Source organism: Caulobacter sp. (genome assembly GCF_017744445.1).
GTDB lineage: Bacteria > Pseudomonadota > Alphaproteobacteria > Caulobacterales > Caulobacteraceae > Caulobacter.
Map to the genome: position 1 here is coordinate 168,780 of NZ_JAGIBH010000003.1, position 112,820 is coordinate 281,599.

Consider the following 112,820-nt stretch of genomic DNA (forward strand, 5'->3'; position numbering starts at 1 on the left):
TCGCCGCGGCAAGACGGCCTTCCCGAAGACCCGCCTTCTGGAGATCGGCCGCCAGATCACCACGATCCCGGACCGCATCAACGCCCACAAGACCGTCAAGCGCGCCATCGACAATCGCCGCGAGGCGATCGAGAAGGGCGAGGGCATCGACTGGGGCCTGGGCGAGCACCTGGCCTTCGCCACCCTGCTCGACGAGGGTTATCCGGTCCGCCTGTCGGGCCAGGACTCGGTGCGCGGCACCTTCACCCAGCGCCACTCGGACGTCATCGACCAGACGACCGAAGAGCACTACACGCCGCTGAACAACATCCGCGCCGGTCAGGCCAACTATGAAGTCATCGACTCGGCCCTGTCGGAAGAGGCGGTGCTGGGCTTCGAATACGGTTTCTCGCTGGCCGACCCGAACACCCTGACCCTGTGGGAGGGCCAGTTCGGCGACTTCGTGAACGGCGCCCAGGTGGTGATCGACCAGTTCATCAGCTCGGGCGAGCGCAAGTGGCTGCGGATGAGCGGTCTCGTGATGCTGCTGCCGCACGGCTACGAAGGCCAGGGCCCCGAGCACAGCTCGGCGCGTCTGGAGCGCTTCCTGCAGTCGTGCGCGGAAGACAACATGCAGGTCGTCAACTGCACCACGCCGGCGAACTACTTCCACGCCCTGCGTCGCCAGATGAACCGCGAGTTCCGCAAGCCGCTGATCGTGATGGCCCCCAAGAGCCTGCTGCGCCACAAGCGCGCCGTCTCGAACATCGCCGACTTCGCCGAGGGCTCGACCTTCCACCGCGTGATGGTGGACGGCGCCGAGGCCGGTTGCGACGTGGGCGGCATCACGCTGAAGAGCGACGATCAGATCAAGCGCGTCATCGTCTGCTCGGGCAAGGTCTATTTCGACCTGGTCGACCAGCGCGCCAAGACCGGCCGCGACGACGTCTATCTGCTGCGCCTGGAACAGTTCTATCCGTGGCCGATGAAGTCGCTGATGCAGGTGCTGGGCCGCTTCAAGAACGCCGACCTGGTCTGGTGCCAGGAAGAGCCCAAGAACATGGGCGGCTGGACCTTCGTCGATCCGTGGCTTGAGCTGACGCTCGACAAGCTGGACATCAAGGCCAAGCGCGCCCGCTATGTGGGTCGTCCGGCCTCGGCGTCCACCGCCGCGGGCCTGATGAGCCGCCACCTGAAAGAACTCGAGACCTTCCTCAACGAGGCGTTCGCGTAAGCGTCGCCTCCAAGATCTAAAAAACCCGCCGGACCGAACAAGAGAGACCTGGAAAGCCCCATGGCCGACATCAACACCCCCGCCCTCGGCGAATCCGTCACCGAAGCGACGGTCGCCCGTTGGACCAAGAAGGTCGGGGAGGCCGTGAAGAAGGACGAGATCCTCGTCGAGCTGGAAACCGACAAGGTTTCGCTGGAAGTGGCCTCGCCCGCTGACGGCGTGTTGTCGGCCATCGGCGCCGAAGAAGGCGCGACCGTGGTGCCGGGCACGGTCCTGGGCGTCGTGACCGAAGGCGCGACCGCGTCGGCCGCTCCGGCCGCCGCCGCTCCGAAGGCCGCTGAAGCGCCGAAGCCGGCTCCGGCTCCCGCCGCCGCCCCGGCTCCGGCCCCGGCCGCCGCTGCTCCGACCGCCGCGCCGGTCAGCCCGGCTCCGGCCCGCATCGCCGCCGAGAACAACCTCGACCTGTCGAAGGTCGCGGGCACCGGCAAGGACGGTCGCGTGACCAAGGGCGACGCCCTGGCCGCCCTGGAAGCTCGCGCCGCCGCTCCGGCTCCGGCCGCTGCTCCGGCCGCGCCGCGCGCCCTGCACGAGCGCGAAGAGCGCGTGAAGATGACGCGCCTGCGTCAGACGATCGCCCGTCGCCTGAAGGAAGCTCAGAACACCGCCGCGATGCTGACGACCTTCAACGAGGTCGACATGACGGCGGTCATGGCTCTGCGCGCCCAGTACAAGGACGTGTTCGAAAAGCGCCACGGCGTGAAGCTGGGCTTCATGTCGTTCTTCACCAAGGCCGTCGTGGCCGCGCTGAAGGCGATCCCAGACGTCAACGCCGAGATCGACGGCCAGGACGTCATCTACAAGAACCACTACGACATCGGCGTCGCCGTCGGCACCGACAAGGGCCTGGTGGTTCCGGTCGTCCGTGACGCCGACGTGCTGAACCTGGCCGAGATCGAAAAGACCATCGGCGACCTCGGCAAGAAGGCCCGCACCGGCGGCCTGGCCATCGAGGACATGCAGGGCGGCACCTTCACGATCACCAACGGCGGCATCTACGGCTCGCTGATGTCGACCCCGATCCTGAACGCGCCGCAGTCGGGCATCCTGGGCATGCACGCGATCAAGGAACGCGCCATGGTCGTCAACGGCAAGATCGAGATCCGTCCGATGATGTACCTGGCCCTGTCCTACGATCACCGCGTCGTCGACGGCGCTGGCGCCGTGACCTTCCTGGTCAAGGTCAAGGAAGCCCTGGAAGACCCGCAGCGCCTGCTGCTGGACCTGTAAGAGACCAACGAGAAGCCCGCCTCACCGGCGGGCTTCTTCGCTTTTGGGCCCGTGATGACCAAAGACACCCTCTACCTGCTGCCCATGGGCTTCGACAAAGAAGGCCAGCAGCGTTTCTGCCCCGACTGCGCGATGATGGAGGGCTATCTGGCCGCGTATCCGCAGCTGCGCGACGTGCTCGACATCGTCCGCGTCGACTACGCCCGCCCACGCCCGGCCCTGGTCGAGCGCCTGGGTGAAGAGCACCAGAACGCCCCGACCCTGATCCTGGCGGAAGCCGCGCCCGACGCCGGCCCGCACGGCGAGATCCTGTCCGCCAACGGCCTGAGCTTCCTCAGCGACGCCCGCCCGATCACCCGCTGGCTGGCGGCGAAGTACGACTTGCCGGCGCCCCTGTAGACGATCAAATCTAGGCTCTGGAGGTCGCCCATGAGCCTCGTGGAGGTCGCCCGTTTCGCGGGTTTGCAGGAAGCCCAGATCGTGGCCGCGAGGCTGCGCGCCGATGGCTATCCCGTGCTGGTGCAGAACGAGTACTGGGGCGGGGCCGACTTCACCATGGCCATCGCCATGGGCGGCTTCCGGGTCTGGGCTCCGGAGAGCGAGGCCGAGGACGCCAAGGCCCTGATCGCGACTTTTCGCACGACGGCGGCTGATCTCGATCCCGAAGAGACTGAACAGCCGGCCGCGCCGCAGCCGTTCCGAAACGGGCTGCGAACGGCCCTGGCCTTGCTGGTGGGCGTGCTGATGGGATGGGTCTGGGCGCTGCTGCTCGTCCCCGCCCGACGCTTGGCGGGGCGCCCGATATTGAGGACGGCGGCGGTGGCGGTCGCCATCCTCGGGCTGGCGTATGGGCTGTGGGCCGCGATCGCGGTCCTGCCAATCCTGATCTAGCGGCTCGCCCGCAGCACCGCGTCGCCCAAGGCCGCATAGTCGCCATTGAAGTGGTGACCGCCGGGCAGGCGGACCTTGGCGACCTCGGCGTCGGGCAAGGTCGGGCAGATGTCGGCCCGTTCCTTGTCGCCGTAGACACAGGTGATCTTCACGTCCTGCACGTCCACGTTTTTCAAGGCGGCGATGGCCGGTTGGACGGGGAAGGAGTCCGGCGGAGCCAGGTTCAGCCAGCTGGCCGGATGGAACCTCAGGTCGCCATGGGGACCGGTCCCGATCAGCACCACGTGGCCGATCTGGGCGCGAAGGTCGCCGGGCAGGCGCGGGATGATCGCCGGCAGGGCGTCGGCGCCGAACGAATAGCCGATCAGCGTCACCTTCGACCGGCCCCACTGGCGCTCGTAGTCGCGCAGCTCGGCGGCCAGGTCGTCGGCGACGGTCTGAGGCGAACGCCGGGCGCTGAAATAGGCCAGGGAATTGATCCCCACGGTCGGCACGCCGTCGGCGGCCAGGCGTCGGGCGACCTTGGCGTCCAGGGGACCCCAGCCGCCGTCGCCGGAATAGAATACCGCCAAGGTGTCGCCGGACCGCTCGCTGGGCGCGAGGATCACCGGCTTGGCCGACGCGGTCGAGGCGCTGGTCATGGCCAGGGAAAGCGTGGCGAGGACGGAGAAGGCGGCGGCCAGACGGATGATCATGATGTCAGGACATCACGGCCGCATGGCGATCCGCGGGCCATCTCTTGTCACGCTTGTGGCGAAGCTCAGAGACTGGCCTTGAGCACCGCCGCCGCCAGGGCCCCATAGTCGCGGTTGAAGTGGTGATCGCCCGGCAGGCGGACCTTGATGGTCGCGGCGTCGGACAGGGTCGGACAGATGTCGTTCCGCTCCTGGTCGCCATAGACACAGGTGATCTTCAGGTTCTTCAGCGCGTCGATCGCTGGCCGCACGGGGAAGGAATCCGCCGCCGCCAGGTTCAACCAGCTGACGGGATGGAACTGCAGGTCGCCGTTCGGGCCCGCGCCGATCAGCACCAGGCGGTCGACATGGGCGCGCAGGTCGGCGGGCAGGTGCGGGATGATCGCCGGTAGGGCGTCGGCCCCGAACGAATAGCCTATCAGCACGACCTTGGTGCGACCCCACCGCGCCTCGTACTGGCGTAGAGCGTCGGCCAGGTCCCGGGCCGCCCCGTCGGCGGAGCGCCGGGTGCGGAAATAGGTCAGGGAATCGACGCCGATCGTCGGCACGCCGTTGTCGGCCAGGTGCTGGGCGACCTTCTGGTCGATCGCCCGCCAGCCGCCGTCGCCCGAATAGAACACCGCCAGGGTGTCGCCGGCCTTGCCGCTGGCGATCGGAATGTTGGCGGGCGCGGGCTTGGACGGCGCACCGGCCCCCAGCGCCAGGGCGGCGACGAGCGGGGCGGCGAGGAGGGACAGCAGGCGAAGGCGCGAGGTCATAAGCCTATGACGCCGCCGACCCGCGCCGACCCTCAGGAGACGCCATGTCGCGCTTGGACGCCTAAGGCGCGTTCGGGCGCGGTCCAGGCCATACCGTCCGGAACGCCTTCAGCGCTGCCGGGTGGTAGACCGTGCTGTGATGCTCCTGATGCATCGGATCATAGACGTAGGTCAGGCCCGCAGGCTTGGCGGCGTCCAGGGCGGCGACCACATTGTCGACGCCTTCCTGCATGGTCGTGCCTTCGTCGCCGATGGTCAGGTAGAGCTTGCGCTGGCCCAGCGCCGGCCAATTGGCGATGTCCGCCGCGGCGCCCCGGGCCAGGGCTTGGTCGCTCCACCACAGGCTGGGACTGGCGGCGATATAGGCGTCGAACAGGGTCGGCTGCTTCAGCAGGGTCTCGACCACGAACAGGCCGGCCAGGCTCTCGCCGATGATCGCGCTCTCGCCGCTGGCCCGGTAGCGGGCGGCGACCCAGGGTTTCAGCTCCTCGGCCAGGAAGCGGCGATAGGCGGCCGAGCCGCCGGTGGTCGGATAGTCGGCCTTCTCCTTGGCCACGCTGGTCGGGTGGGTCAGGTCGTGGCGGCGGTCGATGCCCTCGATCCCGACCACGATCATCTCGCGATAGGTCCAGGACAGCTCGCCCAGCTGGGCCAGGCCCGCGATGTGGGGAAAGTCTTCCTTCTCGCCGCCGTCCATCAGGTAGAGCACTGGATAGGTCTTGCTGGACTTAGCGTAGTCGGGCGGCAGGTGGACATTGATCCGCCGGGTCTGGCCCAGGATCTTGGACTCCATGGTCAGCGACTGGCCGATGAGGATCGGGGTTCCCTCCGGAGCCTGGGCGGAAGCGGCGAGAGGGGCGCTGGCCAGCGCCAGGGCCAGGATGGCGAACTTCAACACGGCGCTATGGTCTCCCCAGGAACGGGCGGAGGTTAGGCTGCGTCGCGCGTGAGCGGGAAGCCGTTTGAACGAACCGCCCATTCTCCTTGATTTTCAAGGGCGGGACGGTCGAAAGCGGGTTCCGTTTTGGCCTGCTTCCCTCTAAGGAACTCCCGCCTCCAGAGGTCTGACAATATGGCCGGCGAGGCCCCATATTTGTCCGGCGCCGCTTCCGGCGCGTCCTGAAGGCGAAAGACCCATGGCTCAGTACGACGTCGTCATCATCGGTGGTGGTCCCGGTGGCTACAACGCGGCCACGCGCGCCGGTCAGCTGGGTCTGAAGACCGCGATCGTCGAAGGCCGCGGCAAGCTGGGCGGCACCTGCCTGAACGTCGGCTGCATGCCCTCGAAGGCCCTGCTGCACGCCTCGGAATATTACGAAGCCGCGGCCGGCGGCGAGTTCGCCAAGCTGGGCATCGAGGTCAAGCCGAAGCTGAACCTCGCGCAGATGATGGCCCAGAAGGCCGAGAGCGTCGAAGCCCTGACCAAGGGCGTCGAGTTCCTGATGAAGAAGAACAAGGTCGACTACGTGAAGGGCTGGGGCCGCATCGACGGTGTCGGCAAGGTGGTCGTGAAGGCCGAGGACGGTTCGGAAACCGTGCTCGAGACCAAGAACATCGTCATCGCCACCGGCTCGGAGCCGACCCCGCTGCCGGGCGTGACGATCGACAACAAGCGCATCGTCGACTCGACCGGCGCCCTGTCGCTGCCGGAAGTGCCGAAGTCGCTGATCGTCGTCGGCGCCGGCGTCATCGGCCTGGAGCTGGGTTCGGTGTGGAAGCGCCTGGGCGCGGAAGTCACCGTCGTCGAGTACCTGGACCGCATCATTCCGGGCACGGACGCCGAAGTCGCCACCGCCTTCCAGAAGATCCTGACCAAGCAGGGCTTCAAGTTCGCGCTGGGCGCCAAGGTCACGGGCGCTGAGGCTACCGCCAAGGGCGTGAAGCTGACGCACGAGCCGGTCGCCGGCGGCGCGGCCACGACGGTCGAGGCCGACTACGTGCTGGTCGCCATCGGCCGTCGCCCGTTCAGCCAAGGCCTGGGCCTGGAGTCGGTCGGCATCACGCCGGACAAGCGCGGCGTCATCGCCAACGACCACTACAAGACCGGCGTGGACGGCATCTGGGTGATCGGCGACGTGACCTCGGGTCCGATGCTGGCCCACAAGGCCGAGGACGAGGCCGTGGCCTGCATCGAGCTGATCGCGGGCAAGGCCGGCCACATGAACTACGACATCATTCCGGGCGTCATCTACACCAAGCCGGAAGTCGCCACGGTCGGTAAGACCGAGGAAGACCTGAAGGCCGCGGGCATCGCCTACAAGGTCGGCAAGTTCCCGTTCCTGGCCAACAGCCGCGCCAAGATCAACCACGAGACCGACGGCTTCGTGAAGGTGCTGGCCGACGCCAAGACCGACCGCATTCTGGGCGCCCACGCCGTGGGCCCCAATGTCGGCGACATGATCGCCGAGATCTGCGTGGCCATGGAGTTCGGCGGTTCGTCGGAAGACGTCGCCCGCACCTGCCACCCGCACCCGACCCGCTCGGAAGCCTTCCGTCAGGCGTCGATGGGTGTCGAAGGCTGGACGATGCAGGCCTAAGGCCTGTTCCTGTCCAATCGTTAATGTTGGCGTCCGCGCAATCGGACGTAGAGTGGCGGGGTTTCGGAAACGGAGCCCCGCCATGTTTCTGTCTGCTCTCGCGCTGGCCTCGGCCATCCAGGCCGTTCCGGTCGCTCCATCCGCGCCGATAGCGCCGCCCGGCGCTTCCAAGCCGTCCTTCAATCGTGCGATCGGTCAGCCCGGCGCCCGCTCGCCGCTGGAGTGCCGTCAGCGGGCCATCAAGGCGCGCGAGGACGCTATCGCCCGCGGCGAGCCGCTGAACCGCATGCCCGGCGCGCTATTGCATCACACGGTCATCCGCATGGTCGACGGTTGCCCGGTGAGCACCCAGGTCCGCCAGAGCGGGCCGGCCCGCTAAGCCAGCGTCCTGAACGTCACCGAGTAACGCCGCGTCTCCAGCGGTGGGATGCTGTGCTCCCAGTCGGTCCTCGCGGGACCTGACAGCAGATAGGCCGAACGCGGCGCGGCTTCGAAGGCCCGACGGTCCCAGCCCGCGCTGGCCTGCCGTCGAAAGCGGAACTTGCAAGGCGTCAGCAGCGACACGCCCGCCACCTCGCCAAATTCCGGCCGATCGCGATGCCAACCGATCGCCGCGCCGGGCTCGTACAGCGAAACCAGCGCCTGGACGAACGCTTCGGGCGCGTGGCCGGTGAAGGCGGCGACCTTGCTCCTCAGGGGCAGAAGGACGTCCGGGATCGCCGTGGTGGGATCGAGGCTGCGGCGGCTGAAGTCGTAGCGCCAGCCGAACGACACCACCTGACGATGGCCGGTATAGCCCCGGAACTCGAACGGCTTGAACGGCAGGGTCTCGAAGTGGGCGGCGAGGTCGCGCTCTTCGTCCGCCGAGATTAGGTCTGGTCGGTAGCGAAAGCCCTCGGGCAAGCCGGGCGGTGGTTCGGGCGCGAAGAGGTCGGCTTGCATGCCCTCTGACATGGGGCGCGCACCATCCACGAAAAAGGCCCCGCCTTAGAGGAGACGGGGCCAGACGCTTTCGAGGGGAGAAACGCCCCCAAAACGCGGGGCGGTACGCGCACTAAAGCTTAGAATTCTTCCCAGTCGTCGCTGGCGCCGACGGCCTTGGCCAGCTTGGCTTGGGCGGCGGCGACCGGGTTGGCGCCAGGACGATGAGCCTGGGTGGCCAGCGACGGAGCCTTGCTGGCGACCGCCGGAGCGGCCGGGCGCGGCGCCGGAGCCGGCGTCGACGGACGGCGGGTCGAGCGCGAGACGGCGGCCGAAGCGTTCGAGGCGCCGACGCGGAACTTCGAGATCATCTGCATCAGATTGCCGGCCTCGCCCTTCAGGGCGTGCGAGGCGGCGGTCGACTGCTCGACCATGGCGGCGTTCTGCTGGACGGTCTGGTCCATCTGGTTGACGGCGGCGTTGACCTGGTTCAGGCCGGTGGCCTGCTCCTGGCCCGAGGCGGCGATCTCGCTGACCAGGGCGTCGATCTCGCCGACCTTGTTGACGATGGCTTCCAGGGCCTCGCCGGTCTGGCCGACCATGCTGACGCCTTGGTTGACCTGCTGCGACGAGGTCGAGATCAGGGTCTTGATCTCCTTAGCGGCGTCGGCCGAGCGCTGGGCCAGGGCGCGAACTTCCTGGGCGACGACGGCGAAGCCGCGGCCCGCTTCACCCGCACGGGCGGCTTCGACGCCGGCGTTCAGGGCCAGGAGGTTGGTCTGGAAGGCGATCTCGTCGATGACGCCGATGATCTGGCTGATCGACTGCGACGACTTCTCGATCTGGTTCATGGCGTCGACGGCGTTGCGCACCACGATGCTGGAGCGCTCGGCGTCGCCACGGGTCGAGCCGACCACGCGCGAGGCTTCCTGGGCGCCCGACGACGAGCGACGGACGGTGGCGGTGATCTCGTCCAGGGCGGCGGCGGTCTCTTCCAGGCTGGCGGCCTGCTGCTCGCTGCGGCGCGACAGGTCATCGGCGGCCGAGGCGATCTCGTCCGAACCCGCGCCGATGCTGCTGGCGGCGTGGACGATGGTGCCCATGGCCTCTTCCAGCTGGGCGATGGCGCCGTTGAAGTCGTTCTGGACGCGCTGGTAGGCGGCCGGGAACTGTTGATCCAGGCGATAGGTCAGGTCGCCGTCCGACAGGCGGGTCAGGCCCGTGGCGATGGCTTCCATGACGAAGGCCTGTTCCTTGGCGGCGGCCTCGGCGATTTCCTGGTTGCGGCGACGCTCGGCTTCCGTCTCGGCGCTGGCGCGCTGCTGGGCGGCCTCGGCGGTGCGCAGGGCCAGGGCGTTGTCCTTGAACACCTGGACCGAGCGGGCCATGGCGCCGACCTCGTCCTTGCGTTCCGCGCCCTTGACGTCGACGTCGACGCTGCCCTGAGCCAGGACTTCCATGGTCTTGGACAGGTTGATCAGCGGCTTGGCGATCTTGGCCGAACCGACCCACATGGCGTAGACCATGGCCGCGCCGGCCGACAGCAGGCCGAACAGCAGCAGAACGACAGCGCCGGCGGCGGCGTCCTTCTTGGCCTGGGCGACCATGCCTTGCGTTTCATCGCTGTGATGGTCGATCCAGGCGGCCGTATCCTTGGTCAGCTTGGCGATATCCGTGTCGATGGTGCCCATCATCATGACAGCGGCTTCGTTCAGGTTCTGCAGGCCCATGTCGGCGCCGGCGCGGGCGTTGTCGTGCACGGCCTTGAAGCGCTTGCGGAAGGCCTCGATGTCCTTGACCGCGGCTGGATCGGCCTTGGCGGCCTTGTCCAGGAACTCGTTGCCCGACTTGAAGGCCTTTTCGATGTCTTCCGAGCCCGACTTGGCGGCTTCCGACGTCCCGTCATTGGCCACGGTGCGATAGGCGGCGTAGCCGACGGTGGCGACCTGGCGGTTGAAGCGGGCGGCGTTCAGTTCGGTGGGCGCGCGCTGGTCGACGAGGACCTGGGCGGCTTTTTCGACGGTCTTCACCTGCCACACGCCCGCGCCAACGCAGGCCAGGGCCACCACGGCGAGGACGATCGCCGGCATCATTACCTTGGTCGAAATCTTCAGGTCGTCGAACTTCATCGGAGCCTCATGCGGCGCGGACGGGGGGAGGCCGGCCGGTAAAAACACACGTTTCGTAGCCAGTAGACGTGAAGGCGGTGAAATCGCGGTTAATGCTCAGGCTTGCGTTAAGCATCGCGACGTTCCGCCGCATCCTTTAGTCTATGCTGGGTCAGGCCTTCGGGTGGGCGGCCTGATAGGCGGCCAGCAGGCCAGCCGCATCGACCTGGGTGTAGCGCTGAGTGGTCGACAGCGAGGCGTGGCCCAAGAGGTCCTGGATGGCGCGCAGGTCCGCGCCGGCGCCGAGCAGGTGGGTGGCGAAGGCGTGGCGGAAGGCGTGCGGGGTCACGCGGTCCGACAGCCCCAAACGTCCCCGCAGCAACTGCACCAGCCCCTGGACATGGCGCGGCGACAGCGGCCCGCCACGCTTGGCGCGGAACAGCGGCTCGTCGGGACCCAGGACGAAAGGCAGCTCGTCTACGTAAACGGTGATGGCGTCGCGGACGGCGTCCAGCACCGGCACGATCCGGGTCTTGCCGCCCTTGCCGGTGATACGCATCGACTGGCCCAGCGGCGCGTCCGACCAGGTCAGGGACAGCGCTTCGCTGATCCGCAGACCGCAGCCCCACAGCAGGGTCAGCACGGCCTCGTCGCGGGCGGTTTCCCAGGGATCGCGCTCGGTGTCGTCAGCCGCCTCGGTGATCAGGTCGCGAGCCTGGTCCTCGGAGACGGGGCGCGGCAGGCCGATCTTCAGGCGGGGGCCGCGCACCAGCTCGACGGCGGCGTTGGCCACGCCGTGGCGTTGGTCCAGATACTTGTGAAAGGCGCGGATCGACGACAGAGCCTGGCTGATCGAGCGCGGAGCCAGGGCGTCTTCGCCTTGCCGACGGAAGGCCAGGTAGCCACGCAGGTCGGCGGCCGAGATCTCGCCCATGGCGGCCAGGCTGACGACCTCACCCCGATGACGTTCCAGGAAGTTCAGATAGGCCAGGACGTTGTCGCCATAGGCCCGCACCGTGCGCGGCGAAGCCCGGCGCTCCAGCGTCAGGTAGTCCAGCCAGGCGGCGTAGGCCTGGCGGGCGCTCATAGGGTCGGCCAGCGTTCGGCCGTGCGCTCGACCACGCGGGCCAGGAAGTTGACCAACTCGGTGCCCATGTCGGGTGTGAAGCCTTCCGGATCCGTGGAGCCGAAAGCGATCAGGGCTTCGCGGCGCGGCTCCCAGATGGCCATACGCACCAGGGCCATGCTGCGGATGGTCTCGGCCTGGTCGCCGAACAGCGGCAGGGCGGGGGCGAAGAAGCCCATGCGGGCGATCGGCGCCTCGCCCAGGATCATGTCGACCTGGCCTTCGGCGAGAATGTACCAGCCGGCCGGCACGCGGGTCGGGCCTTCCAGGGCCACGACGCCGGAGGCCAGGCCGAAGCGGCCGCGCGCCATCTCGTCGACGCGGCGGGCCAGATCAGAGTGGTTGCGAGCGTCCAGCAGGTCGATGACCGCGGCATGGGTCTGGGCCTGGGCCGAATAGTTGGCGCGGGCGTTGGCCTCGATCGTCTGGCGGACGCTGGCCTCGCGCTTGTGAGCGGCGGCGGCGCGGGCCAGGGCGCGTGGGCCGAAGTCGACGACATTGGCGGCGTCGACGCGCAGGCCCAGCTCCCCCAGCAGGTCTTCGTCGTGGCGCAGGAATTCCGGCTGCACGCGCAGGAAGTCGCGGACGCTCTCGGCGTCGACCGATTTCCGGCTGGCGTTGCTCGCGTCGCTCATCGTCGTCCCCACGAAAAAACTCTACGTCCGGATGAAGCGGGCAAGACGGTTAATGTCCGCTTGATGATGATCGCGATGGTCCTCTCGACCTGGGGACGGTTTGGCGGCAAAAGCATCCCGCCATGCCTCGTATCGCCTCCGTCCTGCTGCCGATGCCGTTGCCGGAGGCCTTCGACTACGCCGAGCCGGAGGGCCTGGATCTCAATCTGGGTGACCACGTCGCCGTGCCGCTGGGCCCCCGCGTGATTCGCGGCGTCGTTACGGGCCTGCGCGACGGGACCGGCGGCAACCGGCCGCTGAAGGTGGTGCAGGGCAAGCTGGACGATCCGCCCCTGCCGCCCGGCGTCCTGAACTTCGTCGAATGGGCGGCGCGCTATTCCGTCGACCTGCCCGGCTGGCCCTTGGCCATGGCCCTGCGCGGCCTGCGCCATCCGCCGCCCAAGCCCGACAAGGTGCTGGTCCTGACCGGCGTCCAGCCGGCTCGCATGACCCCCGCGCGCCTGAAGGTGCTGGCCGCCGCCGAGGGTGTGAAGCTGTCGGGCGCGGCGCTTGCCTCGGCCGCGGGCGTCTCGGCCGGGGTCGTGAAGGGTCTCGTGGACGAAGGCGCGCTGGCTGCCGACTTCGTGGAGCCCGATCGCGGCCTGCCGCAGCCCGACCTCTCCCTGCCGCCCCGCACCCTGAACCCGGGCCAGGCCGCCTGCGTCGAGGTGCTGACCGAGATGCTGGACGCCGGCGGCTTCCAGGCGGCGCTGCTGGATGGCGTGACCGGCTCGGGCAAGACCGAGGTCTATCTGGAGAGTGTCGCGGCCGCCCTGAAGGATCCCGAGGCCCAGGTCCTGATCCTGCTGCCCGAGATCGCCCTGACCCAGGCCGTGCTGGCCCGCTTCGAGCAGCGCTTCGGCGCCTTGCCGGCAGAGTGGCACTCGGGCGTCTCGCCGCCGCGTCGCCGGCAGGTGTGGGAGGCCGTGGCCAACGGCAATGCCCGCATCGTGGTCGGCGCGCGCTCGGCCCTGTTCCTGCCGTTCAAGAAACTGCGGCTGATCGTGGTCGACGAGGAGCACGACAGCTCGTTCAAGCAGGAAGAGGGCTTCATCTACCAGGCCCGCGACCTGGCCGTGGCCCGCGCCAAGATCGAGGGGGCCACGGTGCTGCTGGCCTCCGCGACGCCGTCGCTGGAGAGCCTGTTCAACGCCCAGACCGGCCGTTATCGCTGGCTGCGGCTGTCGGCCCGCCACGGGGCGGCGCAGCTGCCCGACATCGGCCTGGTCGACATGCGCCAGACCCCGCCGGAGCCGGGCCGCTGGCTGTCGCCGCCGCTGATCAAGGCCATGGCCGTGACCCTGCAGCGCGGCGAGCAGGCCATGCTGTTCCTGAACCGCAGGGGCTATGCGCCGCTGGTGCTGTGCAAGGCCTGCGGCGAGAAGATGAAGTCGCCCGACACCGACAGCTGGCTGGTCGAGCACCGCTATACGGGCCGTCTGGTCTGTCACCTGACCGGCTTCTCGATGAAGAAGCCGGACACCTGTCCGCACTGCGGGGCCAAGGACTCGCTGGTGTCGATCGGCCCCGGCGTGGAGCGGGTGGAAGAAGAGGCGCGGCACATCTTCCCCGATGCGCGGGTGGCGGTGTTCTCGTCCGATACGGTGATGGACGCCGAGGCCGCCAAGGCGCTGGTGGCGACCATGGCGGCCGGCGAGATCGACATCCTGGTGGCGACCCAGGCGGCGGCCAAGGGCCACAACTTCCCGAACCTGACCCTGGTGGGCGTGGTCGACGCGGACCTGTCCTTGCGCGGCGGCGACCTGCGGGCCGGCGAGCGGACCTTCCAGCTGCTGGCCCAGGCCGCCGGTCGCGCAGGGCGTCACGAGAAGCCGGGCCGGGCGTTGCTGCAGACCTATTCCCCCGACCACGCGGTGATGCAGGCCCTGGCTGCCCAGGACCGCGACGCCTTCATCGAGGCCGAGATGGGCATGCGCCAGGACGCGGGCCTGCCGCCGTTCGGGCGTCTGGCGGCGGTGATCGCCTCGGGTCCCGACGGCGCGGCCCTGGACGCCTATGTCGAGGCCCTGGCCGCGGTGATCCCCAATGCCGAGGGGGTCGAGGTGTTCGGTCCCGCCGACGCGCCGCTGGCCCTGGTGCGCGGCCGCCGCCGCAAGCGGTTCCTGGTCCGGGCCGAGCGCAATGTCGACCTGCAGGGCTTCATGGCCGCTTGGCGGGCGCGGGCCAAGGTTCCGAACTCGGTTCGCGTTGTGATTGACGTCGACCCGTATTCCTTCCTGTGATCGTGCGTCTTCGCGCCACATTCCACAGACCTTGGCTGTGAGCCCACTGTCCGCCCCCTGACGATGGGATGAACCCGTCGCGGTCGGAGGACACCTTATGAAGTCGGTTCTTGCGTCAGTGGCGTTCGCGTTGAGTTTGGCCGTCGTCGGCTCCGCATCCGCCCAGACGGCGCCGCTGACCGGCTCCGGCGGCTCGATCCAGTCACCGCTCTTCAAGGCCTGGATCGCCGACTATCAGAAGGCCGGCGGCGAGCCGATCGCCTATACCGGCCAGAACTCGGCCTTCGGCGTCAGCCAGATCGAGAGCAAGGCCGCCGACTTCGGCGTCACCGCCATGCCGCTGTCGGACGCCGACCTGAAGGCCAAGGGCCTCTCCCAATTCCCGTTCGTGATTAGCGGCACCGTGCTGGTCACCAACGTCCCGGGCCTGGAGAGCGGCAAGCTGAAGCTGGACGCGCCGGCCGTGGCGGCGATCTTTCTCGGGAAGATCACCAAGTGGAACGACCCGATGCTGAAGGCCCTCAATCCGGGCCTCGACCTGCCCGATTGGCCGATCACCGTGGCCCACCGCACCGACCCCGCCAGCATGAGCCTGCTGCTGACCAGCTACCTGTCGTCGGTCAGTTCCGAATGGAAAGCTGGCCCCGGTGCCGGCGAGACGGTGACCTGGCCGGTCGGCCTGGGCGGCAAGGGCAATGCCGGGATCAGCGAGATCATGTCCGGCACCATGGGCACGATCAGCTATGTCGAATACGCCTACGCCCTGGACCACAAGCTCGATTTGGTCGCGCTGAAGAACCACGACGGCGCGTTCGTCACGCCCTCGCCGGCGGCCTTCTCATCCTTTGCCAGCGGCGCGCCGTGGACGGCCAGCAAGGGCTTCGGCGTCCAGACCCTGGACCGCCCGGGCAAGGCGACCTGGCCGCTGGTGCTGGTCAGCTACGGCCTGCTGCGCGACGACGCTGCGCCTGACCGCGCCAAGCGGGTGCGCGACTTCTTCACCTGGGGCTATACGAGCGGCGACGCGGACATCACGGCCCTGGGCTATGCGCCGGTGCCGGCCTCGGTGAAAACCGCCGTGCAGGCTCGCTGGAAGTAGTCAGTTCGTCGGCTCGTCCTTCACCAGCACCGGCGCGCCGGCGGCGGGCTGGTGCGAGCGCAGGGGCAGGGCGGGGATCATCAGGATCACCGCCAGGCCCGCGGCGATCACGAACAGGGCCGCGACCATCACGCCGCTGACGGCGTTGATCAGCGCGCCTTGCAGCACCGGGTCGGCGTGGGCGGCCTTGCCTTGTGCGGCCGCCTGGACGGCCATGCCTTCCAGCTTGCCCAGGTCCAGGCCGCCGCCGGGCAGGCTGGCCAGGCGGGCGGTCAGCATCGTGCCGGCCAAGGCCGCGCCGACGGTTGAGCCGATCTGGCGGAAGAACTGGTTGGAGCTGGTCGCAACCCCGATATCGCGCGGATCGACGGCGTTCTGGGTGGCGATGTTGAACAGGCTCTGGCCGGGGCCGAGGCCCAGGCCGACGAAGGCCAGCAGGGCGCAGAGCAGCGGCAGGCTGTGGATCTTGGACAGGTCGTGCAGCAGGAACACCGCGACCAGCAGGATCGTCGCGCCGCCGATCATGAAGGGCTTATACTTCCCGGTCTTGCTGACCATCTGGCCGGCGATCGTGCTGGCGACGATCAGGCCGGCCATCAGCGGCAGCATAGTCATGCCGCTGATCGTGGCCGGCACGCCCCGGCCCAGCTGCAGGAACAGCGGCAGGAACATCACCACGCCCATGAAGGCCATCGAGATCAGGAAGCCCGCCGTATTGGCCGTGGTGAACACCTTGTTCTGGAACAGGTGCATCGGCAGGATCGGGTTGCTGACCTTGGTCTCGACATAGACGAAGGCGGCCAGCGACACGGCGGCCAGCGCGAACAGGCCCAGGCTCTGAGGCGAGCGCCAGGCGAAGTTGTGGCCGCCCAGGCTGAGCGCAAGCAGCAGCGGTACGAAGGCGGCGATCAGCAGGGCCGCGCCCAGGAAATCGATCTTGCCCGAGCGGCGATGCTCCAGCGGCGGCATCTTCACGATGACCATGAACAGCGACAGCAAGGACAGCGGCAGGTTGACGTAGAACACCCAGCGCCAGCCGGCGACCGTGTGGGTCCCGATCTGCACCGTGCCGTGGTCGGTGAAATAGCCGCCGATGATGGGGCCCAGCACGCTGGCCAGGCCGAACACCGAGCCGAAGATGCCGGCGAACTTGCCCCGCTCGCGCGGCGGATAGAGATCGGCGATGATGGCGAAGGCGGTGGTGAACAGCGCCCCGCCGCCGATGCCCTGCAGGGCGCGGAAGACGATCAGCTGGACCATGCCGGGCATGCCCAGCACCGTGCCGAACTCGCCCGCCAGACCCGACAGCCACGAGCCGGCCAGGAAGATGGTGATGCCGGTGATCAGCACGGGCTTGCGCCCGAAGATGTCGCCCAGCTTGCCCCAGATCGGCACCATCACCGTCGAGGTCAGCAGATAGGCCGTGGTCACCCACGAATAGAGATTGAGACCGTTCAGCTCGGAGATGATGCGCGGCATCGCCGTCGAGACGATGGTCTGGTCCAGCGCGCTGAGCAGGAACACGATCATCAGCGCCGTCAGGGTCAGGCGGCGCTCGGCGTCGGTGAAAGTCTGGGTGGTCATCTAAGCCCTGGGAGCGTGATAAGCCGGGGCGGCCGACCTACCACGCTCCCATGACGGACCCTAGTGCTCCTTCTTCGCTCCGCGCTTACGGGCCATCATGTTCAGGCCCTCGACGCCGGCCGAGAAGGCCATGGCGGTATAGATGTAGCCCTTGGGCACGTGGGCGCCGAAGCCCTCAGCGATCAGCACGGTGCCGATCATCAAGAGGAAGCCCAGGGCCAGCATCACCACGGTCGGGTTGTTGTTGATGAAGTTGGCCAGCGGGTCGGCGGCCAGCAGCATCACGGTAACGGCGACGATCACGGCGATGATCATGATCGGCAGGTGATCGGTCATGCCGACGGCGGTCAGGATCGAGTCGATCGAGAACACCAGGTCCAGCAGGATGATCTGGAAGATCGCCGAGCCGACGTTGGAGATCACGACGGTGGCCTTGTCCTTCTCCAGCACGTCGTCGCTCTTGCCCGGGTCGACCGTGTGGTGGATCTCCTTGGTCGCCTTCCAGATCAGGAAGACGCCGCCGGCGATCAGGATCAGGTCGCGCCACGAGAAGGCGGTCTCGAAGCCCGGCTCGCCATGCGCGCCGACGGGGCCGGTGATGCCGAGATCAAAGACCGGCGCGGTCAGGCCGACAATGAAGGCGATGGTCGACAAAAGCACCAGGCGCATGATCAGCGCCAGCGAGATGCCGATGCGGCGCACCTTCTGCCGGTGCTCGGGCGGCAGCTTGTTCGACAGGATCGAGATGAAGACCAGGTTGTCGATCCCCAGGACCACTTCCATCACCACCAGGGTCACCAGGGCGGCCCAGGCAGCCGGGTCAGTGGCCAGGCTAAGGAGTTCGTTCATCGGTCCTCTCTATGGTTGTCAGACGAGCCATCGTTTCGCGTACGCGTACATGTAACACAGCGAGATGGGTGGGTAACGCTGATCTTTCCACCGTGGGGGATGGAGGGACGGACCCTTAAGGACCGACGTCAATGCAAGACGGCGCGCATATCAAGCCCCTGACCGCCCTTCGGTTCTTCGCCGCCTTCTGGGTGGTGCTGTTCCACTATTGGCCCAAGCTGGACGTCGGTTTCACGCCGGCGATCGCGACCAAGGGCTATCTGGGCGTCGAGGCCTTCTTCGTGCTGTCGGGCTTCATCCTGTGCCACGTCTATCTGAGCGGCTTCGGGGAAGGGCGGTTCCGGTATGGCGACTTCCTGTGGAACCGGCTGGCGCGGGTCTATCCGCTGCACCTGGCCACCCTGGTCGGCGTCGGGGCCATGGCGTTCGCCGGCACGATGGCCGGCCTGAACGTCGATCCCAACATCCTGTCGTGGAAGGCGCTGCCGTCGAACCTGCTGCTGGTCCACGCCTGGGGCTTCGCGCCCGTGGCTGGCTGGAACCACGCCTCGTGGTCGATCTCGGCCGAGTGGTTCGCCTACCTGACCTTCCCGGCCTTCGCCTTCGCGGCGTGGAAGCTGCGGGCGCGTCCCGTGGCTGCCGTGTTGGGCGCCCTGGCCTTCATCGCCGTGATCTATCCGACCTTCCAGGCGCTGGCCGGCTTCCCGCTGACGGAAGCCACCATCCAGTGGGGCGCGCTGCGGATCGTGCCGTGCTTCGCCTTCGGTTGCGCGCTGCACGCCCTGTGGCGCTCGGACCGATTCCCCACCCGACTCAGCGGCTACGGCGCCGCTTTATTGAGCATGGTCACGCTTGGCGCGGTGCAATTTGGCGCCCCGGATTGGGTCATTGTGATGCTTTTGGGCGGCCTGATTTTCACCCTCGCGAGCCTCGCCAAGGGCGGTTTCGAGTTTGCTGGACAGTCAGTATTCGTCTATCTCGGCGAGATCAGCTACTCGACCTACATGATCTGTATTCCGTGGAAGATCCTGGCCATCAATGCCGCGAGCAAGGTCCTCAATATCGAGGGCGACAAGTTGCCGCTGCTGGTCTGGGTCGCGATTGTGGCCGGGTTGGTCCCGCTCTCGGCGATCTCCTATCATTTCATAGAAAATCCGTGCCGCGAGCGCATGAAGACCTGGGCTGCTGGCTGGAAACAGCGCCGCTTGACCCTCGCAGGTGCGGCATAAACACTCTTTTCACGTCTTCCTGGGAAGGTTATCCTTTAACCCAGTGACGCGGGGGAGTACCCACAGCATGACGAAACGGACGAGGGCCCTTCTGGGTTCCCTGGCCGCTGCCGCCATGATCAGCTTTGCGCCGGTAGCGGCCAATGCTGACGGCTATTGGCAGTGCGTGCCGTTCGCCCGTCTGATGTCGGGTATCCAGATCTTTGGCGACGCCCGTACGTGGTGGTCGCAGGCCGCCGGCAAGTACGACACCGGCTCGGTTCCCAAGATCGGCTCTGTTCTCTCGTTCAAGCCGACCGCCCGCATGAACCTAGGCCACGTGGCCTTTGTCAGCCAGGTGCTCACCGACCGGGTCATCCAGGTCACCCACGCCAACTGGTCGATCATCGAGGGCGATCGCGGCCAGATCGAAAAGGACGTCACCGTCGTCGACGTCTCGCCCAATGGCGACTGGACGCAGGTCAAGGTCTGGTACGACCCGATCCGCGACCTGGGCACCAGCGTCTATCCGACCAACGGCTTCATCTACCAGGACGCCCAGGCGACCAAGATCGCCGTCGCGACCAGCAAGATCGCCATGGCCCAGAACGCCGTGGTCTCGGCCGCCAAGCAGGCCGCCAACCAGGTCGCCAATTCGGTCCGTTCCTCGCCGCTGGACATCATCGGTCAGGCCGCCGACTCGACCGATCGTATCGCCGCCCTGCTGGACGCCGCCGCCAATGGTGGTTCGTCCAACGACAACAACAACAAGCAGAACGCCCCGCGCTAATTCGAGCGCGTTGACCTGAAGCTTAGGCCGGGGCACACCCGGCCTGTAGCGAGGGCGCGAGCATGCTCAGAATTCTCCGTCATGGCGCGCCTGGTTTCGAAGCCGGCGGCTTGTCGCCTGACTGGCGCGTGCCCGGCGACGCGGTCTGGATCGAGCTGGTCGACCCCACCCGCGCCGAGGAAGTCGCCGTCGAGCAGTCGATCGGCCTCCTGCTGCCCACCCGTGAAGAGATGGCCGAGATCGAGGCCTCTTCGCGCCTGTATCAAGAGGACGGCGGCACGTTCATGACCGCCACGGTGCTGGTCAATGCCGACGGCGACCTGCCGACCGCCGCGCCGGTCACCTTCGTCCTGGCCGGCAATCGCCTGGTCACCATCCGCTATGTCGAGCCGCGCGCCTTCTCGGTGTTCGCCGCCCAGGCCGAGCGCCAGCCCAGCCTGTGCCCGAACGGCCTGCAGACCTTCCTGGGTTTGCTGGACGCCATCGTCGACCGCACCGCCGACATCCTCGAGCGCACCGCCGCCGAGGTCGAGGTGCAGTCGCGCGCCATCTTCGGCCGCCCGCGCGGCGCGGCCTTCGAGCAGATCCTCAACCGCTTGGGCAAGGCCCAGAACATCAACTCCAAGGCCCGCGACAGCCTGGTCAGCCTGGCCCGCCTGCTCAGCTTCGCGGCCCTGGCCGAGCAGTTCGACGGCTCCAAGGACCTGCGCGATCACCTCAAATCGCTGCAGCGCGACGTCCAGTCGATCACCGACCACTCCAGCTACCTGGCGGGCAACATCACCTTCCTGCTCGACGCGGCTCTCGGCTTGATCAACATCGAGCAGAACTCGATCTTCAAGGTGTTTTCGGTGTTCTCGGTGGTCCTGATGCCGCCGACGCTGATCGCCGGGATCTACGGCATGAACTTCGTGCACATGCCCGAGCTGCAATGGCTGGAGGGCTACCCCATGGCGCTGGGCATCATGATCCTGGTCGCCCTGGCGCCGCTGCTGTGGTTCCGCCGCAAGGGCTGGCTGTAACCGTGGTAGAGCGGGGCGAGGCGGATCCGTCGTCACCGCTTACCCGGAAGATGGTGCTCATCGCCCTGCTCATCCCGAGCCTGGCGGCGATCTTTACCTTCCGCCGGTTGGCGCAAGCGCTATGGCTGCAGGTCATCAGGGGGCCTGGGCGACATGGTCAATTCATCGCGTTGGCGGAGGATCCGCATCGCTTCTGGGCGCGCGTCGGCGGCCAGCTGTTCACGCTGGTCATAGCCGTCGCGATCATCGTGCTCATCCTGCGGCACTGGCGATCGCGCCAAGCGTCAAAGGACTAGCGCCGATTCCGCGACTTTCCGTCGCGCTCTGAACGTTTGCTTAAAGACGATGTGACACGGTGGACGCCGTTTCCCGCGTATCCCGTCCACCCTGTCCGAGCGCTCTCCAGACCGCACGATGCCGCCCGCGTCTTCCCGCCCCAGTCTGATCCGCAACCTCCACGCTTCGGTGGTGCGCGAGGTGCTGGACGCGCATGCGCGCTACATCAAGGGGCTGCCCAAGGGCCGCCGCGCGGTTCTGCAGTATGTGAACCTCAACAACTACGAGCTGGACGGGGTCGACCTTTCCGAGGCCGACCTGACCGGCGCCCTGCTGGGCGGGGCCTCGCTGCGCGGGACCAAGCTGAGGCGGGCCACGCTGTACGGCACGGACCTGCGCGACAGCGATCTGCGCGACGCCGACCTCTCCCGCTGTGACATGCGCGGCGCTTGTCTGCGCGGCGCCAATCTGGGTGGAGCGAACCTGGCCAATTGCGACCTGCGCGAGGGCGTCACCGCCGTGCAGGACGAGGAAAAGGGCCTGCGGATCCTGCAGCACTCCACGCGGCCGGGCGAGCTGGACTACGCCATGCTGCAGGGCGCCAACCTGAACGGGGCCCAGATGTCGGGGGCGTTCGCGCGCCAAGCGGACTTCACCGACGCCGACCTCTCCAACGTCACCCTGCAAGGCGCCAAGCTGACCAAGGCCTGCATGGACGGGGCGAACCTGTCGGGCGCCAACCTGCACAATGCCGAGATGTCCCAGGTGTCGCTGCGCCGCGCGGTGCTGGTGGGCGTCGACGTCAGCGGCGCGGACCTGCGCGACGCCGACCTGACCGAGGTGCTGCGCGCGCCGCCGCCGATCATCTATGTCGACGACCTGCCCCTGCACGAGGTGCTGGAAGCCCACGAGCTGTTCTGCAAGACCGACGGCCGCGACGGCAGGGTCGGGGTGCTGTCCGACGTCGACTTCCGCCCGCTCAAGCGTCTGAAGGACCGTAAGCTGTCGGGCCTATACGCGCCCAAGGCCGTGTTCTTCGGCATGGACCTGGAAGGCGCCCAGTTGCAGGGCGCGAACCTGGCCGGCGCCGATCTGCGTGGGGCCAAGCTGAAGGGCGCCGACCTGCGCGGCGCCCGCCTCATGGACGCCCAGCTGAACCGCGCGGATCTCTCGAACGCCAAGCTGGGGCCGCTGAAGATCGCCGAGGACCGGGTGATCCGCACCGACCTGACCCGCGCCGTGCTGCGCGGGGCCAATCTGCGGGGCGTCAGCGCCCCCCGCGCCCGCTTCATCGAGGCGGATCTCTCCAGCGCCAAGCTGGACGGCGCCGACCTGACGGGCGCCGAGATGCCGGCGCGCGGCGCCTAAACGTCCGTCTTCGCGTTCCGGTCGTATCGGGCAAAAGTTCCGATAGGAGAGGCCGCATGACCCACGCCCTGACGCCGATCGCCTTGCTCTGCCTGATGACCGCTGTGAGCTTGGCCGCCAAGGCCAACGCACAGGAACGGACTAACCGGACCGTCGTCGGCGGCGCGGTGATCTACGCTCCCGCCTATCAGGGCGCAGAGGACTACCGCGTCCTGCCGTTCCCGGTGATCGACCTGAAGTACGGCCGCTTCTTCGCCAATTCGCGGCGCGGCATCGGGGCCAATCTGGTCGACGGCGACACGGTGGATGTGGGGGCTGGCGTGACCTTCGTGCCGGGCTATCGCCGCCGCGACGCGCCCATCGGCATCGGCCGGGTGTCGGGCGGGGCCGGGGCGCGGGTCTCGGCCGACGTGAAGGCGGGCATGGTCATGGCCAGCCTGGGCGCGACCAAGGTGTTGTCGGGCGACCTCGACGGCGTGCTGGTCGACGCGACTCTGGCCATGCCGTTCCGGCCGACCGACCGCCTGACCGTGATCCCCAGCGTATCCACGACCTGGGCCGACGGCGCCTACACCCGCAGCTATTTCGGCGTCAGCTCGACCCAGGCTGTGGCCTCGGGCCTGCCCGCCTATCGTCCCGGCGGCGGGATCAAGGATGTCTCGGCGTCTCTGACCGCTAGCTATCGCCTGAACGATCGCGTCAGCCTGGGCGCGACCGGCTCGGTGTCCAAGCTGACCGGCGACGCCAGGAAGAGCCCGATCGTGTTCGACCCGACCCAGCCGTCGGCGGTGCTGTTGGTCTCCTATCGGTTCTAGGCAGGTTTTGGGCGCACTGAAGCCTTGCAGTGGGCGTTAACCTTGGTGTTGATGCACGCGAACCACTGGAGTCTTCGATGTCGCGTCTGTCCTGGATCGCCGCCGCCGCTGGCGTGCTGACCCTTACCGCTCTGGGAGGCGCCGCCCATGCGGCCGCCCCGCGCTTCGTGAAAACGGCTTGCGTCGGCGACTACAAGGGCGTCGACCTTAAGGTTGATTGCGGCAACCTGGTCGTCGACGAGACGCGCGGCGATCCCAAGACCCGCCGCATCAAGGTGGCCGTCGCCATCGTCCACGCCGCCCAGCCTAAGGCCGGCCTGCCGCCAGTGGTCTACCTGCACGGCGGTCCGGGCGGCTCGGCCCTGAAGAACCTGCCGCGTCTGCTCAAGAGCAAGACCTCGCGCGAGTTCATCGCGGCCGACCAGGACTGGATCTTCATCGACCAGCGTGGCGGCGGCCTGTCGGACCCGAACCTGGACTGCCCCGGCACGAACCTGACCGACGCCGGCCCGCCCTCGCAAAAGGATGCCGACGGCATCGTGGGTTGCCTGAAGGCCTTCCAGGCCAAGGGCGTGAACCTGTCGCGCTACAACGCCGTCGAGGTGGCCAAGGACGTCCAGGACCTGCGCCAGGTGCTGAAGCTGCCGCTAATCGACCTCTATGGCGGCTCGTACGGCACCCGCATCGAAGCGGCGATCCAGACCCATGCGGCCCAGGGCGTGCGGGCGGTGGTTCAGGACTCGCCCTGGCCGCCCGAGGCTGACTGGACCGTCGGCGGCCCGGCCATGGTCTCCAGCTCGATCGACATCGTCATGGCCAAGTGCGCTGTCGTGGCCGAGTGCGCCAAGCGCTATCCCGATCTGAAGGCCAAGCTGGCCGCGGTCGCCGAGCGCTGGCTGGCCGGTCCGCAGACCATCAACGGCAAGACCTACAATGCCGACGACCTGGGCGGCTATCTGATGGACGCCAGCTACTTCACCGCCGGCGTGCTGCCGCGCGACCTGTGGAAGATCATCCAGGGCGACGTCTCGCCGGTCGCCGACTTCGTCGAGAGCCGCGACTACTACAGCGAGGGCCAGTTCATGACCCACCTGTGCAAGGAAGAGATCCCGTTCGAGGCCCGCGCGGACGTGGCCAAGGGCACGGAAAACGATCCGGTCGCCCGCCTGATGGTGGTGTCGATGCAGCGCATCCACGACGTCTGCAAGGCCATCGATGTCGGCCCCATCTCGCCGGTCGAGCAGCAGCCGGTGAAGACCGCCATCCCGACCCTGTTCCTTGCCGCCGAAATCGATCCGGGCTGCCCGCCCGAGCTGACCAAGGCCGCCTCTAAGGGCTATCAGGGCTCGCAGGTGGTGATCGTCACCAACGCCACCCATGGCGTCAGCCGCAACAGCCCGTGCGCCCGCCAGGCGATCCGCAACTTCTTCCAGGATCCGACCAAGCCGGTCGACCGCAGCTGCCTGCCGGCGGCCGATACGCCGATGACCTTTACGTACGAATAGGCACGGGCGAGTAGGCTTCCAGCAACAAACCTGAACCATTTTCGCCTTGAATCCCTTTTAGCAGCGCCGCGCTCCGCCGACGCCGCTGTGAGGACTTCTTGACGACGACGCTCGATCGCCGCGCCGCCCTGGCGCTGCTGGCCGGCGGCGCCCTGGCGCCGGGGCTGGCGTCCGCCGCCGCGCCCTTCTCGTTCGACCAGGTCAAGGCGCGCGCCCGCGCCCTGGCGAATAAGCCTTACGTCGCGCCGCCGCCTCCGCCGCCCGAAGTCCAGGCGATGGACTATGACGCCGCCCAGGGCGTCGGCTTCTATCGCGAGAAGATCCCGCTGTGGGGCGGTGACTGGGGGATCGAGCTGTTCCCCCTGAGCCGCGGCGTTTCCAAGACCGTGGCCGTCAACCTGGTCGAGAACGGCCGCGCCCGGGCGCTGGCCTACGATCCGGCGATGTTCTCGTCGCGCGAGGACAGCCCGTTCCGCAAGCTGCCGGCCACTGCGGGCTTCGCGGGTTTTCGGGCCATGAGCCGCGACGATCGCGGTGAGTGGCTGGTGTTCCACGGCGCGTCCTATTTCCGCTCGCCGGCCCCCTACGGCCAGTACGGCCTGTCGGCGCGCGCCATCGCCGCCGACACCTATGCCGTCAAGCCCGAGGAATTCCCCGATTGGCGCGAGGTCTGGCTGGAGAAGGACGCGCAAGGGCGCCTCGTGATCCACGCCCTGATGGAGAGCCCCGGCATCGTCGGGGCCTATCGCTTCGTCAACGAGCGTAACGGCCTGGCCCTGACCCAGACGGTCGAGGCCAGCGTCCACTTTCGCCGCGCCTTCGACCAGATGGGCCTGGCGCCGCTGACCAGCATGTTCTGGTTCGGCGAGGATCGCGGCGGTCCCGACTGGCGGCCCGAGATCCACGACAGCGACGGCCTGGCGATCTGGACGGGATCGGGCGAGCGGATCTGGCGGCCGCTCTCCAACCCCACGCGGGTGGTGACCAGCACCTTCAGCGACGACAACCCTCGGGGCTTTGGCCTGATCCAACGCGACCGCGACTTCGAGCACTATCACGACGACCAGGCCCGCTCGGAGCGCCGCCCCAGCGTCTGGGTCGAGCCGCTTGGCAAGTGGGGGCGCGGCACCGTCCGCCTGGTCGAGATCCCGACCGACAACGAGACCAATGACAACATCGTTGCTTTCTGGACGCCCGAAGCGCCGGTCAAGGCCAAGAGCCGGATCAACTTGGCCTACCGCCTGCACTGGACCGGCGACGTCCCGGCGCCGACCGATCTGGCCCGCGTCGTGGCCACTCGCACGGGCCGGCCGGGCGAGCCGGGCAAGGATGGAGAGGCCCAAGGCCGCAAGATCGCCGTCGAGTTCCGGGGCGAGAACCTGTTGGCCCTGCGCACGGCGATCGACATCCAGGCCGACGTCACCGCGCGAGGCGGCCAGATCCGCCTGCTGTCGCACTATCCGGCCGATCGCCGCGAGGCCGAGACCGACGCCCTGTGGCGGGTGGTGTTCGACGTGGCGCCCGATGGCGCGGAACCGGCCGACGTCCGCGTGGTGCTGCGGCAGAATGGTCGCGCCCTGAGCGAAACCTGGACCGCCTTGGTTTTTCCGGCTCCGGCCGGGAACTAAACGCCGCCTGAAACCTTTCGGCCTCGCTTCCGCCGCGTTGATTGCGGGGAAGCCGGGGGCCGGGGGGCCAACGAGTGAACGGGCTTTCTGTTGATGCGAAGCGTAATTTGGCCGGCCGACGCGGTTCCGACGGAAGCGCCCATGGCCATGCCGACCCAGTGCCTGAGCGCCGCCCCCGAGCAGCGTCCGATCCAGGCGCTGGATCTGCGTCGCCGCAGAGCGGCCCTGCTGGCCTTCACCATCGTGCTGAGCGTGGCCGCCAGCGTGGTCATGGGCCTGGCCTTCGCGGCCGACCGCTTCACGCTGCTGGAGCTGATCGCCCTGCCGCTGTTTGGCAGCCTGTTCGCCTGGAGCGCTTTCTCGTGCGCCTCGGCCGTCGCCGGTTTCGCGGCGATGTGGCGCGAGGGCGCGGTGCGCGACGGCCCCGCGCCGAAGCTGGCCAGCCGCAATGCGGTGCTGCTGCCGGTCTATAACGAGGCCCCCGGCCCGGTCTTCGCCCGCTTGGCCGCCATGCTGGAATCGCTGCGCACGGCTGGCGCGCTGCAGAACTTCGACGTCTTCGTGCTCAGCGACACGCGCCAGCACGAGGTCGCGGTCGAGGAGCGGGCGGCCTATGACGGCCTGTGCGCCCGCTTCGCCGGCCAGGCCCACATCCACTACCGCCGCCGCGTCGAGAACACCGACCGCAAGGCCGGCAACATCGCCGAGTGGGTCCGCCGCTGGGGCGGGGCCTATGACCACATGGTGGTGCTGGACGCCGACAGCCTGATGACCGGCGACACCCTGGTGCGTCTGGCCGGGGCCATGGAGGCTGAGCCGGATCTGGGCCTGTTGCAGACCGTGCCGATGATCATCAACGCCCGCACCCTGTTCGCGCGCCTCGAGCAGTTCGCCAGCCGCCTGTACGGCCCGATGTTCGCGCGCGGCCTGGAATGGTGGAGCGGGGCGGAGTCCAGCTACTGGGGCCACAACGCCATCATCCGCGTGCAGGCCTTCGCCGAGCAGGCCGGCCTGCCGCATCTGCGCGGACCCAAGCCGTTCGGCGGCGCGATCATGAGCCACGACTTCGTCGAGGCCGCCCTGCTGCGCCGCGCCGGCTGGGAAGTGCGCCTGGCCTCGCGCCTGGGCGGCAGCTACGAGGAGAGCCCGCCCAGCCTGATCGACCAGATCGTCCGCGACCGCCGCTGGTGCCAGGGCAACCTGCAACACATCGCCGTCATCGCCGCGCGTGGTCTGCACCCGTTGAGCCGCTTCCACCTGCTGCGCGGGTTCTCGACCTATCTGACCGCGCCGCTGTGGCTGGGCCTGCTGACCGTGGGCCTGCTGCTCTCGGCCTTCCCGTCGCTGGCGGGAGCGGAAGAGGCGGCTGTCTCGGCGTTCGAGCGGACGCCGACCGGGTTGGTGCTGACCGTGTCGCTAGCCCTGCTGCTGGCCCCCAAGCTGATGGCCTGGGCGCTGCTTCTGCGCACCGGCCAGGCGTCGGGCTTCGGCGGCGGGACGCGGGCCTTCTTCAGCGTCTGTTTCGAAACCGCCGTCTCGACGATGATCGCGCCGATCGTGCTGTTCGCCCAGACCCGCTCGGTGATCGAGATCCTGACCGGCCGCGACTGCGGCTGGGCGACCCAGCGCCGTGACATGGACCGCGTGACCTTGTCGGACACCTTCCGGGCCCATCGCCAGGAGGCGGCGTTCGGCATGGTCCTGGTTCTGGTCGGCCTGATCTTCGCGCCGGACGCCTTTATCTGGATCGCGATCCCGGCCCTGGCCCTGACCTTCGCCTTCCTGCTGTCGGCCTGGACCGCCGAGGACGCCGACGACCTGATCCTGCTGGAGACGCCCGAGACCCGCCGGCCGCCGCGCCTGCTGGACCGGGCGCTGAAGCTGCGCTCGGCCGCCGCCGTCGCCAGCCTGGCCTCGTCGAACCCGCCGGCGATCGCGCTGCCCCTGCCGGCGCGGCTGGGCTACGAGACCGCCTGAGACCTTACATCTTCTTCTTGAGGGGCAAGAGGTCCGGATAGACCGCGTCGCGCTTCTGGGCCTTGGCCGTGAAGGCCTCGGCCATGTGCGCGCCGGAGAACATGCCGGTCTGCCAGGTGGCGATATAGTCCAGGGCGTCGGCGATGCTGTGGTCGCGGGCGTAGTTGATCATCACCTTGCTGCCGGCCACGGCCAGCGGCGACTTCTCGGCGATCTCGCGGGCGGTCGCCAGGGCGTGGTCGACCAGGGCCTCGTGAGTGTCAAACACCTCGTTGACCAGGCCGATCTCCTTGGCGCGCTGGGCCGGCAGGCGGCGGCCCGTATAGGCCAGCTCCCGCACCCAGCCCTCGGGGATCAGCTTGCACAGGCGCGGGAAGGTGCCGACATCGGCGGTCATGCCGATGTTGATCTCCTGAATCTGGAAGAAGGCGTCGGCGCTGGCGTAGCGGATGTCGCAGGCGCTGATGAAGTCGACGGCCCCGCCGATGCAGCCGCCCTGGATGGCGATGATCACCGGCATGCGGGCCTTGTCCAGGCAGCTGAAGCTGTCCTGCAGCACATGCACGAACCGGCGGAAGCTTTCGGCCGCCACATGGCGATCGCCGTCTCGGTTAGCGGTAACGCCCTCGTCGTCGGTGAAGACCGAAAGATCCATGCCGGCGCTGAAGTGCTTGCCGGTCGAGGAGATCACGATGCAGCGGGCCAGCGCGTTGTCGTCAATATGTTTTACAATTGCGGGAAGCTCGTTCCAGAACGGTCGTGTCATGGTGTTCATGGCTTCGGGCCGTTTCAACTGGATGTGCGCGACACCGGCTTCGATCTCGACCTTGAAACAGCTATAGTCCGCTTGATCGTGGCCGCTCATGCCGAGACCTCCCTTTTCGTTGTCCGTCAACTATCCGACGGGGCGGGAGCGGCGACAACATTGACCTGACGGAAGAGGAACTCCGCCATGACCACCCGCAAGATCTCCGCAGCCCTGGCCCTGATGGCCACCGTCGGCAGCCTGGCCGCCGCGCCCGCTCCGGCGCTGGCTCAATCGCGCGGGCTGGGCGGCCTGTTCGCCTGCGAAGGCAAGGGCGGCAAGCAGGAGGGCGGCGCCCTGATCGGCGCGGCCGCCGGGGCCCTGCTGGGCAACAAGGTGGGCGGCAAGAACAAGACCCTCGGCACCCTGGTCGGCGCGGCCGCCGGCGCGGCGGCGGGCGGCTATATCGGCTGCCGCATGCAATCGACCGACGCGGCCCTGGCCGAGCAGGCCACCAAGAAGGCTCTGGAGACCGGCGTCGCCCAGACCTGGTCCAACAGCCGCACCGGCAATTCGGGCCGCATCAACGTGGTCTCGTCCAGCTACGGCCCGCCGATCGACGGCCGCAGCCTGCGCTACGCCCAGGGCGTGCAGAGCCTGCCCAGCTATGAAGCCTCGGGCGGCGCCTACACGGCCAGTTCGACCGCCAACCTGCGCGCGGGTCCGTCCACAAGCACGAAGGTGGTGGGCAAGGTCGCCGCGGGGGAAACCTTCGACGTCCTGGGCGTCGCCCCGACCGGCACGTGGGTGCTGGTGGGCCGCAGTGGCTACGGCGTCGGCTACGCTGCCTCGTCGCTGGTCCGTCCGACCGGCCAGATGGTCGCCAGCTGCCGCGTCATCGACGCCTCGGTCGCCGGCGGCGGCCAGGGTACGTCCAGCCAGCGCTACAGCGCGTGCAAGGACAATCGCGGCGAGTGGCAGGTGACCCAGGCCTAAGCGCGACCGCTTTTCCGCCCCCCTCCGGGGGCGGACGACCGCGCAGCGGTCAGGTGGGGGCGAGTAGGGTGACATCTCGCGGACTGGCCCCCTCCGCGCTTCGCGCTCCTCCCCCGAAGGGGGAAGACGGAAACTAAAGGTCCACCACCTCGCACTTCAGGGTCTGGCGGATACGGTCCGCCACGATCTGGCGGTGACAGCAATTGGGGTCGTCCTCGTAGCAAAGGAGGGCGACCCTTTTTGTTTTGGCCAACTCGGTCGCCTGGGCCAGGGCCAGCACCGCTTCGGGCTCTTCCAGGTGGGCGTTGAAGATCTGGCGCATCTCGTCGGTGCGCCCCGCCCGCGCCGCCTCGCGACCGGGCTTGGGTGTGCCCAGCGGTTTCAGGTGCAGGTAGTCGATACCCTGGTCCTTCAGGCTGTTTCCCAGAAGCGTCTTGGAGAAGCCGGCCTTGCGCGAGCTGGCCACGGCGCGGACGTCGACCACCAGCTCCACGTCGGCCGCCTTCAGCCGCGCGATCATGCCGCCTTGGGTGTCGGTCTCGTAGCCGATGGTGGCGAGCTTATTCATTCGGGTCTCCATGGACGGCGGAGGGCGGGAAGCCTACCTTAAGCCTGATAACTCTTTGGGAGCCACGCCGATGGACGCGGCCGTCTTTCGCGAACCTCGCAAGCGCGCCGTGGCGGTAGCCGGTGGCGAGATCGCGGCCCTGGAGTTTGGGCCGACGGACCGGCCGATCGACGTCGTCTTCGTCCACGCCAACGGCTTCAACGCCCAGACCTATCGCGTGTTGCTGTCGCCCCTGGCGGCGGGCCTGCGAATCCTGGCCATTGACCTGCGCGGTCACGGCGAGACGACCCTGCCGGCCAATCCCGACGGTCGTCGCTCGTGGCGCGACCTGAAGGACGACCTCACCGGCCTGCTGGACGCCCTGGACGGCCCGCCGCTGGTGCTGGCCGGCCACTCGATGGGCGGCACGGTCAGCCTGCTGGCGGCCGCCGAGCGCCCGGATCGCGTGAAGGGCCTGGTTCTGCTCGACCCGGTGATCATGCCCTGGCTGGCCACCCTCTATGCCAGGGCGCCGTGGACCTCTGGTCGCCTGTGGCGGCACATGCCGCTGGTCCAGTCGGCCCTGCGCCGGCGGGCGGTGTTCGACACCCGCGAGCAGGTGTTCGCCGGCTACAAGGGTCGCGGGGCCTTCAAGACCTGGCCCGAGACCATGCTGGCCGACTACGTCGCCGGCGGCTTCCACGAGCGCGACGACGGCAAGGTCGAGCTGGCCTGCACCCCGGCGTGGGAAGCCTCCAACTACGCCGCCCAGGCCCACGACCCGTGGCGCGCGGTGCGTCAGGTCAAGGCTCCGGTGCGGATCCTCAAGGCCGAGAAGCACTCCACCTGCCGGGCCGGCGACGGTTTCGCGCGACGCGGCAAGGACGTGGTGATCGAGGTGGTCGACGGGACCAGCCACTTCCTGCCGATGGAACGACCCGACGTGGTGCGGGACGTGCTGTTCGACATGGCGACGGCTTAGAGCGCCAACCCCTCCACCTCGTGTCGGCTCAACGCCGCCCGTGCCGCGTCCGACACCGGCACCACCTTCCGCGCGTCCAAATCGAAGGTGATGGCCACAGCTTCGGACGTGCCCCAGGGCTCGCCGGTCGCCGGGTCCAGCATCCAGTGAACCACCCGCATCGTTCGCGCGTCCGTGCCCATCAGGCCGGAACGGATGTCGACGCGGTCGCCAGCGCGGGGCCAGGCCAGGTAGGCGATGCGGTACTCCAGGACCGCGCCCCCCACGCGGGCCGGCTTGTGCTCGGCGTGCTCGACCACGACGTCGCGGAACGGGTGGATGAAGGCGCCGATGCCGTCCGAGACCCGGCCGATGAACTGCTCGGCGCGCATCCGTCCGTACACATCGCAATCGGACGGCAAGAGACCGCCCAGGCCGATGCGGGAGAGGTTCAGCTGGTCGGCGCGGTCCAGGCTGGCGGTGGGCTCGAAGGCACCGAGGTCGATGCTGCGCGCTCTGGCCTTCTCCGGAACCTCAACCTTCAGGGCCTCGCCGCGCTCGCGCGCGACCCTGGGCCAGGGGAAGGGCTGGCCGTCGCGCGGGGTGGCGTGGACGACGGTGGTCTGGAAGGTCGCCGCCAGCTCGCCCGAGGCCGGATGGATCAGCAGCTGCAGGATCTTCGCATCCGTCTCGCCCATCTCGATCACCCCGCCCAGCATGGTGAGCGGCGCGCCGGCGTGGGCCTCGCGCAGGAAGCGGATGTGGTGTTCCTTGACCAGCAACGTGGCGTTGGCGTGGGGCGAGAACGCGTTGGCCAGACCCAGCTCGGCGGCCATGCCGATCAGACCCTCCATGGCCCGCACGACGTAGTGGCGCACGTTCATGTGCCCCATCTCGTCGCAGTCCCAGGTGTTGACGCCACCGCGCCAGATCTCAACGCCGGGGAAGGCTTCAGCGGTCATGCGGCGTCTCGAGCAGCGGTGAACGTCTGTTCGAGCCTAGCGGTGTTCGCGCGAGCTTCGCAATCGCGTCAGCGCTTGAAGGTGTCGCCGATCTCCTTGGCGTCGCCACCATCCGGGCCGGCCCGCTTGCGCGATTCCTCACCCGTCTTCTGGACCTTGTCCTTGCCGCCCAAGGCCGTGAAGTCGCCCAGCGGTTCGGCCTCGTTCTTTTCGCGACCGTCGGTGTTGGGTTGCTGCGCCATGTCGATCTCCTCGTCCGAAGAGAACCGGGGGACAGAGGGGAGGTTCCGCTCAGCCGCCCCGGCAATCGCTGCAGAGGCCGTGGGCCTCGATCGTCACGCTGGTCAGGGCGTAGCCGGCGGCGGCGCCGGCGGCGATGATCTCGGCGCTGGCCCGGGGCTCGATCTCGCGGGTCGCGCCGCAGCAGTCGCAGATCAGGAAGGCGGCGGCGTGGCCGTCGGCCTCCTTGCGGCAGGCGACATAGGCGTTGAGGCTCTCGATCCGGTGGGCGAAACCCTGCTTCTCCAGGAAGTCGAGGGCGCGATAGACGGTCGGCGGCTTGGCCGGCGGGCCGTCGCCCCCGAAGGTCGAGATCAGGTCATAGGCCTTCACCGGCTGGCCGGCTTCCAGCAGCAGCTCCAGCACGCGGCGGCGCGGGGCGGTCAGGCGCTGCTCGGCAGCCGAGCAGCGAGCCTCGGCCGCGTCCAGTTCAGCGGCGAGCGCGGCGCCAGCGACGCCGTGATTGTGGTGATCGTGTCCGCAAGCGGTCGCGTCGTGGGCCATGCCCTAGAGGTAGAGGCCCGCAAACATGTTCGCAACTCCGTACGGTTCGGAAGGCTAAAGCAGCGGCGCACCGATCAGGTTGGCCTGGGCCGTGCAGCGGGCCGGATCGGGTGGCGTGCCCTTGGCGCGGGCCGCGTCCAACTCGGCGCGGACGCCAGCCAGGTCGGCCTTGAAGGCGTCCGAGGCCCAGAGAGCGGCGAACAGGTTCTCGGCGTTGCGCTTACCGGCCTCGACCGAGCTGGCGTTGTGCACGCCGCAGACGATGCGGCTTTCGCCAAAGCCGCGGGCCCGGGCCAGGATCGCCTCGGCGCGGTCGGGAGCGGCCTCGGCCAGGATCAGGCCGACGGTCCAGCCCCAGGTCGCGTGGCCGGAGGGATAGTCGGGCGACAGCGAGAAGCCCAGGCCCGGCTTGATGCACAGAGCGCCCTTTTCCGACCGGAACGGACGGGCGCGCATGTATTTCATCTTCGGACCCGAAACCGCCGAGCGCACGTCGCCGCTGACCCGCAGCAGCATCGCGGCCAGCTTGGGATTGCTCTCCTTGGTCGGGGTGAAGCCCAGCGCGCAGGAGAAGCCGTCCATGACGTTCTCCTCGACATTGTCAGCCTGGGCCAGGGACCAGCGCGGCGTGCCCTCGAGCGCGCGGGTGGCGCGGAAGATCTGGCGGTCCTTCTCGGCTTCCGGAGAGCTCTTGGCCGGCGGCGGTCCCAGGTGGTCGCGCGCGTCATAGACGCCCTTGGCGAGGTAACGGTTCGGGCTGGCGGCGTCGCTGCTCAGCGTGGCGCAACCGGCGAGAGACAGGACCGCGACAAGGGCCAGAACGCGCATATGAAAAAGGCCCCCGGAGAAACTCCGGGGACCCTGCATTTTCAGAGAGAGTCGTTCAAGCTTACTTGCCGAACAGCTTGTTCCAACGCGGCTTCTCGCGGCCTTCCCAGGCCTTGCGCCAGTAGGCGTCCGAGGCGATCAGCGGGACGACGGTGGTGGCTTCGGCGAAGACCATCTGTTCGTAGGTGGTCGAGACCTTGCCCCACGAGGCGGCTTCCTTCAGCGTCGACGACGAGCAGGCGCCGTCGCGCACGTCGGCGACCGTGATCTGGATGGCGTACTTGTGCATGTCGGCCTCGACGCCGAGGATCTCGGCGCAGACGACGGTGTCCTGGGCGAAGTTCTTGGGAACGCCGCCGCCGACCATGAACAGGCCCGTGGTGCCGGCCGCGATCTTGACGTCCGTCAGCTCACGGAAGTCGGCGACCGCGTCGATCATCAGGTAGGGCTTCTTCTCGGCGATCTTTTCCTTCTGGTGCTTGACCAGGCCGAAACCGGCCGAGCTGTCGACGAAGGCCGGGCAGAAGATCGGCACGCCTTCTTCGTAGCAGGTCTGGATCAGCGAGCCTTCCTTCTTGGCGTTGCCTTCCGCCAGCCACTTGCCCATCTCCCAGATGAACTCGCGCGAGGAATAGCCGCGGGGCTCCAGCTTGTTGCAGATCTCCAGGATCGTGTGGTCGCAGGCCTGCAGCTCTTCTTCGTCGATATAGGTGTCGTAGATGCGGTCGATGTAGTTGTCGCGCAGGACGTTGTCGTCGACCGGGCCGGCGGCCTGATAGTGCTTGAAGCCGAGGGCTTCGAAGAAGTCCATGTCGACAATGCTGGCGCCGGTGGCGACCACGGCGTCGATCATGCCGTTCTTCACCATGTCGCGGTACACGTGCATGCAGCCGCCAGCCGAGGTCGAACCGGCCAGGATCAGCCAGGTCGAGCAGCCCTTGTCGGCCAGGGCCATGTTGAAGATGTCGGCGGCGCGGGCCGTGTCGCGCGAGCTGAACGACATCTTGCGCATCGAGTCGATGATCGGGCGGGCGTCATAGCTGGCGATGTCGACGTGCTCGACGACCTTCTGCAGCAGTTCGGCCTTTTGGTTGTTCGGAACGGGAGCGTTCATTGCTTCGGTTTCCCTGACTTTGGACGCCCGTCGTTGGAACAAGAAGCCTTCGCCGGGACGGAGCGACCGACGGAAGCTTTGAAAATACGAACCGCACCCGACGTCTCATAACGTCGGGCGCGGCGCGCGGTTTAACTCAAAAACTGTCTACTGACGAACCACGTCGGTTTAGCGACGGCGCTTGCGCTTGCCGGCCGCGCCCTTGGGGCGCGAGAAGCGGACGATCTTGCGCTCTTCGTTCTCCTGGCGGACCGCCGGGATCGAGCGCTTGGCCAGGCCGTACATCGAGGCCATCGGCGCGTCCTGCACCTGCGCGGTGTCGGTCTCGCCAAAGCCGTTGAAGCGGGTCGACATCGCGACGCCATAGGCGCCCAGCATGCCGATCTCGATGTAGTCGCCCTCGTCGACGCTTTCCGGCAGGTAGAACGGGCCGGGCATGTGGTCGACGCTGTCGCAGGTCGGGCCGTAGAAGCGGAAGGGCTTGAGGCCCTCTTCCACGACTTCGCCGTTCTTGCGGTACAGCTTGACCGGGAAGGGCCACTTCATGTGCGCGGCGTCGAACAGCGAGCCGTACGACCCGTCGTTCAGATACAGCGCGTCGCCCTTCTTCAACTCGACCTTGACCAGCAACGACGAGGCCTCGGCGACCAGGGCGCGGCCCGGTTCGCACCAGAGTTCGGTGGTCTCGTGGACCATCATCTCGGCGAAGCCGCGGTCGATGGCGGCCAGGTACTCGGAGAGGTCCGGCGGGACCATGCCCGGATAGATCGACGGGAAGCCGCCGCCGACGTCGACGACATCGGCCAGCACGCCGGCGCGGACCAGGGCGCGGCTGGCCTGGGCCATCGCCGCCTGGAACGCCGTCGGACGCATGCACTGGCTGCCGACGTGGAAGGACACGCCCATCAGGTCCTGGGTGGCGCGACGCGCGGCCAGCAGCAGGGCGGGGGCGTTGTGGGCCTCGACGCCGAACTTGCCCGACAGGCTGTAGGCCGCGCCCTCGGCCTGCACGCCCATGCGGACGATCAGGTTGAGGTCCTTGGCCTGGCCGGTGGCGTCCAGGATCTTGGCCAGCTCTTCGTGGGTGTCGAACGAGAAGGTCTTCACGCCGTGGTCGAAGTACGCGGCCGAGATCGCCTTGCGGCTCTTGACCGGGTGCATGAAGGCCATGCGCGAGCCCGGGGCGTGTTCGGCCACCGTCTCGATCTCGTTCAGCGATGCGACGTCGAACGACCGGACGCCGGCTTCAGCCAACTCGCGGATCACCCACGGCGAAGGATTGGCCTTCACCGCATAGAAGACGTCGCCCTTGAATTCGGACTGGAACCAGCGCGCAGCTACGGAAACCGCGTCGGGCCGCACGAGTGCGACGGGACGTTCCGGTGACCGCTCACGGACCAGGTCCAGGGGAGATTGGTACGTGCGCAATTCACGTAACCCCCTGTTGGAAGTTAAACCCAGGCCGGCGTTAGCAGCGTTTTAGAGGACTTCGGGTCCGCCGGAGCGAGCGAAATAGGGTCATTGCTTCGGGATGTAAAGACCCTTTTGCAGCCCCGGTTTGGGGCGAATTGGCCCATGGGTTGTCACAAATCCATTGCGAACCTTCCCCAAACCGGAGATCGCATTTCCCAAGCACCGAAACCACGTTAAGGATTCGCCCCGACCATGACGTCGGACCCAGTTCTCTCGATCCGCGCAGCGTCCAAGACCTTCGGGTCGAGGCGAGCGCTGGACCAAGTCTCCCTCGACGTTGCTCGGGGCGAGATGATCGCGCTCATCGGCCCCTCGGGCTCCGGGAAATCCACGCTTCTGCGCTCGATCGATGGTCTGCAGACCATTGATGAGGGAGACGGCGTCATTACCGCTTTCGGCGGCCCCGTGCAGGCCAAGGGCAAGGTGTCGAACGATGTGCGCAAGGCGCGCATCCGCATCGGCTTCATTGCTCAGCAGTTCAACCTGGTCGGCCGGCTGTCGTTGTTCAGCAATGTCGCCCTGGGTTCGCTGGGCCGGATTCCCTTCTTGTCTGGGCTGTTCGGCCGCTGGCCGAGGGAAACCCGGGAGGCGGCCATGGCGGCCCTGGCCCGCGTCGGCGTGGCCGACTACGCCGCCCAGCGCGCCAACACCCTGTCGGGCGGCCAGCAGCAGCGCGGCGCCATCGCCCGCGCCCTGGTCCAGAAGGCCAAGATCATCCTGGCCGACGAGCCGGTGGCCTCGCTGGATCCGGTCTCGGCCCGCAAGGTCATGGAGATCCTGCGCGATCTCAACAAGACCGACGGCCTGACCGTCGTCGTCACCCTGCACCAGGTCGACTACGCCTTGCGCTACTGCGACCGCGTCGTGGCCCTGAAGGCCGGCCAGAAGGTCTATGACGGCCCCGCCGCCGGCCTGAAGCGCGACAAACTCATCGATATCTACGGCCCGGAATTCGAGGACGTGTTCTGGGAAGGAGCCCCGCAATGATCAGCCGTCGCTCGGCCATCGCCATCGCCGCCCGTTTTTCGGTTATTGGCCTTTCGGCCCTGGCCCTAGCCTCGTGCGGCCAGAAGTCCGAGACCACGGCGGGGCCCAAGGACACGGTCGTGTTCTCGATCCTGTCGACCGAGTCGGCCCAGAACATGGAGAGCTACTGGAAGCCCATCCTGGCCGACATGGAAAAGCAGACCGGCCTCAAGGTGAAGCCGTTCTTCTCGTCCAACTACTCGTCGCTGATCGTGGCCATGGGCGCCAAGCAAACCGACCTGGGCTGGTTCTCGAACCAGTCGGGCCTGGAAGCCGTGCGCCGTTCGGGCGGCGAGGTCTTCGCCCGCACCTTCGACCCGTCGGGCACCGACGGCTACAAGTCGGTGATCATCGTCCCGGCCGACAGCAAGCTGACCCTGGAAGGCCTGCTGAAGTGCGACAAGACCTTGAACTTCGGCATCGGTGACAAGAAGTCGACCTCGGGCACCCTGGCGCCGATGACCTATGTGTTCATCCCAGCCGGCGTGAAGCCCGAGAACTGCTTCAAGACCGTGCTCAGCGCCAGCCATGACGCCAACCTGGCGGCCGTGGGCAACCACAAGCTGGACGCCTCGACCAACAACTCCACGGCCCTGCGCCTCAATGCCGAGCGCGCCGACAACAAGTCCGCCAAGGTCAAGGTGATCTGGGAATCGCCGACCCTGCCGGAAGACCCGATCGTCTGGCGCAAGGACCTGGATCCGGTCGTGAAGGAAAAGCTGCGCCAGTTCTTCCTGACCTACGGCCAGGGCGATACGCCGGAGGCCGCGCAGCAGCGCGCCAACCTGGAGAAGCTGTCGATGGGCGGCTTCAAGCCGGCCGACAACAGCCACCTGCTGGTCGTGCGCGAAATGGAAGCCCTGGAGCAGCTGGGCCTGGCCAAGGAAAGTGGCGACCAAGCCAAGATCGCCGCGGCTCAGAAGAACCTGGACGGCATCAAGGCCGAGCGCGTCGCCGCCGAGGGCAAGGCGGGCGCCGTGCCGACGGCGCCGGCGGCCAACTGAGGCCCTTCATGAGCGAGACCATTCCGGCCGCGCCCAAGCGCTCCACGACGGCCATGGCCTTCGACGCCCTGATCTGGGGCGGCGTGGCCATGCTGCTGATCGTCAGCTTCAAGCCGGCCGAGATCGACAAGTTCCCGCAGCTGTTCACCGAGGCGGGGCGGATGCAGGAGTTCGCGCGAGGCTTCTTCTCGCCGTTCACCGATCCCCAGGCCTTCATGGCCGCCGACTGGAGCCTGTACATCGGCAAGATGTGGCAGACGATCCAGATGGCGCTGTGGGGCACCTTCCTGGCCATCATCGTCGCCATCCCGCTGGGCCTCTTGGGCGCGGGCAACATCACGCCGGTGTGGATCCAGCAGCCGGTGCGCCGGGTGCTGGACCTGATCCGCTCGATTCCCGACCTGGTGGTGGCGCTGATCTTCATCACCGCCGTGGGCCTGGGTCCGTTCGCCGGCGTCATGGCTCTCATGTTCAACACCGGCGGCGTGCTGGCCAAGCTGTTCGCCGAGGCCGTCGAGTCGATCGACAAGGGTCCGGTCGAGGGCGTGCGCGCCACCGGAGCGGTGAAGCTGCAGGAGATCGTCTGGGGCGTGATCCCGCAGGTGGCCCCGCTGTGGACCAGCTACGCGCTCTACCGCTTCGAGTCGTCCAGCCGCGCCGCGACGGTGCTGGGCCTGATCGGGGCCGGCGGCGTCGGCCAGGTGCTGCTCGATAGCGTCAATGCATTCCAGTACGACCAGACCGGCTGCATCGTGCTGGTCATCGTGGTGGCCGTGTCGCTGATCGACCTGCTGTCACAGATCATCCGTACGCGACTGCTGTAGTCGCCCCGAAATGGGGGCGGGCAAAGATCCGAACCCATCCGAAAAAGCCCGGGCGCGCCGACCGATCGTCGGCGCGCCCGTCGTGTTTCTGGCCCCTATTCGCGGCGCGCTGGCGGTGGGCATGCGCCATGCCTGATTGCAATCCTGCAACAAAGATGTGGGAGGCAAAGTTCATGGGTTTCAGGTTCTTACATGTAATGAAGAACGGGGTTATCCGGAAATGGGGATTTAATGTGGCCTTGGCGTCCAACTTCGGCGCGAGAGCATTTCCATCATCGGCTCTCGCTATGGGCGAATTCGAACGGATACTGTTCGCCTCTCGCAAATGCCGTAAATTTATCACGTCTTAAAACATACACAGAGGCGTCACTGAACCATCACTGCATAGGGACTATCCCCCCGGCCAACCAAAACAGGGGTGTTTCCTATGCGGAACTATTTCGGTGGAGCGGCGGTCTCCGTTCTCATGATGGCGATGGCCCAGAGCGCCTATGCCGCCGACGCGGCCCCGGCCGATGACGGCACGGCCCTGGAGCAGGTCGTCATCACCGCTACCAAGCGTGAGACCAACCTGCAGACGACTCCGATCGCGGTGTCGGTGCTGAGCGCCACGGCCATGGCCGAGCGCCACGCCGAGAGCCTGATCAGCCTGATGGACGGCGCCATCCCCTCGCTGCGCGTCGCCACCTTCGAAGCCCGCCAGTCGGCCCTGACGGTCGGCATCCGCGGTATCGTCCCGTTCGACGCCAACCAGACCGCTCGCGACCAGGGCGTCGGCGTCTATATCGACGGCGTCTATCTGGGCCGTCAGCAGGGCTTGAACGTCGCCCTGCTGGACCTGGAGCGCGTCGAAGTGCTGCGCGGCCCGCAAGGCACGCTGTTCGGCCGTAACACCGAAGGCGGCGCGGTCAGCATCGTCTCGAAGGCCCCGTCGGGCGTGGCGGGGGGCCGCATCGTCGCCGGCGTCGGCAACTACGGCGCCTACACCGCCGAGCTGCACCAGGACTTCCAGGAATTCAACGGCCTGTCGATCAAGGTCGACGGCCTGCTGCAACACCAGGATCCGACCATCAAGAACCCGATGGCGGGCCAAGCCGGCTGGAACCAGTACGACCGCAAGGGCGGCCGCATCCAGGCTCAGTACAAGCCGAACGACAAGTTCAGCGCCCTGATCGCCGTCGACTACTCGAAGGACGAGAACACCCCGTTCTTCAGCCAGCTGGTCAGCTACAACCCCTATGGCAAGCGCGTCCGCACCCTGGCTGAAGCCACCGCCGCCGCCAGCGCCCCGGCCGGCACGATCAACCCGCTGGCCCCGCTGATGAAGGTCCACACCGAGCGCCAGAAGGTCTCGGACATCGGCACCATCCAGCAGCCCAGCGTCGACGAGACCGGCGGCGCCATGATGACGCTGAAGTACAACGTCTCGCCGAACCTGCAGCTGCGCTCGATCACCGCGGCCCGCGCCGTCGGCACGAACCAGTGGGACAACTCGGGCGTCGAAGCCCGTAACGTCTTCGCCCCGAACGCCACGTTCGGCCGCTACAGCCTGTCGGACCTGTACCAGAACCAGTACAGCCAGGAATTCCAGGCTGTCGGCGACTTCGGCGCCAACTTCGAATACGTCGCCGGCCTGTACTACTTCAAGGAACACGCCAAGGAATCGGCCGCCACGCCGTTCACCAATCAGTGGAATGCCGACGGCAGCGCCTACACGATCCGCAACTCTGCCGGCACGTCGAAGGCCGCCGCCGGCACCGCCGGCTGGGAGCGCGGCACGCGCTTCCTGACGCGCGCTTCGGAAGCCGACGCCGAGAGCTACGCCATCTACGGCCAGGGCACCTACACCCCGGCGACGATGGAAAAGCTGCACCTGACGGTCGGCGGTCGCTACACCAAGGACAAGCGCGACGGCACGCTCTACATCGTCAACGGCAAGGCCACGAACTTCACCTTCACCTACGACAAAGGCCGCTTCGACCCGCTGGTGAACCTGGCCTATGACGCCGCTGAAGGCATCAACCTGTACGCCAAGTTCTCGACCGGCTACCGCGCCGGCGGCGCCAACGACCGCTCGCAGACCTTCCAGTCGTTCGACGCAGAAAAGGTCAAGGCGTACGAAGTCGGCGCCAAGATGGACTTCCTGGACAACCGCGTCCGTCTGAACCTGGCCGCCTACGCCATGAACCGCGACGGCACCCAGATCGACTTCGACAACGTCGACACCACCCCCGGCAGCCCGACCCAAGGCGCGCACACCGAGGAAACCCGCAATGCGCCGGGCACCTCGAAGATCCGCGGCTTCGAAGCGGACCTGACCGCCCAGGTGACCGACCAGATCGTGGTCGGCGTCTCGTACGCCTACACCGACGTGAAGGTCCCGGCCGCGCCGTTCCCGTTCACCGGCAACGCCGACGTCCCGCAAGGCACGCCGTTCCCGGTCAACGTGGTCTACACGCCGCCGAACGCCGCCTCGGCCTATGTCGACTTCAAGCAGCCGGTCGGCTCGATGACGTTCAAGGCTCACCTGGACGCCAACTACGCCGACGCCCAGTACTCGTTCCAGACCGAGTTCGCCGACGTCTCGCCGACCGGCAAGCTGGTCAAGAACGTGGCCGTGAAGGGCGACAGCAGCTTCATCGTCAACGGCAACCTGACCCTGGCCGACATCGCCATGGGCGACGCCGGCTCGGCCAGCCTGTCGCTGTGGTCGCGCAACCTGCTGAATGAATCGCACATCTACCGCATCTCGGCCGCCAACCGCGGCACGATCGGCGACTATGCGAACTTCAATCCGCCGCGCACCTACGGCATCGAACTGCGCGTGAAGTACTAGGACTATCTGACGAAGGGCGGCTCGGTGAGCCGCCCTTCCGACTCTTGAGTAAAGCGTCCGGCACTCGTCGGTAGACGGATTTTCTTCGTGACGTTTGGCAATGGTCTTGTTGCTGGAACGACACAGATTAACCGGTTGAAAACACGTGTCGTTTGGCCGTCACGAATTTGTGGCCGAACTGTCACGTACCGCCGTTATCCCGCAGGCATCCTGATCCCGCCCAGCACGGGTGAGAGAGGCAGGGGCACTCAAGGGGATACTCAAATGAGCAGCAAGACCTCGCTGGTCGCCGGTTCGGCGCTGGGCGTTGTGCTGGCCCTTGGCCTGGGCGTCGCGGCCCAAGCCCAGGACATGTCGTATCGCTGGGCCGGCGCGCCGCAGTTCAGCAACGACGACGTCATGTTCAAGTTCCGTGGTCGGATTCTGGTGGACTACGTCAACCAGGACGTGACCCGCGATGGTCCCGGCGGCGACTTCAAGACCAGCAACTGGCGCGGTCGCCAGGTGTTCCTGGGCGTCGAAGGCAAGCTGAACAACTACTTCGCCTACAAGGCCGAGGGCGGCTGGGTGAACGGCGGCGCGGCCTCGTGGGACGATGTCGTCATCGAGTACAAGCCCAACGAACAGGTCTCGCTATTGTTCGGGAACATCAAGGCCGCCGGCCTGGAAAACCTGACCTCGACCCGCTTCATCACCTTCATGGACCGTGGTCCGTACGGTGACTTCGGCATCGACACCTATCTGCTGAGCGCGGTCGCCAAGTATCAGGGCTTCAACTACTCGGCCACATTTGCTGTTCAAGGCAACAGCATCAACACCGCCGACGTCGCCAATGCCGGCGCCGACAGTAAGGAGCGTTTCGGCCTGACCGCGCGCGGCCACTTCGCGCCGATCAACACGGACACCGACAAGCTGCACGTCGCCCTGTCGTACCGCTATCGCAATCGCGGGGACGAAAGCGCCTTCGCCTATACCGGCCGCACGACGACCGCCTATACGAACGGCACGACCTTCTACACCACCGGCGCCATCGGCAACCGCGACAAGACCCTGGCCGCCGAGGCCATGTACATCCACGGCCCGTTCTCGGTTCAGGGCGAATATTCGAACATCGACGTGACCCGCGTCGGCGGCGCCGCCATCGGCAAGGATCCCAAGGTCAAGGTGGGCTACGCCTTCGTGTCGTTCTGGCCGACCGGCGAGATGCGCAACTACGATCCCGCCGCCGGCGAGATCAAGCGTCCCAAGATCCTGAACCCGGTCACGGCCGGCGGCTTCGGCGGCGTCGAGCTGGCGCTTCGCTACGACTATGCCGACCTGGGCGACGCCTACGACACCCTCAACGTCAAGCCGGCTGCGTCGCAGGCCGGCAAATACACGGGCTGGACCCTGGGCCTGAACTACTACCCGACGTCCTACGTCCGCTTCCAGGCCAACTACACCGACGGCAAGTCGGACAATATCGGCCTGAACCAGGACTACGACATCAAGCAGTTCCAGCTGCGCGCCCAGCTGGACTTCTAGGACACGCCAAGTTCTTCGGGCGGTCCGACAGCGGCCCGCCCGATCCCTCTTTTGCCCTTAGGAACTGACCATGAAGAAGCTCCTGTCCTGCGCGGCCGCCGCCGTCGCCCTGTCGGGCCTGGCCGCCGTCCCCGCCCATGCCGCCCGCGACTATGTCTGGGCCGCCGGCTCCTCGACCGTGTTCCCGTTCGCCACCCGCACCGCCGAGAACTTCGCCAAGAAGTCGGGCAAGAAGGCCCCGAAGGTCGAAAGCCTGGGCACCGGCGGCGGCATCAAGCTGTTCTGCTCGGGCGCCGGTGAAGGCTTCCCCGACATCGCCAACGCCTCGCGCCCGATGAAGAAGGCCGAGTTCGACGCCTGCGCCAGCAAGGGCGTCAAGGACATCATCGCCATCAAGATCGGCTTCGACGGCATCGTGGTGGCCACCGACAAGGATGGCGCCGACTACAACTTCAAGACCGAGAACCTGTACATGGGTCTCTCCAAGACGGTCCTGAAGAACGGCCAGTTCATCGCCAATCCGAACAAGAACTGGGACGACGTCGCCGGCGGCCTGCCGGGCAACCGCATCCAGGTCTACGGCCCGCCGCCGACCTCGGGCACCCGCGACGCCTTCGTCGAACTGGCCATCGAGGCCGGCGCCCGCAAGTATCCGACCCTGGACGCTATCCGCTCGGACAACGAGAAGAAGTTCAAGGGCCTGGTCGACCCGCTGCGTAACGACGGCTGGATCGACGCCGGCGAGAACGACAACGCCATCGTCGGCACGCTGACCAAGACCCCGGGCTCGGTCGGCGTCTTCGGTTGGTCGTACCTCGAAGAGAACATGGACAAGATCAAGGGCGCGACCGTCAACGGCGTGAAGCCCTCGGCCCAGACCATCTCGGACGGCTCGTACCCGCTGTCGCGCACCCTCTTCATCTACGTGAAGAAGGCCAATATCGGCGTGACCCCGGGGCTGGAGGATTTCCTGAAGGAGTTCACCTCGGACGCCGCGACGGGCCGTGGCGGCTATCTGCAGGGCCGTGGCCTGATCCCGCTGCCCCCCGGTCAGCACCAGGCCCAGAAGGACGTGGTCGCCAAGAAGACCACGATGCCCCGTCCTGCCGCTTAGTGTCCGGCCGCCTAATCGGCGATCTGAAAGGCTTCAAATTGTGACGAACGCCGTGGTCCTATGGGCCACGGCGTTTTTCTTTGTATAGTGAACCCGCCGGGCCGCTCCCCAAGCCCCGCCGCGGTCGCCGTCTGGGCCCGCGTCCCTGACCCTGAAGGGCCATGATTCTCGTCGCGCTCGCCGTCGTCTTTCTCCTCGTTCTGCTGAACGGGGTCTTTTCCATGTCCGAACTGGCCGTCGTCTCGGCCCGCAAGGCTCGCCTGCAAGGGCTGGCGGAGCGGGGGGACAAGGGCGCCAAGCTGGCCCTCGACATGGCCGAGCATCCGACGCGGTTCCTGTCGGCCGTGCAGGTCGGCATCACCCTGATCGGCATCTTCGCCGGCGCCTACGGCCAGGCCACCATCGCCGGCGCGCTGGACACTTGGCTGGAGACCAGCGTCCCGGCGCTTGCCAAATATTCCGAGGCCATCGCCACCGGCGTCGTCGTCGTCGGCCTGACCTATGTGTCGGTGATCGTCGGCGAGCTGGTGCCCAAGCGCCTCGCTTTGATGTTCCCGGACGTCATCGCCCGCAAGATGGCCCCGTTCCTGGCGATCGTGGCCCTGGTGCTGCGCCCGTTCGTGACCCTGCTGACGGTCTCCACGGCCGCCGTGCTGAAGCTCTTGGGTGTGCGTGACGAGCGCAACAACGGCGTCACCAGCGAGGAGGTGGAAGCCGTCCTGGCCGAAGGCGCCGACGCTGGCCTGATCGAGCCCGAGGAGCGGGCGATGATCAACGAGGTGCTGCGCCTGGGCGACCGTCCGGTGCGCGTGGCCATGACCCCGCGCCGCGACCTCTTCTGGGTCTCGCTGGCCGACACGCCCGAAACCGTCCTCTCCGAGATCCGCGCCAGCGCCCACTCGCGCATCCTGGTGGCCACCGAAGGCGACCTGGACGGCGACATCGGCGTTGTCCTCAAGAAGGACCTGCTGGACGCCTGCCTGTCGGGCGATCCCCTGGACCTGAAGGCCCACGTGCAGCAGCCCGTGGCCATCCCCGAGACCATGTCGCTGCTCAAGGCCCTGCAGCTCTTCAAGCAGACCAGCCTGCACATGGCCCTGGTCGTCGACGAGTTCGGCTCGCTGCAGGGCGCGATCACGCCCCTGGACCTGCTGGAAATGATCGCCGGCGACTTCCCCGAGGACCACGAGGACGACGAGAAGCGCTTCATCCGCCGCGAGGACGGCTCATGGCTGATCGACGCCCGCCTGGACATCCAGGAGCTGAACGATCACCTGGGCGAGAACTTCGAGGCCGACGGCGGCTACCACACCGTGGCCGGCCTGATCCTGGACCGCCTGGGCCGCATCCCGTCCGAGGGCGAGCACCTGGAGATCGGAGCCTTCGACCTGGAGATCGTCGACATGGACGGCTCGCGGATCGACAAGGTCATCCTCAAGCACTGCAAGCGCGGCAAGGGTGAGGCGGAGGGGTAGGAGCAACCTTCTCCCCTTGCGGGAGAAGGTGTCAGCCGGAGGCTGACGGATGAGGGGTTGCACAAATAGAAACGCCGCGGCCAGCCGAAAGGCCGGTCGCGGCGTTTGCGTTTTTCGACCCCTCACCCGACCCGCTGGGCGGGCCGCCCTCTCCCGCAAGGGGAGGGGGACGGGAAAGAACTAGGCCGCCGTCTTCTTCCGCAGCCGCGCCAGCCGGCGCAGGCGGCGCCAGAAGCGGGTCTTTTCCGGCTCCGGATAGGGCTGGAGGTTGCGGTAGAACTCCTCGGCGCAGGCGCGCCACGAGAACTTCTCGGCGAACTTGCGGACCACGACGCGGTCCAGGTCCAGGCACGCCAGGCAGGCTTCCTTCAGGCCGTCGGTCTGGCCGGGGGCCAGGACGCCGGCGTTGGAGCCGGGGATGATGTCCACCGGGCCGGGGGCCGAGAACGCCGCCACGGGCACGCCGGCGGCCATGGCCTCCAGGATCACCAGGCCGAAGGTGTCGGTCAGGGAGGGGAAGCAGAAGACATCGGCGCCGCCGAAATAGCGGGCCAGTTCGTCGCCGAACTTGGCGCCCAGGAACTTCACCTCGGGATATTTCTCGGCCAGTTCTTCGCGCTGGGGGCCATCGCCGATGACGACCTTTGTGCCGGGCAGGTCCAGGCTGGCGAAGGCCTCGATGTTCTTCTCGACGGCCACGCGGCCGACATTGAGGAAGATCGGACGGGCCAGGCCCTCGAACGGGTCGGGATCGCCGTCTTCGCGCGGCTTGAAGATGTCGGTGTCGACGCCGCGCGACCAGGGCGAGAGGTTGCGGAAACCATGCTTGGCCAGCTCGTCGCGCATGGTCGGCGTGGCCACCATCAGGCGGCCCGACGGCTTGTGGAACCAGCGCATATAGGTGTAGCCGGCCGCCAGAGGCAGCGGCAGGCGGGCCGAGACATATTCCGGGAACTTGGTGTGGTAGCTGGTCGTGAACGGCAGCTTCCACTCCAGGCAAATCCGGCGCGCGGCCAGGCCGATCGGGCCCTCGGTGGCGATGTGGATCGCCTCGGGCTCGAACAGCTTGAAGCGTTCCTGCACCGGCTCATAGGCGCCGATGGCCAGCTTGATCTCGGGGTAGGTGGGCAGGGGGAACGTCGGGAACTGTTCCGGGCTGACGATGTCCACGACATGGCCCATCGCGCGCAGCTCTTGCGTCACGCGGCTCAGGGTGCGGACCACCCCGTTGACTTGAGGTTCCCAGGCGTCGGTAGCAAGCAGAATTCGCATCAGGCGGCGGCAGGCTCCGGCAACGGCTCTTCGGTCCCGTCAGCAGTTGAAGCGGTCGTCGAACGCGCGCGGTCGATCACCGACCACGAGCGCAGCTTGGCCCACTCCAGGATCTCGAGATGACCGTCGGCGTGCTCGGCCAGAGCCGTGCAGCTTTCGACCCAGTCGCCGTCGTTGATGTAGCGGATGCCGTCGATGTCACGCATCTCGGCCTTGTGGATGTGACCACAGATCACGCCGTCGACCCCCCGACGTCGAGCTTCGTCGGCCACGGCGGCCTCGAAGTTCTCGATGAAATGCAACGCGTTCTTCACCTTGACCTTCAGATAGGCCGACAGACTCCAATAGCCGAACCCCAGGCGACGCCGCAGGCGGTTCACCACAGTGTTCAGCATGAGGATGGTTCTATAGGACCAATCCCCCAGGAAGGCGAGCCACTTGGCGTGCTGGACGACGCCGTCGAATTCGTCGCCATGTACAACCAGGTAGCGCTTGCCGTCGGCGGTCTCGTGGATCACGTCGCGGGCCACGATGACGCCGCCGAAGTGGACGCCGCAGAAGTCACGCACGCGGTCGTCGTGGTTGCCGGGGACGTAGATCACCTCGGTGCCCTTGCGGGCCATGCGCAGGATCTTCTGGACCACGTCGTTGTGGGCCTGGGGCCAGAACCAGCCGCTGCGCAGCTTCCAGCCGTCGATGATGTCGCCGACCAGATACAGCTTTTCGCACTCGATATGCCGGATGAAGTCCAGCAGCAACTCGGCCTGGCAGCCGCGCGTGCCCAGATGCAGGTCGCTGATGAAGACGGAACGGTAGCGGCGAACGGCGACGTCGGCGCTCATGGTCGAACCCCCGTTGGAACGCCGCCAGATCAATCCGTCCCCGGAGCGGAAGATAGCGGCCAACGGCTGGCGATTAAGCTGATTGCGTGTCGCTTTAATGAAATGGGCATGCGGCTGATTTGCCGCTGTCGCGGCAGAGCTTCCGTTGCGTCAGCCTGAGAACTGCTCAATTTTAGCGCATTCGTCAAAAAACTGGACGCAATAGCAACCCCTTTTGCCGCTTGGGGTTGGCCAAGAAGAAGCAAGCCTGTTGCGGTGCAACATCCATCGCACTAAGTCACCCCGATGGACGCCGCCCGCCTCGCCAAGGACACCCCGAAGTCGCAGAAGACCCGTGCGCGGATTCTGGACCAGGCCATGCGTCTGATCGCCGAGATCGGCTATCACGCCGCCACCAACCCGGCGATCGCCGATGCGGCCGGCCTGACGCGCGGGGCGATGCTCTATCATTTCCCGACCCGCGAAGCCCTGGTCGAGGCTGCCGTGGCCCACATCCAGTCCGAGCGCTCGACCCTGTTCCGCGCCGCCGCCGCCGACCTGCCCAGCGGCGCGGACGTCACCGAGCACGCGATCGACAGCTATTGGGACCTGCTGCACTCGGTTCCGTTCGTGGCCTTCGCCGAACTGGAGGCCGCCGGCCGCACCGATCCGGCTATCCACGCCCTGCTGGCCCCAGCCCAGGCCGAGTTCGACCGGGCCCAGGCGGGCGATGATCTGGTGAGGATCCTGCACGCCGGCGCCGGCCCACGCTTCCAGGCCAGCCGCGATCTGGCCCGCTTCATGCTGGAAGGCCTGGCCCGCTCGACCCTGACCTACGACAAGGACGGCCGGAAGGAGCGCCTTCTGCAGGTCATCAAGCGCGCCACCCACATGCTGAACCGCAAGGGCGACATCCAGGACCTCTGGCCGGAATAGGTCCTAGCTGGAGAGCTTCTGCCCCAGCACCTTGCGGATGCGCTTGGCGTCTTCCTCGGAGAGCTCGCCCAGCATGCCGTGGACGCTGCCCGGCAGGTGCGCAGTCGCCGTGTCGGGGTCGCCGAAGACGTAGTGATCGAACGTGCTCTTCCACGCCGCGCGCTGGTGGGCGGGCAGGGCGCGCAGGGCCAGGACCGCGTGCAGGAAGGCGTCCATGGCCTGGCCGCGTCCGGCCGGCGCGTTGGCCCACCAGTAGTTGGTCAGCAGGTTTACGGGCTCCAGCGACCGCACGTGGTGCCACCACAGATACGGGATGTAGAGGGCGTCGCCGGGCTCCAGCTCGACGGTCTCGGAGACCTCCAGCGCCCGGGCGAAGTTGGGGTGACGCTCCAGGTCCGGATCGTCGAACGAGACCATGCTGATTGGCGGGCCGCCGGGGGTCTTTTCGAACGGACCGATATAGAGGTCGGCGACCGCCTCGGGAGGGAACAGGGTGAAACGACGCCGGCCGGCCACGACGCAGGCGAGGTTCTCGTACGGATCCTGGTGAGCGGCGACGATGACGCGATTGCCCAGCCACAGCAGCGCCTCGACGTCGGGCGCGAGCAGCGGCGAGACGTTCTCGTCGCTAAAGCCGGGCAAGTGGGCGCGGGTCGAGATCGACTGGGCGGCCAGGGTCGCGGGTCTCTCGACTTCACGATTGGCCAGCAGGAACTCAAAGCTCTTGGCCAGGCGCGCCCGGCCGCCCTGGAAGTTAAAGCCCGACAGGTCGTCATTGTAGAAGAACCGCCCGCCGGCCTCAGGCGGGACGACCAGGGCGCCGACGGGCTCCTGGCGGTCGAAGCGGGCCAAGTAGTCGAACAGGGCCGCATCGCTCTCACGCGCCGCGGCCACGGCCGGCCAGTGGGCGACCAGGCCCCGAAACACGACCGGCCGGGCGGCGGGGACGATCTCGGCGTGGAAGCGGTCGGCGTCGACCGCGTTCATTTCAACTACAGGCATGACGGGTCACTGATCAGACGAGGTCTGACCAATAGGGCGTTGCCGCCGCCAAGCCTAGGCCTTGAGGGCCTTTGGCAGGACCGTCGCGAAGTAGTCCAGCTCCGCCGGGCTGGCGGTGCCGACGCGGATCCAGGTCGGATGGGCGGGGCTGTCGAACACCCGCACCTCGATGCCCATGGCCGCCAGGGTCTTCTGGAAGACCAGGTTCGGCTTGCCGCAGTCGACGAAGACATAGGTGCCGTGCGAAGGCAGGAACTTCAGGCCGTTGGCCTCGCAGATGGCGTAGATCTTCTTGCGGCAGCCTTCGAGGTAGCTCTTCGCGCCAGCCAGATAGGTCTGATCGCCGTAGCAGGCCGCCGCCGCCGCCAGGCCCGGTCGGCCCTTGTGGGTCGGGATCATGCTCTTCAGCGTCCTGACCCGGTCGGCGCGGGCGGCGATGAAGCCGACCCGCAGGCCGGCCATGCCGTAGACCTTGGAGAAGGTACGGGCGACGATCACGTCGTGGCCGGCGCGGACCAGGTCCATCATCGAGTTGCGGACCGGATCGGGGCTGATCTCGATATAGGCCTCGTCGACGATCACCGGGCGGGTCTTCGACGCTTCGATGCAGAACGTCCGCAGGGCGTCGGCGTCCAGCAACAGGCCGGTCGGGTTGTTAGGATTGCAGACATAGGCAGCGCCGGCGTTGGTCGCCTGGGCGCGGGCGGCAAGGGCCGGCAGGTCGATCTGCTGGTCGGCGGCCAGCGGGACCCATTCCAGCTTGGCCCCCTGGCGCTCGGCATAGAGCAGGGGCGTGGCGTAGCTGGGCTGGGCCGAGACGATCGGACCGCTCTTGCCGAACGCCGTCGACAGAAGCGACAGCGCCTCCAGCGAGCCGTTGCACAGGCCGACCTGCTCGGGCTTGAGGCCGTCACGCTGGGCGATCAATTTCACCAGCGGCGGCTCCAGCGCCCAGGCGTAGTAAGGCGTTTCCAGCAGGGCCTCGGCGGCAGCCTTCTTGGCGGCTTGGGCGGGGCCGAACGGATTTTCAGTGACGCCCAGGTGAGCGAGGATGGCCGGCGGGGCGCTTGGGTTGACCGAGGTCTCGGCCGCCATCGCCAGGCTAGGCGCGAGCGCAGCGCCGCCGATCAGAAGTCCACGCCGGGTCGCGTCCATGAGCCGTCACTCCACTCGAAACCGCGCCTAGTTGAACGCGATCGGTGACACGCTCACGACAAGGTCTAGGTCGGGCAGATCGGCAGCGCCGTCGTGAACTTGATCTGCTCCATCGCGAAGCTGGACGAGACATCGGTCAGCGGGGCGGTGGCGATCAGGCGCTTGTAGAAGCGGTCATAGGCGGCGATGTCCTTGACCACGACCTTCAGCAGGTAATCGACGTCGCCGCTCATTCGGTAGAATTCGACCACCTCGGGCAGCGCTCTGGCGCCGGCCGCGAAGGTCTCCAGCCAGGCCTCGTCATGGCGGCCGGTCTTCACGGCCACGAAGACGGTCAGCCCCAGGTCCAGGGCTTCGCGGTCCAGCAGGGCGACCCGGGCGGTGATCACCCCGGCGTCTTGCAGGCGCTTGACCCGTTTCCAGCACGGCGTCTGGGTCAGGCCGACCCGCTCGGCGATGTCGGCGATCGCGACCGTGGCGTCATCCTGGAGAATGGCCAAGATGCGCCGGTCGATTTGGTCGAGATCGATCATCTCCAGAACCCCACTATTGAAGAATGGGATTCTCCCTGCGTTCGGATCGGCGCGCAATCCGATAATGCCTTTCTCCGAATCCTCGCCATCCTAGGGAGCCTCAGCAAACCCGCGAGGCGTCCATGGACCTGTCGTTCACCCGTCATCCCAAGTCGGTCGGCGAAAGCTACGGCGAGCACATGGGCGTGGCCTGGAGCTTTGGCTTCACCCTGCTGGGCGCGGGCCTGGCCTGCATCGTCCACGGCATCCTGCCCTTCGCCTTCGAGCGCACGGGCAGCCAGACGGTGCGCCGTTTGAACGAGCGTCTGTCGAACCGCTGCAACAAGGCTGACGCCCACTTCAGTGGCGAGACCGTCCGCGGATGACCGCCGCCGCGCTGAAGCTCAGCGCCGGCCGCGTCGGCCCCGGCCTCGTGGCCGGCGTGCTGCTGGCGGTGCTGGCCAAGCTGCTGGCTGCGAGCCTGCACGCTCCCGCGCCGCTGATCGCGGTGGTGCTGGGCATGATGCTGGGCGCGCTGGGCTTGCAGGCGCAGCTGGGCGCGGGCCTTGATGTCTTCGCCAAGCCGGGCCTGCGCCTGGGCGTGGCCATGATGGGCGCCCAGATCAGCTGGGCCGAGTTCGCCGCCCTGGGCGGTCCTGCCATCCTGGCCAGCGGCGTCGTGGTGCTGGGCGGCCTGGCCATCGGCGCGGCCGCCGGCGTGGCCTTAGGGTTGCCGGTCGCCGAAGCCCTGATCGCCGCCGCCGCCTGTTCGATCTGCGGCGCGTCGGCCGCCCTGGCCGCCTCGCAAGCCGCGCCGGCCAGTCCCGCGAACCAGCGCACGACCGCCCTGGTCATCGTCGGCGTGAACCTGCTCTCGACCGTGGCCATGCTGGCCTATCCGCCGCTGGCGCACGCTCTGGGCCTGACCGCTCACCAGGCCGGAGTGTTCTTTGGCCTCTCCATTCACGACGTCGCCCAGGTGGCCGGCGCCGGGGCTTCGGTCTCGCCCGAGACCGCCAGCACCGCCGCCCTGGCCAAGCTGGCCCGCATCGTCTGGCTGGGCCCGGCGGTGATGCTGATCGGCTTCATGCTGATGCGCAGCAAGGAGGGCGGTGTCGTCTCCGGCCTCAAGGCGCCGCCGCTCTTTGTTTTGGGCTTTGCGGCTCTCGCCGCAGCGCGCGGACTGAACCTGATCCCGGCGGCGGTTGTCTCCACCCTGATGGCCTGCTCCAGCTTCCTGCTGCTGGCCGGCGTGGGCGCGATCTCGGCGAAGCTGGGTCCCAAAGCCCTGCTGGAGGTCAAGCCGAAGCTGGCCGTCATGCTGGGAACGGTCACAATCGCGGTCGCCGTGCTGGCCTACGCCCTGACGAGAATTTTCTTCTAGAGATCAAGGCTTGGCGGAGCACGAAAGCGGCTCCATGGTCCCGTTCACGAGTCGGAGGGACCTTTCCTTGAGCTTCTGGACGCGCCGCAAGGCCATCGACACCATCACCGCGGGCCACGCGGACAGCCATCAGCTGAAAAAGACCCTGAGCTGGCCGCACCTGGTCGCCCTGGGCGTCGGGGCCATCGTCGGCACCGGCATCTACACCCTGACCGGCGTGGGCGCGGGCCTGGCTGGTCCCGGCGTCATCCTGTCGTTCCTGATCGCCGGCGCGGTCTGCGCCTGCGCGGCGCTGTGCTACGCCGAGCTGTCGACCATGATGCCGGCGGCGGGCAGCGCCTATACCTACAGCTACGCGGCCATGGGCGAGCCGGTCGCCTGGTTCGTGGGCTGGAGCCTGATCCTGGAATACACCCTGGTCTGCGCGGCCGTGGCGGTGGGCTGGTCGGCCCACGCCCATGGCCTGTTCGCGGCGGCGGGCTTCCCCGAATACCTGCTGGCCGGTCCGCACCAAGGCGGTGTCGTCAACCTGCCGGCCGTGATCATCTCGATGGCGGTGGCGGGCCTCCTGGCCCTGGGCACCCGCGAGAGCGCCACGGTCAACATGATCCTGGTGTTCGTGAAGATCATCGCCCTGGCCGTGTTCGTGGCCCTGTGCCTGCCGGCCTTCGACGCCAGCCACTTCACGCCGTTCATGCCCAACGGCTTCCAGGCCCATACGCCCGCCGGCGCGGGTCCAGAGGCCGCCAAGATCGGCGTCATGGCCGCCGCCAGCCTGATCTTCTTCGCCTTCTACGGCTTCGACGCGGTGTCGACCGCCGCCGAGGAGACCAAGAACCCCAAGCGCGACCTGACCATCGGCATCGTCGGCTCGATGGCCGCCTGCACGGCGATCTACATGATCGTCGCCGCCGTCGCGATCGGCGCCTCGCGCGCCGAGGTGTTCTCCAAGAGCGAGGCGCCGCTGGTCTTCATCCTGGAGAGCCTGCAGCAGCCCCGCGTCGCCCAGCTGGTGGCCCTGGCCGCCGTCATCGCCCTGCCGACGGTGATCCTGGCCTTCATGTACGGCCAGAGCCGGATCTTCTTCGTCATGGCCCGTGACGGCCTGCTGCCGCGCGCCCTGTCGAAGGTCAACGCCAAGACCGGCACGCCGGTGGTCATGACCCTGCTGACCGGCGCCCTGTCGGCGGTGTTGTCGGGCTTCCTGTCGCTGAAGGACATCGCCGAGCTGGCCAATGCCGGCACCCTGGCGGCGTTCATCGCCGTCGGCGCCTCGGTGATCGTGCTGCGCCGGCGCGAGCCCGGCCGTCCGCGCGTGTTCTCGACCCCGGCATGGCAGATCGTGGCACCGGCCGGCATCCTGGGGTGCCTCTATCTGTTCTACAGCCTGCCGGCCAAGACCCAGCTGTACTTCCTGTTCGCCCACATCATCGGGGCGGTGGTCTATGTCGCCTACGGCATGCGCAAGAGCGTGCTGGCCCAAGCCGAGAAGGCCCAAGGGTAAGGCTTCCATTCTCTGAAGCCGTCGCTACAGTCCCGGTCAAAACAAGTGTTTGACCGGGAGAAGCGCATGGCCCTCGATCTGGAAACCCGCGAGCAGCTGCTCGAGACGGTGGCGCGCTTCGTGGCCGAGCGCCTGCGGCCCATCGAGGCCAAGGTCGCCGAGGACGACGCCGTCCCGGCCGACGTGATCGAGGAAATGAAGGGGCTGGGCCTCTTCGGTCTCTCCATCCCTGAAGAATACGGTGGCCTGGGCCTCAACATGGAGGAAGAGGCGCTGGTGGCCATCGAGCTGGGCCGCGCCTCGCCGGCCTTCCGCTCGGTGTTCGGCACCAATGTCGGCATCGGCAGCCAAGGCCTGGTGATGTTCGGCAATGACGCCCAGAAGGCCAGGTGGCTGGAAGGCATCGCGTCGGGCGAAACCATCACCTCCTTCGCCCTGACCGAGCCCGAGGCCGGTTCCGACAGCGCTGCCGTGCAGACTCGCGCCGCGCTGGACGGCGACCACTATGTCCTGAACGGCGGCAAGCGTTTCATCACCAATGCCGGCAAGGCGTCGCTGTTCACGGTGATGGCCCGCACCAACCCGGACGTGAAGGGCGGGGGCGGGGTCTCGGCCTTCCTGGTCCCGAGCGGCCTGCCGGGCCTGTCGGTCAGCAAGCCCGAGAAGAAGATGGGTCAGCAGGGCGCCCACATCCATGACGTCACCTTCGACAATGTCCGGGTGCCAGTCGAGAACCGCCTGGGCGAGGAGGGCGAGGGTTTCAAGGTCGCCATGCAGGTGCTGGATCGTGGCCGCCTGCACATCGCCGCCGTCTGCGTAGGCGTGGCCGAGCGGCTGATCGCCGACTGCGTGGCCTATGCCAGCGAGCGCAAGCAGTTCGGCCAGCCGATCGCCAGCTTCCAGCTGATCCAGGCGATGATCGCCGACAGCAAGACCGAGGCGCTCGCGGCGAAAGCCTTAGTGCTGGACACCGCCCGCAAGCGCGATGCCGGCGTGGGCGTCACCCTGGAGGCGGCGGCGTCCAAGCTGTTCGCCTCGGAGATGGTCGGGCGCGTGGCCGATCGCGCCGTTCAGGTGTTCGGCGGGGCCGGCTATGTCGCCGACTATGGAATCGAGCGGCTGTACCGCGACGTGCGGATCTTCCGGATCTACGAGGGCACCAGCCAGATCCAGCAGCTGGTCATCGCCCGCGAAACCCTGAAACGGGGAGGCTAGGGCGCCTGGAAACTGCGGCAGGATGTCGCAAGCATAGCCGCGCCGGAATGCCGCATAGCGGGTGAATTCTTCAGTCCCTGCAAAGGTTTTCAAGAACATCGCTATTTGGTTGCATGGACTCGGTTCCACACCGTGTGCGTCACCTTGCCGCCCGCGTGGGGCGAATATTTAAGTTGGCATTAAGCATGCCAGACGAGCCTGCTCCCGCATTTTGAAATGGGGGCGGCTTTGAGCCAGGATCACGCGATCAACGAACGAGTGGCGTTCATGGGCCTGGACGCCAAGGCGCGCGCCGCCCTGCGTGATCTGCAGCCCGTCATCCGCAAGAACATCGGCCCGGCGCTCGACGCCTTCTACGCCAAGGTCCGCTCGACCCCCGAGACTCGCAAGTTCTTCGGCGACGAAAAGCACATGCAGGCCGCCTCGGGCCGCCAGCAGACCCACTGGGACGTGATCTCGCGCGCCGAGTTCGACGACACCTACGTCAAGGCCGTGCGCACCATCGGCCAGACCCACGCGCGCATCGGCCTGGAGCCGCGCTGGTACATCGGCGGCTACGCCGTGGTCAGCGAGCACCTGATCCGCGCGGTGATCGACGAGCAGTGGCCCAAGGGCTTCATGGCCAAGGGCGATCCCGCCAAGGCTGGCGACGCCGTCAGCGCCCTGATCAAGGCGGTCATGCTGGACATGGACTTCGCCATCTCGATCTATCTGGAGACCATCGAGGCCGAGCGCGTGCGTCTGGAAAGCGTGCGCCTGGCCAACGAGGCCAGCCAGAAGGCCGTCGTCCAGGCCCTGGGCGAGGCCCTCGACCGCCTGGCCCAGGGCGACCTGGTCGGCCGCCTCAACGCCGAGGTGACGCCGGAATTCCAGAAGCTGAAGGACGACTTCAACAACGCCGTCGGCATCCTGGAAGGCGCGATGAGCCGCGTTTCGGACGCCACCAACGGCATCCGTTCGGGCACGGACGAGATCGCCGCGGCCGCCGACGACCTGTCGCGCCGCACCGAACAGCAGGCCGCTAGCCTGGAAGAAACCGCCGCGGCCCTGGACGAGATCACCTCGACCGTCCGCCGCACGGCGTCGGGCGCCAAGCAGGCCCAGGACGTGGTCATCGGCGCCAAGGCCGAGGCCGAGAAGTCGGGCGCGGTCGTCGACCAGGCCGTCGCGGCCATGGGCGAGATCGAAACGAGCTCGCGCTCGATCGGCAACATCATCGGCGTGATCGACGAGATCGCCTTCCAGACCAACCTTCTGGCCCTGAACGCCGGCGTCGAAGCCGCGCGTGCCGGTGAGGCTGGTCGTGGTTTCGCGGTCGTGGCCCAGGAAGTGCGGGCTCTCGCCCAGCGCTCGGCCGACGCGGCCAAGGAGATCAAGACCCTGATCGCCAACTCGACCTCGCAGGTCGATCGCGGCGTGGGTCTGGTAGGCCAGACCGGCGAGGCCCTGCGCGGGATCGTCGCCAAGGTGGCCGAGATCGACGAGCTGATCGTCCAGATCTCGTCCTCGGCCCAGGAACAGGCCCAAGGCCTGAACGAGGTGAACACGGCCGTCAATCAGATGGACCAGGTCACCCAGCAGAACGCCGCCATGGTGGAGCAGACGACGGCCGCGACCCATTCCCTCAAGGGTCAGACCGCCGAACTGATCAAGCAGGTGGCCACTTTCCGTGTGTCCGGCGCCGCGGCGCCGGTGGTCGCGAGCAAGCCCGAGCCCACGCGCGCTGCTCCGCCCCAAACCGCCGTGACCCGTCCTGTCGCCCGTCCCTCCGTTCGTCCGGGCGCCTCGGCGCCGGTCGCGCGCGGCAATGCCGCCGTGGCGATCAAGGACGAGTGGGAAGAGTTCTAAGAGCTTTTAGGTATAGAGCCCTACAGTGTTCTGTATTGCCCAGACAGCAGAACGCCCCCGCCGATCCAGTCGGCGAGGGCGTTTTGTATCCCCCGAAAGGAGGGCGCGTAACTTACGCGCCGCCCGGGAAGCGGAACGGAACCTTCACGGTGCCGGTCTTCGCGCCCATCGGGAGCTTTTCGGCGATGCACATCGCGGCCTTGTCGAAGCCCTTGCCGGCGGCGCTGTTGTCGACGACCTTGCAGTCCGACAGCTTGCCGTCAGCGGCGTTGCACTCGAGCATCACTTGCGCGGCGTCGCGGGTGTTCGCGAACTGCTGCAGGCAACGGCCCATTTGGTCTTCAAAACCGCCGGCGGCCGAAGCGGCCTGAGCGACGAAAAAGCTGCCAGCGATTCCCGCGGCAATAGCGATCGGATATTTCATCCCGCTGCTCCTAGTAAAAGTGTCACGTCCGTCGGACGACGCGCCAATCGGACGCAGGAGCCTTGTCGCAGGTTCAAGTTAAGAGAATCTGAGTCGGCGAAGAATATTGAAGGTTTACTGCTGGGTAACCATCCGGGCAGCAGCTCGCGACTCCCGCGTGGGCGTCTTCGCTTTATAGATTCCACGTGTGAGGGCCTGCGACAAACTGCCCCGTTCCACACGACCTCGAATTATTATGTCGAATTGGCGTTTACCAAGTCAGAGGTTGTTAGGAATCTATGGGGATTATCCCCTCTCATGTTGGCGAGCCGTGGGCACGGAGCGCTGGTTGGAGGGAACCTAGCGATGAAACGAATTCGTCTCGTCGATCTGCCGTTGATCATCAAGATCGGCTTCGCGCCGGCTTTCGCACTGCTGATGCTGGCCCTGATGGCCGGCGGCGCGATCGTTGTTCAGAAGAGCCAGTCGGCCGCTCTGAAGCAGGTTGTTGAAAGCGACATGCGCCAGAACATGGAGATCCAGAAGATCTCCAAGCGCATCTCGAACATCAACGGCGAGCTCTACACGGTGCTGACCCACAAGGCGGGCAACATCGATGTGGCCGGGAACGACGCCCGCATGGCGGCGATCCTGAAGGAAACCGATTCGGTGAAGAAGGACCTGGCCGCGCTCAAGGGCAGCCTTCCCGCCGCTGAACAGCCCAAGATCGCCGAGCTGATCAAGTCGCTCGAAGAATGCCGCAGCGCCATCGACACCGTGTCGGGCATGATCGGCGTCGACTTCGGCATGGCCGTCGGCTTCATCGCGCCGTTCGAAGAGCAATACGCCAAGATGACCGGTCTGCTCGACCAGGTCGTCGGCGCCGCCAACAAGCGCATCGAAGCCGAGACCGCCAAGCGTCAAGCCGAAGCCACGGCCGCGATGAGCGTCACGATCATCATGTCGCTGATCACCCTGGGCGCCGTCGCCGGCCTGGCCTGGTTCACGGTCATGACGACCCGCAAGTCGATCAACGACATCGCCGGCGCCACCGACAAGCTGTCGAAGGGCGACAACACCATCGATCTGGAGAAGATGACGCGCGGCGACGAGCTGGGCGCCATCGTCTCGGCTCTGAAGGTCTTCCGCGACAACCAGCTGCACCTGGATACGCTGCGCGCCGAGCAGGAAAAGTCAGCCGCCCTCACGGCCGACGAACGCCGCGCCAAGGAAGCCGCGACCGCCGCCGCCGCCAAGGAAGCCTCGACCGTCGTCAGCAGCCTGGCCGAAGGCCTGGAGAAGCTGGCGCAGGGCGACCTGACCTTCCGCGTGACCGCCGACTTCCCGGGCGACTACGCCAAGCTGAAGACCGACTTCAACGGCGCCATGGGCTCGCTGCAGGAGACGATGAAGGTCATCGCCGCCTCGACCGACGGCCTGCGCACCGGCGCCGACGAGATCGCCCACGCCTCGGACGACCTGTCGCGCCGTACGGAACAACAGGCCGCCAGCCTGGAAGAAACCGCTGCCGCTCTGGACGAGCTGACCGCCACCGTGCGCCGCACGGCCTCGGGCGCTCGCCAAGCCTCGGACGTCGTCTCGACGACGCGTGGCGAAGCGACGCATAGCGGTCAGGTCGTGCATCAGGCAGTGTCGGCCATGGGCGAGATCGAAAACTCGTCCAAGCAGATCAGCCAGATTATCGGCGTGATCGACGAAATCGCCTTCCAGACCAACCTCCTGGCCCTGAACGCCGGCGTCGAAGCCGCGCGTGCGGGTGAAGCGGGCCGCGGCTTCGCGGTCGTCGCCCAGGAAGTTCGCGCCCTGGCCCAGCGTTCGGCCGAAGCGGCCAAGGAGATCAAGGCTCTGATCTCCAGCTCGACCCAGCAGGTCAGCCAAGGCGTCAGCCTGGTCGGCCAGACGGGCGAGGCGCTGCAACGGATCGTGGCGAAGGTCGGCGAGATCGACGCTCTGGTCACCGAAATCGCGGCCTCGGCCGCGGAACAGGCGACCGGTCTGAACGAAGTCAACACCGCCGTGAACCAGATGGATCAGGTGACCCAGCAGAACGCCGCCATGGTCGAGGAATCGACCGCCGCGACGCACTCGCTGAAGGGTGAAACCGGTGAACTGGTCCGCCTGATGGCCCGCTTCCAAGTGGGCAATGGCGCATCGACCTACAGCCGTCCGGCTGTGGCCGACACGGCTCAGCACGCCCCGGCGCGCAATCCGGTGGCCGAGCAGCAAGCTCGCCTGAACACCTTCGCCCGTCCGGGCCGGAGCAGTGGTTCGGCGGCTGTCGCCCAGGCCCCCGCCACGGATGGTTGGGAGGAGTTCTAAATGGCCGCCGCGATCGCGCTGCCTGAAAACCTGGACCTGAAGGCCGCGGCCCCGCTCAAGGCCGCCTTCCTGGAACGTCGCGGCGCGGCGATCACCGTGGAAGCCGATCAGGTTCGTCGCCTCGGCGGTCTGTGCCTGCAGGTTCTGCTGGCCGCCCGCAAGGCGTGGGACCAGGACGGTCAAGCCTTTTCCATCAAGGGGCCTTCCGAGGCCTTTGTCGAAACCACCCGTCTGTTCGGCGCCGAAGGGGCGCTCCTTTCGGCGGAATTCCAAGGAGCTGAATCGTGACGCGTACGGTTCTCACGGTCGATGATTCCCGCACCATGAGGGACATGCTGCGCATGGCTCTGGTCGGCGCCGGTTTCAACGTGGTCGAGGCTGTCGACGGCGAGCATGGCCTGGAGGTTCTCTCCGCCCATCGCCCCGACATCATCATCACCGACATCAACATGCCCAAGCTGGACGGCTTCGGCTTCATCGAGGCGGTGCGGGTCGATGACGACTATCGCGCCATCCCGATCCTGGTCCTGACCACGGAAAGCGACCCGGCCAAGAAGCAGCGGGCTCGCGAAGCCGGCGCGACGGGCTGGATCGTCAAGCCGTTCAACCCGGAAAAGCTGGTCGACGCGATCCGTCGCGTTGCTGCTTAAGGGTTTGGGCCGCCTAACCGGCCAGACCACAGTACCGAGTTTCACTGAGTACCCGTTGCTAGACGCGAATTAGGACGTACGGGATATGGACGAGCTAGAGGCCATCAAGGTCACCTTCTTCCAGGAATGCGAGGAGCTCCTCGCCGACCTCGAGGGCGGTCTCCTGGCTATGCAGGAAGGGGCCGGCGACCTCGAAACGGTCAACGCCGTGTTCCGCGCCGTCCACTCGATCAAGGGTGGCGCGGGCGCCTTCGGCCTCGAGCCGCTGGTGCGTTTCGCCCACGTGTTCGAGACCCTGCTGGACGCCGTGCGTTCGGGCACTGTTCCGAACACGGTCGAGCTGGCCGCCGTCCTGCTGCGCGCCTCCGACATCCTGGCCGACCACGTCAGCGCCGCGCGCGGCCTGGGCGATGTCGACATGGGGGCCTCGGCCGCCATGGCCGCCGAGCTGGAAACCTGGACCGACCCGAACGCCGCGCCCGCCGCGCACGCCCCGCTCGTTGAGGACGCCGCTCCGGTCGCCGCCGCGCCGGCTGCAGCAAGTGTTTCTGGCGTCGCCGATGACGACGCCATGGATGACGACGACCTCGGCTTCGTCTTCGTGCCCCAGACCATCACGGTCGAGGCGCAGGCCGCCGACGCCGAGCCGAGCAACGTCTGGACGGTGTCGATCCGTCCGAAGTCGGACCTGTACCGCAAGGCCAACGAGACGGCGCTGCTGCTGCGCGAGCTGAGCCGCCTGGGTCCGATCAAGGCGACCCTGGACGACAGCGCCCTGCCGGCCCTGGGCGAGCTGGATCCGGAAGCCGCGTTCGTCACCTGGAGCGTGCGTCTGGAGACCGAAGAAGACGAAAGCGCGATCCGCGAAGTCTTCGAATTCGTCGACGGCGACTGCGACCTTGAAATCACCCGCGGCGAAGGCGGCGTTCAAGACGCCATGGCCTCGCTGCTGGCCGTCGCTGAAGCCCCGCCGGTTGTCGAAGCCGTCGAGCCCGCTCCGGCTCCGGCTCCCGAGCCCATCGAAATCATCGCCCCGGCGCCGGTCGCCGAGGTTGTCGAGCCCGTCGCTCCGGCCCCCGCGCCGGTCGTCGAGGCCGCCAAGCCCGCCGCCGCTCCGGCTGCTCCGGCCGCCGCCACGCCCAAGGCCACCCCGGTCGAAGTCCCGGGCCCCGGCCAGTCGGTCATCCGCGTCGACCCGGAACGCATCGATCGCCTGATCGACTTGGTCGGCGAGCTGGTCATCAACCAGGCCATGCTGGCGCAGCGCGTCGGCGAATATGGCATCGCCCCGTCCTCGAACCTGGCCATGGGTCTGGATGAGCTGGAACAGCTCACCCGCGAGATCCAGGACAGCGTCATGGCCATCCGCGCCCAGCCGGTGAAGTCGGTGTTCCAGCGCATGCCGCGCCTGGTCCGCGAAGTCGCCAACATGACGAGCAAGCAGGCTCGCCTGGTGATGGAAGGCGAGAACACCGAGGTCGACAAGACGGTCATCGAGCGTCTGTCCGATCCGATCACCCACATGCTGCGCAACGCCATCGACCACGGGTTGGAAAGCCCCGAGGAGCGCAAGGCGGCCGGCAAGAACCCCGAAGGCGTCGTGCGCCTGGCTGCCCTGCACCGCAGCGGCCGGATCGTCATCGAGGTCTCGGACGACGGCAAGGGCATCAACCGCGAGCGCGTCTTCGGCATCGCGGTCAAGAAGGGCCTGATCGCCCCCGATCTGCAGCTGACCGACGAAGAGATCGACAACCTGATCTTCCTGCCGGGCTTCTCGACCGCCGAGAAGATCTCGGACGTCTCGGGCCGCGGCGTCGGCATGGACGTGGTCAAGCGTTCGGTCCAGGCCCTGGGCGGCCGCATCTCGATCGCCTCGCGTCCGGGCCAAGGCTCGACCTTCACGCTCAGCCTGCCGCTGACCCTGGCCGTCCTGGACGGCATGGTGGTCGACGTCGCCGGCGAGACCCTGGTCGTGCCGCTGGCCGCCATCGTCGAGAGCCTGCGTCCCAAGCCGGAAGAAGTTCGCCCGCTGGGCCCGGTCGGCTCGGTGCTGGCCGTCCGCGACAGCTTCGTGCCGCTGATCGACGTCGGCCAGGCCCTGGGCTACCGCGACCACTCGCCCGCCCCGACCGACGGCGTCGTGCTGCTGGTCGAAGGTGAAGACGGCTCGCGCGCCGCCCTGGTGGCCGACGCCATCCATGGCCAGCGCCAGGTCGTCATCAAGTCGCTGGAACAGAACTACCAGCAGGTCGAGGGCGTCGCCGCCGCGACCATCCTGGGCGACGGCCGCGTCGCGCTGATCCTCGACGTCGACGCCACCATCGCGATGCGCCGCCGGGATGGCGGAGCGCCGCGTCCCACCGAACCCACCCTCATCGCCGCGGAGTAAGTCATGACTGACCATGCCACCGCCAGCGGGGCCGACCGCCGAGAGCTGATCTCCTTCCGCGTGGGCGACCAGGAGTACTGCGTCGACATCATGGCGGTTCGCGAGATCCGCGGCTGGAGCCCGGCCACCGTGCTCCCGCAGTCGCCCAGCTTCATGCGCGGCGTTATCAACCTGCGCGGCGCGGTCCTGCCGATCATGGATCTGGCCTGCCGTCTGGGCATGCCGATCATCGAGCCGACCGTCCGCAGCGTCTTCATCGTGGTCAAGGCGGGCGACCGCACCGTGGGCCTGCTGGTCGACGCGGTGTCGGACATCCTGTCGATCAATGACGACATGGTGCAGCCGACGCCGGACATGGCCTGCGACACCGTCCGCAACTTCGTGCGCGGCATCATCTCGATCGAAGGCCGCATGATCAGCGAAATCTCGCTGGACCGCATCCTTCCCGAACGCGAGGCCCTGGCCGCCTGATGACCATCGCCACAGCCTCCAACCGTGAAGCCCTCGTCGACGGCGAGTTCGCGTTCACGACCGCCGACTTCAAGCGCATCGCTGCGCTGCTGTACGACCTGGCCGGCATCAGCCTGCCCGACAGCAAGGCGACGCTGGTCTACTCGCGGCTGGCCAAGCGCCTGCGCACACTGGGCCTGCGGACCTTCACCGACTACTGCGCCTTCGTCTCCAGCGACAAGGGCGGCGACGAGAGCCAGGAGATGCTCCGGGCGCTGACCACCAACGTCACGCGCTTCTTCCGCGAGCCGCACCACTTCGACGACCTGCGCGCCAACATCCTGGAGCCGGTCGCCGACAAGGTCCGCGCCGGGGGCCGCCTGCGCCTGTGGTCGGCCGCCAGCTCGTCGGGCCAGGAACCCTATTCGATGGCCTTCACGGTGCTGTCGGTGTGGCCGAACGCCGCCGATCTGGACATCCGGATCCTGGGCACGGACATCGACACCAACGTGCTCGCGACCGGTCGCGAGGCGGTCTACGACGAGAGCCTGCTGGAAGGCATCCCCGCCAATGTGCGCGGTCAGTACTTCGAGCGTGACGCCGACCGCCGCAGCTGGCGCGTTTGCGAACAGGCTCGCAGCCTGGTCGCGTTCCGGGAACTAAATCTCAACGGTCCGTCCTGGCCTATGAAGGGCCCGTTCGACGCAATCTTCTGCCGGAATGTCGTGATCTATTTCGATGAACCTACCCAGGAACGTGTTTGGAGCCGGTTCGCCCCGCTCATCGCGCCCGGCGGCCGGCTGTATGTCGGCCACTCCGAGCGCGTCGGGGCCTCGGTCACCGCGTTCGAGAGCTGCGGCCTGACCGCCTATCGGAAGGTGGGCCGCTGATGCCTAAGATTCGCGTTCTGGTCGTCGACGACTCCGCCACCATGCGGAGCCTGATCACGGCGGCCCTCAATCGTGACCCGGAAATCGAGGTGGTCGGCGGCGCCGGCGACCCGTTCGAGGCGCGGGGCATGATCAAGGCCCTGAACCCCGACGTCGTCACGCTGGACATCGAGATGCCGAACATGAACGGCATCGAGTTCCTTGAGAAGATCATGCGCCTGCGGCCGATGCCGGTGGTCATGGTCTCGACCCTGACTCAGGCCGGCGCCGAAATGACGCTGCGGGCCCTGGAACTGGGCGCGGTGGACTGCGTGGGCAAGCCCGCCGACGCCACCGGCACCCAGGAAGCCCTGGCCGAGATCGTCGCCAAGGTGAAGATCGCGGCCCGCGCCGCCGTCCGCACCAACGCTGGCGCCACGCCGGCCGCGGCGCCGGTCCGCCGCAAGGACTTCATGCCGTCGGGCGACATCGTGGCGATCGGCTCGTCGACCGGTGGGGTGGAAGCCCTGCTGTCGATCCTGCAGCTGTTCCCCGAGACCTGCCCGCCGACGGTCATCACCCAGCACATGCCGGCCACCTTCACCGCCAGCTTCGCCGCGCGCCTGGATCGCGCCAGCGGGGCCAAGGTGCAGGAAGCCACCGACGGCGCCCTGCTGGAGCCCGGCAAGGTTTATGTCGCCCCCGGCGGCGCCACGCACCTGGAGGTCGTCCGCTCGGCCGGCCTGCGTTGCCGCCTGGTTCAGGGCGACCCGGTCAGCGGCCACCGCCCGTCGGTGGACGTGCTGTTCAACTCGGTGGCCCAGGCCGTCGGCGACAAGGCGGTCGGGGCCATCCTGACCGGCATGGGCCGCGACGGCGCTCAAGGCCTCCTGGCCATGCGCAAGGCGGGGGCCAAGACCCTCGGCCAGGACGAAGCCTCGTGCGTCGTCTACGGCATGCCGCGCTCTGCTTTCGAACTTGGCGCTGTGGAGAAGCAGGTTTCCCTGTCCCACATGGGCCAATCCATTCTCGATCTGGCCTCCGCGAGGCGATGAACCATGCCGCAAGCTAGCTCCATCTCCGTACTCGTGGTCGACGACCAGCTCACCATGCGGGCTCTGATCCGCAATGCGTTGCAGCAGATCGGCTTCAAGGACATCCGTGAGGCGCCCGATGGCGAGGAGGCTCTGAAGAACCTCCTGGCCAAGCCGGCCAACCTCGTCATCTCGGACTTCAACATGCCGAAGATGGATGGCCTGGCCCTGCTGCGCGCGGTGCGCTCGCACCCGCCGATCCGCCAGACGGCCTTCGTCATGCTGACGGGCCGCGCCGACCGTGAACTGGTCCAGCGCGCCGTGCAGTTCGGTGTCAACAACTACTGCGTCAAACCCTTCACCGTGCAGGGTTTGAGGGAGAAGATCGAACAGGTGTTCGGGCCGCTGACATGATGCAATTCTCCCAAAACGACGACCCGGAACGGGCGATCAAGGTTCACGTGACCCAAGGCGAAAGCCATGTGACGACCGATCCGCAGGTCGTCATGACCACGGTGCTCGGTTCCTGCATCGCCGCCTGCATCCGCGACCCGCAAGCCGGCGTCGGCGGCATGAACCACTTCCTGCTGCCGGAAGGCGACGGACGCGGGGGCGGCGACGCCGTCCGCTACGGCGCCTACGCGATGGAACTGTTGATCAACGACCTGCTGAAGCGCGGCGCCCGCCGCGAGCGGCTGGAAGCCAAGATCTTCGGCGGCGCCAAGCTGTTCGACGGCCTGTCGGACGTCGGCGCCAGCAACTCGGCCTTCGCCGAGCGGTTCCTGCGCGACGAAGGCATCCCGATCGTCTCGTCCAGCACCGGCGGGGTCTCGGCCCGTCGCGTCGAGTTCTGGCCGACCTCCGGCCGCGTCCGCCAGCGCCTGGTGGCCGTCGACAACGCTCCGCAGGACGTTCGTCGTCCCGCGCCCGCCCCAATGCCTGCCGCTTCCAGCGGCGATGTGGATCTGTTCTAGCGCCCATGAGCTCATCGCCGCTGCCGTTGACGCCGATCGCCCCGACCGAGGATCACCTCCCGGTCCAGGAGTTGTCGCGTCGTCTGGCGGCGGAGCTGGCTTCGGCCGCCGCCATCTGCCGCGACTGCGAGCACCTGGTCGGCGACCTGGCCAAGGAAGGCGGGGCCACGGTCGAGAACCTCTCGCGCCTGCAGGCCCTGGACGAGCTGAGCCAGCGCCTGCACGGCCTGTCCGAGGTGCTCGAGCGCGTCGGCCTGCACGCCTCCGGCGAATGGGCGATGTCCATCGCGCCGGTCCTGAACGGCCTGGGCCTTTCCGACATGGCCATGCGCCTGCGCGCCGAGGAGCTTGGCGAACGCGCCGAGGCCGGCGAGCTGGACTTCTTCTAGCGGGCCGATGCCGGAAGCGCTCCTCCCCTCGGCACGGATCAATCTCGAACGCGCCACGGTGCTCGTACTGGACGACAACGGTGCCTCGCTGGACATTTTGTCGCAGGTGGTCTCGGGTTTCGGCGTCAAGCAGCTGTACCGCGCCGAGACCGTCGCCGACGCGCAGGCCTTGATCCGCACCAAGACCTTCGATCTGATCGTCAGCGACGTGCAGATGCCCGTCACCGACGGCATCGAGTTCATCGAGTGGCTGCGCCGTGAGGGCGGCGAGACCAATCGCTACATCCCGGTGATCCTGCTGACCGGTCACACCCGCACCTCGCAGATCTTCAAGCTGCGCGACGCGGGCTCCAACTATGTCGTGGCCAAGCCGCTGACGCCCAAGGTGCTGCTGGAGCGCATCTTCTGGGTCGCGCGCGAAGAGCGGCAGTTCATCGAGTGTGATACGTTCATCGGACCCGACAGACGCTTCAAGCACGAGGGACCCCCGCCGGGGACGGACGGACGGCGGAAGGATGACCTCCCGGCAGAGGTGGGCGATGCGCAGACGCCCAACATGACCGATGACGAAATCGCCAACCTGATGCGCCCAGCCAAGGTGCAGATATGACCGTCCGCAAGTTCCGTCCCCCCAATCGCCTAGCCTCGCTGATCAAGGACAAGGGCGGCATCCTGGCCAAGGACGCCGTCGCCGCCGCCGAGGCTGGGGTCGAGACCCTGCGCGAATCGTCGATGGCCGCGCTGGACGAGGCCCTGGGCGAGATCGAGCGCCGTTTCGGCAAGTCCGCGCCCGACCGCGCGACCGCCAGCTTCGAGGCGCTGTACCTGTTGGCCTCGCGGGTCATCGACGTCAGCATGTTCGTTTCGGACGCCGGGGTCGACAAGGCGGCCATGTCGTTGTGCGGCTTGGCCGACAGCTGCGGCACGGCCGGCGTCTGGCGCTGGGACGCCGTCGACGTGCACCTCAACGCCTTGAAATTGCTGCGCGCCCATGGCGCTGAGCTGCTGCCTGAGCAACGCGACGCCATGCTCGAGGGGCTGTACCAGGTCAGCCACTACAAGCCGGAAGAGGGCTGAACGCCGTCTCGGGCGGGCGTGTGACATAACGCCGCTATGTGTCGAAACCGCAACGGAGTTACAAACTCCTGGGGTTGTGACCGCTTTGTGGCCTTGTCGACCGCATCCGGCTTTGTTAGCAGTCTGATACCGGTGTCAAAAACCATAGTTCGGTTCTGACACCGGTAGCAAAAATGAAGATCAAATAAGGCTGGACGCCGGTCTCGTGGGAAGGACGCGAGGCCGGAAGGAAGGCCGAAGGCGGCGGCAACGTCGCCTCGCACCGACCATTCGGTCGACACGGGAGGAGGTTCTATGTCCAAGAAGTCCACGGGACGCGTGCGCGTCCTGCACTATGGCGTGTCCGCTGGCGCGCTGGCCCTGGCGATGTCGTTCGCCGGCGCCGCCGCCGCTCAAGACGCGCAAGCGCCCGCGGCCCCGGCCGCTGCGAGCGAAGAAGTCGAAGCCGTCGTCGTCACGGGCTTCCGCGCCTCGCTGGCCAACGCCCTTGATGTGAAGCGTCGCGAAAACGACCTCGTCGACGTCATCAAAGCCCAAGATATCGCCGATTTCCCCGACCTGAACCTGGCCGAGTCGCTGCAGCGCGTGCCGGGCGTGTCGATCGACCGTGACGGCGGCGAAGGCCGCACCATCACCGTCCGCGGTCTGAACGCCGACTTCACCGTCGTGCGCCTGAACGGCCTGGAAGCCATCGCCACCACGGGCGGCAAGGACGGTTCGGGCGGCGCCAACCGCAGCCGTCAGTTCGACTTCTCGATTTTCGCCTCGGAGCTGTTCAACAGCGTCACGGTGCGCAAGTCGACCTCGGCCAGCAACGAAGAAGGTTCGCTGGGCGCGATCATCGACATGCAGGCCGCGCGCCCGTTCGACTTCAGCAAGTTCACGATGAGCGCATCCGGCAAGATCGGCTGGAACGACCTCTCGCGGAAGAGCGACCCGCGCTACACCTTCCTGGTCAGCGATCGCTGGGACACCGGCATCGGTGAAGTCGGCGCCCTGCTGTCGGTCGCCTACGCCACCCGCGCCCAGCGCGAGGAAGGCTCGTCGACCGGCCGCTGGGAAAATCCGTCGGTGCGCTTCAACTCGTCGACCGCCTTCCCCTGCTCGGGCGCGGCCTACAACCCGGTCAGCGGTCCGCCCCTGACCTGCGCCCAGATCGGCACCGTCGTCGGCGGCACCACGCCGACCACCACGGCCGCCGCCGGCACCGCCAACAACCTGTGGCACCCGCGGATCCCGCGCTACGGCCGCCTGGACTACGATCAAAAGCGCCTGGGCGTGACCGGTTCGCTGCAATGGCGTCCGAACGACCGCTCGACCCTGACCCTCGACGCGCTGCTGGCCAAGTTCACCAACAACCGCGACGAGACCTATCTGGAAATCATCTCGTTCAGCCGTAGCGGCGCGGGCCTGCCCCTGACCGACGTGGTGAACTACACCGGCGACAGCAAGGGCACCCTGATCAAGGGTACGTTCGACGACGTCGACGCCCGGGTCGAGTACCGCCACGACGACCTGAAGACCGAGTTCAACCAGTTCGTCCTGACCTATGACACCAAGTTCGGCGACGCTGGTCACCTGAACATGGTCTACGGCCAGTCGCGTTCGATCCAGGACAACCCCGTCCAGACGACCTTCTCGTTCGATCGCTACGACAGCGACAACTACAGCTACGACTACTCGGCCAACGACAAGCTGCCGAACTTCAACTACGGCTTCGATCCGACCAATCCGGCCAATTTCCAGTACAGCGCCAGCAACGCCCTGGGCGACGCTTCGCTGCTGCGTCTGCGCCCGAGCAAGGCGGTCAACACCTTCAAGACGTTCCGGGCTGATGTCGATTACGAGATCATCAACGGCTTCAAGCTGCGCTACGGCGGCGTTTACAAGAAGTACGGCTTCAACTCGTGGGAAAAGCGCCTCTATTCGCGCAACCTGGCGACCACCGGCACCACCTTCACGGCGGAAGCCGCGTTCGGCCTGCCGGCGGGCACCACGGTCGCCGACGTCTCGCGCGTGATCACCGGCTTCGGCCGCGGCCTGGACCTGCCCTCGGGCGTGCCGACCTCGTGGCTGGCCCCGGATCTGGAGAAGCTGAAGGCCAAGCTTGGCTACGACTGTAACTGCATCAACGCCAACGGCGACTTCCGTCTCAGCGTCGCCAACCAGCTGGGCGCCCTGCGCCAGATCACCGAGAAGGACACCGCCTTCTACCTGCAGGGCGACTTCGACTACGACATCGCCAACATCCCGGTGCGCGGCAATGTCGGCGTGCGTTGGGTGAAGACCGAGCAGGCGGCCCTGGGCCACTACAACACCGGCAGCGTCACGACGCCTGTGGCGACGCCCTTCGGCACCATCTCGACGACCGTTCCCACCGACGGCGTCCAGTCGACCTCGCGGACCTACACCAAGACGCTGCCGTCGCTGAACCTTTCGGCCCAGCCGTTCGAAAACTTCTACGTCCGCTTCGCGGCCGCCAAGACGATGACCCGTCCGCAGCTGCAGAACCTGACCCCTGGCTTCACCGCCATCAGCCAGGCCAACCAGACCCTGACGCGCGGCAATCCCGAACTGAATCCGATGATGTCCAAGAACCTGGACCTCAGCTTCGAATGGTACCCGGACAAGGAGACCCTGTTCTCGGTCGGCCTGTTCCAGAAGGACATCAAGTCGTTCATCCAGACCTCGGCGATCACCATGCCGTGGGGCGAGACCGAGCTGGCCAACAGCCTGCTCAGCAACGGCAACACCGTCGACACGCTGTTCACGGTCACGACGCAGATCAACACCCCCGGCGGCAAGCTGAAGGGCTATGAGATCTCGCTGCAGCGTCCGTTCACCTTCCTGCCGGCGCCGTTCGACGGCTTCGGCGGCATCGTGAACTACACGCACGTCCAGAGCGACATCCAGTACGTGATCAGCAACCCGGTCTATTCGGGCACGCCGCGCGTCCTGGTGACTCCGGCCGTGCTGCTGACCCAGCCGCTGATCAACCTGTCGCCCGACGCCTACAACGCGACGCTCTACTACGAAAAGGGGCCGTTCAAGGCCCGCGTCTCGGCCTCGTACCGCGACCCGTACCTGATCCAGGTGGCGCCCTCGGGCACCAACAACAACGATGTTCGGATCAAGGAAAAGACCATGAACATCGACACCCAGGTCAGCTACAACTTCGGCAACTTCACCGTCACCCTGGAAGGCATCAACCTGACCGACCAGGCCGACAGCAAGCTGGACGACTCGACCCGCATGATCTCGGAAGAGTACGTGCACTACGGCCGTCAGTTCTATCTGGGCTTCAAGTGGAAGTATTAAGCTTCCACCGGGCCTAGCCTGAAACGAGAAGGGCGCTGACCTCGCGGTCAGCGCCCTTTTTGTCAGGTCGAAACGCCGTCGATCCAAGTTCGTCGGATCGACAAATCCTCGTCCAGCAGGCAGAAGTCCGCCGCATAGCCCGGCGCGATCCGGCCGCGCTGGCCGTCCAGGCCCAGGAACGCGGCGGGGGCGGCCGAGGCCATCATCACCGCGTCCTCCAGGCGCACGTCCAGCATCCGGACCGTGTTGCGGACCGCGCCGGCCATGTCGAGGTCCGAGCCGGCCAGGGTGCCGTCGTCGCCGACGCAGACGCCGTCGCGGACCACGATCTCACGACCCTGCAGGGTGAAGCGCTTGTCGCTCATGCCCACGGTCGGCATGGCGTCGGTGACCAGCATGAAGCGGTCCAGCGGCCGGGTGCGCAGGGCCAGCTTCAAGGTCACCGGATCGACGTGGCGGCCATCGACGATCAGGCCGCACCAGGCTGTCAGACTCTCCAGCGCCGCGCCGACCGCGCCGGGCTCGCGGCTGGTCAGGGGCGACATGGCGTTGAACAGGTGCGTGAAGCCGGTCAGGCCGTGGTCCAGCGCCTGGCGCATCGTGCCGTAGAGCGCGTTGGTGTGGCCGGCGGCGACATGCACCCCGGCGTCGGCCAGCCGCTGGATCATGTCCGGCGTGGTGCGCTCGGGGGCCAGGGTCACCAGGGTCTTGCCGACCTTCAGCGACGACAGCAGCGCCAGCGCCTCCTCGTCGATGACGCGGAACTTGCCCTCGTCGTGGATGCCCTTGCGCTTGGGGTTGAGGAACGGGCCCTCGATATGGACGCCCAGCACGCCGGGCACGCCCTGTTCGATGGCCTGCTCGGTGGCGCGCATCGCCTGGTCGACGACCGAGAGGTCGTCGCTGATCAGGGTCGGCAGGAAGCCGGTCGTGCCATAGGCGCGGTGGGCCGCGCCGATCGCGGCGATAGCTTCCGGCGTGGGGCTGTCGTTGAAGAGGACCCCGCCGCCGCCATTGACCTGGGTGTCGATATAGCCGGGGACCAGCAGGCCGCCGTCCAGGTCGGTGCGCTCGGCCGAAGCCGGAACCTCGGACGCGGCGACGACGCCGGCGATCTTGCCGCCTTCGACCAGCACGGCCTTGCCGGTTTCGACACCGGTAGCCGTCAGGACGCGGCCATTGACGAGAGCAGCCAGCATCAGACGGTTTCGGTGACCTTGTTGAGGTGGGGCGGGCTGTCGGGATTGTAGCCGCGGGCGACCGACAGGGCGTTGGCCATGCGGTAGAAGCTCTGGATCATCAGGATCGGCTCCAGCACCGGATGGGCCGAGACGGTCGGCAGCACCCCGTTACCGGTCTCACCGGGAGCGGCCAGCAGCACCGTGGCCCCGCGCTCGCGCAGGCCCTTGGCCATGTCGTCGACGCTGGCGCGGCTCTCGTCGTTCTGGGCGAAGACCAGGGCCGGGAAGCCGTCCTTCACCAGGGCCATCGGGCCATGCAGCACCTCGGCGGCGCTGAAGGCCTCGGCGTGCAGGCCGCACGTTTCCTTGAACTTCAGGGCCGCTTCCAGCGCCACGCCGAAGCCGACGCCGCGACCCAGGACATAGAGGTTGCGGGCCAGCTTCAGGCTCTCGACGGCCGGCGACCAGTCCTGAGTCCAGGCTTGCTCGAGCGCCTTGGGCAGGCTGGACAGGGCCGAGGTCAGCTCGGCGTCTTCGGTCCAGGCGGCGATCAGCTGGGTGATGGCGACCAGGGCGGCGATATAGGACTTGGTGGCGGCCACCGACAGCTCGGGACCGGCATGCAGCGGGATGACCTCGTCGGCCAGCTCGGCCAGCGGCGAGTCGGTCACGTTGACCAGGGCCACGGCATAGCCGCCGGCGGCCTTGGCCGCCTTCACCGATGCCAAGAGGTCTGGGCTCTTGCCCGACTGCGAGATCGCCAAAACGAGCGCGCCTTCCAGGTTGGGCGAGGCGTCATAGACCGAGCTGACCGACAGGCCAGCCGACGAGGTCAGCACCCCGGCCTTGGTCTCGATCAGGTAGCGGGCGAAAGTGGCGGCGTGGTCGCTGCTGCCGCGGGCGATGGTGACGACCACGCGCGGCGGGTTGGCGCGCAGTCGCTCAGCTAGAGCCTCGATCTTGCGAGCGTTGGCGGTCAGCTGGGTCGCGGCGACCGAGGCGGCTTCGCCGGCCTCCAGGAACATGCGCGTGGACTCAGGCGACAACCGCTGTGCGGGGCTCTCAGGACGGGTCAAGACAGTCGCCTCCAAGCTCAACTCCTAACTCAGGACAGAGAGTTCAATTCGGCGACGAAATCGTACGCATCGCCGCGATAATAGGATTGTGTGACTTCCACCGCCCGGCCGTCGCGCAGAAAGCCGCGCCGTTCGATCAGCAGACCGGCGTCCTTGACCGGAACGCCCAGCAGGTCGGCCTGCTCGGCCTGGAACAGCACCGCGCGCAGCCGCTGCAGGGCGCGCACAGGGCGATGGCCGGTGGCCTCGAGGGCTTCGTACAGCGACGTGCCCACGGCTTCGGTCGAGGGCAGGGCGAAGGCGGCGATGGTGGTATATTCCACGGCCATCGGCGCGCCGTCGGCATAACGGATACGGGCGAAGCGGAAGACCGAGGTGCCGGGCGACAGGCCAAGCGTCAGCGACTCTTCCGGGTTCACCTGGCCTTCGCTGCGGCTGATCCATTCACTGCGCGGCACGCGACCGCGCGAAATCATGTCCTCGGTGAAGGACGACAGCTTCGAGAAGCTCTTTTCCACCCGCGCGGCGACGAAGGTGCCCGCGCCCTGGCGACGGGTCAGCAGGCCCTCGCTGACCAGGCCGTCCAGCGCCTTGCGGACGGTGATGCGCGAGATGCTGAATTCCTCGGCCAGGTCCCGCTCGGCGGGCAGGGCGTCGTCGGGTGACAGCACCTTCTTCTGGATGGCCTCACGCAGGGCGCGCTGCAGCTGCTTGTAGAGCGGGGCGTGGTCGCCGGCGGCGTCGAGCCGTCCGATCCGTTCAGCAAACGTCATGTCCAACCCCTCCCTTCGCCCCAGAAGCGGATGCGCGATCGGCGCGCATCCAGCGGCGCCCCACGCCTGCTTCGATAGCATATGACCATTTTCATACCAATAAGAACGTGGTCTGCAATTGGTTTCTTTTTGGCCTTGTCAGATGCAAAAATTCCGTCACAGTCAGCGTCCGAAGCTTGAGAAGTACCAGGTTCTACGGGGTTTCCCGGGTTGATTGGTATCGAATTGGTCTTTGGGGTTTGGCTTGCGGTCCGAGCAGCCGAGCAAATGGGGAGAATTGAACGATGAAGTATTTCCACAAGGCCCTCCTGGCCGCCTCCGCTAGCGCCATGGCGGTCATCGCCGCCGCGCCGGCCCTGGCCCAGGACAACAGCGTCGAGGAAGTGGTCGTCACCGGCATCCGCGCTTCGCTGCTGCAATCCATCGAGTCCAAGCGCCGCGCCGACGCCATTGTCGACGTCGTCACCGCTGAAGACGTCGGCAAATTCCCGAGCACCAACGTCGCCGAAGCCCTGACCATCGTCCCGGGCGTGACCGTCGACCGCGCCTTCGGCCAAGGTGAAAAGGTCAGCATCCTGGGCACCGATCCGGCGCTGAACCGCACCCTGCTGAACGGCCAGACCGTCGCGTCCGCCGACTGGTTCATCCTCGACTCGCCGGGCCGCACCTTCAACTACGCCCTGCTGGCGCCGCAGATCGTCGGCAAGGTCGAGGTCTTCAAGTCGCCCGAGCCGCGCATCGACGAAGGCAGCATCGGCGGTACGGTCATCGTCAACACCCGCAAGCCGCTGGACCTGAAGTCGGGCCTGATCGCCGGCGCGGTGAGCTACCTTTATAATGACCGCTCGAAGAAGGGCGACGCCCAGGGCTCGCTGCTGGTCAGCTGGAAGAACGAAGCCCAGACCTTCGGCGCCAGCTTCTCGGTGCAGCGCGCCGAAGACCAGCTGCGTCGTGACGGCGTCGAAAGCTACGGCACCATCGCCGCCAACCAGTGGGCCGGCGGCAACCCGGACAACCCGGTGGACTCGCGGACCCGCGGCTGCACCGGCACCTGCGCCAGCACCCTGACGGCCAACCTGAACGCCCGCAGCCCGAACGCCTTCGGCACCTCGTACTTCGAGCAAGGCCGCAAGCGCACCACCTACACCACGGCCCTGCAGTGGAAGCCGACCGAGGCCGTCTCGCTCGAATTCAACTGGCTGAAGATCAACGCCGACTACGACAACACCAATCAGTCGATGTACGCCTTCCAGGGCAACACCTGGAACAGTCTGGGCGCCCTGACCGACCTGACCGTCAAGGACGGCGTCGTGACCAAGGCCTCGTTCAACAACGCCCTCAGCGTTTTGGACGTGCAGTACCGTGAAGCCGGTCTGAAGTCCGACACCTACCACCTGAAGGGCGGCTACAAGGGCGACGGCTGGGATCTGAACGGCGAGATCGGCAAGTCGACTGCCGACGGCGGCACCAAGCGTCAGGTCTTCCTCGAGTTCCTCAACTGGGCCAACTACACCGTCGACCTGTCGGGCGCGCCCAAGACCCCGGGCAACCTGTCCTACACGACCAACGTGCTGGGCAACCCGGCCGCCTTCGCGACCGATCCGGGCTGGAGCGGCAACCTCGTCTCCAAGCCGACGACCGACGAAGAGAAGTACGCCCAGATCGACCTGGGCAAGGACTTCGACGGTGTGATCCAGCGCGTCCAGGTCGGCTACAAGCGTCGTGAGCACGAGACCGGCCAGCAATATGCCGGCATCGCCATCACCGGAGTCGCCGCTCCGGCTTCGCTGTTCAGCGCCAGCCAGGTCCCGGGCAACTACCTGAAGGGCTTCGACGGCGTTAACAGCCAGATGCAGGACCGCTTCCGGATCAGCGGCCAGTCGATGGTCGACTACGTCCAGAGCGGCAAGTGGCTGGCCGCCGGCGCGACCATGCCCCAGCCGTCGATCTTCGCCGCCGCCGAGTTCACGGCCGGCAACTGGAACATCGAAGAAAACATCGACGCCGCCTATGCCCAGGCCAATTTCAAGGCCGATAACATTCGCGGTAACTTCGGCGTCCGCTACGTGAAGACCTCGGTCAACAGCGCCGGCTACGTCTGCAAGCCCGGCGCGGCCTGCAACGCCGCCGCCGACTGGACCTGGCAGACGACCAAGAAGAGCTACGACAACGTCCTGCCCAGCGTGAACATCATCGTCGACGCGCGTGAGGACCTGGTGTTCCGCTTCGCGGCCGCCCAGGTGATCGCCCGCCCGAACTACGCGGACATGACCAACTACTTCTGGCTGTCAGACGGCATCCTGACCGGCGGCGGCGGCAACCCGGCCCTGGACCCCTACAAGTCGAGCAACTTCAACGCCTCGGCCGAGTGGTATTTCCAGCCGCAAGCCATCCTGTCGGCTGAAGTCTTCTACAAGGATATCAACAACTACATCCTGACGCAGACCCAGCCGGAACAGTACTTCAACCAATCGCAGAACCGCGTCACGACCTATCAGATCAGCCGTCCGTTCAACGCGGGCTCGGCCGAGGTGAAGGGTCTGGCGGTCGCCTACCAGCAGAACTTCGCCCACGGCTTCGGCCTGCTGGCCAACTACACCTACGCGGACGCGGAAGGTAAGGACGGCGCGCCGCTGCCGTACAACTCGAAGAACCAGATCAACATCAGCCCCTTCTATGAAATGGGTCCGTTCTCGGCCCGGGCGACGTTCAACTGGCGCTCGAAGTACTTCACCGGCGTGGACCGCGGCGACAACATGTTCGTCCGCGCCCAGAAGAGCCTGGACGCCACGGTCGGCTACGCGGTGAACCAGAACATCACCCTGTCGGTCTCGGGCCAGAACCTGCTGGACACCGAGTACTACGCCTATGCCAACACCACGGCCCTCGCGCGCGGCGTCTACCGCACGGGCCGCAAGCTGCAAGCCACGCTGAACGTCAGCTTCTGATGTTCGGCGGCGGAGGTTCCGGCTCATCCGGAGCCTCCGACCGCAGCCTAATTGCTTCGCGCGGGGAGCTTGGTCAGGATCAGTCCATGACCGGCCCGGCTCCCCACGCGATCGATCCCCTCCTGACTGCAAGCATGGAGCTGGGGCGGGGCGGCTTGGCTGCTCCGCCCGCTTTTTGCCGGCTGTCTGCTGACCTGAGTTTCGAGGCCGCGTGATGATGACTTCGCTTCGCACCGTCGCCGTTTCGGCGATCGCCCTGGCAGCCGCTTTCGCCGCCACCGCCGCGAGCGCCGACACCGCAGGCCTGACCCTGACCCCCGCGCCGGCCAAGGCCGTCCGCGCCGAGGGGACCTTCAAGCTCTCCGCCACGACCCGCATCTCCGTCCCGAAGAGCGACGTCGAGGCCAAGGGCGTGGCCAATCAGCTGGCCGACCTGATCCAGCGCTCGCGCGGCTTCCGCCCCGTCGTAGTCGAGGGACCGGCGCTCGGCGCGATCGTCCTGACCCGCGAAGGGCCGGCCGGCGAGGCTTACAAGCTCGACATCGTCCCCGGTGGCGTGACCATTGCCGCCGCCAAGCGCGCGGGCCTGTTCTACGGCGCCATGTCGTTGTGGCAGCTGGCGACGCCGGACGCGGCCAAGGGTCCGGTCGCCATCCCCGCCGCCGCGATCGAGGACGCCCCGCGCTTCGCCTGGCGCGGCCTGATGATCGACAGCGCCCGTCACTTCCAGTCGCTGGACACGCTGAAGGCGGTCATCGACACGATGGCGGCGCACAAGATGAACACCTTCCACTGGCACCTGGTCGACGACCAGGGCTGGCGGCTGGAGATCAAGAAGTATCCGAAGCTGACGCAGGTCGCCGGCTGGCGCCACGACCCCGGCGCGGCCGCCAAGGATCCCAAGTACGGCGGCTTCTACACCCAGGACCAGGCCCGCGAGCTGGTCGCCTACGCCGCCGCCCGCAACATCACCGTGGTGCCCGAGATCGAGACCCCGGGCCACGCCCTGGCGCCGATCGTGGCCTACCCGCAGCTGGGCACGGCCGCGCCGGACGCCAGCCACATGGGCGACTGGGGCGTCTTCCCCTGGCTCTACAACACCGACGACGCCACCTTCGCCTTCCTGGACGACGTGCTGACCGAGGTGATGGACATCTTCCCGTCGTCCTTCATCCACGTGGGCGGCGACGAGGCCACCAAGGAGCAGTGGCAGGCCAGCCCCAAGATCCAGGCCAAGATCAAGGAGCTGGGCCTCAAGGACGAGCACGAGCTGCAAAGCTGGTTCATCCAGCGGGTCGGCAAGAGCCTGGACAAGCGCGGTCGCCGCCTGATCGGCTGGGACGAGATCCTGGAAGGGGGCCTCGCGCCCAACGCCACCGTCATGTCCTGGCGCGGCATCGACGGCGCCATCGCCGCCGCCAAGGCCGGCCACGACACGGTGCTATCGCCGCATCCGACCCTCTATCTCGACCATCGCCAGAGCGGCTCGTGGCAAGAGCCGACCGGCCGGGGCAAGATCATCACCCTGAAGGACGTCTACGATTTCGACCCGGCCCCGGCCCAGCTGACCCCCGACGAGCGCAAGCACATCCTGGGCGTCCAGGCCAATGTCTGGACCGAGCACATGCAGACCGACGTCCGCATGCAGCAGATGGCCTTCCCGCGCGCCATCGCCCTGGCCGAGCGCGGCTGGACGCATGAGGCCGATATCAGCTGGGACGACTTCGCCCGCCGCCTGCCGGCCGAGATGGCGCGGCTGAAGGTGCTTGGTGTCGTGGCCAACACCATCCCGTTCGAGCCCAGCCCCAAGCTGTCGGCGGGCGAGGGCGGCAAGACCAAGCTGGACATCTCCGCGCCGCTGGGCGTGGGCGAGGTGCGCTACACCACCAACGGCAAGGCCCCGACGACGGCCTCGCCCGCCTATGCCGAACCTCTCGAGCTAGCGGCGGGCGCGACGGTCAAGGCCCGCACCTTCGTCGACGGCCAGGCCCTGGGCCGCGAGCGGGTCTACAAGGTCGATCCGGCCAGCCTGCAAACCCGTGTCAGTGGTCAGCTGAAGCGCTGCACCAGCCAGGTGCCGCTGTTGATGATCGACGACGCGCCGGCCGCCTTCGACAAGCGGGCCATGTTCGACGTCGACATCTTCAACCCGTGCTGGATCTGGGAAGGCGTGGAGCTGCCCAAGGGCGCGCTGCTGACCGCCCGCATCGGCCAGATCCCGTTCAACTTCCAGGTCGGCAAGGACCGCGACAAGATCCCGCTGCGCGCGCCCGCCACCCCCGGCGGCGAGCTGGAAGTGCGTCTTGGCTGCACGGGCGAGCGCATCGCCGCCATCCCGCTGGGCGACTCCGCGAAAAATCCGGCCCTGTCGACCGTCAGCGGCCGCTTGCCGGCGCGGGCCGGTAAGGTCGATCTTTGCCTCAGCTTCACGAGCAAGACGCTCGATCCGTTCTGGGTCCTCGAGCGCGTGACCGTGAAGCCCGCGAACTGAGAGTAGCTGCCGTGTCCAATCTGGTTCTTTCCGCCCCGATGAAGGGCTGGCTCGCGGCGTTGGACGAGACGCCGGACGCGGTGTTCGCCGAGCGCATGCTGGGCGACGGCCTGGCGATCGATCCGCTGGACTCGACCCTGCACGCGCCGTGCGACGCGGTGGTCACCACCGTGCACCGCGCCCGTCACGCCGTGACCCTGCGGGCCGCCAACGGCGTCGAGATCCTGATGCACGTCGGGCTAGAGACCGTGGCCCTGAACGGCGAGGGCTTCAGCGTCTTCGTCAAGGAAGGCCAGAGCGTGAAGGCCGGCGACAAGCTGCTGGGCTTCGACCTCGATTTGCTGGCGCAGCGGGCCCGCAGCCTGATCACCCCCGTGGTGATCACCAATCTGGACGCCTTCGAGATCGTGCGCCGCGACCAGGATCGCGCCATCTCGGTGGGCGACTTCCTGATGGAGCTGTCACCGGTGGGCGGCGCGGTCGCGGCCAGCCAGGTGGCGGCCGGCGAGGTGGCGCGCGAGGTCGTCGTGCCGCTGATGCACGGCATTCACGCTCGTCCGGCCGCGCGCATCGCCGAGACCGCCCGCAAGTTCGTGGCCGAGGTCGCTCTGGTGGCGGTCAACCGCCGGGCCAGCGCCAAGAGTCCCGTGGGCGTGATGTCCCTGGCCGTCCGTCACGGCGACACGATCCAGGTCGTGGCCGCCGGCATGGACGCCGAGGCGGCCATTGAGGCGATCGCCGAGCTGATCGAAGGCGGCATGGGCGAGGGCGCTCCAGTCGTGGCCAAAAGCGCCGCGCCGGCTGTCGTGACGCCCGAGCCGACCGGTCCCGCCGAGCTGCCGCGCGACGGCGTGCTGAAGGGCGTGCTGGCCGCGCCGGGTCTGGCGATCGGCAAGGCCGTGCGCCTGGCCTCGTCCGACATCGTCGTGCGTGAAGCCGGCGAGGGCGTCGCCCACGAGGAAGCGGCCCTGGCCGCCGCCCTCGACAAGGTCCGCGCCCGCATCGAGGCCAATGCCGCCAAGGGCGACAAGGCCCGCAAGGCGATCCTGGGCGCGCACCTGGCGTTTCTGGAGGATCCGGAACTGTCGGCCGGAGCCCGTCGCCTGATCGGCGAGGGCAAGAGCGCCGGCTTTGCCTGGCGCAAGGCCGTCGGCGGCTATGTCGAGGCCCTGCGCGGACTGGGCGACCGCCGCCTGGCCGAGCGCGTCGACGACCTGGTGGATCTGGAGCGCCAGGTCCTCAAGGCCCTGGCCGGCGAGGAGGACGACACGACCGTCCTGCCGCCGGGCTCGATCCTGCTGGCCGACGAACTGCTGCCCTCGCAGCTGATGGGCGTGGATCCCGCCGCCGTGGCCGGCTTCGCCACCGCGCGTGGTGGCCCGACCTCGCACGTGGCCATCCTGGCCGCCGCCATGGGCATCCCGGCCCTGGTCGCCCTGGGCGGCGCGTTGCTGGGCGTGAAGGACGGCGCGGCCCTGATCCTGGACGCCGACAGTGGAAGCTTGCGGGTGGCCCCCGATGCTCCGGCCCTTGAAGCGGCCCAGACCGCCCTGGCTCAGCGCCAGGAGCGCCGCGCCGCCGCCAAGGCCGCCGCCCACGATCCGTGCGTGACAAAGGACGGCGTCCGCATCGAGGTCTTCGCCAACACCGGCTCGGTCAACGACGCCCTGGCCGCCGTGGCCAATGGCGCGGAAGGCTCGGGCCTGCTGCGCACCGAGTTCCTGTTCCTGGATCGCGAGACGCCCCCGGACGAGGACGAGCAGGCCCGCCAGTACCAGGCCATCGCTTCGGCCCTGGACGGCAAGCCGCTGATCATTCGCACGCTGGATGTCGGCGGCGACAAGGCCGCGCCGTACCTGCCGATCCCGGCCGAGGAGAACCCGGCCCTGGGCCTGCGCGGCGTGCGCGTGTCGCTGTGGCGGCCGCACCTGCTCAAGACCCAGTTGCGGGCCATCCTGCGCGTCAAGCCGCTGGGCCAGTGCAAGATCATGGTGCCGATGATCGGCAGCCTGGACGAGCTGCGCGCCGTCCGCGCCGTGCTGGACGAGGCCAAGCGCGAGATGGGCGTCGTCGAGCGCATTGAGCTGGGCGTGATGATCGAGACCCCGGCCGCCGCCGTCACCGCCGACCTGATCGCCGCCGAGGCCGACTTCCTGTCGATCGGCACCAACGACCTGACCCAGTACGTGCTGGCCATGGACCGCGGCAATCCGGAGCTGGCCGCTCGCATCGATGCCATGCACCCGGCCGTGCTGCGGATGATCGACCAGACCTGCAAGGGCGCGGCCAAGCATCATCGTTGGGTCGGCGTCTGCGGCGGCCTGGCCTCCGACGTCGCCGCCACCGCCATCCTGCTGGGCCTGGGCGTCACCGAGCTCTCCACCACGGCGTCGATCGCGCCCGAGGTGAAGGCCAAGGTGCGCGCCCTGTCCCTGGACGCCTGTCGCGACCTGGCGACTCAGGCCCTCAATCAGACTTCCCCCGAGGCCGTGCGCGCCTTGGTCAAAAGCTTCGGAGCCTGATCCCGATGAAGTCTCCGCTCGAGATCCTCCAGCCCCTGGGCCGGGCCCTGATGCTGCCGATCGCGGTGCTGCCAGTGGCGGGCCTGCTGCTGCGCCTGGGCCAGCCGGACCTGCTGAACATCGGCTTCATCGCCGCCGCCGGCGACGCCATCTTCTCCAACCTCGGTTTGCTGTTCGCCATCGGCGTCGCCGTGGGCCTGGCCAAGGAGAACAACGGCGCGGCCGGCCTGGCCGGCGTCGTCTGTTTCCTGATCGCCAGCGAAGGGGCCAAGGCCCTGCTGCATGTGCCGGCCGACGTCACCGCGGGCCTGATCACCGCTCATGCGGACCTTGCCGGCGCGGCTTACAAGGCCAAGGCCCTGGCCAAGCTCAGCGTGCCGATCGGGATCATCTCGGGCGTGATCGGCGGGCTGTTCTACAACCGCTTCTCGGGCTTCAAGCTGCCGGAGTACCTCGCCTTCTTCAGCGGCCGTCGTTTCGTGCCGATCATCTCAGGGTTCGCGGGCCTCCTGATGGCCGTGCTGATCGGCTTCGGCTACGACGGCATCAACGGCGCGGTCGACACCGCCAGCCGCGCGATCGTCGGTTCGGGCGAGGTGGGCCTGCTGGTCTACGGCTTCCTGAACCGCATCCTGATCGTCACGGGCCTGCACCATATCCTCAACAATATCGCCTGGTTCGTGGTCGGCGACTTCCACGGCGCGACGGGCGACCTGCGCCGCTTCTTCGCCGACGACCCCAGCGCTGGGGCGTTCATGAGCGGCTTCTTCCCGGTGATGATGTTCGGCCTGCCGGCCGCCTGCCTGGCCATGTACCACACGGCCAAGCCCGAGAAGCGCAAGGCCGTCGGCGGCATGCTGTTCTCGCTGGCCCTGACCTCGTTCCTGACCGGGGTGACCGAGCCGATCGAGTTCAGCTTCATGTTCCTGGCCCCGGCCCTCTACGCCGTGCACGCGGTGCTGACCGGCGTGGCCATGGCGGCCATGGACCTGATGCACATCAAGCTGGGCTTCACCTTCTCGGCGGGCCTGTTCGACTACGTCCTCAACTTCGGCAAGGCGACCAACCCGCTGCTGCTGATCCCGGTCGGCCTGGCCTACGCCGCCGTCTATTACGGCCTGTTCCGGTTCTTCATCCAGAAGTTCGACCTGAAGACCCCGGGCCGCGAGGCCGACGACGTCGCCTTGGCCGCTACGGTCTCGACCGGCGGCGGACGCGGCGCCGACTTCGTCCAGGCCCTGGGCGGCGCGGCCAACCTGGCCAGCGTCGACGCCTGCACCACCCGCCTTCGCCTGATCGTCGCCGACCAGGGCGCGGTCAACGAGCCGGCGCTGAAGGCGCTGGGTGCGCGCGGCGTCGTGCGTCCCTCCGACAAGGCGCTGCAAGTCGTGCTCGGCCCGATCGCCGACACCGTCGCCGGCGAGATCCGTGATGCGATGGGCGCTCCGGCTCCGGCCAAGCCCGTCACGACGACCAAGGCCGCGCCGTCGGTGCTGCCCACTATCGAAGATGACCAGAAGGCCCAAGTGCTCGCCGCCGCCCTGGGGGGCGCGGGCAACCTCAAGGTCGTCGGCACCTGCTCCAGCCGCCTGCGGGTGGTCGTGAACGACGCGGCCGCCATCGACGAGAACGCCCTGAACGCCGCCGGCGTCCGTGGCGTGGTCCGCGTCGGCGAGCGCGCGGTGCACGTGGTGCTGGGTCCTTCCGCCGAGCGGGTCGGCGAGGCGATGCGCTGCCTTCTGTAGGGCTGCACCCGATAGAACACCCCGACTCCGACTATCCCCGCGAAAGCGGGGATCCAAGCCGAGCTGACCGAGGGCGCACCTGATCCTCGGCTTGGGTCCCCGCTTTCGCGAGGACACTCGGATTTTGGGGGAGGGGAGTGGTTCCCTACCCCGCCAGCAGACCCCGGATCTTGGCGTTCAGCTGCTCGGGCGAGAACGGCTTCATCAGGTAGCCGTTGGCGCCCGCCTGCATGGCCATGACGATGCGGTCCAGGCGCCCTTCGCCGGTCAGCATCAGGATCGGGATGTCGGCGCATGCGGCGATCGACCGCAGGGTCCGAACCAGCTCGATGCCGTCGGTGGTGGGCAGGCGGACGTCGACGACGAACAGGGCCGGAAGAGCAGTCTGGACCTTGCCCAGCATGCGTTCCCCGGTCTCGAACAGTTCGACGGAATAGCCTTGCGGGGCCAGCGCTGTCTGGAGAAACGCCAGGATCAACGGGTCGTCATCGACGACGAAGATCGTAGGCGCGACGGCGACTGCCGGCATGGATCCATCCTGTCCACAGCGCTGGGATGCAGCGTGATTCCAGCCTTGCCGCGCCGTGCAACGGGATCAAGAGGCCGCAGGTTGCATCAAGGCTAACCCGCCCTTCATGCTTTTGCGGGACGGATAGCGCCTGAGCCCGCGTCCGGGCGGGACAGAAAGTCCGTGATGGCTATCGAGAACGACGAGACCGACGTCGCCCTGCTGCGCGCGCGCCTCGACCGCATGACCCGCCTGGCTTCGGCCCAGGCGGCGCTGGCGGAGGCCGGCCTCGACCTCGACGCCTTCATGCAGGCGATCGTCGAGCATCTGGCCGAGCTGACCGGCGCCAAGGGCGCGATCGTCGAGCTGGTCGACGGCGGCGACCTCGTCTACCGCGCCGCCACCGACAAGAGCCTGATCGGCATGCGCCTGAAGCAGGACGGCAGCTTTTCCGGCCTGTGTGTCGCCTCCGCCGAGGTTCTGATCTGCGCCGACGCCCTGACCGACGGCCGCGTCGATCGCGAGGCCTGCGTCCGCGTCGGCGTCGGCTCGATGGTCTGCGCGCCGCTGATGCATGCCGCCGACGCGCTGGGCGTTCTGAAGGTGTTCTCCGAGCACAAGAGCGCCTTCGACGACGAGGACATCGAGATCCTGCGCGTGCTGGCCTCGCTGCTGGGCGCGGCCATGTCGCGCCAGTTGGCCTTCGAGCAGAACCAGCGCCTGCTGGCCGAGAAGACGGCGCAGGAGGAACTGTTCGAGACCGCCTTCCACCACGCCCCGATCGGCATGGCCCTGGTCGGGCTGGACGGCCGCTTCCTGAAGCTGAACGCCCACTACTGCGGCATCATCGGCTACGACGTCGCCGAGGCCCTGGCGCTGGACTTCCAGGCCATCACCCATCCGGACGACCTGAACGCCGACCTCTCCCTGCTGAACCAATTGCTGGCCGGCCAGATCCCCGGCTACCAGATGGAGAAGCGCTACATCCGCCAGGACGGCGCGGTGATCCCGGTGCGGCTGTCGGTGTCGCTGGTGCGCGAGAACGACGGCGCGCCCAAGCACTTCATCGCCCAGATCCAGGACCTGACCGAGACGCGGGCCATCGAGAACCGCTACCGACTGATGGCCCAGAATGCGACCGACATCATCGTCACCAGCGACATGCAGGGCCTGGCGACCTTCGTCTCGCCGGCCTGCGAGGCGGTGACCGGCTATGCGCCGGAGGACATCGTCGGCAAGTCGTCTCTGCCGATCACCCATCCCGACGACCAGGTCCTGGTCAGCAACGCCTTCGGCCGCCTGATCGCCGGCCAGCCGGTCGACCGGGTGCGCTGGCGGGTGCTCCACAAGCGCTCCGGCGAGTGGATCTGGCTGGAGAGCAATCCCGTCCTGATCCGCGACGACACGACCGGCCGGCCAAGCGGCTATCTGGACGTGCTGCGCGACGTCACCGCCCAGAAGGCCCAGGAAGACGCTCTGGCCCAGGCGCGGCTGAACGCCGAGACGGCCATGCGCTCCAAGGCCGACTTCCTGGCCAACATGTCCCACGAGCTGCGCACGCCGCTCAACAGCATCATCGGCTTCACGCGCCTGCTGACCGAGAGCCGCGACCTGTCGGCCGAGGACCAGCGCCGGGTCGAGTTGGCCCACGGCGCCGGCCAGGCCCTGCACGCGGTGATCGACAACGTGCTGGACTTCTCCAAGCTGGAGGCCGCCGCCCTGGAGCTGCACAAGGCCCCGTTCGACCCGGCCGAACTGCTGCGCCAGACCGTGGCCATGCTGGAGCCGCAGGCGGCCGCCAAGGACCTGCGCCTGAAGACCATGATCGACACCGACGCCCCGGCCTGCGTGATCGGCGACGCCGGCCGCGTGCGCCAGGTGCTGCTGAACCTGCTGTCCAACGCCGTGAAGTTCACTTCCCGGGGCGGGGTCACCGCGACCTTGACCTGCCTGGGCGGCGACGCGGCCGCGCCGCGCCTGCGGGTCGAGATCGTCGACACCGGCTCGGGCATCGATGCGGCCAAGCAGGCCGGCGTCTTCAACCGTTTCGTCCAGGCCGGCTCGTCGGTCTCGGCCCACTATGGCGGCACGGGCCTGGGCCTGGCCATTTGGCGCCAGCTGGTCGAGCTGATGGGCGGCGAGATCGGCCTGCGCAGCGCGGCGGGCCAGGGCTCGACCTTCTGGTTCGAGCTGGCCTTGCCGGCCGGCGACGTCCAGACCGGGACCAAGACCGCCTCGGCCCCCGAGCCGCTGCGCCTGCCCGGCCGCCGCATCCTGGTGGTCGACGATGTCGAGCTGAACCGCGAACTGATGCTGGCCCTGCTCAGCAAATACGGCTGCGAGGTTGGCCTCGCCGAGGACGGCGCTCAGGCGATCGAGGCCCTGCGGGTCCTGCCCTTCGAGCTGGTGCTGATGGACTGCCAGATGCCGGTCATGGACGGCTTCGCGGCCACCCAGGCGATCCGGGCTTCGGGCGAGGCTTTCGCCGACATCCCGATCGTGGCCCTGACCGCCAGCGCCCAGCCCGAGCACCTGGCCCGTTGCGAGGCGGCCGGCATGAACGACCACCTGACCAAGCCGCTGAACCTGGCCGCGCTGGAGCGGGTGCTGGATATGGTCTTCAGGACGTCTCCGGAGCCCGTCCAGGCGCAACCTGAAACCGACGCCGGCGAGGAAGCCCGCCGCTATCTCGTCGAGTCGATGGGCGCCTCGGCCGTGCGCTCGCTGCTGGCCATCCTGGTGGCCCAGCTGGAGAACCGCTTCGCCCAGCGCGACTCCCAGACCGTGCGCGAGGACGCCCACGCCCTGGCCGGCTCGGCGGGCATGATGGGGTTCCTTGATCTGTCCAGGACCTGCCGCGAGCTGGAAGCGCTGATCGAGGGCGGCCGCGACCATGCCGCCGCTCTGGATTTGACACTGGGCCTCGTCTCGCGAACGATCGGCGTCGCCCGGCGTTGGGAAGCCGAGCTCGCCGTCGCCGAGGCCGCGCCTCGGCGTCAGATGATGCACTGAGTAAGATAGACTGGGAGAGTTTCCGCCGTGCCCGCGTCCGCCGCTGTCCTGGTGATCGATGACGACGCCGTGGTGCGCCAGTTCGTCGAACTGGTGCTGGCCCAGGCCGGCTACAGCGTCTCGTCCGTGGCGACCGCCGAGCTGGGCATCAAGGCCTTGCAGACCGCTCGCTGGGACCTCGTTTTGCTGGACATCAACATGCCCGACATGACGGGGCTGGAGGTGCTGCGCCTCTTGCGTAAGTACCAGAAGGTCAAGGCGGCGGTGATGATGATGACCGCGCGCGGCGACGTGGCCACGGTGCGCGAGGCGATGAGCCAGGGCGCCGATGGTTATCTGGTCAAGCCATTCGGGCCGCAGGACCTGCTCAAGCGGGTCGAGGCCATGCTGAACCCCGAGAAGTTCCGCAGCCCGCCCAAGGGCGACGACAGCCAGATCGTCCAGCTGGACTGACTACCAGCTGAGGTACAGCGCCTCGGACACCTTTTCGATCGGCCCGTTCAGCACCTTGGCGACGGCGGAATTGCCGCTGACCAGCGACAGCCTGCGCCGATAGAGATCCGCCGGCACGGCCGCGCGATAGACCGTCTCGCCCCGCTGACCGTCGAACGACAGGGCCCACGTCACACCGCGTCGGTTCAGGTCCTCCAGCGCCGCGAACAGGGCCGCCTCGTCGATGCCGCCGATATAGCGCTGGTGGTTCCCGGCATAGGGCGGATCCAGATAGACGAAGTCGCCGGGGCGCGCCTGGGCCAGCGCCTCGCGATAGTCGCGAACCACGAAGGCGACGCCCTGGATCCGCGCCGACCAGGCCCGGACGGCCTTCTCGAAGCGGCTGGGCAGCATGCCTTTGCGGGACAGGTGGAACGAGTTGTTGAAATCGCCGGCCTGACTGAACCGGACGATGCCGTTGACGCAGGTGCGCATCAGGAAGTTCAGGTCGGTCGGCCTGTGCTCGGCGTTGAACCGCGTCCGCACCGCGTAGAAGTAGCCGGGCAGGTCGTCCTGCAGCCGCCGCCACTGGTCGGCATAGTCGGCGATCAGGACCTGTGGCTCATCGCGCACCATCGTCCAGAAGCCAATCAGCGGCGCGTAGAGGTCGCTGGCCTGCGCCCCCTGGCGGGCCAGGTGATAGAGCACCGCCCCACCGCCCACGAAAGGCTCGAAATAACGATCGTGCGCGGGCGCCAGGCGGGCGATCTGCCCAGCCTGGCTGCGCTTGCTGCCGGTCCATTTCAGGATCGACGGGACGACAGCCACAGTCATGCGCGGTCCCGCGTGTGGGGCCGGGTGGCGATGCTCAAAGGTAAAGGGTGGTGGCGGAGAGGGTGGGATTCGAACCCACGGTGCCCTTCCAGGCACGCCGCATTTCGAGTGCGGTACATTCGACCACTCTGCCACCTCTCCAGGCCGCCGTTCTGAGAAGCTTTTCAGCCTCCCGAGGTCGAGGGCGCGATGTCTAACGGCGCCGCCGCCGGGAAGCAACCCCCTCCTTCGAGCTTTTTTCGCGTCAGACTTTTGGTCGCAGAATCATCTGGGTGCAGCGGAAAAGCGCGATGGTCTTTCCGGTCCCTTCGGCGGTGACGACGGCGTCCCAGACCTGGGTGTTGCGGCCGCCATGGACCAGCCGGGCCTCGACCGCCACGCCGCCTTCGCGGGCGGTCCCCAGGAAGTTCGATTTCAGCTCGATGGTGGTGAAGCTGGTCCCGCCCTCGGGCAGCGAGATCATGCAGCCATAGCCGCTGGCGGAGTCGGCCAGGGCGATGACGCTGGCCGCGTGCAGGAAGCCGTTGGGTGCCATGTGCCGCTTGTCGACGTCGAAGCGGCCCTTCACGTAGCCGTGCGTGGCCTCCAGCCATTGCAGGCCCAGGAGGTCGGGCAGGGAGCCGGCCTGGCCGGCGGTCAGGGCGGCGCTGAAGTCTTCGGCCACGCGTCATCTCCGCTAAGTTTCGTATGCGAAACTTATGCGGGGCTCACGAAGACGCCAAGTCCATTTTCAAAGAAAACGAACTTTTAGAGCGTGGTGATGTCGACGACCGGGAAGCGGGGGCCGCTTTCGGGCTCGGACGGCAGCTTGCCCGAGCGGATCGCCACCCGCAGAGCCGCGCTGGCCAGCACCGGGTCGGGCAGGAAGGCGTCGGCCGCGGTGCGCAGGGCGATGAAGTCCAGCCGGTCGATCGTCTCGTTCAGCTGGATGTTGGCGGTCTTTTCCTCAGCAATGGTCGACTCGCAGGTCTCGCCCGTGCAGACGCCCGGCAGCACGCGGGTCTCGGGCGGCAGCTTGAGGAACTTGCGGGCGTCGTCCCAGGCCTTGCCGGCGTCGGCGCCAGGGATGTCGCAGCGGCCGGCGCCTTCGCCGGGGGCCAGCATCAGGTCGCCGGTGAACAGCACGTCGCCCATGCGGTAGGCCACGGCGCCGGGCAGGCGGCCGGTGAGCAGGATCGGGGTGAACTCGACGCCGCCCATCGGGAAGCTGTCGCCGTCTTGGGCCAGCTTGTCGAAGTCCCAGCCTTCGACATCGACCATGGGTTCGTTGAACTTGGGGGCCAAGCGTTTCAGGCTCTCGACGACGTTCGCGCCGATGCAGACCGAGGCGCCGGTCTCGTACTTCAGGTGGCCCGCGGCCGAGACGTGATTGGCGTGCAGGCCCGTCTCGAGGATCCAGGTCGGGCCTAGATCCTTGGCGCGGATGTCGGCGATGATGCCGTCCACGAAGCTGGTGTCGACGGCTTCCGTCACCGGATCGAAGTCCAGCACGGGGTCGACGATGGCGCAGAGGAAGGTGGCCGGATCGACGATGAGATAGGTCACCGTCCCCGTTGCGGGATGGCGATATGCGGTGATTTCCGGCTGCATCAATAAGCCTCAGACGCCCGAGGCCGGCAACATGGCCGCCAAGCCGTTAAACATCCGCGAACAGCGGCGACGCTTTCGACGGATTTGCGACGGATTATCGAGACGCGGCGGCCGAGCAGGGGTGTGCGCCGTCGCGCATGCCGTCGACCCAAAGCGGCTCGACATAGCGCCCGCCGTCGCGGAATCCGGGCGCGCAGCCGTCCGGGGCGTCGCCCGAGCGGCTGGCGTTGCCCGTCATCACCGACAAAGCGACCGATTGCTGCGAACCGCCGCGCGTGCGGCCATAACCCGGGCCGTACCCATATCCGGTACCAAAGCCGCCGTAGTAGCCACCGCCGCCATAGTACGGGTCGGCATAGTAGCCGCCGCGTTTGCCGAAGTCGGTCTTGGAGACGGCGATGCCGACCGTCGTGCTCTCGCCCACCGGGATCAGGGCGCTGGCATAGCCGCTGCGATAGCCGCCGGTGCCGACCGACACGCCCATCGAGCCGTGGACCTTGCGCTTGCCGTCCGCGTCGCGGTCATCATCCGAGAGGCCGGCCGGCAGGATGCCGCGATGTTCGTCGTCCATCGGCGGCGAGTGGTAGATGAAGTTGTCGATCTGCTGCTGGGTGGTCAGCGGCGCGGCGGTGGTCGTCGGGACCGGAGCCGGCGGCGCCTGGGCGGCCAGGGCCTCGGCGCTGGGCTTGGCCTGGGCGGTGGCGATGACTTCGTCGTCGGCCGGCGCGGCCAGGGCGGGACCCGCCAATGCGGCGCCAAGAGCGATGATCGCGAGATAGGGCCGCATGGTACGCTCCACGATGACAGGGCTGACACCCTAGAGCGCCAAGCCAGCGCAATTAGGGCGCTTTTGTTGCCGCCTGGCAAGCTTGGCCCGTCTTCAGGATATGGGCTGTGATCAGAGGGTTTCCAGGTCGGCCTGCAAGGCCGCCATGTCGGCGGGCAGGGGGGTCTCGAACCGCAGGGTCTCGCCCGTCACCGGATGCACGAAGCCCAGCACCGCCGCGTGCAGCGCCTGGCGTTTGAGGCCCGCCGCCGCGATCATCTCGCGCACCGCCTGGGCCGGCTGGCTGGCGCCGTAGACGGGGTCGGCCAGGCACGGGCTGCCCTTGCTGGCCATGTGGACGCGGATCTGGTGGGTGCGGCCGGTCTCCAGCCGGCAGGCGACGCGCGCGGCCAAGGGCTTGTCCTGCGGCCCGAACACCGCTTCGACGCGATAGTGCGTGATGGCCGTCCGGCCGCCCGAGCGCAGCACGGCCATCTTCTTGCGATCGCCGGGCGAGCGGCCGATCTGGGTCTCGATGGTGTCGGCGGCGGGCGAGGGCGCGCCGCGGGTCAGGGCGACGTACAGCCGGTCGATGTCGTGGGTCGAGAACAGCTTGGACAGGCCCTGGTGGGCCACGTCGCTCTTGGCCGCGACCATGACGCCAGAGGTGTCCTTGTCCAGGCGGTGGACGATGCCCGGCCGCGCCACCCCGCCCACGCCCGACAGGCTGTCGCCGCAGTGGTGCAGCAGGGCGTTGACCAGGGTGCCGTCGGGCGTGCCGGGACCGGGATGGACGGCCATGCCGGCGGCCTTGTCGACCACGATCAGGTGCGCGTCCTCATAGAGGATAGCCAGCGGCAGGGCCTGCGCTTCCGGATCGGCCGGGGCCGGCGGCGGGACGGTCAGCGTATAGGTCCCGGCCTTGGCCTTGCGCGAGGCGTCGGTGACCGGCTGGCCGTCCAGGGTCAGGCGGCCCTCGCCGATCAGGGCCTGCAGGCGGGCGCGGGAAATATCCGGAAATAGCGGGGCCAGCACCTTGTCCAAGCGCTGGCCGGCCAGGCTTTCGGTCAGGTCGGCAGCCAGGCGCTCGCCGTCGTCCGCCTCTGGAGCATCGGCGCCCAGGATGTCGTCATCCAGAGTTTCGTCCACGCCATCCACCGGGGGTTTCATCGCTCCTTCACAGGTCCGTCGCGTCGTCGACACCGGCCATGCCTACGGCCGAGGTCGAGTTTGTATCTTTGGGGGATAGTCCATGCGCGCTTTCCGCACCACCACCCTGTTGACCGCCAGCCTGCTGGCCCTGGTCGCCGCCGCTCCGGCCTTCGCCGCGGATGAAACGCCGGCCGCCAACAACGAGCAGGCCACCAACCTGGGCGAGCTGGTCATCACGGCCCAGAAGCACGCCCAGGACCCGGTCGAAGTGCCGATCGCGGTGACCGCCTATTCGGGCAAGTTCCTGGAGGCCATCGGCGTCAAGGCGTTCGACGAGCTGTCGGCCTTCACCCCCGGCTTCCTCGTCCAGAACCAGTCGAACAACAATTCCGGCTTCGTGATGCGCGGCATCACCTCGGACTCGGGTTCGGCCACCGACGAGACCCGCGTCTCGATCTTCCAGGACGGCGTGCCGATCTCGCGCTCGCGCGGCTCGTATGTAGAGCTGTTCGACATGGAGCGGGTCGAGGTAGCCAAGGGCCCGCAATCGACCCTGTTTGGCCGCGGCGCCCTGATCGGTGCGGTGAACCTGGTGCAGAACAAGGCCAATCCGGCCGACTTCGACTGGGCCGCCAAGGCCGAGGGCGGCACGGGCGGCTACGCCGTCGGCGAGGCCATGGTCAATTTCGCGTTCGGCAATGGCCAGGCCCTGCGCATCGCCGCTCGCACGCGCCAGAACGACGGCTACGTCAAGGACGCGGCCGGCGGCGACGCCTTCAACTCGACCGACACGAAAGCCGTGCGGCTGGCCTATCACCTGGAGCCCGGCCCGCTGAAGATCGACCTGATCGGCAACTACCAAGTCGACGACACCAGCGGCACCTCGTTCAAGAGCCACACCTTCAACCCGACCAATCCGCTCACCGGCGAAGTCCTGGGCAATACCGAGGTCGGCTCGGCCGCGACCCTGTCGCCGGGCGCGGGCTTCGAAGGCGGCAAGCCGCTGGGCCTGGACCGCAAGGTCTATGGCCTGACCGCCCTGGTCGACTGGCGCCTGAACGACAGCCTGACCCTGTCGTCGATCACCGCCTCGCGCGCCTTCCACTCGGTGGAAGTGTTCGATCCGGACGGCGCGAGCCTGCCGATCCTGACCTTCGCCGAGGACGCGCAAGGTCGCCAGCAGAGCCAGGAACTGCGCCTGCGCTACGACAACGGCGGCCGTTTCTCGGGCTTCGTCGGCGCCAACTATTTCCACGAGACCGGCTCGTGGCGCATCCCCGGCCAGTTCGACGAGCGCCTGGTGCTGGCCCTGCTGGCCGGCAATACCCCGCTGGGCATCAGCCGCCCCAACCCGCAGCCGCTGGCCGTGCTGACCAACCCGGCCTATCTGGCCACCGTGCTGCAACTGGGCTTCGGCATCCCCGCCAGCCTGGCGCCGGGTCTGGTGTCGAACCTGAAGCCGATCCACCGCGAGACCTTCGCCAATTCCAGCGAGAACACCGCCTACGACGTCTATGCCGACGGCACGTTCAAGCTGACCGACAAGTTCGAGATCACCGCTGGCATCCGCTACACCAGCGAAGACCGTGAAGCCGCCTATCGCTCGAGCGTCGATAACGGCCGCTCGATCCTGGGCATCCTGCTGGCGGCCCCGACCCCGACCAACCTGTTCCTGGCCGCCCAGCCGGGCGCGGTGAACAGCGCCGCCCTGCCGATGGTCGGCCTGATCGCCCAGCCGACCGCCAACAATGGCGACACCTTCTCCAAGAAGATCGACGACAGTGGTCTGACCTGGCGCCTGGTCGGTCGCTACGCCGCGTCGGAAGACTTGAGCTTCTACGCCTCGTACGCCCGCGGCCGCCGCCCGGACGTGATCTCGACCAGCGCTCCGGCGGTGGCGATGGGTCCCGCCCGCTTCAACGTCGTCGCCGCCGAAGAGGTCAACAGCGTCGAGGCCGGCGCCAAGGGTAAGCTGCTGGACGGCCGCCTGTTCCTGTCGGGCTCGGTGTTCCGCTACGACTACGACAACTTCGCCACCAGCTTCCGCCAGGGCGCGCAGGTCGTGACCTTGAACGCCGGCAAGGCCAAGGCCTACGGCTTCGAGGGCGAGGCCCGCGTCCAGGCCGGCGAGTTCTGGACCCTGTTCGGCACCTACGCCTACAACCACGCCCGCCTGGAAAGCGGCCTGCGCGAAGGCAACCACTTCCGCCTGTCGCCCGACCAGACCTTCTCGGTCGGCGCCGCGTTCAGCCGCGAGGCCCTGGGCGGCAAGCTGACCTTCACCCCGACCTACACCTGGCGCTCGAAGATGTTCTTCGACGACGACAACGACCGCTCTGACCTGCAGTCGGCCGGCCTGTTCCCCGACACCAAGGTCGACGAGTTCCAGTCGGCCTACGGCCTGGCCAATGTCCGCGTCGGCTTCGGCGCCGTGGACGACAGCTGGAAGGTCGAGGCCTTCGTCGAGAACCTGGCTGACGAGCGCTACCTGAAGGACGCCGGCAACACCGGCGACAGCTTTGGCATCCCGACCTTCATCGCCGGCAAGCCGCGCTTCATGGGGATCGGGGTGACGTTCCGTCGCTAAAGCCATCACCGTTTCCCCGGCGAAAGCCGGGGCCCAGATGGAAGAGCGCTGGGGCTGACGCCATCAGCTCAGCGCTCTTCCAATCAGCCCAGACGCTTTGGGATCTGAGTCCCGGCTTTCGCCGGGAAGTCGGGTTTTGGGGATGGCCCGCGAGCCATTCCTTTTCCATTCTCGTACGCTTACCGGAGGGCCGCCTCATGAAGATCGACCGTCGTAAGGTTCTGGGCCTCTTGGGCCTGTCGGGCGCAGCCGCCGGCGAGGCCGTCGCTCAGCCGATTAACTGGTACAAGGGCCCGGTGGCCTTCGAGCACGGGGTGGCCAGCGGCGATCCCGGTACGACCTACGCGATCTTCTGGACCCGGGTGACGCCCAAGCAGCAGCCCGCCGGCGACATCGAAGTCCAACTCGACGTCGCCGCCGATCCGGACTTTAAGACCATCGTCGCGTCCAGCCGCACCCTGCGCGCCAAGGCCAGCGCCGACTGGACGGTCAAGCACGACCTGGACGGCCAGGGGCTGAAGCCAGCGACAGAGTACTTCTACCGCTTCAAGGCCAATGGCGTGACCTCGCCGGTCGGCCGCACGCGCACCCTGCCGGCCGGCAAGACCCAGGACGTCGTCCTGGCCGTGACCTCGTGCAGCCTGCATCCGAACGGCTACTTCAACGCCTATGACGCCATCGCCAAGCTGGATCGCGTCGACGCGGTGCTGCACCTGGGCGACTACATCTACGAGTATGGCGGTGGTCCCAAGGACTACGGCATGAACTCGCCGGTGGCCAAGGCGCGCGTGCCAGAGCCGATCCACGAGATCGTCAGCCTGGCCGACTACCGCGCCCGTCACGCCCAGTACAAGACCGATCCGGCCTTGCAGGCGGCCCACGCCCGCGCGCCGTGGATCGTGGTCTGGGACGACCACGAAACGGCCAATGACAGCTGGATCGGCGGGGCCGAGAACCACGATCCCAAGACCGAGGGCGACTGGGCCGCGCGCAAGGCCGCGGCGCTGAAGGCCTATTACGAGTGGATGCCGATCCGCGAGGCCGCGGCGGGGACCCTGCCCGAGGCCGCCTGGCGCGACTTCCAGTTCGGCGACGTCGCCAGCCTGTTGATGGTCGAGACCCGCCTGACGGGCCGCACCCAGGAGCTGGACTACGACGTCGACCTGCCGATGGTCGATGGCAAGCCGGACCTGGCCGCCTTCACCGCCAAGTGGAAGGACCCCGCCCACCGGATGATGGGCGAGAAGCAGGAGCAGTGGCTGGCCGGTCAGGTCGGCGCCTCGACCAAGGCCGGGACGGCCTGGCAGGTGCTGGGCAACCAGGTGGTCATGGCCCGCGTCGCGCCGCCCAGCCTGTCCAAGACCATGGGGCAGGAAGCGTTCCAGGGCCTGCTGGCCAAGCTGCCTGACTATGCCAAGAAGCGCGTGGCGCTGTCGGACGCCATGTCGGCCCACGACATCCCCTCGAACCTGGACGCCTGGGACGGCTATCCGGCCGATCGCCAGCGGGTCTACGACATCCTTACGGCGGCCCAGGCTCGCCCGATCGTGCTGGCCGGCGACAGCCATATGTTCTGGGTGAACGAGCTGTGGAACGACGCCGGCGACAAGCGGGTGGCGGTCGAGTTCGGCGCCACGTCGGTGACCTCGCCCGGCTATGGCGACATCCTGCCCGGCGTGCCGCTGGGCGAGGCCTTCGTCCAGCGCAACAAGGAAGTGAAGTACGCCCACCCCAGCGCCAAGGGCTATCTGCTGCTGACCCTGGAGCACGGCAAGGCGACCGGCGAGCTGATCGCGGTGTCGACGATCGTGGACACCAAGTATGAGGCCAGCGTGCTGAAGCGGTTCGTGGTGACGCCGGCGAGTGGCGGTGGGGTCGAGGCGCTGAAGGAAGGCTAGTTCAGCACAGGCCCCCACCTGACCTCGCTCCGCGAGGTCTGTCCGCCCCCAAGCGGGGCGGAGGGTTATCTCTCCTCCCCCTGTTGGGGGAGGGGGACCGGCGAAGCCGGTGGAGGGGTCAGCGCCGCTCCAGCGCCAACCGCAGCCCAAACGCCACGAAGACGCTGCCGGTGATGCGGTCCAGCCACTGGACCACCACCGGCACGCGCAGCAGGCCCGCGATCGGCACCGTCGCGGCGATCAAAGCCGCGAACCACAGCAAGCCCTCCACGACGTGGATGCTGGTCAGCAGCAGTCCGAACCGCGCCGGATCGACGCCGGCGGGCATGAACTGGGGCAGGAACGAGACGTAGAAGATCCCGACCTTGGGATTGAGCAGGTTGGTCAAGAGGCCCCGGCGCATCGCCGCGATCGGGCCGGCATCGACGGACTTCATCTCGCCGGGCTCGAACTGGTCGCGGGGCTTGATGATCATGCGGATCCCGGTCCAGGCCAGGTAGATCGCCCCGGCCCACTTCAGCACTGTGTAGGCGACTTCCGACGCCGTCAGCAGCGCCCCGACCCCGAACGACGCCGCCGCGCCCCAGACCAGGCAGCCCAGCCCGATGCCGATCGCCGCGCCCACGGCGCGCTTCGGCCCCTCGGCCGCAGCGGTGCGGATGACCAGCGCCGTATCCAGGCCTGGCGTCAGGGTCAGCAGGCCGGCCGCCAGGGTGAAGGCGACGAGGGCTTCAGTCGTGGTCATGAATTGGCGCTTCCCGTTCGACCAGCTGTCCGTCTTCCAGAACCCGATAGAAGCACGAGCGGAAGCCGACGTGACAGGCGCCGCCGTCGCCGCGCGGGCGCACCTTGATCAGCACAGCGTCCTGGTCGCAGTCGACCCGCAGCTCGACCACGTCCTGCAGCTGGCCGCTGGTCTCGCCCTTCTTCCAGAGCTCGCCCCGCGAACGGCTGAAATAGTGGGCGATGCCGGTCTCGACCGTCAGCTTCAGGGCTTCGTCGTTCATCCAGGCCAGCATCAGGATCTCGCCGGTGTCGGCATGCTGGGCCACCGCCACGACCAGGCCGTCGGCGTTGAAGCGGGGAGCCAGGGCGTTGCCGCGCTCCAGCTCGTGCTTGGTGTGGGCTTGGGGGAACAGGTCGGTGCTCATGGCGCCACATATGGCGTAGGGCTGGCCGCTGCGCTAGTTTCCCGCCTTCTCGGTAGGGGACGAGATGAACCTGAAAGACCGCATCAAGGCCGGCGTGGCGGCGCTGGACGAGAGGGCGAGGCCGTGGGCGCGAAAGTCGCGCTGGAACGGCTATGCCTACGAGTTCCTGCTGTTTGGACTGAAGCAGGCCTGGGCCTGCCTGTTCGGCGGCCTGATGCTGGCCCTGCTGGTCGGCACGCATCTGTTCTGGCCGGCCGGCGCGCCGCTGGCGCGCTACGACTTCCTGGTTATCGCCGCCGTCGCCATCCAGGCCATGCTGCTGGCCCTGAAGCTGGAGCGCTGGGACGAGGCGCTGGTCATCTTCATGTTCCACGCCGTCGGCACGGTGATGGAACTGTTCAAGACCGCCCACGGCTCGTGGATCTATCCCGAGCCCAGCTTCTTACGCATCGGCGGCGTGCCGCTGTTCACCGGCTTTATGTACGCCTGCGTCGGCAGCTATATCGCCCGCATCTGGCGGCTGTTCGACATCACATTCGTGCGGTATCCGCCGTTCTGGACGACGCACATCCTGGCGGTGCTGATCTACGCCAACTTCTTCACCCACCACTACATGATGGACTTCCGGATCGGCCTGTTCGCCCTGTCGGCGATCCTGTTCGGCCGGACCTGGTTTGTGTTCACCCCTGACCATGTCGCGCGCCGCATGCCGATGCTGATGGGCGCGGTGCTGGTGTCGCTGTTTATCTGGTTCGCCGAGAACCTGGGCACTTTCGCCGGGGCCTGGATTTATCCCAGCCAGGCCAAGGGCTGGCACATGGTGCCGTTCGAGAAGATGGGCGCCTGGTATCTGCTGATGCTGATTAGCTTTGTCCTGGTGACGCTGGTGCATCGGCCGGTGGATGCGTGCGTGGCGCGGATCCGGGAGGGGATCCGGGCGGCGGCTTAGGCGGTCACTTGCCCCCACCTGGCCTGCTACGCAGACCGTCCGCCCCCGAAGGGGGCAGAAGGTGCGCGCCGATCCTTCTTCCCCCTCCGGGGGAGGAGCGCGAAGCGCGGAGGGGGCAAGTTCTCGAAACTACTTCCGCACCAGATCCATGAACCGCTGCTGCAGGACCTTGTCGGTCTTGAACACGCCGCGGAACTGGGTGGTGATGGTCGAGACGTCGTGGTGGTGGACGCCGCGGGTGCTCATGCACTGATGCTCGGCGTCGATCAGCACGGCGACGCCAGCGGCTGAGAGGTGATCCTCGATGGCGTCGGCGATCTGCATGGTCATGGTCTCCTGGGTCTGGAGACGCTTGGCGAAGATCTCGGTCAGGCGGGCCAGCTTGGACAGGCCGACGACCTTGCCGGTCGGCATGTAGGCGATCCAGGCCTTGCCCAGGAACGGCGCCATGTGGTGCTCGCAGTGGCTCTGCACGTCGATGCCGCGCAGCATGACCATGTCGTCATAGCCCTGCACGTCCTCGAAGGTGCGGCTGAGTTCCTTGGCCGGGTCGCCATGGTAGCCGGCGAACCACTCGCCATAGGCGTCGACCACGCGCTGGGGCGTATCGAGCAGGCCTTCGCGGTCGGGATTGTCGCCGGCCCAGGCCAGCAGGGTCCGGACGGCGGCCATGGCCTCGTCTCGGGTGGGGCGCTGGGCGGGTTCAAGATCAAGACCGGCGTCTTCAGTACCGATCAGGGTTCGCTCGCGGGTCAGTGCGTCCATGTTTTGAAGGGGTTCTTCCCGGGCTGAGTTGCGCCGAAGCGCCTGTCGCCCCGGAATTACGCGTGCCACCCGTCGCGCCTTCCCCACCAAACAGACGTGGTGATCGGAGCGCGTCCTAGCTATATGGGGCCGGCCCCTTCGCGGGGCAACACCTCCGTTACGTTAGGTTGCTGCGGCCCAATGACCCTGAAGATCCACGACACCATGGCGCGCGAGAAGCGCGACTTCGTTCCCGCCGATCCCAAGCGGGTGACGATGTATGTCTGCGGTCCGACGGTCTACAACTATGCCCACATCGGCAATTTCCGGCCCGTCGTGGCCTTCGACGTGCTGTTCCGGGTGCTGCGCCACATCTATGGCGAGGACGCGGTGGTCTATGCCCGCAACGTCACGGACGTGGACGACAAGATCAACAAGAAGGCCGCCGACGAGGGCGTCGAGATCAAGGTCATCACCGACCGCTACCTCGCCGCCTATCACGAGGACGCCGACGCCCTGGGCGCGCTGCGGCCGACCCTGGAGCCCAAGGCCACCGACCATATCGGCGCGATCGTCGAGATGATCGGCAAGCTGGTCGAGAACGGCAGCGCCTACGCCGCCGAGGGCCACGTGCTGTTCGACACCCAGAGCTTCGCCGACTACGGCCAGCTGTCGGGTCGTCCTCTGGACGAGATGATCGCCGGCGCCCGCGTCGAGGTCGCCCCCTACAAGCGCCACGCCGCCGATTTCGTGCTGTGGAAACCGTCGAAGGAGAACGAGCCCGAGTGGGACAGCCCCTGGGGCGCGGGCCGTCCGGGCTGGCACATCGAGTGCTCGGCCATGATCGACAAGGCGCTGGGCAAGACCATCGACATCCATGCCGGCGGCATCGACCTGACTTTCCCGCACCACGAGAACGAAGTGGCCCAGAGCCGCTGCGCTCACGATCTGCCGGTCCTGGCCAACTACTGGATGCACAACGGCTTCCTGGATATGTCCGGGGAGAAGATGTCCAAGAGCCTGGGCAACGTCGTCATCCCGCACGAGCTGTTGCAGACCGTGCCGGGCGAGGTGATCCGCTGGGCGCTGCTGTCGGCCCACTACCGCCAGCCGCTGGACTGGACGCCCGAGCTGATCGAGCAGTCGCGCAAGTCGCTGGACCGCCTGTACGGCGCCCTGCGCCGCGCCAAGGACGTGCCGATGGACCAGGCGATGGAGGCGCCGGCCGACACGGTCGCGGCCCTGATGGACGACCTCAACACGCCGCTGGCCGCCTCGACCCTGTTCGAGGTGTCGAGCCTGATCGAGAAGGCCGTGACGGCCGGCGACACCGTCGCCATCGCCGCCAACAAGGCCCGCCTGATCGAGGCCGGCGCCCTGCTGGGCTTCCTGCAGGCCGATCCGGACAGCTGGTTCGAAGGCGACGCCTCCGACGAGCTGAAGGCCCAGGTCGAGGATCTGCTGGCCAAGCGCCTGGCCGCCCGCGCCGCCAAGGACTGGCCCGCCGCCGACGCCATCCGCGCCGAGCTGGACGCCCTGGGCGTGGTGGTCATGGACGGTCCGAGCGGCGCGACGTGGCGCATGAAGGACTGAGGGCCTTTAGTCTTTTCCCAAGCCTCCCAAATACCGCTCATCCCCGCGAAAGCGGGGACCCAAGCTGACTCTCGGAGACTTGCAAGGCCGAGCTGAAATCCGCTGACTCGGCTTGGGTCCCCGCTTTCGCGGGGATGAGCGGATTGGGGGAAAGAACGGGGATCGTGGCTAGCAGTTCAGGGTCTCGTACAGATCTGTCCAACCTGGATTCCGCGTCTCGATCAGCTCGATCTTCCAAGCGCGGTTCCATTTCTTGATCTGCCGCTCGCGCGCGAACGCGCCCTCGCGGGTCTCACCAAGTTCGTACCAGACTAAGCGATCCACGCTGTACTTCGCCGTAAAGCCTTTGCGGATCTTTTCCCGATGCTCCCAAACGCGACGCGAAAGGTCGTCCGTATGCCCGCAGTAGAGCGTGCCATAGGGTCGACTCGCGAGGATGTAGACGGCGAACATCCGATCCATCACCAGAACTTATCATGAACATTATTGGCGCGGAAAGTCCGCTTGGGTCCCCGCTTTCGCGGGGATGAGCGGATAAGGGGATAAGCGAGATTGAGCGCTCAGGAGCGGTGGTGATAAAGGACCGCCCCATGAAACGCGCCGTCGAACATCGCATCGGGATCCAGGCCCCCGCCGAGATCGTCTGGGACGTGGTCTCGGACTTCTCGACCTGGAACGAGTGGAACCCGCTTTATCGCCGGGCCGAGGGCCAGATGAAGATCGGCACGGCCCTGACGCTGGAACAGCACCTGCCCGGCGAGCCGGCCAAGGTCATCGCCCCGATCGTCCAGGACTGGGTGCCGTACGAGCAGCTGCACTGGCGTTCCAGCCGGATGGGCGGGTTCGTCACGGCGATCCGTTATCTCGAGATCGAGAACATGGGGCCGGGCAATTCGACGTTCTCGAACGGCGAGCTGTTCATGGGCCTCTTGCTGCGGTTCGTGTCCCGCGACGAGCGCCGCAAGCTGAAGGCCGCCTTCACCGAAATGGGCGAGGCAGTGCGCGATCGCGCCGAAGCCATTTGGGCCGAGCGCCAAAAGACCCCATCTTAAGTTCGCGATGATCGACGACCTCTACAGCGCCAAGATCCTGACGCTCGTGGCCAACATGCCGCGCGCGGGACGCTTGCCCGCGCCCGACGCCAGCGCCGAGAAGACGGCCAAGCTGTGCGGCAGCCGGATCGTCGTCGATGTGAAGGTCGAAGGCGGCAAGATCGTCGACTACGCCCAGGAGGTTTCGGCCTGCGCCCTGGGCCAGGCGTCCGCCGCGATCCTGGGCGCGAACGTGGTCGGAGCGGAACTTTCCGACATCGAGTTGGCGCGCGACTCTCTGCGCGCTATGCTGAAGACGAACGGTTCGCCTCCCGCGGGCCGCTTTGCGGAGCTCGCCGTGCTGGAGCCGGTCAAGGACTATCCCGCCCGTCACGCCTCGACGCTGCTGGCGTTCGAGGCGACGGTCGAGGCTGTCCGGAAGGCCACAGGCGTCGGCGAAACGCGAACTAGCACCGCCGGCGCGGCTTGATCGCCCCACTCAGGGGGTTAGTACTTTACTGGACTAACAGGCGTCGCGCGCAGGCATGACCTTCTACGAACGCACCGTCGATTTGGGCCTTCGGGCCTACAAGTTGACGCTCTCGCCCCTCATCGGGCGGCAGTGCCGCTTCGCGCCGAGCTGTTCGGAGTACGCGGCGGCCGCCCTCAAGGATCATGGCCCGCTCAAGGGTTCCTGGTTGGCGTTGCGACGGATTTGCCGCTGCAATCCGTTAGGTGGATCGGGCTACGACCCGCCCCCGCCGGCAAGCCAGCCACGCAAGTGGATATGTGAAGAATGATCGATCTGGTTTTCCCCGACGGCTCCTCCCGTCAGTATCCCGATGGCTCGACGGGGCGCGACGTCGCCGCGGCCATCTCCAAGTCGCTGGAAAAGAAGGCGCTGCTGATCAAGCTGGACGGCCAGGTGCTGGACCTGGACCGCGCCCTGACGCCTGACCTGCTGACGGGCGAGCGCAAGTTCGAGATCCTGACGCGCGAGGCTCCGGAAGCCCTCGACACCATCCGCCACGACACGGCCCACGTGCTGGCCGAGGCCGTGCAGGAGCTGTTCCCCGGCACGCAGGTCACGATCGGCCCGAACGTCGAGGACGGCTTCTACTACGACTTCGCGCGCGAGGAGCCCTTCAGCCTGGACGATCTGGAAACGATCGAAAAGCGCATGAAGGAGATCGTCGACCGCGACGAGAAGATCACGCGCGAGGTCTGGGACCGCGAAGAGGCCATCGCCCACTTCGACGGCATCGGCGAGCAGTACAAGGCCCAGATCATCCGTGACCTGCCGGGCACGGACACGATCACGGTCTACCGCCAGGGCAATTGGAAGGACCTGTGCCGCGGGCCGCACCTGCCGTCGACCAAGCATGTCGGCAAGGCCTTCAAGCTGACGAAGCTGGCCGGCGCCTACTGGCGCGGCGACCAGAACAACGCCCAGTTGCAGCGCATCTACGGCACGAGCTGGGCCTCGGACGCCGACCTGGAAGCGCACCTGAAGCGCATTGAGGAAGCCGAGCGTCGCGATCACCGCAAGCTGGGCAAGACGATGGACCTCTTCCACATCCAGGAAGAGGGCAAGGGCATGGTGTTCTGGCACGCCAAGGGTTGGGCCCTGTACCGCGTGCTGGAAGACTACATGCGCCGTCGTCTGGACGCGGCCGGCTACAAGGAAGTCAAGACTCCCCAGATCCTCGACAAGAGCCTGTGGGAGAAGTCGGGCCACGCCGAGAAGTTCGGCCACGCCATGTTCATGTGCGAAAGCGCCGAGGGCGAGGTCCTGGCCGTCAAGCCGATGAACTGCCCCGGCCACATCCAGATCTTCAACGTCGGCCAGAAGAGCTACCGCGAGCTGCCGCTGCGCATGGCCGAGTTCGGCGCGTGCCACCGCTACGAGCCCTCGGGCGCCATGCACGGCATCATGCGGGTGCGCGCCTTTACTCAGGACGACGCCCACATCTTCTGCCGCGAAGAGCAGGTCACGGAGGAAAGCGCCAAGTTCATCGAACTGTTGCGCAGCGTCTATAACGACCTGGGCATGACGCTGGCTGACACCAAGTTCTCCACGCGTCCGGACCTGCGGGCCGGCACGGATGAGGTCTGGGATAAAGCAGAATCGGCTCTCTCGGCCGCTGCCGAGGCAGCCGGTGAGACCTTGGTGCTGCAGGAAGGTGAAGGCGCCTTCTACGGCCCGAAGCTCGAGTTCTCGCTAAAAGACGCTATTGGTCGAGTTTGGCAGTGCGGCACGCTGCAACTTGATTTCGTTTTGCCGGAACGATTGGACGCCGAGTACGTTTCGGAGGATGGTTCGAAGAAGCGTCCGGTGATGCTTCACCGGGCGATCTTGGGGTCCTTCGAGCGTTTCATCGGCATCCTGTTGGAAAACTACGCGGGCTCGCTGCCGGTATGGCTGGCGCCCACGCAGGTGGTCGTGGCCACGATCACGTCCGACGCCGACCCGTACGCCCTGGAGGTCGTCGAGAAATTGACGAAGCTGGGGATGCGCGCGGAAGTGGATCTGCGTAATGAAAAGATCAACTACAAGATTCGCGAGCACAGCCTCGCAAAGGTGCCTGTGATCGCGGTGGTCGGACGTAAGGAAGCGGAAACGGGGCAACTGGCCCTGCGTCGCCTCGGCAGCGAGGGCCAAAGCGTGCTCTCGCTCGAGGAAGCGCTGCGCGTCCTGAAGGACGACGCCACGCCGCCGGACGTCAAGCGCGCCCTGGGCGTCGCCAATCCCGCACCGGAGGCCGCGACCGCCTGATGAACAGCATCCTCCCGTCCGTTTCGACCCTCGCCGTGGGCGCGCGTCCGGCTCGTCCGAACGTGTCCGTGGTCATGGTCGTCTATCGGACGGGAGAGGCGCTGGCGCAGAGCATCAAGCACGTGCTGGCCGAGCCGCTGGTCGACGAGTTCGTCATCGTCGACAACGGCTCCGACGATCGCGACCAGGACATGCTGCGCTCGCTGGCCCTGACCGAGCCGCGTGTCGTGCTCAAGCAGGGCCACGGCAATATCGGCTTCGCGCGCGGCGCCAATCTGGGCGCCTCGACGGCGGGCGGCGAGTACATCGTCTTCCTCAATCCCGACGCCAACCTGCAGACGGGCTGCGTGGCCTCGCTGGTCACGGCGTTCAAAGGCCAGCCGACCCCGACCATCGTCGGCGCGCGGGTGATGAACACCGACGGCACCGAGCAGCGCGGCGGCCGGCGCGGCGACGTCACGCCGATGAGCACGGTGCTCAGCTTCGGCCAGTTCACCCGTCGCCACCCCAACCTGGCCAGCTTCGAGATCCATCGCGAGAACGAGCCGCTGCCGGGCAAGCCCGTGCCGATGCCGACCATCTCGGGCGCCTGCTTCGCCATGCGTCGCCGTGACTTCGAGGCTCTCAGCGGCTTCGACGAAGGCTATTTCCTGCATGTCGAGGACATCGACCTGTGCTGGCGCGCGCGCCGGGCCGGCGGCCAGGTGCTGTTCCAGCCCAAGGCCGAGGTCGTCCACCTGGGCCACACCAGCCAGGAACATCCGCTGAAGGTCGAGTTCCACAAGGGCGTGGGCCTGACCCGCTACTTCATCAAGCGCGCCGACAGCCTGCAGCTGTTCGCGGCGGCTGTTTTGCTGGCGCCGGCTATCATGCTGATGAGCGTTTCGCGTCCGCTGCTGTGGAAGCTGACCGGACGCCCCATCTAGCTTGGCGATCTAGCTTGACCGGTTTTTGGGCCAACCCCTAGGGTTGCGCCCCATGAAACGCTCGATCCTCGCCGCGCTGGCGCTCGCCCTGACCCTTCCGTTCGCCGCCCAGGCCGCCGAGTGGCCGACCAAGGAAGGCGACTTCATCGCCAAGGACGTCACCTTCAAGTCGGGCGAGAAGCTGGCCGAGGTGCGGCTGCACTACACCACGCTGGGCACGCCGCATCGCGACGCCAAGGGCCAGATCGACAACGCGGTGATGGTGCTGCACGGCACCGGCGGCTCGGGGAAGAACTTCCTGACCCCGGTCTTCGCCGACGAACTCTATGGCCCCGGCCAGCCGTTCGACCTGGCCAAGACCTATGTGATCCTGCCCGACAACATCGGCCACGGCGCCTCGTCCAAGCCCAGCGACGGGCTGCGGATGGCGTTTCCGCACTACGACTACGACGACATGGTCGCCCTGCAGCACAGGCTGCTGGTCGACGGCCTGGGCGTGACCAGCCTGAAGGTGATCCTCGGCACCTCGATGGGCTGCATGCACGCCTTCGTGTGGGGCGAGACCTATCCGGGCTTCGCCCAGCGCCTGGCGCCGTTCGCCTGCAACACCGTCGCCCTGGCCGGTCGCAACCGCATGTGGCGCAAGATGGCGATCGACGCGATCAAGGCCGATCCGGCCTGGATGGGCGGCAACTATACGACCCAGCCCATGCTGGGCATCCGCGCCGCCGCCGACCTGCAGATCATCGCCGGCGGCAATCCGATGGCGATGCAGGCGCAATTCCCGACCCGAGAGGCGACCGAAAAGGCGCTGGACCAGTCCTTTGCCCGCATGACGGCCAATTACGAGGCCAACAACGCGCTCTACTGGCTGGACGCCTCGCGCAACTACGACCCCTCGCCGAACCTGGAAAAGATCACCGTGCCGGTGCTGTGGGTGAACTCGGCCGACGACTTCATCAACCCGCCCGAGCTGGGCCTGGCCGAGCAGATGGTCAAACGCATGCCCAAGGCGCGCTTCGTGCTGATCCCGGCCTCGGTCGAGACGCGCGGCCACGGCACCCATACCTCGGCGAAGTTCTGGAAGGCCGACCTGGCGAAATTGCTGGCCCAGTAGGGCGGCTACATCGGGCCGATCGACTCGAACCGCTCGCCGTTGGGCCCGACGATCGAGGTCGGGGCCTTCAGGCTGCGGGCCGGCAGCATCGCCTTGTAGCGTTCGTAGACCGCCACGCCTTTGCCGGCCTTGGCGGTCAGGCACAGATCGTATTCGCCTTCGCGGCCCCAGGGCTGGCGCTGCGAGCCGGCGATGTCGCGGTCGCTCTTCACGCTGGCCGCGACCTTGTCAGACAGCTCGCGATCGATGCCCGCGCCGTAGCTGGCAAACTTGATCGTCACGTCGCAGCGCCCGGCCGGCGTCTCCGCCATTGGCGCGGTCGCGCAGGCGGTCACGGCCAGGGGCAGCAGCAGGACGGGCAGGCGGGTCATTTGGGGAAGCCTCCGGCGCGGGCCAGGGACGAGGCGGGGGCCTTGCCCAGCTTGGCGCTGACGTCGCGGCCGATCTCGATCAGGGCCGCCAGGTCGTAACCCGTCTCGAAGCCGGCCCGTTCCAGCATGTAGACCAGATCTTCCGTGCCGATATTGCCCGTGGCGTTCGGCGCGAACGGACAGCCGCCCAGGCCGCCGACCGAGGCGTCCAGCACGTCGACGCCCGCCTGGACGCTGGCATAGGCGTTGGCCAGGCCCGTGTTGCGGGTGTCGTGGAAGTGCATGCGCAGGCGGGCCTCCGGCGCGGCGGCGCGGACGGCCTCGATGCGCTTGGTCACGACCCACGGGTCCGCCACCCCAATGGTGTCGGCGATGGCGATCTCCGGGACGCCCAGGCTGGCCGCCTCGCGGGCGATGGCGACGACCTGGTCCTCGCCGACCTCGCCGTCGAACGGGCAGCCGAAGGCCACCGAGATGGTCGCGGTGATCGGCGGGCCGCCGTCCACGGCTTGGCGCTCGGCGATGGCGGCCAGGGTGTCGATCTGCTGGCGCACCGTGGCGCCCTGGTTGGCGACGCCGAAGCCGTCCGAGGCGCAGACCACGACATTGGCCTCGTCGCAGCCGGTCGACACGCAGCGCTCCCAGCCACGCATGTTCAAGACGAGGCCGATGCGCGAGTGGACGCGGTCAGACGGCAGGGCGTCCATGATCTCTTCCGCGCCGGCCATCTGCGGCACGCGGTTGGGGTTCACGAACGACACGACCTCGGTGCGCTTGGCGCCGGCGGCTTCCAGTTTGCGGATCAGGTCCAGCTTGTCGGCGACCGACAGGATGGTCTTTTCGTTCTGCAGGCCGTCGCGCGGGCCGACCTCGACGATCTGGATGAAGCGGCTCATCGGGCGGGCTCCTCTTCTTCGATCTGGGGCTCGCCGCGATAGATGGTGAGCTTCTCCTGGTCGCCGTCGGAATAGTTCAGGCCCTCGATCACTGACACCGGACGCGGCGTCAGGCCCAGGGCGGTCATGGCCTCGCGGAAGGGCTTTTCCTCGCGGCTCTCGACCACGGCCGGGCGGCCTTCCGAGACCGCGTCGGCCGCGCCCTCGCCATCGGTCAGCTCGGTGGCGGTGCCCAGCTGGAAGATCAGGCTGGGCTCGGAATAGCCGGTCAGGGCCACCGGGCCGGCGGCGCCCGAGCGCGGCGACAGGCGCGCCTTGTCCAGGGCGTCGGCGATGTCCTTGGACAGGAACAGGGGCTCCAGGCGCGGGATTAGGCCGGCGGTCAGGGCGATGTGGGCGCCGACGCCCAGCACCCCGGCGGTGACCAGGGCGCGCACCGAGTGATGACGCAGCAGCAGGAACGCGCCGGCGACCCCGGCGCCTAAGGCCAGGCCCGCGGCCAGGACGGTCCAGACCAGGTCGTTCTTCGCGCCGAACTTCACTTGGCCATAGATCGCGACGGCGGCCAGCAGGGCGGCCATCAGCACCGATAGGGCAGCCCCGATCCAGCGCGGCCACTTGGCCAGCGGCTCGCGCACGGCGGCCGCCATCAGCATGGCCAGGGCGCCGTAGGCTGGCAGTTCGTAGTGCACCAGCTTGGTCGGCAGGATCTCGAACATCAGCCAGGTCGGGATCAGCCAGCACAGGGCAAAGCGCACGCCCGGATCCTTGCGCCGGGTCCAGCCCAAAACGAGGCCCGCCGGCAGCAGCAGGGTGGCCGGGAACGACAGCAGCGGGGCGAGCAGGGTGTGATAGCCGAACGGGCCTGAGTGCCCCTCCTGGCCGCCGGCCATCTTGGGGGCCAGGTCGCCGCCGATCGCCGTGCCCCAGAAGGCGCCGTCGGTGGCCACGGTGATCATCATCGCCCACGGCAGGCAGATGGCGCAGAACAGGATCAGGCCCCAGGTCCAGCCCAGGTCCTTCATCCAGGCGGCCTTGCGGTCCCAGATCGCCAGGGCCGCCAGGGCCAGGAAGGCGACCAGCAGGCCGACCGGACCCTTGATCAAAGCAGCCACCGACAGGCCCAGCCAGAAGGCCAGCTTGGTCCACTTGTTCGCCGTCTCGCCCTTCAGGTGGGCGGCGTAAACGCGCGCCAGCGCCGCCATGGCCAGGGTCGTGCCGCCGCACAGGGCCGCGTCGGTCTTGGCGATGAAGGCCTCGGTCGACAGCAGGAAGGTCGCGCCCAGGATGCCGCCGGCGATCAGGCCGGTGCGCGGATCAAAGAGGGCCGCAGCGCCCCACGCGACGGCCGCCGCCGCCAGCATGGCTCCCAGCAGCGAAGGCAGGCGATAGGCCCAGATCCGGCGGTCCTCGGCGTCGGAGAACGCCTTGACGCTCATGGCCTGCAGCCAGTGGATGCCGACCGGCTTCTTGAAGCGCGGCTGGTCCTGGAACTTGATGACGACGTAGTCGCCGGTCTCGAGCATCTGCGAGGTGGCCTGGGCGAAGCGGCTCTCGTCGCGGTCCAGCGGCGGCATGGCGAACAGGCCGGGCAGGCCGGCGATCAAAGCCACCAAGGCGGCGAACAGAGGGCCGCGCCAACCGCGGCTCCAGTCATCCAGGCGAGATTCAAGCGTCATGCGGCCACGTTTAGCACGATCCTTCCGCCAGAGCGCGATAGCCGAAAGTGGAAGCCGGTTTCGGCGGCGATCGCGCTCTAATCTATTGAATCAAGGCCTGTTTATCCTTTTCAAAAGTAGACTTTTGAAAAGGACAGGCCTTGGCGAATTTTTCAGCTATTAGAGGGCGATGATCGCCACCCCCGACTTTTCCGTCGTCGTCCCCGTCTTTGACGAGGGCGAAGCCGCCCCGAAGCTGGCGCGCGAGATCGCGACCGCCTTCAACGGCGACAATTACGAGATGATCTTCGTCGACGACGCCAGCCGCGACGACACCAAGGCCCGCCTGGTCGCCCTGAAGGCCGAGATCCCGCAGCTGCGCGTGCTGGGTCACCGCAAGAACTCGGGCCAGAGCCGCGCCGTGCGCACCGGCATCCTGGCCGCGCGCGGGCCGATCATCGTCACCCTGGACGGCGACGGCCAGAACGACCCGGCCGACGCTCCGCGCCTGGCCAAGACCCTGCGGGCCGGCCCCGACGTGCTGGCCCTGGTCGGCGGCGAGCGGGTCAAGCGCCAGGATAGCAGCGCCAAGCGCTTCGCCTCCAAGTTCGGCAACGGGGTGCGCAAGCGCCTGCTGAAGGACACCGCCAACGACACCGGCTGCGGGCTCAAGGCCTTCCGCCGCGAGGCGTTCCTGCGGCTGCCGTACTTCGATCACATCCACCGCTACATCCCGGCGCTGATGCTGCGCGAGGGCTATGAGGTGGCGTTCGAGCCGGTGAACCACCGTCACCGCGAGAGCGGCGTGTCCAAGTATACGAACTTCGGTCGCCTCAAGGCCTCGATCTCGGATCTCTTGGGCGTGATGTGGCTGCAGTCGCGGGCGCGCAATCCCCAAGGCGTGGACGAAGCCTGACCCGCGACAGGCGAGACAGCTTCACCGAAACCAAAATTACCGCTACGTCTTAACCATGGCATGAAGTTCTCGACGCATGCCAAAGGGGGAAGCTCGATGTTCGCAGCCGTTCCGCTGCTGGCCTTGCCGGTCATCATCTACAATCTGGTCGCGCTGACCCTGGCTGGAGGCTTCAAGGCGGCCGACGCGGGCGTGCGGATGAGCGACAAGCTGTTCACCATCCACATGACCTCGCGGGCCGAGTGGGGCGTCAGCCTGGGCGACCTGCTGCTGGCCGCCTCGCTGGTGGTGCTGTTCGTTGAGCTGCTGAAGTCCACGACCAGCCGCCGGATCGCCATCATCAACCACTCGCTGTCGATGGTGCTGTTCATCCTGTGCCTGGTCGAGTTCCTGCTGTTCCCGGCCTTCGCGACCTCGACCTTCTTCCTGGTCACCCTGATGGTGCTGCTGGACGTGCTGGCGGGCTTCATCGTGACGATCGTGGCGGCGCGTAGGGATGTGGATTTCGGGGACCACTGAGTTTCCTCACTCGATCACCCCTTTCCTGCCTTCCTAGGCCTTGTGCCTAGGACCCATCTTTCCGCGTCTCGGACAGGATTGGGTGTTCGCCCACACTGGCGGCGCTCTTCGTCATTCGACCAGTCCAGCCGACCCATGGGTCCTAGGCACAAGGCCTAGGAAGGCGGGGGTATTGGGTCGACCTCAGGCCAGCTTCAGCCCCATCACCGACAGTGGCCGCTCCAGCGGGGCGCCCAGGATGTTGGGCGAGCCGATGTCGCCGTGCCACCAGGTGGCGTAGCCCAACGATTTCAGTAGTTTCAGCGACGACTGGCTGCGCTTGTCGGGCTG

General features: G+C 67.4%; 103 protein-coding genes, 1 tRNA gene and 1 pseudogene (2 of these 105 cut by a window edge). 64 read left to right on the plus strand and 41 right to left on the minus strand.

What is annotated here, in order from left to right:
• The 4 genes in view from J7528_RS05910 to J7528_RS05925 are tightly spaced (at most 60 nt apart) and all read left to right on the plus strand, a layout consistent with a single transcriptional unit that may run on beyond the window.
• Positions 1-1,213 carry the 3' end of a 2-oxoglutarate dehydrogenase E1 component gene (locus tag J7528_RS05910; protein WP_291872013.1) on the plus strand. It extends 1,751 nt beyond the left edge of the window, so only the last 1,213 of its 2,964 coding nucleotides appear in the window; its start codon lies beyond the left edge, outside the window; it ends in the stop codon at positions 1,211-1,213.
• A 60-nt stretch (positions 1,214-1,273) separates the two neighbouring features.
• Entirely contained in the window at positions 1,274-2,500 is a 1,227-nt protein-coding gene (gene odhB / locus J7528_RS05915; RefSeq protein ID WP_291872014.1) for a 2-oxoglutarate dehydrogenase complex dihydrolipoyllysine-residue succinyltransferase, read from the plus strand.
• 54 nt (positions 2,501-2,554) lie between these two features.
• The gene (locus tag J7528_RS05920) at positions 2,555-2,899 is read left to right on the plus strand and encodes a DUF3088 family protein (RefSeq protein ID WP_291872015.1); all 345 of its coding nucleotides are present in this window, start codon (positions 2,555-2,557) and stop codon (positions 2,897-2,899) included.
• Between the two features lie 30 nt (positions 2,900-2,929).
• Positions 2,930-3,391 carry a hypothetical protein gene (locus J7528_RS05925; RefSeq protein WP_291872016.1) on the plus strand — a complete coding sequence of 154 codons (462 nt, stop codon included), beginning with the start codon at positions 2,930-2,932 and terminating at the stop codon, positions 3,389-3,391.
• Here J7528_RS05925 and J7528_RS05930 read toward each other — a convergent pair.
• The 3 genes from J7528_RS05930 to J7528_RS05940 form a co-directional block, all read right to left on the minus strand.
• Positions 3,388-4,086 carry an AcvB/VirJ family lysyl-phosphatidylglycerol hydrolase gene (locus J7528_RS05930; protein ID WP_291872017.1) on the minus strand — a complete coding sequence of 233 codons (699 nt, stop codon included), beginning with the start codon at positions 4,084-4,086 and terminating at the stop codon, positions 3,388-3,390. The genes J7528_RS05925 and J7528_RS05930 overlap by 4 nt on opposite strands.
• 65 nt (positions 4,087-4,151) lie before the next feature.
• Complete coding sequence (locus J7528_RS05935; RefSeq protein WP_291872018.1) at positions 4,152-4,844, minus strand: AcvB/VirJ family lysyl-phosphatidylglycerol hydrolase; 693 nt, start codon at positions 4,842-4,844, stop codon at positions 4,152-4,154.
• A gap of 61 nt (positions 4,845-4,905) precedes the next feature.
• Positions 4,906-5,742, minus strand: a complete 837-nt coding sequence (locus tag J7528_RS05940) for an alpha/beta hydrolase (RefSeq protein ID WP_291872019.1) — start codon at positions 5,740-5,742, stop codon at positions 4,906-4,908.
• Between the two features lie 238 nt (positions 5,743-5,980).
• Between J7528_RS05940 and lpdA the strand changes: the two genes are divergently transcribed.
• Positions 5,981-7,381 (plus strand): dihydrolipoyl dehydrogenase, encoded by a 1,401-nt coding sequence (gene lpdA / locus J7528_RS05945; protein WP_291872020.1) that lies wholly within the window; start codon positions 5,981-5,983, stop codon positions 7,379-7,381.
• A gap of 82 nt (positions 7,382-7,463) precedes the next feature.
• Positions 7,464-7,760, plus strand: coding sequence for a hypothetical protein (locus J7528_RS05950; RefSeq protein WP_291872021.1), 297 nt, complete (start codon positions 7,464-7,466; stop codon positions 7,758-7,760).
• On the opposite strand, the gene J7528_RS05955 is transcribed toward J7528_RS05950, so the two are convergent.
• The 4 genes from J7528_RS05955 to J7528_RS05970 form a co-directional block, all read right to left on the minus strand.
• Positions 7,757-8,323 carry an alpha-ketoglutarate-dependent dioxygenase AlkB gene (locus J7528_RS05955; protein ID WP_291872022.1) on the minus strand — a complete coding sequence of 189 codons (567 nt, stop codon included), beginning with the start codon at positions 8,321-8,323 and terminating at the stop codon, positions 7,757-7,759. The two genes, J7528_RS05950 and J7528_RS05955, sit on opposite strands and share 4 nt — an antisense overlap.
• 119 nt (positions 8,324-8,442) lie before the next feature.
• Positions 8,443-10,431, minus strand: coding sequence for a methyl-accepting chemotaxis protein (locus J7528_RS05960; RefSeq protein ID WP_291872023.1), 1,989 nt, complete (start codon positions 10,429-10,431; stop codon positions 8,443-8,445).
• 151 nt (positions 10,432-10,582) lie between these two features.
• Positions 10,583-11,497 (minus strand): tyrosine recombinase XerC, encoded by a 915-nt coding sequence (locus J7528_RS05965; protein WP_291872024.1) that lies wholly within the window; start codon positions 11,495-11,497, stop codon positions 10,583-10,585.
• Positions 11,494-12,171, minus strand: coding sequence for a DUF484 family protein (locus J7528_RS05970; protein ID WP_291872025.1), 678 nt, complete (start codon positions 12,169-12,171; stop codon positions 11,494-11,496). The genes J7528_RS05965 and J7528_RS05970 overlap by 4 nt, the downstream gene beginning before the upstream one ends.
• Positions 12,172-12,293: 122 nt before the next feature.
• Between J7528_RS05970 and J7528_RS05975 the strand changes: the two genes are divergently transcribed.
• Both J7528_RS05975 and pstS read left to right on the plus strand, forming a co-directional pair.
• Positions 12,294-14,453, plus strand: a complete 2,160-nt coding sequence (locus J7528_RS05975; protein WP_291872026.1) for a primosomal protein N' — start codon at positions 12,294-12,296, stop codon at positions 14,451-14,453.
• 97 nt (positions 14,454-14,550) lie between these two features.
• Complete coding sequence (gene pstS / locus J7528_RS05980) at positions 14,551-15,552, plus strand: phosphate ABC transporter substrate-binding protein PstS (protein WP_291872027.1); 1,002 nt, start codon at positions 14,551-14,553, stop codon at positions 15,550-15,552.
• Here the strand turns inward: pstS and J7528_RS05985 are convergent, their stop codons facing one another.
• Complete coding sequence (locus J7528_RS05985; protein WP_291872028.1) at positions 15,553-17,136, minus strand: MDR family MFS transporter; 1,584 nt, start codon at positions 17,134-17,136, stop codon at positions 15,553-15,555. It lies immediately after the preceding gene.
• A gap of 60 nt (positions 17,137-17,196) precedes the next feature.
• Complete coding sequence (locus tag J7528_RS05990) at positions 17,197-17,985, minus strand: TerC family protein (RefSeq protein WP_291872029.1); 789 nt, start codon at positions 17,983-17,985, stop codon at positions 17,197-17,199.
• Between the two features lie 131 nt (positions 17,986-18,116).
• On the opposite strand from J7528_RS05990, the gene J7528_RS05995 reads away from it, so the two are divergent.
• The 9 genes from J7528_RS05995 to mdoH all read left to right on the plus strand — a co-directional run bounded on the left by J7528_RS05995 (position 18,117) and on the right by mdoH (position 28,574).
• Positions 18,117-19,214 carry an acyltransferase gene (locus J7528_RS05995; protein ID WP_291872030.1) on the plus strand — a complete coding sequence of 366 codons (1,098 nt, stop codon included), beginning with the start codon at positions 18,117-18,119 and terminating at the stop codon, positions 19,212-19,214.
• 67 nt (positions 19,215-19,281) lie between these two features.
• A complete protein-coding gene (locus J7528_RS06000) occupies positions 19,282-19,983 on the plus strand; it encodes a CHAP domain-containing protein (RefSeq protein WP_291872031.1) in 702 nt (233 codons plus the stop codon).
• Positions 19,984-20,045: 62 nt separating this feature from the next.
• The gene (locus J7528_RS06005; RefSeq protein WP_291872032.1) at positions 20,046-21,005 is read left to right on the plus strand and encodes a magnesium transporter CorA family protein; all 960 of its coding nucleotides are present in this window, start codon (positions 20,046-20,048) and stop codon (positions 21,003-21,005) included.
• Positions 21,006-21,058: 53 nt separating this feature from the next.
• Positions 21,059-21,301: a hypothetical protein gene (locus tag J7528_RS06010; protein WP_291872033.1), complete on the plus strand. Its 243-nt coding sequence runs from the start codon at positions 21,059-21,061 to the stop codon at positions 21,299-21,301.
• A 118-nt stretch (positions 21,302-21,419) separates the two neighbouring features.
• Positions 21,420-22,649 carry a pentapeptide repeat-containing protein gene (locus J7528_RS06015; protein WP_291872034.1) on the plus strand — a complete coding sequence of 410 codons (1,230 nt, stop codon included), beginning with the start codon at positions 21,420-21,422 and terminating at the stop codon, positions 22,647-22,649.
• A 56-nt stretch (positions 22,650-22,705) separates the two neighbouring features.
• Complete coding sequence (locus J7528_RS06020) at positions 22,706-23,464, plus strand: MipA/OmpV family protein (RefSeq protein WP_291872035.1); 759 nt, start codon at positions 22,706-22,708, stop codon at positions 23,462-23,464.
• Positions 23,465-23,541: 77 nt separating this feature from the next.
• Positions 23,542-24,969 carry an alpha/beta hydrolase gene (locus J7528_RS06025; protein ID WP_291872036.1) on the plus strand — a complete coding sequence of 476 codons (1,428 nt, stop codon included), beginning with the start codon at positions 23,542-23,544 and terminating at the stop codon, positions 24,967-24,969.
• Positions 24,970-25,067: 98 nt separating this feature from the next.
• Positions 25,068-26,597 (plus strand): glucan biosynthesis protein, encoded by a 1,530-nt coding sequence (locus tag J7528_RS06030; protein WP_291872037.1) that lies wholly within the window; start codon positions 25,068-25,070, stop codon positions 26,595-26,597.
• Positions 26,598-26,690: 93 nt separating this feature from the next.
• Positions 26,691-28,574 carry a glucans biosynthesis glucosyltransferase MdoH gene (gene mdoH, locus J7528_RS06035; RefSeq protein WP_291872038.1) on the plus strand — a complete coding sequence of 628 codons (1,884 nt, stop codon included), beginning with the start codon at positions 26,691-26,693 and terminating at the stop codon, positions 28,572-28,574.
• Positions 28,575-28,578: 4 nt separating this feature from the next.
• Here mdoH and J7528_RS06040 read toward each other — a convergent pair whose 3' ends face one another.
• Complete coding sequence (locus J7528_RS06040; protein ID WP_291872039.1) at positions 28,579-29,439, minus strand: crotonase/enoyl-CoA hydratase family protein; 861 nt, start codon at positions 29,437-29,439, stop codon at positions 28,579-28,581.
• An 87-nt stretch (positions 29,440-29,526) separates the two neighbouring features.
• Here J7528_RS06040 and J7528_RS06045 point away from each other — a divergent pair, with 87 nt between their 5' ends.
• The gene (locus J7528_RS06045) at positions 29,527-30,315 is read left to right on the plus strand and encodes an SH3 domain-containing protein (RefSeq protein ID WP_291872040.1); all 789 of its coding nucleotides are present in this window, start codon (positions 29,527-29,529) and stop codon (positions 30,313-30,315) included.
• Positions 30,316-30,448: 133 nt separating this feature from the next.
• On the opposite strand, the gene J7528_RS06050 is transcribed toward J7528_RS06045, so the two are convergent.
• Positions 30,449-30,883: a DUF488 domain-containing protein gene (locus J7528_RS06050; protein WP_291872041.1), complete on the minus strand. Its 435-nt coding sequence runs from the start codon at positions 30,881-30,883 to the stop codon at positions 30,449-30,451.
• Between the two features lie 70 nt (positions 30,884-30,953).
• Here J7528_RS06050 and J7528_RS06055 point away from each other — a divergent pair, with 70 nt between their 5' ends.
• Positions 30,954-31,844, plus strand: a complete 891-nt coding sequence (locus J7528_RS06055) for an alpha/beta hydrolase (protein WP_291872042.1) — start codon at positions 30,954-30,956, stop codon at positions 31,842-31,844.
• Here the strand turns inward: J7528_RS06055 and J7528_RS06060 are convergent.
• From J7528_RS06060 to J7528_RS06085, 6 genes are all read right to left on the minus strand, one after another.
• The gene (locus tag J7528_RS06060) at positions 31,841-32,785 is read right to left on the minus strand and encodes a thioesterase family protein (RefSeq protein WP_291872043.1); all 945 of its coding nucleotides are present in this window, start codon (positions 32,783-32,785) and stop codon (positions 31,841-31,843) included. The two genes, J7528_RS06055 and J7528_RS06060, sit on opposite strands and share 4 nt — an antisense overlap.
• Positions 32,786-32,853: 68 nt before the next feature.
• On the minus strand, positions 32,854-33,027 hold the full coding sequence (locus tag J7528_RS06065; RefSeq protein ID WP_291872044.1) for a hypothetical protein: 174 nt from the start codon (positions 33,025-33,027) through the stop codon (positions 32,854-32,856).
• A gap of 49 nt (positions 33,028-33,076) precedes the next feature.
• Positions 33,077-33,568, minus strand: a complete 492-nt coding sequence (locus J7528_RS06070; RefSeq protein WP_291872045.1) for a Fur family transcriptional regulator — start codon at positions 33,566-33,568, stop codon at positions 33,077-33,079.
• A 54-nt stretch (positions 33,569-33,622) separates the two neighbouring features.
• Positions 33,623-34,396 carry a phosphatase PAP2 family protein gene (locus J7528_RS06075; protein ID WP_291872046.1) on the minus strand — a complete coding sequence of 258 codons (774 nt, stop codon included), beginning with the start codon at positions 34,394-34,396 and terminating at the stop codon, positions 33,623-33,625.
• Positions 34,397-34,457: 61 nt separating this feature from the next.
• Entirely contained in the window at positions 34,458-35,552 is a 1,095-nt protein-coding gene (locus J7528_RS06080; protein WP_291872047.1) for a deoxyhypusine synthase, read from the minus strand.
• Between the two features lie 126 nt (positions 35,553-35,678).
• Complete coding sequence (locus tag J7528_RS06085; protein ID WP_291872048.1) at positions 35,679-36,938, minus strand: type III PLP-dependent enzyme; 1,260 nt, start codon at positions 36,936-36,938, stop codon at positions 35,679-35,681.
• Positions 36,939-37,175: 237 nt separating this feature from the next.
• Here J7528_RS06085 and phnC point away from each other — a divergent pair, with 237 nt between their 5' ends.
• From phnC to J7528_RS06120, 7 genes are all read left to right on the plus strand, one after another.
• Positions 37,176-37,970 carry a phosphonate ABC transporter ATP-binding protein gene (phnC, locus tag J7528_RS06090; RefSeq protein ID WP_291872049.1) on the plus strand — a complete coding sequence of 265 codons (795 nt, stop codon included), beginning with the start codon at positions 37,176-37,178 and terminating at the stop codon, positions 37,968-37,970.
• Positions 37,967-39,013, plus strand: coding sequence for a phosphate/phosphite/phosphonate ABC transporter substrate-binding protein (phnD, locus tag J7528_RS06095; RefSeq protein WP_291872050.1), 1,047 nt, complete (start codon positions 37,967-37,969; stop codon positions 39,011-39,013). The genes phnC and phnD overlap by 4 nt, the downstream gene beginning before the upstream one ends.
• A gap of 8 nt (positions 39,014-39,021) precedes the next feature.
• Complete coding sequence (gene phnE / locus J7528_RS06100) at positions 39,022-39,837, plus strand: phosphonate ABC transporter, permease protein PhnE (protein ID WP_291872051.1); 816 nt, start codon at positions 39,022-39,024, stop codon at positions 39,835-39,837.
• A 427-nt stretch (positions 39,838-40,264) separates the two neighbouring features.
• Entirely contained in the window at positions 40,265-42,673 is a 2,409-nt protein-coding gene (locus J7528_RS06105; RefSeq protein WP_291872052.1) for a TonB-dependent receptor, read from the plus strand.
• A gap of 264 nt (positions 42,674-42,937) precedes the next feature.
• Positions 42,938-44,197: a porin gene (locus J7528_RS06110; RefSeq protein ID WP_291872053.1), complete on the plus strand. Its 1,260-nt coding sequence runs from the start codon at positions 42,938-42,940 to the stop codon at positions 44,195-44,197.
• A gap of 70 nt (positions 44,198-44,267) precedes the next feature.
• Positions 44,268-45,311, plus strand: coding sequence for a substrate-binding domain-containing protein (locus J7528_RS06115; protein WP_291872054.1), 1,044 nt, complete (start codon positions 44,268-44,270; stop codon positions 45,309-45,311).
• Between the two features lie 161 nt (positions 45,312-45,472).
• Positions 45,473-46,786, plus strand: coding sequence for a hemolysin family protein (locus J7528_RS06120; RefSeq protein ID WP_291872055.1), 1,314 nt, complete (start codon positions 45,473-45,475; stop codon positions 46,784-46,786).
• 180 nt (positions 46,787-46,966) lie between these two features.
• Here J7528_RS06120 and J7528_RS06125 read toward each other — a convergent pair whose 3' ends face one another.
• Positions 46,967-48,058, minus strand: a complete 1,092-nt coding sequence (locus J7528_RS06125; RefSeq protein ID WP_291872056.1) for a glycosyltransferase family 1 protein — start codon at positions 48,056-48,058, stop codon at positions 46,967-46,969.
• On the minus strand, positions 48,058-48,900 hold the full coding sequence (locus tag J7528_RS06130) for a UDP-2,3-diacylglucosamine diphosphatase (protein WP_291872057.1): 843 nt from the start codon (positions 48,898-48,900) through the stop codon (positions 48,058-48,060). The genes J7528_RS06125 and J7528_RS06130 overlap by 1 nt, the downstream gene beginning before the upstream one ends.
• A gap of 285 nt (positions 48,901-49,185) precedes the next feature.
• On the opposite strand from J7528_RS06130, the gene J7528_RS06135 reads away from it, so the two are divergent.
• Positions 49,186-49,815 (plus strand): TetR/AcrR family transcriptional regulator, encoded by a 630-nt coding sequence (locus tag J7528_RS06135; RefSeq protein ID WP_291872058.1) that lies wholly within the window; start codon positions 49,186-49,188, stop codon positions 49,813-49,815.
• A 3-nt stretch (positions 49,816-49,818) separates the two neighbouring features.
• Here the strand turns inward: J7528_RS06135 and J7528_RS06140 are convergent, their stop codons facing one another.
• The 3 genes from J7528_RS06140 to J7528_RS06150 form a co-directional block, all read right to left on the minus strand.
• Positions 49,819-50,817, minus strand: coding sequence for a cupin-like domain-containing protein (locus tag J7528_RS06140; protein ID WP_291872059.1), 999 nt, complete (start codon positions 50,815-50,817; stop codon positions 49,819-49,821).
• A 54-nt stretch (positions 50,818-50,871) separates the two neighbouring features.
• Complete coding sequence (locus J7528_RS06145) at positions 50,872-51,972, minus strand: aminotransferase class I/II-fold pyridoxal phosphate-dependent enzyme (RefSeq protein ID WP_291872060.1); 1,101 nt, start codon at positions 51,970-51,972, stop codon at positions 50,872-50,874.
• Positions 51,973-52,037: 65 nt separating this feature from the next.
• A complete protein-coding gene (locus J7528_RS06150) occupies positions 52,038-52,505 on the minus strand; it encodes an Lrp/AsnC family transcriptional regulator (protein WP_291872061.1) in 468 nt (155 codons plus the stop codon).
• A 122-nt stretch (positions 52,506-52,627) separates the two neighbouring features.
• Between J7528_RS06150 and J7528_RS06155 the strand changes: the two genes are divergently transcribed.
• The 5 genes from J7528_RS06155 (at position 52,628) to J7528_RS06175 (ending at position 58,435) form a co-directional block, all read left to right on the plus strand.
• Positions 52,628-52,870: a DUF6356 family protein gene (locus J7528_RS06155; RefSeq protein WP_291872062.1), complete on the plus strand. Its 243-nt coding sequence runs from the start codon at positions 52,628-52,630 to the stop codon at positions 52,868-52,870.
• On the plus strand, positions 52,867-53,868 hold the full coding sequence (locus J7528_RS06160) for a putative sulfate exporter family transporter (protein WP_291872063.1): 1,002 nt from the start codon (positions 52,867-52,869) through the stop codon (positions 53,866-53,868). The genes J7528_RS06155 and J7528_RS06160 overlap by 4 nt, the downstream gene beginning before the upstream one ends.
• A 34-nt stretch (positions 53,869-53,902) precedes the next feature.
• The gene (locus tag J7528_RS06165; protein WP_291872064.1) at positions 53,903-55,372 is read left to right on the plus strand and encodes an amino acid permease; all 1,470 of its coding nucleotides are present in this window, start codon (positions 53,903-53,905) and stop codon (positions 55,370-55,372) included.
• A 66-nt stretch (positions 55,373-55,438) separates the two neighbouring features.
• Positions 55,439-56,587, plus strand: coding sequence for an acyl-CoA dehydrogenase family protein (locus J7528_RS06170; RefSeq protein WP_291872065.1), 1,149 nt, complete (start codon positions 55,439-55,441; stop codon positions 56,585-56,587).
• Between the two features lie 216 nt (positions 56,588-56,803).
• Positions 56,804-58,435, plus strand: a complete 1,632-nt coding sequence (locus J7528_RS06175; RefSeq protein ID WP_291872066.1) for a globin-coupled sensor protein — start codon at positions 56,804-56,806, stop codon at positions 58,433-58,435.
• 112 nt (positions 58,436-58,547) lie between these two features.
• Here the strand turns inward: J7528_RS06175 and J7528_RS06180 are convergent, their stop codons facing one another.
• A complete protein-coding gene (locus tag J7528_RS06180; RefSeq protein ID WP_066686217.1) occupies positions 58,548-58,859 on the minus strand; it encodes a hypothetical protein in 312 nt (103 codons plus the stop codon).
• A gap of 297 nt (positions 58,860-59,156) precedes the next feature.
• On the opposite strand from J7528_RS06180, the gene J7528_RS06185 reads away from it, so the two are divergent.
• The 13 genes from J7528_RS06185 to J7528_RS06245 all read left to right on the plus strand — a co-directional run bounded on the left by J7528_RS06185 (position 59,157) and on the right by J7528_RS06245 (position 72,328).
• Entirely contained in the window at positions 59,157-61,178 is a 2,022-nt protein-coding gene (locus tag J7528_RS06185; RefSeq protein WP_291872067.1) for a methyl-accepting chemotaxis protein, read from the plus strand.
• A complete protein-coding gene (locus J7528_RS06190) occupies positions 61,179-61,466 on the plus strand; it encodes an STAS domain-containing protein (protein ID WP_291872068.1) in 288 nt (95 codons plus the stop codon).
• Positions 61,463-61,828, plus strand: coding sequence for a response regulator (locus J7528_RS06195; protein WP_099581620.1), 366 nt, complete (start codon positions 61,463-61,465; stop codon positions 61,826-61,828). The genes J7528_RS06190 and J7528_RS06195 overlap by 4 nt, the downstream gene beginning before the upstream one ends.
• 85 nt (positions 61,829-61,913) lie before the next feature.
• Positions 61,914-64,217 (plus strand): chemotaxis protein CheA, encoded by a 2,304-nt coding sequence (locus tag J7528_RS06200; RefSeq protein WP_291872069.1) that lies wholly within the window; start codon positions 61,914-61,916, stop codon positions 64,215-64,217.
• A gap of 3 nt (positions 64,218-64,220) precedes the next feature.
• Complete coding sequence (locus J7528_RS06205; protein ID WP_291872070.1) at positions 64,221-64,688, plus strand: chemotaxis protein CheW; 468 nt, start codon at positions 64,221-64,223, stop codon at positions 64,686-64,688.
• Positions 64,688-65,557, plus strand: coding sequence for a protein-glutamate O-methyltransferase CheR (locus J7528_RS06210; protein ID WP_291872071.1), 870 nt, complete (start codon positions 64,688-64,690; stop codon positions 65,555-65,557). Before J7528_RS06205 ends, J7528_RS06210 begins: the two co-directional genes overlap by 1 nt.
• Positions 65,557-66,591, plus strand: a complete 1,035-nt coding sequence (locus J7528_RS06215; RefSeq protein ID WP_291872072.1) for a chemotaxis response regulator protein-glutamate methylesterase — start codon at positions 65,557-65,559, stop codon at positions 66,589-66,591. The genes J7528_RS06210 and J7528_RS06215 overlap by 1 nt, the downstream gene beginning before the upstream one ends.
• A 3-nt stretch (positions 66,592-66,594) precedes the next feature.
• The gene (locus J7528_RS06220) at positions 66,595-66,984 is read left to right on the plus strand and encodes a response regulator (protein WP_291872073.1); all 390 of its coding nucleotides are present in this window, start codon (positions 66,595-66,597) and stop codon (positions 66,982-66,984) included.
• Complete coding sequence (locus J7528_RS06225) at positions 66,984-67,544, plus strand: chemotaxis protein CheD (RefSeq protein ID WP_291872074.1); 561 nt, start codon at positions 66,984-66,986, stop codon at positions 67,542-67,544. The genes J7528_RS06220 and J7528_RS06225 overlap by 1 nt, the downstream gene beginning before the upstream one ends.
• Positions 67,545-67,549: 5 nt before the next feature.
• Positions 67,550-67,933, plus strand: a complete 384-nt coding sequence (locus tag J7528_RS06230; RefSeq protein ID WP_291872075.1) for a chemotaxis protein CheU — start codon at positions 67,550-67,552, stop codon at positions 67,931-67,933.
• Between the two features lie 7 nt (positions 67,934-67,940).
• Positions 67,941-68,543, plus strand: coding sequence for a response regulator (locus J7528_RS06235; RefSeq protein ID WP_291872076.1), 603 nt, complete (start codon positions 67,941-67,943; stop codon positions 68,541-68,543).
• Positions 68,540-69,010, plus strand: coding sequence for a chemotaxis protein CheE (locus J7528_RS06240; RefSeq protein WP_291872077.1), 471 nt, complete (start codon positions 68,540-68,542; stop codon positions 69,008-69,010). Before J7528_RS06235 ends, J7528_RS06240 begins: the two co-directional genes overlap by 4 nt.
• A 294-nt stretch (positions 69,011-69,304) precedes the next feature.
• Positions 69,305-72,328, plus strand: coding sequence for a TonB-dependent receptor (locus J7528_RS06245; RefSeq protein WP_291872078.1), 3,024 nt, complete (start codon positions 69,305-69,307; stop codon positions 72,326-72,328).
• 62 nt (positions 72,329-72,390) lie between these two features.
• Here the strand turns inward: J7528_RS06245 and nagA are convergent, their stop codons facing one another.
• From nagA to J7528_RS06260, 3 genes are read right to left on the minus strand one after another with little or no spacing between them, the layout of a single operon-like run.
• A complete protein-coding gene (gene nagA, locus J7528_RS06250; protein ID WP_291872079.1) occupies positions 72,391-73,527 on the minus strand; it encodes an N-acetylglucosamine-6-phosphate deacetylase in 1,137 nt (378 codons plus the stop codon).
• Positions 73,527-74,600 (minus strand): SIS domain-containing protein, encoded by a 1,074-nt coding sequence (locus J7528_RS06255; protein WP_291872080.1) that lies wholly within the window; start codon positions 74,598-74,600, stop codon positions 73,527-73,529. Before J7528_RS06255 ends, nagA begins: the two co-directional genes overlap by 1 nt.
• 14 nt (positions 74,601-74,614) lie before the next feature.
• A complete protein-coding gene (locus J7528_RS06260) occupies positions 74,615-75,358 on the minus strand; it encodes a GntR family transcriptional regulator (protein ID WP_291872081.1) in 744 nt (247 codons plus the stop codon).
• A 284-nt stretch (positions 75,359-75,642) separates the two neighbouring features.
• Between J7528_RS06260 and J7528_RS06265 the strand changes: the two genes are divergently transcribed.
• From J7528_RS06265 to nagE, 4 genes are all read left to right on the plus strand, one after another.
• The gene (locus J7528_RS06265; RefSeq protein ID WP_291872082.1) at positions 75,643-78,306 is read left to right on the plus strand and encodes a TonB-dependent receptor; all 2,664 of its coding nucleotides are present in this window, start codon (positions 75,643-75,645) and stop codon (positions 78,304-78,306) included.
• A 211-nt stretch (positions 78,307-78,517) separates the two neighbouring features.
• A complete protein-coding gene (locus tag J7528_RS06270) occupies positions 78,518-80,797 on the plus strand; it encodes a family 20 glycosylhydrolase (RefSeq protein WP_291872083.1) in 2,280 nt (759 codons plus the stop codon).
• Between the two features lie 38 nt (positions 80,798-80,835).
• Positions 80,836-83,319 (plus strand): phosphoenolpyruvate--protein phosphotransferase, encoded by a 2,484-nt coding sequence (gene ptsP / locus J7528_RS06275; RefSeq protein WP_291872167.1) that lies wholly within the window; start codon positions 80,836-80,838, stop codon positions 83,317-83,319.
• Positions 83,320-83,324: 5 nt separating this feature from the next.
• On the plus strand, positions 83,325-85,064 hold the full coding sequence (gene nagE / locus J7528_RS06280; protein WP_291872084.1) for an N-acetylglucosamine-specific PTS transporter subunit IIBC: 1,740 nt from the start codon (positions 83,325-83,327) through the stop codon (positions 85,062-85,064).
• 145 nt (positions 85,065-85,209) lie between these two features.
• Here nagE and J7528_RS06285 read toward each other — a convergent pair whose 3' ends face one another.
• Positions 85,210-85,593, minus strand: a complete 384-nt coding sequence (locus J7528_RS06285) for a response regulator (protein ID WP_291872085.1) — start codon at positions 85,591-85,593, stop codon at positions 85,210-85,212.
• 165 nt (positions 85,594-85,758) lie between these two features.
• Between J7528_RS06285 and J7528_RS06290 the strand changes: the two genes are divergently transcribed.
• Both J7528_RS06290 and J7528_RS06295 read left to right on the plus strand, forming a co-directional pair.
• On the plus strand, positions 85,759-88,584 hold the full coding sequence (locus J7528_RS06290; protein ID WP_291872086.1) for a PAS domain S-box protein: 2,826 nt from the start codon (positions 85,759-85,761) through the stop codon (positions 88,582-88,584).
• 27 nt (positions 88,585-88,611) lie between these two features.
• Positions 88,612-89,037 carry a response regulator transcription factor gene (locus J7528_RS06295; RefSeq protein ID WP_291872087.1) on the plus strand — a complete coding sequence of 142 codons (426 nt, stop codon included), beginning with the start codon at positions 88,612-88,614 and terminating at the stop codon, positions 89,035-89,037.
• Here J7528_RS06295 and J7528_RS06300 read toward each other — a convergent pair whose 3' ends face one another.
• From J7528_RS06300 to J7528_RS06325, 6 genes are all read right to left on the minus strand, one after another.
• Positions 89,038-89,850, minus strand: coding sequence for a DNA adenine methylase (locus J7528_RS06300; protein WP_291872088.1), 813 nt, complete (start codon positions 89,848-89,850; stop codon positions 89,038-89,040).
• 51 nt (positions 89,851-89,901) lie between these two features.
• Positions 89,902-89,991, minus strand: a tRNA-Ser gene (locus J7528_RS06305).
• A 103-nt stretch (positions 89,992-90,094) separates the two neighbouring features.
• On the minus strand, positions 90,095-90,514 hold the full coding sequence (locus J7528_RS06310) for a PaaI family thioesterase (RefSeq protein ID WP_291872089.1): 420 nt from the start codon (positions 90,512-90,514) through the stop codon (positions 90,095-90,097).
• An 83-nt stretch (positions 90,515-90,597) separates the two neighbouring features.
• Entirely contained in the window at positions 90,598-91,443 is an 846-nt protein-coding gene (locus J7528_RS06315) for an MBL fold metallo-hydrolase (protein WP_291872090.1), read from the minus strand.
• Positions 91,444-91,534: 91 nt separating this feature from the next.
• Positions 91,535-92,227, minus strand: coding sequence for a hypothetical protein (locus tag J7528_RS06320; protein WP_291872091.1), 693 nt, complete (start codon positions 92,225-92,227; stop codon positions 91,535-91,537).
• Between the two features lie 111 nt (positions 92,228-92,338).
• Positions 92,339-93,364: an RluA family pseudouridine synthase gene (locus tag J7528_RS06325; protein ID WP_291872168.1), complete on the minus strand. Its 1,026-nt coding sequence runs from the start codon at positions 93,362-93,364 to the stop codon at positions 92,339-92,341.
• A 94-nt stretch (positions 93,365-93,458) separates the two neighbouring features.
• Here J7528_RS06325 and J7528_RS06330 point away from each other — a divergent pair, with 94 nt between their 5' ends.
• Together J7528_RS06330 and J7528_RS06335 are read left to right on the plus strand one after the other, a co-directional pair.
• On the plus strand, positions 93,459-95,945 hold the full coding sequence (locus tag J7528_RS06330; RefSeq protein WP_291872092.1) for a TonB-dependent receptor: 2,487 nt from the start codon (positions 93,459-93,461) through the stop codon (positions 95,943-95,945).
• 197 nt (positions 95,946-96,142) lie between these two features.
• Positions 96,143-97,843, plus strand: coding sequence for an alkaline phosphatase D family protein (locus J7528_RS06335; protein ID WP_291872093.1), 1,701 nt, complete (start codon positions 96,143-96,145; stop codon positions 97,841-97,843).
• Positions 97,844-97,961: 118 nt separating this feature from the next.
• Here the strand turns inward: J7528_RS06335 and J7528_RS06340 are convergent, their stop codons facing one another.
• Positions 97,962-98,588, minus strand: coding sequence for a LysE family translocator (locus J7528_RS06340; protein WP_291872094.1), 627 nt, complete (start codon positions 98,586-98,588; stop codon positions 97,962-97,964).
• Entirely contained in the window at positions 98,575-98,994 is a 420-nt protein-coding gene (hisI, locus tag J7528_RS06345) for a phosphoribosyl-AMP cyclohydrolase (RefSeq protein ID WP_291872095.1), read from the minus strand. Before hisI ends, J7528_RS06340 begins: the two co-directional genes overlap by 14 nt.
• A gap of 64 nt (positions 98,995-99,058) precedes the next feature.
• Here hisI and J7528_RS06350 point away from each other — a divergent pair, with 64 nt between their 5' ends.
• A complete protein-coding gene (locus J7528_RS06350; protein WP_291872096.1) occupies positions 99,059-99,943 on the plus strand; it encodes a DUF817 domain-containing protein in 885 nt (294 codons plus the stop codon).
• A 4-nt stretch (positions 99,944-99,947) separates the two neighbouring features.
• Positions 99,948-100,059: pseudogene (locus J7528_RS06355) on the plus strand (hypothetical protein); the annotation flags it as partial.
• A 13-nt stretch (positions 100,060-100,072) separates the two neighbouring features.
• On the opposite strand, the gene folE reads toward J7528_RS06355, so the two are convergent.
• Positions 100,073-100,708 (minus strand): GTP cyclohydrolase I FolE, encoded by a 636-nt coding sequence (folE, locus tag J7528_RS06360; protein ID WP_291872097.1) that lies wholly within the window; start codon positions 100,706-100,708, stop codon positions 100,073-100,075.
• 180 nt (positions 100,709-100,888) lie between these two features.
• Here folE and cysS point away from each other — a divergent pair, with 180 nt between their 5' ends.
• Positions 100,889-102,280 (plus strand): cysteine--tRNA ligase, encoded by a 1,392-nt coding sequence (gene cysS / locus J7528_RS06365; protein WP_291872098.1) that lies wholly within the window; start codon positions 100,889-100,891, stop codon positions 102,278-102,280.
• 168 nt (positions 102,281-102,448) lie between these two features.
• On the opposite strand, the gene J7528_RS06370 is transcribed toward cysS, so the two are convergent.
• Positions 102,449-102,733 (minus strand): GIY-YIG nuclease family protein, encoded by a 285-nt coding sequence (locus J7528_RS06370; protein ID WP_291872099.1) that lies wholly within the window; start codon positions 102,731-102,733, stop codon positions 102,449-102,451.
• A gap of 137 nt (positions 102,734-102,870) precedes the next feature.
• Between J7528_RS06370 and J7528_RS06375 the strand changes: the two genes are divergently transcribed.
• Genes J7528_RS06375 through J7528_RS06400 form a run of 6 tightly spaced genes read left to right on the plus strand, consistent with a single transcriptional unit; the run spans position 102,871 to position 108,130 of the window.
• The gene (locus J7528_RS06375; RefSeq protein ID WP_291872100.1) at positions 102,871-103,332 is read left to right on the plus strand and encodes an SRPBCC domain-containing protein; all 462 of its coding nucleotides are present in this window, start codon (positions 102,871-102,873) and stop codon (positions 103,330-103,332) included.
• A gap of 7 nt (positions 103,333-103,339) precedes the next feature.
• Positions 103,340-103,801, plus strand: a complete 462-nt coding sequence (locus tag J7528_RS06380) for an iron-sulfur cluster assembly scaffold protein (RefSeq protein WP_291872101.1) — start codon at positions 103,340-103,342, stop codon at positions 103,799-103,801.
• A 55-nt stretch (positions 103,802-103,856) separates the two neighbouring features.
• Positions 103,857-104,111 carry a membrane protein insertion efficiency factor YidD gene (gene yidD / locus J7528_RS06385; protein ID WP_291872102.1) on the plus strand — a complete coding sequence of 85 codons (255 nt, stop codon included), beginning with the start codon at positions 103,857-103,859 and terminating at the stop codon, positions 104,109-104,111.
• Entirely contained in the window at positions 104,108-106,087 is a 1,980-nt protein-coding gene (thrS, locus tag J7528_RS06390; protein ID WP_291872103.1) for a threonine--tRNA ligase, read from the plus strand. The genes yidD and thrS overlap by 4 nt, the downstream gene beginning before the upstream one ends.
• Positions 106,087-107,013, plus strand: a complete 927-nt coding sequence (locus tag J7528_RS06395; RefSeq protein WP_291872104.1) for a glycosyltransferase family 2 protein — start codon at positions 106,087-106,089, stop codon at positions 107,011-107,013. The genes thrS and J7528_RS06395 overlap by 1 nt, the downstream gene beginning before the upstream one ends.
• Before the next feature lie 52 nt (positions 107,014-107,065).
• On the plus strand, positions 107,066-108,130 hold the full coding sequence (locus J7528_RS06400) for an alpha/beta fold hydrolase (RefSeq protein ID WP_291872105.1): 1,065 nt from the start codon (positions 107,066-107,068) through the stop codon (positions 108,128-108,130).
• A 5-nt stretch (positions 108,131-108,135) separates the two neighbouring features.
• On the opposite strand, the gene J7528_RS06405 is transcribed toward J7528_RS06400, so the two are convergent.
• From J7528_RS06405 to J7528_RS06415, 3 genes are read right to left on the minus strand one after another with little or no spacing between them, the layout of a single operon-like run.
• Entirely contained in the window at positions 108,136-108,501 is a 366-nt protein-coding gene (locus J7528_RS06405) for a hypothetical protein (RefSeq protein ID WP_291872106.1), read from the minus strand.
• Positions 108,498-109,397 carry a hydroxymethylglutaryl-CoA lyase gene (locus J7528_RS06410; RefSeq protein ID WP_291872107.1) on the minus strand — a complete coding sequence of 300 codons (900 nt, stop codon included), beginning with the start codon at positions 109,395-109,397 and terminating at the stop codon, positions 108,498-108,500. Before J7528_RS06410 ends, J7528_RS06405 begins: the two co-directional genes overlap by 4 nt.
• A complete protein-coding gene (locus tag J7528_RS06415; RefSeq protein WP_291872108.1) occupies positions 109,394-111,076 on the minus strand; it encodes a glycosyltransferase family 39 protein in 1,683 nt (560 codons plus the stop codon). Before J7528_RS06415 ends, J7528_RS06410 begins: the two co-directional genes overlap by 4 nt.
• Positions 111,077-111,245: 169 nt before the next feature.
• Between J7528_RS06415 and J7528_RS06420 the strand changes: the two genes are divergently transcribed.
• Together J7528_RS06420 and J7528_RS06425 are read left to right on the plus strand one after the other, a co-directional pair.
• Positions 111,246-111,971, plus strand: a complete 726-nt coding sequence (locus tag J7528_RS06420) for a glycosyltransferase family 2 protein (RefSeq protein WP_291872109.1) — start codon at positions 111,246-111,248, stop codon at positions 111,969-111,971.
• A 96-nt stretch (positions 111,972-112,067) separates the two neighbouring features.
• The gene (locus tag J7528_RS06425; RefSeq protein ID WP_291872110.1) at positions 112,068-112,490 is read left to right on the plus strand and encodes a hypothetical protein; all 423 of its coding nucleotides are present in this window, start codon (positions 112,068-112,070) and stop codon (positions 112,488-112,490) included.
• Between the two features lie 183 nt (positions 112,491-112,673).
• Here the strand turns inward: J7528_RS06425 and J7528_RS06430 are convergent, their stop codons facing one another.
• Positions 112,674-112,820: the final stretch of an FkbM family methyltransferase gene (locus J7528_RS06430; RefSeq protein WP_291872111.1), read on the minus strand. It continues 1,878 nt past the right edge of the window; only the last 147 of its 2,025 coding nucleotides appear in the window; its start codon lies beyond the right edge, outside the window — the gene reads right to left on this strand; the stop codon is at positions 112,674-112,676.

Excerpts from the sequence above, each read along its gene's own strand:
- J7528_RS06185 (WP_291872067.1), top strand. The coding sequence starts at position 59,157 with ATGTTGGCGAGCCGTGGGCACGGAGCGCTGGTTGGAGGGAACCTAGCG.
- J7528_RS06165 (WP_291872064.1), top strand. The coding sequence starts at position 53,903 with ATGGTCCCGTTCACGAGTCGGAGGGACCTTTCCTTGAGCTTCTGGACG.
- J7528_RS06395 (WP_291872104.1), top strand. The coding sequence starts at position 106,087 with ATGAACAGCATCCTCCCGTCCGTTTCGACCCTCGCCGTGGGCGCGCGT.
- pstS (WP_291872027.1), top strand. The coding sequence starts at position 14,551 with ATGAAGTCGGTTCTTGCGTCAGTGGCGTTCGCGTTGAGTTTGGCCGTC.
- J7528_RS06265 (WP_291872082.1), top strand. The coding sequence starts at position 75,643 with ATGAAGTATTTCCACAAGGCCCTCCTGGCCGCCTCCGCTAGCGCCATG.
- J7528_RS06215 (WP_291872072.1), top strand. The coding sequence starts at position 65,557 with ATGCCTAAGATTCGCGTTCTGGTCGTCGACGACTCCGCCACCATGCGG.
- J7528_RS05995 (WP_291872030.1), top strand. The coding sequence starts at position 18,117 with ATGCAAGACGGCGCGCATATCAAGCCCCTGACCGCCCTTCGGTTCTTC.
- J7528_RS06340 (WP_291872094.1), bottom strand. The coding sequence starts at position 98,588 with ATGACCACGACTGAAGCCCTCGTCGCCTTCACCCTGGCGGCCGGCCTG.
- J7528_RS06175 (WP_291872066.1), top strand. The coding sequence starts at position 56,804 with ATGGGGGCGGCTTTGAGCCAGGATCACGCGATCAACGAACGAGTGGCG.
- J7528_RS05960 (WP_291872023.1), bottom strand. The coding sequence starts at position 10,431 with ATGAAGTTCGACGACCTGAAGATTTCGACCAAGGTAATGATGCCGGCG.
- J7528_RS06330 (WP_291872092.1), top strand. The coding sequence starts at position 93,459 with ATGCGCGCTTTCCGCACCACCACCCTGTTGACCGCCAGCCTGCTGGCC.
- phnD (WP_291872050.1), top strand. The coding sequence starts at position 37,967 with ATGATCAGCCGTCGCTCGGCCATCGCCATCGCCGCCCGTTTTTCGGTT.
- J7528_RS06425 (WP_291872110.1), top strand. The coding sequence starts at position 112,068 with ATGTTCGCAGCCGTTCCGCTGCTGGCCTTGCCGGTCATCATCTACAAT.
- J7528_RS06020 (WP_291872035.1), top strand. The coding sequence starts at position 22,706 with ATGACCCACGCCCTGACGCCGATCGCCTTGCTCTGCCTGATGACCGCT.
- lpdA (WP_291872020.1), top strand. The coding sequence starts at position 5,981 with ATGGCTCAGTACGACGTCGTCATCATCGGTGGTGGTCCCGGTGGCTAC.
- J7528_RS06115 (WP_291872054.1), top strand. The coding sequence starts at position 44,268 with ATGAAGAAGCTCCTGTCCTGCGCGGCCGCCGCCGTCGCCCTGTCGGGC.
- J7528_RS06235 (WP_291872076.1), top strand. The coding sequence starts at position 67,941 with ATGCCGGAAGCGCTCCTCCCCTCGGCACGGATCAATCTCGAACGCGCC.
- nagE (WP_291872084.1), top strand. The coding sequence starts at position 83,325 with ATGAAGTCTCCGCTCGAGATCCTCCAGCCCCTGGGCCGGGCCCTGATG.
- J7528_RS06060 (WP_291872043.1), bottom strand. The coding sequence starts at position 32,785 with ATGACCGCTGAAGCCTTCCCCGGCGTTGAGATCTGGCGCGGTGGCGTC.
- J7528_RS06160 (WP_291872063.1), top strand. The coding sequence starts at position 52,867 with ATGACCGCCGCCGCGCTGAAGCTCAGCGCCGGCCGCGTCGGCCCCGGC.
- J7528_RS06335 (WP_291872093.1), top strand. The coding sequence starts at position 96,143 with ATGAAGATCGACCGTCGTAAGGTTCTGGGCCTCTTGGGCCTGTCGGGC.
- J7528_RS06150 (WP_291872061.1), bottom strand. The coding sequence starts at position 52,505 with ATGATCGATCTCGACCAAATCGACCGGCGCATCTTGGCCATTCTCCAG.
- J7528_RS06075 (WP_291872046.1), bottom strand. The coding sequence starts at position 34,396 with ATGCGCGTTCTGGCCCTTGTCGCGGTCCTGTCTCTCGCCGGTTGCGCC.
- J7528_RS06050 (WP_291872041.1), bottom strand. The coding sequence starts at position 30,883 with ATGAATAAGCTCGCCACCATCGGCTACGAGACCGACACCCAAGGCGGC.
- J7528_RS05925 (WP_291872016.1), top strand. The coding sequence starts at position 2,930 with ATGAGCCTCGTGGAGGTCGCCCGTTTCGCGGGTTTGCAGGAAGCCCAG.
- J7528_RS06045 (WP_291872040.1), top strand. The coding sequence starts at position 29,527 with ATGACCACCCGCAAGATCTCCGCAGCCCTGGCCCTGATGGCCACCGTC.
- J7528_RS06260 (WP_291872081.1), bottom strand. The coding sequence starts at position 75,358 with ATGACGTTTGCTGAACGGATCGGACGGCTCGACGCCGCCGGCGACCAC.
- phnE (WP_291872051.1), top strand. The coding sequence starts at position 39,022 with ATGAGCGAGACCATTCCGGCCGCGCCCAAGCGCTCCACGACGGCCATG.
- J7528_RS06135 (WP_291872058.1), top strand. The coding sequence starts at position 49,186 with ATGGACGCCGCCCGCCTCGCCAAGGACACCCCGAAGTCGCAGAAGACC.
- J7528_RS06415 (WP_291872108.1), bottom strand. The coding sequence starts at position 111,076 with ATGACGCTTGAATCTCGCCTGGATGACTGGAGCCGCGGTTGGCGCGGC.
- J7528_RS06300 (WP_291872088.1), bottom strand. The coding sequence starts at position 89,850 with ATGACTGTGGCTGTCGTCCCGTCGATCCTGAAATGGACCGGCAGCAAG.
- mdoH (WP_291872038.1), top strand. The coding sequence starts at position 26,691 with ATGCGAAGCGTAATTTGGCCGGCCGACGCGGTTCCGACGGAAGCGCCC.
- J7528_RS06055 (WP_291872042.1), top strand. The coding sequence starts at position 30,954 with ATGGACGCGGCCGTCTTTCGCGAACCTCGCAAGCGCGCCGTGGCGGTA.
- ptsP (WP_291872167.1), top strand. The coding sequence starts at position 80,836 with ATGAAGGGCTGGCTCGCGGCGTTGGACGAGACGCCGGACGCGGTGTTC.
- J7528_RS06190 (WP_291872068.1), top strand. The coding sequence starts at position 61,179 with ATGGCCGCCGCGATCGCGCTGCCTGAAAACCTGGACCTGAAGGCCGCG.
- J7528_RS06410 (WP_291872107.1), bottom strand. The coding sequence starts at position 109,397 with ATGAGCCGCTTCATCCAGATCGTCGAGGTCGGCCCGCGCGACGGCCTG.
- J7528_RS06005 (WP_291872032.1), top strand. The coding sequence starts at position 20,046 with ATGCTCAGAATTCTCCGTCATGGCGCGCCTGGTTTCGAAGCCGGCGGC.
- J7528_RS06125 (WP_291872056.1), bottom strand. The coding sequence starts at position 48,058 with ATGCGAATTCTGCTTGCTACCGACGCCTGGGAACCTCAAGTCAACGGG.
- J7528_RS06130 (WP_291872057.1), bottom strand. The coding sequence starts at position 48,900 with ATGAGCGCCGACGTCGCCGTTCGCCGCTACCGTTCCGTCTTCATCAGC.
- yidD (WP_291872102.1), top strand. The coding sequence starts at position 103,857 with ATGACCTTCTACGAACGCACCGTCGATTTGGGCCTTCGGGCCTACAAG.
- J7528_RS05975 (WP_291872026.1), top strand. The coding sequence starts at position 12,294 with ATGCCTCGTATCGCCTCCGTCCTGCTGCCGATGCCGTTGCCGGAGGCC.
- J7528_RS06120 (WP_291872055.1), top strand. The coding sequence starts at position 45,473 with ATGATTCTCGTCGCGCTCGCCGTCGTCTTTCTCCTCGTTCTGCTGAAC.
- cysS (WP_291872098.1), top strand. The coding sequence starts at position 100,889 with ATGACCCTGAAGATCCACGACACCATGGCGCGCGAGAAGCGCGACTTC.
- J7528_RS06170 (WP_291872065.1), top strand. The coding sequence starts at position 55,439 with ATGGCCCTCGATCTGGAAACCCGCGAGCAGCTGCTCGAGACGGTGGCG.
- phnC (WP_291872049.1), top strand. The coding sequence starts at position 37,176 with ATGACGTCGGACCCAGTTCTCTCGATCCGCGCAGCGTCCAAGACCTTC.
- J7528_RS05990 (WP_291872029.1), bottom strand. The coding sequence starts at position 17,985 with ATGAACGAACTCCTTAGCCTGGCCACTGACCCGGCTGCCTGGGCCGCC.
- J7528_RS05970 (WP_291872025.1), bottom strand. The coding sequence starts at position 12,171 with ATGAGCGACGCGAGCAACGCCAGCCGGAAATCGGTCGACGCCGAGAGC.
- J7528_RS06245 (WP_291872078.1), top strand. The coding sequence starts at position 69,305 with ATGTCCAAGAAGTCCACGGGACGCGTGCGCGTCCTGCACTATGGCGTG.
- odhB (WP_291872014.1), top strand. The coding sequence starts at position 1,274 with ATGGCCGACATCAACACCCCCGCCCTCGGCGAATCCGTCACCGAAGCG.
- J7528_RS05950 (WP_291872021.1), top strand. The coding sequence starts at position 7,464 with ATGTTTCTGTCTGCTCTCGCGCTGGCCTCGGCCATCCAGGCCGTTCCG.
- folE (WP_291872097.1), bottom strand. The coding sequence starts at position 100,708 with ATGGACGCACTGACCCGCGAGCGAACCCTGATCGGTACTGAAGACGCC.
- J7528_RS06225 (WP_291872074.1), top strand. The coding sequence starts at position 66,984 with ATGCAATTCTCCCAAAACGACGACCCGGAACGGGCGATCAAGGTTCAC.
- J7528_RS06180 (WP_066686217.1), bottom strand. The coding sequence starts at position 58,859 with ATGAAATATCCGATCGCTATTGCCGCGGGAATCGCTGGCAGCTTTTTC.
- J7528_RS06210 (WP_291872071.1), top strand. The coding sequence starts at position 64,688 with ATGACCATCGCCACAGCCTCCAACCGTGAAGCCCTCGTCGACGGCGAG.
- J7528_RS06200 (WP_291872069.1), top strand. The coding sequence starts at position 61,914 with ATGGACGAGCTAGAGGCCATCAAGGTCACCTTCTTCCAGGAATGCGAG.
- J7528_RS06320 (WP_291872091.1), bottom strand. The coding sequence starts at position 92,227 with ATGCGGCCCTATCTCGCGATCATCGCTCTTGGCGCCGCATTGGCGGGT.
- J7528_RS06110 (WP_291872053.1), top strand. The coding sequence starts at position 42,938 with ATGAGCAGCAAGACCTCGCTGGTCGCCGGTTCGGCGCTGGGCGTTGTG.
- J7528_RS06420 (WP_291872109.1), top strand. The coding sequence starts at position 111,246 with ATGATCGCCACCCCCGACTTTTCCGTCGTCGTCCCCGTCTTTGACGAG.
- J7528_RS06400 (WP_291872105.1), top strand. The coding sequence starts at position 107,066 with ATGAAACGCTCGATCCTCGCCGCGCTGGCGCTCGCCCTGACCCTTCCG.
- hisI (WP_291872095.1), bottom strand. The coding sequence starts at position 98,994 with ATGAGCACCGACCTGTTCCCCCAAGCCCACACCAAGCACGAGCTGGAG.
- J7528_RS06145 (WP_291872060.1), bottom strand. The coding sequence starts at position 51,972 with ATGGACGCGACCCGGCGTGGACTTCTGATCGGCGGCGCTGCGCTCGCG.
- J7528_RS05930 (WP_291872017.1), bottom strand. The coding sequence starts at position 4,086 with ATGATCATCCGTCTGGCCGCCGCCTTCTCCGTCCTCGCCACGCTTTCC.
- J7528_RS06000 (WP_291872031.1), top strand. The coding sequence starts at position 19,282 with ATGACGAAACGGACGAGGGCCCTTCTGGGTTCCCTGGCCGCTGCCGCC.
- J7528_RS06290 (WP_291872086.1), top strand. The coding sequence starts at position 85,759 with ATGGCTATCGAGAACGACGAGACCGACGTCGCCCTGCTGCGCGCGCGC.
- thrS (WP_291872103.1), top strand. The coding sequence starts at position 104,108 with ATGATCGATCTGGTTTTCCCCGACGGCTCCTCCCGTCAGTATCCCGAT.
- J7528_RS06240 (WP_291872077.1), top strand. The coding sequence starts at position 68,540 with ATGACCGTCCGCAAGTTCCGTCCCCCCAATCGCCTAGCCTCGCTGATC.
- J7528_RS05965 (WP_291872024.1), bottom strand. The coding sequence starts at position 11,497 with ATGAGCGCCCGCCAGGCCTACGCCGCCTGGCTGGACTACCTGACGCTG.
- J7528_RS05920 (WP_291872015.1), top strand. The coding sequence starts at position 2,555 with ATGACCAAAGACACCCTCTACCTGCTGCCCATGGGCTTCGACAAAGAA.
- J7528_RS06380 (WP_291872101.1), top strand. The coding sequence starts at position 103,340 with ATGATCGACGACCTCTACAGCGCCAAGATCCTGACGCTCGTGGCCAAC.
- J7528_RS06350 (WP_291872096.1), top strand. The coding sequence starts at position 99,059 with ATGAACCTGAAAGACCGCATCAAGGCCGGCGTGGCGGCGCTGGACGAG.
- J7528_RS06105 (WP_291872052.1), top strand. The coding sequence starts at position 40,265 with ATGCGGAACTATTTCGGTGGAGCGGCGGTCTCCGTTCTCATGATGGCG.
- J7528_RS06140 (WP_291872059.1), bottom strand. The coding sequence starts at position 50,817 with ATGCCTGTAGTTGAAATGAACGCGGTCGACGCCGACCGCTTCCACGCC.
- nagA (WP_291872079.1), bottom strand. The coding sequence starts at position 73,527 with ATGCTGGCTGCTCTCGTCAATGGCCGCGTCCTGACGGCTACCGGTGTC.
- J7528_RS06040 (WP_291872039.1), bottom strand. The coding sequence starts at position 29,439 with ATGAGCGGCCACGATCAAGCGGACTATAGCTGTTTCAAGGTCGAGATC.
- J7528_RS06285 (WP_291872085.1), bottom strand. The coding sequence starts at position 85,593 with ATGCCGGCAGTCGCCGTCGCGCCTACGATCTTCGTCGTCGATGACGAC.
- J7528_RS06220 (WP_291872073.1), top strand. The coding sequence starts at position 66,595 with ATGCCGCAAGCTAGCTCCATCTCCGTACTCGTGGTCGACGACCAGCTC.
- J7528_RS06070 (WP_291872045.1), bottom strand. The coding sequence starts at position 33,568 with ATGGCCCACGACGCGACCGCTTGCGGACACGATCACCACAATCACGGC.
- J7528_RS05955 (WP_291872022.1), bottom strand. The coding sequence starts at position 8,323 with ATGCAAGCCGACCTCTTCGCGCCCGAACCACCGCCCGGCTTGCCCGAG.
- J7528_RS05985 (WP_291872028.1), bottom strand. The coding sequence starts at position 17,136 with ATGACCACCCAGACTTTCACCGACGCCGAGCGCCGCCTGACCCTGACG.
- J7528_RS06205 (WP_291872070.1), top strand. The coding sequence starts at position 64,221 with ATGACTGACCATGCCACCGCCAGCGGGGCCGACCGCCGAGAGCTGATC.
- J7528_RS06230 (WP_291872075.1), top strand. The coding sequence starts at position 67,550 with ATGAGCTCATCGCCGCTGCCGTTGACGCCGATCGCCCCGACCGAGGAT.
- J7528_RS06025 (WP_291872036.1), top strand. The coding sequence starts at position 23,542 with ATGTCGCGTCTGTCCTGGATCGCCGCCGCCGCTGGCGTGCTGACCCTT.
- J7528_RS06375 (WP_291872100.1), top strand. The coding sequence starts at position 102,871 with ATGAAACGCGCCGTCGAACATCGCATCGGGATCCAGGCCCCCGCCGAG.
- J7528_RS06155 (WP_291872062.1), top strand. The coding sequence starts at position 52,628 with ATGGACCTGTCGTTCACCCGTCATCCCAAGTCGGTCGGCGAAAGCTAC.
- J7528_RS06065 (WP_291872044.1), bottom strand. The coding sequence starts at position 33,027 with ATGGCGCAGCAACCCAACACCGACGGTCGCGAAAAGAACGAGGCCGAA.
- J7528_RS06405 (WP_291872106.1), bottom strand. The coding sequence starts at position 108,501 with ATGACCCGCCTGCCCGTCCTGCTGCTGCCCCTGGCCGTGACCGCCTGC.
- J7528_RS06370 (WP_291872099.1), bottom strand. The coding sequence starts at position 102,733 with ATGTTCGCCGTCTACATCCTCGCGAGTCGACCCTATGGCACGCTCTAC.
- J7528_RS06015 (WP_291872034.1), top strand. The coding sequence starts at position 21,420 with ATGCCGCCCGCGTCTTCCCGCCCCAGTCTGATCCGCAACCTCCACGCT.
- J7528_RS05935 (WP_291872018.1), bottom strand. The coding sequence starts at position 4,844 with ATGACCTCGCGCCTTCGCCTGCTGTCCCTCCTCGCCGCCCCGCTCGTC.